Annotated in this window: 98 protein-coding genes, 4 tRNA genes and 3 pseudogenes (1 of these 105 running past the window's edge); 75 read left to right on the forward strand and 30 right to left on the reverse strand. The window is 71.3% G+C overall.

What is annotated here, in order from left to right; genetic code table 11:
* Nucleotides 1-163: 163 nt before the first annotated feature.
* From AB0F13_RS19790 to AB0F13_RS19860, 15 genes are all read left to right on the forward strand, one after another.
* The gene (locus AB0F13_RS19790) at nt 164-973 is read left to right on the forward strand and encodes a DNA-formamidopyrimidine glycosylase family protein (RefSeq protein ID WP_362083594.1); all 810 of its coding nucleotides are present in this window, start codon (nt 164-166) and stop codon (nt 971-973) included.
* Nucleotides 974-1449: 476 nt separating this feature from the next.
* Nucleotides 1450-2589, forward strand: a complete 1140-nt coding sequence (locus AB0F13_RS19795; protein WP_362083597.1) for a PP2C family protein-serine/threonine phosphatase — start codon at nt 1450-1452, stop codon at nt 2587-2589.
* A 167-nt stretch (nt 2590-2756) separates the two neighbouring features.
* Entirely contained in the window at nt 2757-3089 is a 333-nt protein-coding gene (locus AB0F13_RS19800; RefSeq protein WP_362083600.1) for a hypothetical protein, read from the forward strand.
* A gap of 20 nt (nt 3090-3109) precedes the next feature.
* Nucleotides 3110-3424 carry a pore-forming ESAT-6 family protein gene (locus AB0F13_RS19805; RefSeq protein WP_362083603.1) on the forward strand — a complete coding sequence of 105 codons (315 nt, stop codon included), beginning with the start codon at nt 3110-3112 and terminating at the stop codon, nt 3422-3424.
* A gap of 47 nt (nt 3425-3471) precedes the next feature.
* On the forward strand, nt 3472-3855 hold the full coding sequence (locus tag AB0F13_RS19810) for a DUF6507 family protein (protein WP_362083606.1): 384 nt from the start codon (nt 3472-3474) through the stop codon (nt 3853-3855).
* On the forward strand, nt 3852-6407 hold the full coding sequence (locus tag AB0F13_RS19815) for a hypothetical protein (protein ID WP_362083609.1): 2556 nt from the start codon (nt 3852-3854) through the stop codon (nt 6405-6407). Before AB0F13_RS19810 ends, AB0F13_RS19815 begins: the two co-directional genes overlap by 4 nt.
* Nucleotides 6408-6444: 37 nt before the next feature.
* Complete coding sequence (locus AB0F13_RS19820; protein ID WP_362083612.1) at nt 6445-7215, forward strand: hypothetical protein; 771 nt, start codon at nt 6445-6447, stop codon at nt 7213-7215.
* 102 nt (nt 7216-7317) lie between these two features.
* Nucleotides 7318-7965: a pentapeptide repeat-containing protein gene (locus AB0F13_RS19825; protein WP_362083615.1), complete on the forward strand. Its 648-nt coding sequence runs from the start codon at nt 7318-7320 to the stop codon at nt 7963-7965.
* A gap of 12 nt (nt 7966-7977) precedes the next feature.
* Nucleotides 7978-8484 carry a hypothetical protein gene (locus AB0F13_RS19830; protein WP_362083618.1) on the forward strand — a complete coding sequence of 169 codons (507 nt, stop codon included), beginning with the start codon at nt 7978-7980 and terminating at the stop codon, nt 8482-8484.
* Between the two features lie 68 nt (nt 8485-8552).
* Nucleotides 8553-9113, forward strand: a complete 561-nt coding sequence (locus tag AB0F13_RS19835) for a hypothetical protein (RefSeq protein ID WP_362083621.1) — start codon at nt 8553-8555, stop codon at nt 9111-9113.
* Nucleotides 9114-9155: 42 nt separating this feature from the next.
* The gene (locus tag AB0F13_RS19840; protein WP_362083982.1) at nt 9156-9506 is read left to right on the forward strand and encodes a hypothetical protein; all 351 of its coding nucleotides are present in this window, start codon (nt 9156-9158) and stop codon (nt 9504-9506) included.
* 46 nt (nt 9507-9552) lie between these two features.
* Complete coding sequence (locus AB0F13_RS19845; protein WP_362083624.1) at nt 9553-10962, forward strand: EsaB/YukD family protein; 1410 nt, start codon at nt 9553-9555, stop codon at nt 10960-10962.
* Nucleotides 10963-10980: 18 nt separating this feature from the next.
* Nucleotides 10981-12132 carry a MinD/ParA family protein gene (locus AB0F13_RS19850; protein ID WP_362083627.1) on the forward strand — a complete coding sequence of 384 codons (1152 nt, stop codon included), beginning with the start codon at nt 10981-10983 and terminating at the stop codon, nt 12130-12132.
* Nucleotides 12129-16133 carry a type VII secretion protein EccCa gene (gene eccCa / locus AB0F13_RS19855; protein WP_362083630.1) on the forward strand — a complete coding sequence of 1335 codons (4005 nt, stop codon included), beginning with the start codon at nt 12129-12131 and terminating at the stop codon, nt 16131-16133. The genes AB0F13_RS19850 and eccCa overlap by 4 nt, the downstream gene beginning before the upstream one ends.
* 16 nt (nt 16134-16149) lie before the next feature.
* Nucleotides 16150-17577, forward strand: a complete 1428-nt coding sequence (locus tag AB0F13_RS19860) for a DUF6177 family protein (protein ID WP_362083633.1) — start codon at nt 16150-16152, stop codon at nt 17575-17577.
* A gap of 23 nt (nt 17578-17600) precedes the next feature.
* On the opposite strand, the gene AB0F13_RS19865 is transcribed toward AB0F13_RS19860, so the two are convergent.
* On the reverse strand, nt 17601-18695 hold the full coding sequence (locus AB0F13_RS19865) for an acyltransferase family protein (protein ID WP_362083636.1): 1095 nt from the start codon (nt 18693-18695) through the stop codon (nt 17601-17603).
* Between the two features lie 253 nt (nt 18696-18948).
* On the opposite strand from AB0F13_RS19865, the gene AB0F13_RS19870 reads away from it, so the two are divergent.
* Nucleotides 18949-19143 (forward strand): hypothetical protein, encoded by a 195-nt coding sequence (locus AB0F13_RS19870; RefSeq protein ID WP_362083639.1) that lies wholly within the window; start codon nt 18949-18951, stop codon nt 19141-19143.
* 93 nt (nt 19144-19236) lie between these two features.
* Here AB0F13_RS19870 and AB0F13_RS19875 read toward each other — a convergent pair.
* Nucleotides 19237-19310: transfer RNA gene (locus tag AB0F13_RS19875), tRNA-Gly, on the reverse strand.
* 253 nt (nt 19311-19563) lie between these two features.
* Here AB0F13_RS19875 and AB0F13_RS19880 point away from each other — a divergent pair.
* The 5 genes from AB0F13_RS19880 to clpX all read left to right on the forward strand — a co-directional run bounded on the left by AB0F13_RS19880 (nt 19564) and on the right by clpX (nt 24378).
* Nucleotides 19564-19640, forward strand: a tRNA-Pro gene (locus tag AB0F13_RS19880).
* Nucleotides 19641-19785: 145 nt separating this feature from the next.
* Nucleotides 19786-21195, forward strand: a complete 1410-nt coding sequence (gene tig, locus AB0F13_RS19885) for a trigger factor (RefSeq protein WP_362083642.1) — start codon at nt 19786-19788, stop codon at nt 21193-21195.
* A 353-nt stretch (nt 21196-21548) separates the two neighbouring features.
* Nucleotides 21549-22154 (forward strand): ATP-dependent Clp protease proteolytic subunit, encoded by a 606-nt coding sequence (locus AB0F13_RS19890; RefSeq protein WP_362083985.1) that lies wholly within the window; start codon nt 21549-21551, stop codon nt 22152-22154.
* Between the two features lie 52 nt (nt 22155-22206).
* Complete coding sequence (locus AB0F13_RS19895; RefSeq protein ID WP_362083645.1) at nt 22207-22875, forward strand: ATP-dependent Clp protease proteolytic subunit; 669 nt, start codon at nt 22207-22209, stop codon at nt 22873-22875.
* A gap of 219 nt (nt 22876-23094) precedes the next feature.
* Nucleotides 23095-24378 (forward strand): ATP-dependent Clp protease ATP-binding subunit ClpX, encoded by a 1284-nt coding sequence (gene clpX / locus AB0F13_RS19900; RefSeq protein WP_362083648.1) that lies wholly within the window; start codon nt 23095-23097, stop codon nt 24376-24378.
* Between the two features lie 79 nt (nt 24379-24457).
* Here clpX and AB0F13_RS19905 read toward each other — a convergent pair whose 3' ends face one another.
* The 3 genes from AB0F13_RS19905 to AB0F13_RS19915 all read right to left on the reverse strand — a co-directional run bounded on the left by AB0F13_RS19905 (nt 24458) and on the right by AB0F13_RS19915 (nt 27315).
* Entirely contained in the window at nt 24458-25348 is an 891-nt protein-coding gene (locus tag AB0F13_RS19905; protein ID WP_362083651.1) for a hypothetical protein, read from the reverse strand.
* Between the two features lie 95 nt (nt 25349-25443).
* Nucleotides 25444-26346, reverse strand: a complete 903-nt coding sequence (locus AB0F13_RS19910) for a hypothetical protein (protein ID WP_362083654.1) — start codon at nt 26344-26346, stop codon at nt 25444-25446.
* Between the two features lie 84 nt (nt 26347-26430).
* Nucleotides 26431-27315, reverse strand: a complete 885-nt coding sequence (locus AB0F13_RS19915) for a hypothetical protein (protein WP_362083656.1) — start codon at nt 27313-27315, stop codon at nt 26431-26433.
* Between the two features lie 734 nt (nt 27316-28049).
* On the opposite strand from AB0F13_RS19915, the pseudogene AB0F13_RS19920 reads away from it, so the two are divergent.
* Nucleotides 28050-28367: pseudogene (locus AB0F13_RS19920) on the forward strand (hypothetical protein); the annotation flags it as partial.
* Nucleotides 28368-28460: 93 nt separating this feature from the next.
* On the opposite strand, the gene AB0F13_RS19925 reads toward AB0F13_RS19920, so the two are convergent.
* Together AB0F13_RS19925 and AB0F13_RS19930 are read right to left on the reverse strand one after the other, a co-directional pair.
* The gene (locus tag AB0F13_RS19925; protein ID WP_362083659.1) at nt 28461-29432 is read right to left on the reverse strand and encodes a hypothetical protein; all 972 of its coding nucleotides are present in this window, start codon (nt 29430-29432) and stop codon (nt 28461-28463) included.
* Nucleotides 29433-29637: 205 nt separating this feature from the next.
* Nucleotides 29638-30546, reverse strand: coding sequence for a hypothetical protein (locus AB0F13_RS19930; RefSeq protein ID WP_362083662.1), 909 nt, complete (start codon nt 30544-30546; stop codon nt 29638-29640).
* A 123-nt stretch (nt 30547-30669) separates the two neighbouring features.
* Here AB0F13_RS19930 and AB0F13_RS19935 point away from each other — a divergent pair, with 123 nt between their 5' ends.
* The gene (locus tag AB0F13_RS19935) at nt 30670-33318 is read left to right on the forward strand and encodes a valine--tRNA ligase (RefSeq protein WP_362083665.1); all 2649 of its coding nucleotides are present in this window, start codon (nt 30670-30672) and stop codon (nt 33316-33318) included.
* Here AB0F13_RS19935 and AB0F13_RS19940 read toward each other — a convergent pair.
* The 5 genes from AB0F13_RS19940 to AB0F13_RS19960 form a co-directional block, all read right to left on the reverse strand.
* Nucleotides 33269-34489 (reverse strand): hypothetical protein, encoded by a 1221-nt coding sequence (locus AB0F13_RS19940; protein ID WP_362083988.1) that lies wholly within the window; start codon nt 34487-34489, stop codon nt 33269-33271. The two genes, AB0F13_RS19935 and AB0F13_RS19940, sit on opposite strands and share 50 nt — an antisense overlap.
* A 135-nt stretch (nt 34490-34624) precedes the next feature.
* Entirely contained in the window at nt 34625-35992 is a 1368-nt protein-coding gene (locus tag AB0F13_RS19945; RefSeq protein ID WP_362083668.1) for a glycosyltransferase, read from the reverse strand.
* Nucleotides 35993-36189: 197 nt separating this feature from the next.
* A complete protein-coding gene (wecB, locus tag AB0F13_RS19950) occupies nt 36190-37317 on the reverse strand; it encodes a UDP-N-acetylglucosamine 2-epimerase (non-hydrolyzing) (RefSeq protein ID WP_362083991.1) in 1128 nt (375 codons plus the stop codon).
* 131 nt (nt 37318-37448) lie between these two features.
* On the reverse strand, nt 37449-38165 hold the full coding sequence (locus AB0F13_RS19955) for a response regulator transcription factor (protein ID WP_362083671.1): 717 nt from the start codon (nt 38163-38165) through the stop codon (nt 37449-37451).
* The gene (locus tag AB0F13_RS19960) at nt 38162-39304 is read right to left on the reverse strand and encodes a HAMP domain-containing sensor histidine kinase (RefSeq protein WP_362083674.1); all 1143 of its coding nucleotides are present in this window, start codon (nt 39302-39304) and stop codon (nt 38162-38164) included. Before AB0F13_RS19960 ends, AB0F13_RS19955 begins: the two co-directional genes overlap by 4 nt.
* Nucleotides 39305-39455: 151 nt before the next feature.
* On the opposite strand from AB0F13_RS19960, the gene AB0F13_RS19965 reads away from it, so the two are divergent.
* The 15 genes from AB0F13_RS19965 (at nt 39456) to obgE (ending at nt 59938) form a co-directional block, all read left to right on the forward strand.
* Nucleotides 39456-41000, forward strand: coding sequence for a folylpolyglutamate synthase/dihydrofolate synthase family protein (locus AB0F13_RS19965; RefSeq protein WP_362083677.1), 1545 nt, complete (start codon nt 39456-39458; stop codon nt 40998-41000).
* Between the two features lies 1 nt (nt 41001).
* On the forward strand, nt 41002-41349 hold the full coding sequence (locus tag AB0F13_RS19970) for a DUF4233 domain-containing protein (protein ID WP_362083679.1): 348 nt from the start codon (nt 41002-41004) through the stop codon (nt 41347-41349).
* 189 nt (nt 41350-41538) lie between these two features.
* A complete protein-coding gene (gene ndk / locus AB0F13_RS19975) occupies nt 41539-41952 on the forward strand; it encodes a nucleoside-diphosphate kinase (protein WP_362083682.1) in 414 nt (137 codons plus the stop codon).
* A 285-nt stretch (nt 41953-42237) separates the two neighbouring features.
* Nucleotides 42238-43257 (forward strand): rod shape-determining protein, encoded by a 1020-nt coding sequence (locus AB0F13_RS19980; RefSeq protein WP_004950903.1) that lies wholly within the window; start codon nt 42238-42240, stop codon nt 43255-43257.
* Nucleotides 43258-43403: 146 nt separating this feature from the next.
* Nucleotides 43404-44336 carry a rod shape-determining protein MreC gene (mreC, locus tag AB0F13_RS19985; RefSeq protein WP_362083685.1) on the forward strand — a complete coding sequence of 311 codons (933 nt, stop codon included), beginning with the start codon at nt 43404-43406 and terminating at the stop codon, nt 44334-44336.
* Nucleotides 44337-44338: 2 nt separating this feature from the next.
* Nucleotides 44339-45043, forward strand: coding sequence for a rod shape-determining protein MreD (gene mreD, locus AB0F13_RS19990; RefSeq protein WP_362083688.1), 705 nt, complete (start codon nt 44339-44341; stop codon nt 45041-45043).
* The gene (gene mrdA, locus AB0F13_RS19995) at nt 45040-47241 is read left to right on the forward strand and encodes a penicillin-binding protein 2 (protein WP_362083690.1); all 2202 of its coding nucleotides are present in this window, start codon (nt 45040-45042) and stop codon (nt 47239-47241) included. The genes mreD and mrdA overlap by 4 nt, the downstream gene beginning before the upstream one ends.
* Nucleotides 47238-48437, forward strand: coding sequence for a rod shape-determining protein RodA (gene rodA / locus AB0F13_RS20000; RefSeq protein WP_362083693.1), 1200 nt, complete (start codon nt 47238-47240; stop codon nt 48435-48437). The genes mrdA and rodA overlap by 4 nt, the downstream gene beginning before the upstream one ends.
* A gap of 52 nt (nt 48438-48489) precedes the next feature.
* Nucleotides 48490-50037 (forward strand): CYTH and CHAD domain-containing protein, encoded by a 1548-nt coding sequence (locus AB0F13_RS20005; protein ID WP_362083696.1) that lies wholly within the window; start codon nt 48490-48492, stop codon nt 50035-50037.
* A 71-nt stretch (nt 50038-50108) separates the two neighbouring features.
* The gene (locus AB0F13_RS20010; protein WP_362083699.1) at nt 50109-52043 is read left to right on the forward strand and encodes a TIGR03960 family B12-binding radical SAM protein; all 1935 of its coding nucleotides are present in this window, start codon (nt 50109-50111) and stop codon (nt 52041-52043) included.
* Between the two features lie 140 nt (nt 52044-52183).
* On the forward strand, nt 52184-52963 hold the full coding sequence (locus tag AB0F13_RS20015) for a TIGR03936 family radical SAM-associated protein (RefSeq protein ID WP_362083702.1): 780 nt from the start codon (nt 52184-52186) through the stop codon (nt 52961-52963).
* Nucleotides 52964-53582: 619 nt separating this feature from the next.
* Nucleotides 53583-57476, forward strand: a complete 3894-nt coding sequence (locus tag AB0F13_RS20020) for an Rne/Rng family ribonuclease (protein ID WP_362083994.1) — start codon at nt 53583-53585, stop codon at nt 57474-57476.
* 265 nt (nt 57477-57741) lie between these two features.
* The gene (gene rplU, locus AB0F13_RS20025) at nt 57742-58062 is read left to right on the forward strand and encodes a 50S ribosomal protein L21 (protein WP_362083705.1); all 321 of its coding nucleotides are present in this window, start codon (nt 57742-57744) and stop codon (nt 58060-58062) included.
* A 14-nt stretch (nt 58063-58076) separates the two neighbouring features.
* On the forward strand, nt 58077-58331 hold the full coding sequence (rpmA, locus tag AB0F13_RS20030; RefSeq protein WP_362083708.1) for a 50S ribosomal protein L27: 255 nt from the start codon (nt 58077-58079) through the stop codon (nt 58329-58331).
* A gap of 167 nt (nt 58332-58498) precedes the next feature.
* On the forward strand, nt 58499-59938 hold the full coding sequence (gene obgE, locus AB0F13_RS20035; RefSeq protein ID WP_362083711.1) for a GTPase ObgE: 1440 nt from the start codon (nt 58499-58501) through the stop codon (nt 59936-59938).
* Nucleotides 59939-60016: 78 nt separating this feature from the next.
* Here obgE and AB0F13_RS20040 read toward each other — a convergent pair whose 3' ends face one another.
* Nucleotides 60017-62134, reverse strand: coding sequence for a hypothetical protein (locus tag AB0F13_RS20040; protein WP_362083714.1), 2118 nt, complete (start codon nt 62132-62134; stop codon nt 60017-60019).
* A 287-nt stretch (nt 62135-62421) separates the two neighbouring features.
* On the opposite strand from AB0F13_RS20040, the gene proB reads away from it, so the two are divergent.
* The 5 genes from proB to AB0F13_RS20065 all read left to right on the forward strand — a co-directional run bounded on the left by proB (nt 62422) and on the right by AB0F13_RS20065 (nt 67555).
* Complete coding sequence (gene proB / locus AB0F13_RS20045) at nt 62422-63555, forward strand: glutamate 5-kinase (protein WP_362083717.1); 1134 nt, start codon at nt 62422-62424, stop codon at nt 63553-63555.
* A 191-nt stretch (nt 63556-63746) separates the two neighbouring features.
* Nucleotides 63747-64190, forward strand: coding sequence for a hypothetical protein (locus AB0F13_RS20050; protein WP_362083720.1), 444 nt, complete (start codon nt 63747-63749; stop codon nt 64188-64190).
* A 133-nt stretch (nt 64191-64323) separates the two neighbouring features.
* A complete protein-coding gene (locus AB0F13_RS20055; protein ID WP_362083723.1) occupies nt 64324-65637 on the forward strand; it encodes a glutamate-5-semialdehyde dehydrogenase in 1314 nt (437 codons plus the stop codon).
* Nucleotides 65638-65692: 55 nt separating this feature from the next.
* Nucleotides 65693-66316, forward strand: a complete 624-nt coding sequence (locus tag AB0F13_RS20060) for a hypothetical protein (RefSeq protein ID WP_362083726.1) — start codon at nt 65693-65695, stop codon at nt 66314-66316.
* Between the two features lie 162 nt (nt 66317-66478).
* Nucleotides 66479-67555, forward strand: a complete 1077-nt coding sequence (locus AB0F13_RS20065; protein WP_362083729.1) for a hypothetical protein — start codon at nt 66479-66481, stop codon at nt 67553-67555.
* 173 nt (nt 67556-67728) lie between these two features.
* On the opposite strand, the gene AB0F13_RS20070 is transcribed toward AB0F13_RS20065, so the two are convergent.
* Nucleotides 67729-68805 carry a M48 family metallopeptidase gene (locus AB0F13_RS20070; RefSeq protein ID WP_362083732.1) on the reverse strand — a complete coding sequence of 359 codons (1077 nt, stop codon included), beginning with the start codon at nt 68803-68805 and terminating at the stop codon, nt 67729-67731.
* Nucleotides 68806-68901: 96 nt separating this feature from the next.
* Between AB0F13_RS20070 and AB0F13_RS20075 the strand changes: the two genes are divergently transcribed.
* The 9 genes from AB0F13_RS20075 to AB0F13_RS20115 all read left to right on the forward strand — a co-directional run bounded on the left by AB0F13_RS20075 (nt 68902) and on the right by AB0F13_RS20115 (nt 73707).
* Nucleotides 68902-69072, forward strand: coding sequence for a hypothetical protein (locus AB0F13_RS20075; RefSeq protein ID WP_362083735.1), 171 nt, complete (start codon nt 68902-68904; stop codon nt 69070-69072).
* Nucleotides 69073-69195: 123 nt separating this feature from the next.
* The gene (locus AB0F13_RS20080) at nt 69196-69360 is read left to right on the forward strand and encodes a hypothetical protein (protein ID WP_362083738.1); all 165 of its coding nucleotides are present in this window, start codon (nt 69196-69198) and stop codon (nt 69358-69360) included.
* 55 nt (nt 69361-69415) lie between these two features.
* Nucleotides 69416-70027, forward strand: a complete 612-nt coding sequence (gene nadD, locus AB0F13_RS20085) for a nicotinate-nucleotide adenylyltransferase (protein WP_362083741.1) — start codon at nt 69416-69418, stop codon at nt 70025-70027.
* A gap of 49 nt (nt 70028-70076) precedes the next feature.
* Complete coding sequence (locus AB0F13_RS20090) at nt 70077-71708, forward strand: LCP family protein (protein ID WP_362083744.1); 1632 nt, start codon at nt 70077-70079, stop codon at nt 71706-71708.
* Nucleotides 71709-71827: 119 nt separating this feature from the next.
* Nucleotides 71828-72268: a ribosome silencing factor gene (gene rsfS, locus AB0F13_RS20095; protein ID WP_362083747.1), complete on the forward strand. Its 441-nt coding sequence runs from the start codon at nt 71828-71830 to the stop codon at nt 72266-72268.
* Complete coding sequence (locus AB0F13_RS20100) at nt 72265-72918, forward strand: histidine phosphatase family protein (RefSeq protein ID WP_362083997.1); 654 nt, start codon at nt 72265-72267, stop codon at nt 72916-72918. The genes rsfS and AB0F13_RS20100 overlap by 4 nt, the downstream gene beginning before the upstream one ends.
* A 115-nt stretch (nt 72919-73033) precedes the next feature.
* Nucleotides 73034-73106, forward strand: a tRNA-Ala gene (locus AB0F13_RS20105).
* A 126-nt stretch (nt 73107-73232) separates the two neighbouring features.
* A complete protein-coding gene (locus tag AB0F13_RS20110; RefSeq protein ID WP_362083750.1) occupies nt 73233-73466 on the forward strand; it encodes a hypothetical protein in 234 nt (77 codons plus the stop codon).
* A gap of 168 nt (nt 73467-73634) precedes the next feature.
* Nucleotides 73635-73707, forward strand: a tRNA-Ala gene (locus tag AB0F13_RS20115).
* A gap of 95 nt (nt 73708-73802) precedes the next feature.
* On the opposite strand, the gene AB0F13_RS20120 is transcribed toward AB0F13_RS20115, so the two are convergent.
* Complete coding sequence (locus AB0F13_RS20120) at nt 73803-75314, reverse strand: NADH-ubiquinone oxidoreductase-F iron-sulfur binding region domain-containing protein (RefSeq protein WP_362083753.1); 1512 nt, start codon at nt 75312-75314, stop codon at nt 73803-73805.
* On the reverse strand, nt 75311-76009 hold the full coding sequence (locus AB0F13_RS20125; protein ID WP_362083756.1) for a hypothetical protein: 699 nt from the start codon (nt 76007-76009) through the stop codon (nt 75311-75313). The genes AB0F13_RS20120 and AB0F13_RS20125 overlap by 4 nt, the downstream gene beginning before the upstream one ends.
* A gap of 321 nt (nt 76010-76330) precedes the next feature.
* Here AB0F13_RS20125 and leuS point away from each other — a divergent pair, with 321 nt between their 5' ends.
* From leuS to AB0F13_RS20155, 6 genes are all read left to right on the forward strand, one after another.
* Nucleotides 76331-79180 (forward strand): leucine--tRNA ligase, encoded by a 2850-nt coding sequence (leuS, locus tag AB0F13_RS20130; protein ID WP_362083758.1) that lies wholly within the window; start codon nt 76331-76333, stop codon nt 79178-79180.
* Nucleotides 79181-79342: 162 nt separating this feature from the next.
* A complete protein-coding gene (locus tag AB0F13_RS20135; protein ID WP_362083761.1) occupies nt 79343-80098 on the forward strand; it encodes a hypothetical protein in 756 nt (251 codons plus the stop codon).
* 69 nt (nt 80099-80167) lie between these two features.
* Entirely contained in the window at nt 80168-81013 is an 846-nt protein-coding gene (locus tag AB0F13_RS20140; RefSeq protein WP_362083764.1) for a DegV family protein, read from the forward strand.
* 109 nt (nt 81014-81122) lie between these two features.
* Nucleotides 81123-81944, forward strand: a complete 822-nt coding sequence (locus AB0F13_RS20145) for a ComEA family DNA-binding protein (protein WP_362083767.1) — start codon at nt 81123-81125, stop codon at nt 81942-81944.
* Entirely contained in the window at nt 81941-84721 is a 2781-nt protein-coding gene (locus AB0F13_RS20150) for a ComEC/Rec2 family competence protein (protein WP_362083770.1), read from the forward strand. The genes AB0F13_RS20145 and AB0F13_RS20150 overlap by 4 nt, the downstream gene beginning before the upstream one ends.
* Nucleotides 84610-85272: an arylamine N-acetyltransferase gene (locus AB0F13_RS20155; protein ID WP_362084000.1), complete on the forward strand. Its 663-nt coding sequence runs from the start codon at nt 84610-84612 to the stop codon at nt 85270-85272. The genes AB0F13_RS20150 and AB0F13_RS20155 overlap by 112 nt, the downstream gene beginning before the upstream one ends.
* Before the next feature lies 1 nt (nt 85273).
* Here the strand turns inward: AB0F13_RS20155 and AB0F13_RS20160 are convergent, their stop codons facing one another.
* The gene (locus AB0F13_RS20160; protein WP_362084003.1) at nt 85274-85501 is read right to left on the reverse strand and encodes a hypothetical protein; all 228 of its coding nucleotides are present in this window, start codon (nt 85499-85501) and stop codon (nt 85274-85276) included.
* Between the two features lie 120 nt (nt 85502-85621).
* Between AB0F13_RS20160 and holA the strand changes: the two genes are divergently transcribed.
* Nucleotides 85622-86608 carry a DNA polymerase III subunit delta gene (holA, locus tag AB0F13_RS20165; RefSeq protein ID WP_362083773.1) on the forward strand — a complete coding sequence of 329 codons (987 nt, stop codon included), beginning with the start codon at nt 85622-85624 and terminating at the stop codon, nt 86606-86608.
* Nucleotides 86609-86907: 299 nt separating this feature from the next.
* Here the strand turns inward: holA and rpsT are convergent, their stop codons facing one another.
* Nucleotides 86908-87174 carry a 30S ribosomal protein S20 gene (gene rpsT, locus AB0F13_RS20170; RefSeq protein WP_362083776.1) on the reverse strand — a complete coding sequence of 89 codons (267 nt, stop codon included), beginning with the start codon at nt 87172-87174 and terminating at the stop codon, nt 86908-86910.
* Between the two features lie 207 nt (nt 87175-87381).
* Here rpsT and lepA point away from each other — a divergent pair, with 207 nt between their 5' ends.
* The 4 genes from lepA to hemW all read left to right on the forward strand — a co-directional run bounded on the left by lepA (nt 87382) and on the right by hemW (nt 94728).
* On the forward strand, nt 87382-89262 hold the full coding sequence (gene lepA, locus AB0F13_RS20175; protein ID WP_362083779.1) for a translation elongation factor 4: 1881 nt from the start codon (nt 87382-87384) through the stop codon (nt 89260-89262).
* Nucleotides 89263-89471: 209 nt separating this feature from the next.
* Complete coding sequence (locus AB0F13_RS20180) at nt 89472-91361, forward strand: long-chain fatty acid--CoA ligase (protein WP_362083782.1); 1890 nt, start codon at nt 89472-89474, stop codon at nt 91359-91361.
* A 277-nt stretch (nt 91362-91638) separates the two neighbouring features.
* Nucleotides 91639-93468, forward strand: a complete 1830-nt coding sequence (locus AB0F13_RS20185) for an ATP-binding SpoIIE family protein phosphatase (RefSeq protein WP_362084006.1) — start codon at nt 91639-91641, stop codon at nt 93466-93468.
* Nucleotides 93469-93495: 27 nt separating this feature from the next.
* A complete protein-coding gene (gene hemW / locus AB0F13_RS20190; protein WP_362083785.1) occupies nt 93496-94728 on the forward strand; it encodes a radical SAM family heme chaperone HemW in 1233 nt (410 codons plus the stop codon).
* Between the two features lie 132 nt (nt 94729-94860).
* Here hemW and AB0F13_RS20195 read toward each other — a convergent pair whose 3' ends face one another.
* Together AB0F13_RS20195 and AB0F13_RS20200 are read right to left on the reverse strand one after the other, a co-directional pair.
* Entirely contained in the window at nt 94861-95697 is an 837-nt protein-coding gene (locus AB0F13_RS20195; RefSeq protein WP_362083788.1) for a DUF3097 domain-containing protein, read from the reverse strand.
* A gap of 28 nt (nt 95698-95725) precedes the next feature.
* The gene (locus tag AB0F13_RS20200; RefSeq protein ID WP_362083791.1) at nt 95726-96460 is read right to left on the reverse strand and encodes an MBL fold metallo-hydrolase; all 735 of its coding nucleotides are present in this window, start codon (nt 96458-96460) and stop codon (nt 95726-95728) included.
* A gap of 202 nt (nt 96461-96662) precedes the next feature.
* Here AB0F13_RS20200 and hrcA point away from each other — a divergent pair, with 202 nt between their 5' ends.
* From hrcA to AB0F13_RS20220, 4 genes are all read left to right on the forward strand, one after another.
* Nucleotides 96663-97679: a heat-inducible transcriptional repressor HrcA gene (gene hrcA / locus AB0F13_RS20205; protein WP_362083794.1), complete on the forward strand. Its 1017-nt coding sequence runs from the start codon at nt 96663-96665 to the stop codon at nt 97677-97679.
* A complete protein-coding gene (gene dnaJ / locus AB0F13_RS20210; protein ID WP_362083797.1) occupies nt 97680-98819 on the forward strand; it encodes a molecular chaperone DnaJ in 1140 nt (379 codons plus the stop codon).
* 100 nt (nt 98820-98919) lie between these two features.
* On the forward strand, nt 98920-99978 hold the full coding sequence (locus AB0F13_RS20215; protein ID WP_362083800.1) for a nitronate monooxygenase: 1059 nt from the start codon (nt 98920-98922) through the stop codon (nt 99976-99978).
* Nucleotides 99979-100042: 64 nt separating this feature from the next.
* Nucleotides 100043-100792, forward strand: coding sequence for a 16S rRNA (uracil(1498)-N(3))-methyltransferase (locus AB0F13_RS20220; RefSeq protein WP_362083803.1), 750 nt, complete (start codon nt 100043-100045; stop codon nt 100790-100792).
* Between the two features lie 101 nt (nt 100793-100893).
* Here AB0F13_RS20220 and AB0F13_RS20225 read toward each other — a convergent pair.
* A pseudogene (locus AB0F13_RS20225) lies at nt 100894-101133 on the reverse strand (hypothetical protein); the annotation flags it as partial.
* Between the two features lie 32 nt (nt 101134-101165).
* On the opposite strand from AB0F13_RS20225, the gene AB0F13_RS20230 reads away from it, so the two are divergent.
* The 4 genes and pseudogenes from AB0F13_RS20230 to AB0F13_RS20245 all read left to right on the forward strand — a co-directional run bounded on the left by AB0F13_RS20230 (nt 101166) and on the right by AB0F13_RS20245 (nt 102833).
* Nucleotides 101166-101651, forward strand: a complete 486-nt coding sequence (locus tag AB0F13_RS20230; protein WP_362083806.1) for a hypothetical protein — start codon at nt 101166-101168, stop codon at nt 101649-101651.
* 45 nt (nt 101652-101696) lie between these two features.
* Nucleotides 101697-102173, forward strand: a complete 477-nt coding sequence (locus tag AB0F13_RS20235) for a GNAT family N-acetyltransferase (protein WP_362083809.1) — start codon at nt 101697-101699, stop codon at nt 102171-102173.
* Between the two features lie 54 nt (nt 102174-102227).
* Nucleotides 102228-102529 (forward strand): annotated as a pseudogene (locus tag AB0F13_RS20240) (transposase); the annotation flags it as partial.
* 52 nt (nt 102530-102581) lie between these two features.
* Nucleotides 102582-102833 carry a hypothetical protein gene (locus AB0F13_RS20245; RefSeq protein ID WP_362084012.1) on the forward strand — a complete coding sequence of 84 codons (252 nt, stop codon included), beginning with the start codon at nt 102582-102584 and terminating at the stop codon, nt 102831-102833.
* 291 nt (nt 102834-103124) lie between these two features.
* Here the strand turns inward: AB0F13_RS20245 and AB0F13_RS20250 are convergent, their stop codons facing one another.
* The 5 genes from AB0F13_RS20250 to AB0F13_RS20270 form a co-directional block, all read right to left on the reverse strand.
* Complete coding sequence (locus tag AB0F13_RS20250) at nt 103125-103712, reverse strand: hypothetical protein (protein WP_362083812.1); 588 nt, start codon at nt 103710-103712, stop codon at nt 103125-103127.
* 825 nt (nt 103713-104537) lie between these two features.
* Nucleotides 104538-105341: a hypothetical protein gene (locus tag AB0F13_RS20255; RefSeq protein ID WP_362083815.1), complete on the reverse strand. Its 804-nt coding sequence runs from the start codon at nt 105339-105341 to the stop codon at nt 104538-104540.
* Nucleotides 105342-105509: 168 nt separating this feature from the next.
* Entirely contained in the window at nt 105510-105716 is a 207-nt protein-coding gene (locus tag AB0F13_RS20260) for a DUF397 domain-containing protein (RefSeq protein WP_362083818.1), read from the reverse strand.
* A gap of 179 nt (nt 105717-105895) precedes the next feature.
* Nucleotides 105896-106087 carry a DUF397 domain-containing protein gene (locus AB0F13_RS20265; RefSeq protein WP_362083821.1) on the reverse strand — a complete coding sequence of 64 codons (192 nt, stop codon included), beginning with the start codon at nt 106085-106087 and terminating at the stop codon, nt 105896-105898.
* Nucleotides 106087-106962, reverse strand: a complete 876-nt coding sequence (locus tag AB0F13_RS20270; RefSeq protein ID WP_362083824.1) for a helix-turn-helix transcriptional regulator — start codon at nt 106960-106962, stop codon at nt 106087-106089. Before AB0F13_RS20270 ends, AB0F13_RS20265 begins: the two co-directional genes overlap by 1 nt.
* Before the next feature lie 157 nt (nt 106963-107119).
* Here AB0F13_RS20270 and AB0F13_RS20275 point away from each other — a divergent pair, with 157 nt between their 5' ends.
* From AB0F13_RS20275 to AB0F13_RS20290, 4 genes are read left to right on the forward strand one after another with little or no spacing between them, the layout of a single operon-like run.
* Nucleotides 107120-107476 (forward strand): hypothetical protein, encoded by a 357-nt coding sequence (locus AB0F13_RS20275; RefSeq protein ID WP_362083827.1) that lies wholly within the window; start codon nt 107120-107122, stop codon nt 107474-107476.
* Nucleotides 107473-107844, forward strand: coding sequence for a DUF6255 family natural product biosynthesis protein (locus AB0F13_RS20280; RefSeq protein WP_362083830.1), 372 nt, complete (start codon nt 107473-107475; stop codon nt 107842-107844). The genes AB0F13_RS20275 and AB0F13_RS20280 overlap by 4 nt, the downstream gene beginning before the upstream one ends.
* Nucleotides 107756-108142 (forward strand): deoxyxylulose-5-phosphate synthase, encoded by a 387-nt coding sequence (locus tag AB0F13_RS20285; protein ID WP_362083833.1) that lies wholly within the window; start codon nt 107756-107758, stop codon nt 108140-108142. Before AB0F13_RS20280 ends, AB0F13_RS20285 begins: the two co-directional genes overlap by 89 nt.
* Nucleotides 108143-108199: 57 nt before the next feature.
* Nucleotides 108200-108799 (forward strand): hypothetical protein, encoded by a 600-nt coding sequence (locus AB0F13_RS20290; protein ID WP_362083836.1) that lies wholly within the window; start codon nt 108200-108202, stop codon nt 108797-108799.
* 75 nt (nt 108800-108874) lie between these two features.
* Here the strand turns inward: AB0F13_RS20290 and AB0F13_RS20295 are convergent, their stop codons facing one another.
* The 4 genes from AB0F13_RS20295 to AB0F13_RS20310 form a co-directional block, all read right to left on the reverse strand.
* The gene (locus AB0F13_RS20295) at nt 108875-109603 is read right to left on the reverse strand and encodes an amino acid racemase (RefSeq protein WP_362083839.1); all 729 of its coding nucleotides are present in this window, start codon (nt 109601-109603) and stop codon (nt 108875-108877) included.
* Nucleotides 109604-109769: 166 nt separating this feature from the next.
* Nucleotides 109770-112208: a galactose oxidase early set domain-containing protein gene (locus tag AB0F13_RS20300; RefSeq protein WP_362083842.1), complete on the reverse strand. Its 2439-nt coding sequence runs from the start codon at nt 112206-112208 to the stop codon at nt 109770-109772.
* Nucleotides 112209-112506: 298 nt separating this feature from the next.
* Nucleotides 112507-114135 carry a phospholipid carrier-dependent glycosyltransferase gene (locus AB0F13_RS20305; RefSeq protein ID WP_362083845.1) on the reverse strand — a complete coding sequence of 543 codons (1629 nt, stop codon included), beginning with the start codon at nt 114133-114135 and terminating at the stop codon, nt 112507-112509.
* Nucleotides 114132-115343, reverse strand: the 3' portion of a protein-coding gene (locus tag AB0F13_RS20310) for a glycosyltransferase (protein ID WP_362083848.1). It continues 45 nt past the right edge of the window; 1212 of the gene's 1257 nt are visible here — the last part of the coding sequence; its start codon lies off the right edge, out of view; the stop codon is at nt 114132-114134. Before AB0F13_RS20310 ends, AB0F13_RS20305 begins: the two co-directional genes overlap by 4 nt.

Consider the following 115343-nt stretch of genomic DNA (forward strand, 5'->3'; position numbering starts at 1 on the left):
CGCCCGCCCTCTGTGTGGGCGGGGGCCGGTGGGGCCCATAAAATCCCAGCCCGTCCGGCGCCCCGGACCGGGGTCCGGGGCGGAGCCCCCGGTTTCGGGAAGGGGCGGGTCAGGGGAGAAGGCACCTCACCCGCAGACGGAAGCGACACCGCAGGAGAGCGCTGTGCCCGAGGGGCATACGATCCACCGCCTGGCGGCGGACCACCGCGACCGCTTCGCCGACCGCCCGGTCCGGGCGACCAGCCCTCAGGGCAAGTTCGCGGACAGCGCGGCGCTGATCGACGGCAAGGTCCTCGAAACCGCCGAAGCGCACGGCAAGCACCTCTTCCTCGGCTTCGAGGGCGCGCAGTGGGTCCACATCCACCTCGGCCTCTTCGGCAAGTACACCTGGGGCGCCGGCCAGGCCCCGCCGGCCACCGCCACCGTGCGCCTGCGCCTGGCGGCCCCGGACGCGTACGCGGACCTGCGCGGCCCCACCACCTGCGCACTGATCACCGACGCCGAGAAGCAGGCGATACACGACCGCCTCGGCCCGGACCCGCTGCGTGCAGGCGACGACCGCGGCAAGGCGTGGCAGCGGATCTCCCGCAGCCGGACGACCGTCGCGGCCCTGCTCATGGACCAGAAGATCGTCGCCGGCGTCGGCAACGTCTACCGCGCCGAGGTCCTCTTCCGGCACGGGATCGACCCGTACCGCCCGGGCCGCGATCTGACCCGTTCCGAGTGGGACGCGATCTGGTCGGACCTGGTCGTCCTCATGCACGAGGGCGTACGCAACAACCGCATCGACACCGTACGTCCCGAGCACACCCCCGAGGCCATGGGCCGTCCGCCCCGCGTCGACGACCACGGCGGTGAGGTGTACGTCTACCGCCGTACCGGACAGCCCTGCCACATCTGCGGCGGAATGATCCGCACCGCCGGGCTGGCCGCCCGCAACCTCTTCTGGTGCGCGGACTGCCAGACGGCGTAGGCCCCAAGCGCTGCGGTCACGGGTGGTGACCGGCGTGCGTGGACCACGCCGCACACGGCGCGCGCGGCCCCGGGCTCCGGCAAGCGCGGCTGCACGCCATCTGTTGCGTATGAGCTTTCTGTGGCGGGCGATGCGGAAAAGGGTATGCGAGTCGTATCGATGCCCTCGTCAATTCCGTTCAGCCGCAGGCGATTCGAACGTCCGGAACGGTTGAGCTTCCGTCATATGGCACGCTCATCAAGGGTACGGCCACTCGGCCGAGGCGTCCGAGCTCGCAGTATCAGCGATGGGCGTCCGCTGGGGGCAGTACGCGAAACTCCGTCGTCATCACCCGTGCCCGGCACCGCATACCCGTGCAGGCGAACGAATTTCGCATAGGGTTGCTCTCCGGGTGGCCGCCCGGCGCCCGGGTGGCGGCAGTGTCGGCGCGGCGCGAATCGACGCACCGCCGAATGGGTGGATAAGGTCCCGATGCAATGACTGGCGGTGCGGAGACCCCGACGGCCCGGATGCGCAAAGCACTGCACCGGGCCCGCACGAGCCTGCGCAAGGCCGGGGTCGACTACTTCCGGGGGGACGGCTCCGACTGGGTCGCCCTCACCGCGCTGCTGCTGTCCGTACCCGCCCTCGCGTGGGGCACCGTCGTCCAGCCGGAGTGGTGCGCGCCCGCCGCGCTCGTCCTGCCCATCGTCGCGGGCGGGTTGCTGCTGCGCCCCGCCAGCCTCCTGGGGCTGTACGCCGCCGCGGCCGCCGCCCTCATCCTGGAGTCGGCGGTCCTGGACGACCCCTCCCACCACGGCACCGACCGGGTCAGCCCCGGCACCATCCTCGTCGTCGCGGCCGTCGGCTTCCTCGGTCTGCTCATCGCACAGTTCCGCAGCCGCGTCGGGGTGCCCTGGCGACGCGGCGGAACGATGCTCTTCGACCTGCGCGAGCGCATCCGGGTGCAGAGCAAACTGCCCCGGCTGCCGGGCGGCTGGCATCGCGAGATGGCCCTGCGCCCGGCCGGCGGACAGTCCTTCTCCGGCGACTTCGTCGTCGCCGCCCGCACCAACGGCGGCAGCACCCTGGAGGTCGTTCTCACCGACGTCTCCGGCAAGGGCATGGACGCCGCCTCCCGCGCCCTTCTCCTCTCCGGCGCCTTCGGCGGCCTCCTCGGATCCCTGCCGCCCCACGACTTCCTGCCCGCCGCCAACGGCTACCTCCTGCGCCAGGACTGGGACGAGGGCTTCGCGACCTCCGTCCACCTCGTCCTCGACCTCGACACCGGCGACTACGAACTGCTGTCGGCCGGACACCTGCCGGGGCTGCAGCTGAGCGCCGGCACGGGCAGGTGGGAGGAGAAGGCGGCCGACGGGCCGCTCCTGGGCGTCTACGACGGCGCCCGGTTCCACCCGGTCAAGGGCACCCTGCGTCCCGGCGACGTCCTCATGCTCTTCACCGACGGCCTGGTGGAGACGAACGAACGTGAGCTGACGGAAGGCATGGACCGGTTGACGGGCGAGGCCGACCGCTACGTCACCTGCGGCTTCCACGGCGCGGCCTGGCACCTGATCGAGGCCGTCGCCAAGGACGTCAACGACGACCGGGCGCTGCTGCTGATCTGCCGCGACTAGCGGCGGGCGTTGTCAGTGGGCCCTGGCACAGTGTCACTCCTGTGGGACGACTGGCACTGTCGTGTAACAGAGTGCCCGTCAGCCCCGGAAGTACTTTGTGATCACACTGATGATGTTGATAGACATGTTCGAGCCAAGTGCGCATGAGACATGACGGGGGTGAGCTCGTGAAGTTCGATATGGGACAGACGACGCTGTCCGGGTTGACTTCGAAGACTCGTGGTTCCAGCGACGATCTGGGTGGTCTGATCCGGCAGCTGATCGATGCCGCGCGGCCGTTGGAGGGCAAGTTCAACGGTGCGGGCAAGTCGGCCTTCGACCAGTTCAAGGGGCACTCGGACGAGGTGACGGCGGCGCTGAACAGCTCGCTGCGCTCGATCCTGGGTGGCCAGTCGGGGATGGACTCGTCGTTCGGTCAGGGTGACCAGGAGTCGGCGGACAACGCACGCCAGCAGATGTCGGCGGCGAACTTCGACGCGGCACGTTTCTCGGGCCGCTAGGAATACGGGGGTAGTTGGACATGGCTGGTACGGGTGCGGACCGTCGCAGTTTCGACACGGGTGCCTCGAGCGAGGTGCAGGGGTCGCTGCAGGGGATCATTGCGCGACTGGAGACGGTGCTGGGCGAGCGGGAAGCGGCGGTGAAGGCGGCCATGGCCGAATTCCAGGCCGACGGCGTCTCGGACGAGTACCACGGCAAGGAGCAGCGCTGGAACAAGGCGGCCACCGAGGTCCGCCAGATCATCCACCTGCTGCGCTCCACGATGGAGAAGAACGACGGCACGGCGCATTCCACGCTCGCCAAGGCGAAGGCCGCCGTCGACGCCATCGGCTGACGCCGGGGCGCCTGGGAAGAAACGTTTCGTAGGACGGGGGAGACGTCGTGTCCACATGGGACATCAAGCCGGATGGCGTTCGTGGGGTTCTGAATCACACCGGTGAGGTCGCCGGCAAGTTCGAGGAGGAGTTCAAGGCCTACGGCAAGGGCCTTGGCGACTCCGCGATATCGGCGGGCACGATGGTCCTGGGCGGGACCAAGATCCCCGAGGGCGGTGCGTTCGGTCCCGTGGCCCAGGCGCTGCAGGAGTTCTCGCAGCACACGGAGAACGACATCAAGTTCCTCCCCGTCCGGACGGGCAAGTCCATCACCGGGGCGCGCCTGGCCACCGAGGCGTACGTCACGGGCGACCTGGAGATGGCGAAGAACAAGCAGGAGGAGGCCGCGAAGGCTCCGACTCCGGAAGAGATGAAGGGCCCCAAGAAGTGATCGAGCTGGGGAAGATACCGACCTTCACGGGCAATCTGGAGCATCTGGAGACCCACGCGGCCTCGCTCAAGACGACTGCCTCCAACATCCGCACCACCGGCAAGGACGTCCACAACGCCTTCCAGGCCCTGGACGCGGTCTACGACGCTCCTGAAGAGAGGGAGCTGCTCGACTCGACGATCCCGGTCCGGGACAAGGCGGACGAGTTCGCGAAGAAGCTGGAGTCCGTCGGCGGCACGCTGGCGAGTTTCGCGTCGACCGCCCGACCGCTGGTGCAGAAGATGAAGCAGCTGCGGGCGGACGCCGAGAAGTTCGTCGCCGACAACAAGCACGACGACGACTGGCAGAAAGACCAGAAGAAGGTCGACGAGAACGCCCGTCTTGTCCGTGAGGTCGGCACGACGTGGGTCGCCTTCCAGGGCGTCGAACGCGACGCGGCCAACAAGATCACCGGTCTGATATCCGGCGGTACGCACTTCGTCGTCGATGACGGCTCGCACAAGGCCGGCATGTACGGCTTCAAGGAGAGCGACGTCAAGGATGCGAAGGAGACGCCGTGGGGCACGGTCGACAAGCGTGAGTACACCGGTTGGCGAGCCGCGTGGGAGTGGACGAAGGACAACGTCGGCGGTGCGCTGAAGGGCTTCTTCGTCGACGGCGTCTGGGGCACCCTCAAGGGCCTCGGCAGCATGGTCAACGTCTTCGACTGGGACAACTTCAAGAAGACCTGGTCGAGCATCGGCATGGTCTTCGGCGGCGTCAGCGCGTACATCATGACGCCGTTCGAGTGGGGCCTGTCGAAAATATTCGGCCCGGTCGACGACAACGACAGCGAGCGCCAGAAGGCGGCTCTGCGCAACTTCGGCAAGTCGCTGGTCGCCTGGGACGAGTGGGGCAAGGACCCCGCGCGGGCCGTCGGAACGGTGCTGTTCAACGGCCTCACCCTCGGCTCCGGCTCCCTGCTCAAGCTCGGCAAGGCCGGCCAGGCCGGAAAGCTGGGCGCGGGCGCGGAGGCCCTGACCGCGCTGGGCAAGGCGGGCGCGCTCGTCGACCCGATGAGCTACCTCGGCAAGGCGGCGGGCGTCACCAAGCTCAAGGTCGGCGACTTCATGGAGGGCCTGAAGGCCAGCCGGGCGGGCGTGGACGACATGGCCAAGAACATCCCCACGGGGACGTCACCCCACCCGGCCGAGGTGCCCGCGACCCCCGGCCATTCGGGGGAGCCGGCCTCGACTCCGTCCCACTCGGGCGCGGGTTCTTCGACGCCTGCCCACTCGGGCGACGGGGCCGCGCACTCCGCCGGCTCCGGCGAGAAGACGCCCCCCGGCCGTGAGTACGTCGACCACGCCGGCAACAAGCGCGTCATCGGCGATGACGGGTACATCAGGGACGAGCACGGCAACGTCGTTCCCGACACCGAACCCGTCAGGGAGCCGCACAAGGACGACCTGCCCGACGTCAAGGAGGGGGAGACCGCGCCGGCCAAGGAGCACGAGACCGCTCCGGTCAAGGAAGAGGCGAAGGTCCTCGAAGGCGCGGGCGGCCCCAGCCACGTGGAGAACGCGGCGGGCCACCCGAGCGACGGGGCCCACCCGACGGGCGGAGGCAGTGGCACGCACAACACGCCGTCCACGGGCGGCCACGCGGCGGACCACCCGACCGGTGGCGGTTCGGGCAGCGGCGCGGGTACGCACACGCCGTCGGGCAGTGGCGGGGGTTCGCACACGCCGTCCGGTGGTGGCGGTCACGGCACCGGCGGTCATGGCGACACCCCGGGTACGGGTGCCGGCGCCAGCGATCACGGCGGCTCGGACGGTCACGGTGGCTCCGGCGGCCACGGAGAGACTCCTGGCACGGGCGCCGGCGGTCATGCCGGCGAGGGTCACGGTGCGGGTTCGGGCCACGGTGGTGATTCCGGCTCGGGCGCGGGCTCCGGCGATGACGGCGGCGCGGGTTCTGGATCGGGTGACCACACGCCGCCCGGCACGTACAAGCCCGGCCCCGACGGAGAGGTTCCGAACCTCAAGCGCCATGACGACGACTTCTCGAACACGCACAACAGCAAGGGTCAGCGCAAGAGCTACATCAATGCCGACGGTGACCTCGTACCCGCCAACCCGAACGGCGACGCGACGATCCCCGACCACATCGTGGGGCGTGACCCGCACAAGTCCGACAGCCCGTACACCTCGCTGAGCAAGGACGGTGCGAACGCCAAGGACTACGGCGGTATGAAGATCCAGATTGATTTGCCCAGACTGGTGGACGACATAGCCAAGGGTAAGCTCAAGAATGTTGAGGTCTACTCGCCGAAGGAGGTCGAGGCGGCGATCCAGAAGAGCGCCGACGAGATCGCCGGTCGGCCCGTGGACATCGACGTCCCGCCGGATACCCCGAAGCCCGAGATCGCTGAAATGGCCAAGAAATTCGGCCTGAGCAAGACCAAGACGAAGCGTATCGCGCAGCGCATGGCGGACATGATGCACACACGCCGAGACTCAGAGTGGCTCATCAAGGGCGTCGTGCCGCGTGACTACATCAGCGGACCGTGACGGCGGCCGACGGGCTGAATGCGAAAGGATGCCACTCATGACCCGCTTCAGTGAATTGCTCGGCACGGATTTCGATGGCGAGCCGACAACGGATATCGACGATGTGATCTTCGGGGCTTTCGACAATCCCGGACACCGGGACCGCGTGCCCGGACTCGTCGAGCTGATAAACGACCCCGCCGAACCGGAGATCGAGCGATTCCTGGCCTGCGTGGCGCTGACGACCTGGGGCGAAGCGGCTGGGTACGAGGCAGTGCTTCGGGCTGCCGCAGACCCCAAGAACACGCCTTGGTACGACTTCTCGATCGACCGCAAGTTCTCGGTTGACAGCACGTTCGCGCAGCTCGCGGACGCCGCGGCCGACGGGGACCTGGCGCAGGAGAAGGGAACGGAGGGGCTGCGCATGGAGGTGGCCCGCGCTCTGGTGCGGCTCGCCGACAGCGAGTACTTCGAGGACAAGCTGGGCGAGTTGTTCGACAACGCCACACTGCGGGCGCTGCTGGACGACATCAAGGACGTCACCGGCCGGGGCGTGCGGTCCCTGGAGGCGGGCGAAAAACGCCTGTTCGACCTGCCCACGCAGCTGGTCGACCTGGCGAGTGGAGTGTCCACTGTCGACGGACCCCTGGCAGTGGAGCTGGCCATGAGCGTGCTCAACATCAGTTCCTCTCCGCGCACGCTCAACCATGCCGTCCCCATCGTCCACCGAGCCAAGGGGCCGGAGGCCCGGGAATTCGGTGAGTACCTGATGACAGTCGGCGACGAGGACGTACGGCAGCGAGTGAGTGAATTGCTGAACAAAGCCTGAGCGCGCCGTCTTCATCACGCTGACCCGTCCCGCACGAGCTGGAGCCGGGCCGATGGCCTTGTTCCAGCTCACGAGGCGGAGAGTGGAGAGAGCTGCGCGATCATGTCATCCGGTACCCGCAACAACTGGAAGCCGACGGCACTCCCGGCCGATGCTGAAGCAACACGTCAGTTGCAGGAATGGCTTGGCGATGAGGGCTACAGCCTCTTCGGTATCGAGCACGACTTCCGGGGCGCCGACCTCTCGGACGGCGACTTCTCGGGCTCGTGGTTCATCGAAGCGGTCCTGGCGGGCGTGCGACTTGTGGGAGCGTCTTTCTACCGCGCCGACCTTCGGTCGGCGGATCTCACCGGTGCGGATCTGACCGGTGCCGACTTCGTCAGGGCAAATCTTGACGAGGCCGTGCTCCGGTCGGCGCGGCTCGACGGTGCCGACATGGTCAAGGCGTCGCTGTACGGGGTCGACGCGTCGGGAGCGAGCTTCAGAGGAACGAGAATCATGGGGGCCTCGCTCTTCGGCGTCGATATGAGGGGAGCTGACCTGACCGATGCGGTCCTGTTCGAGAACACCTTCAAGGTCACAGTCGACGACTCCACGGTGGTGCGCGGCCTGGCAGGCACCGTTTTCGGTCCGATCACCGTCTTCAGTGGCGAATCGTCCCGAGAACTGGCCGGCGCAGAACTCGAGGCATGGATCGCTGAGCGAGGCGGACAGGTGCAGGTGATTCCTCCGTACCGCACACCGCAGTAGGGCCATCGCCCGATGTGCCTGGCAGAGCGATGCAGGAGATCCGCACAGTGTTCCGCACTCGGTACTACACCCAGGGACGAGTTCGGCGCGGCCCACTTCCACGGCACGGGATTCGAGATCCGGGCGGGCCACCCTGCGGCCGGACGGTGCTCGGCCGCGGTCGTCGCCGATCTGGCGGACGCCGTCGGTGAGCTGTACTCCTCCGAAGCCGAGGACGCCGTCCTGGTGTGGAACCGGGTGCCGGTTCGGCTGACGTACCGCTATGACCTCGCAGTGATGCTCGACGATCTGGTGCCGCTGCTGGAAGAGGTCCTGCGCCCGGAATTCTCCGGAACGGAGGTCTTCTGGGGGTCGGAGGGGCCGGACGCCGCCACGCCGAACACGGCTGTCAGATCGGGGCGACCGGGCGGCAACCACGCGGGTGTCATCGCGCTCCGGGCGGAGGGACCCGCGGGGCGGCGATTCGCCGGGCACCTGCGAAATCTCGGCGACGCTTTGCGTTCCCCCGGCAAAAGTTGATAGGCATGCAGCCGGCGTGTGTCATGGCCGCGCCGTTCCAGACGCAGTGAGTGATTCGGGGGATATTCGTGGCGACTCCGCCGCAACAGCAGCCTTTTCCGGCACAACAGCCGGCACAACAGCCGGCACAACAGCCGTTCCAGCAGCAGCCCGGTTTTCCGCCCCAGCAGGGCCAGGCCCCCCAGCAGGGCTGGGGTCAGCAGGGTCAGCCCCAGCAGGGATTCCAGCCGTACCCGACGCAGGCGTACTGCCGCCTCTGCGGCGGATTCCCCGCCGTCGAGGCGACCGTGCGTGGGCATCAGGGCATTCTGATCATGATGCGGTTCCTGTCCCTCAAGGGGCCGTTCTGCCGTAATTGCGGCACCGCTGTATGGCGTGACATGACCGGAAAGACGTTGCTGCAGGGCTGGTGGAGTCCGCTGTCGCTGGTCCTCTTGACCCCGTTCACCCTCCTTTGGAACGTAGTCATCAGGGCCCAGCTCAACAAACTCCCGCCTCCCGTTCCCGGCCAGCCGGGTCCGCAGCTGGATCCCGGTCTGCCGCTGCGCCGGCGCCCGGCGATCTGGGGTTTGCTGATCCCGGTGTCCTGGCTGCTGTTCATGGCCTTCCAGATCGCGCGGGGCTCGTAGCGGGTTCGTAGGAGCCGGCCAGGCCCGGCTGATCGGGGAATGATGGCGAAGGATTACGACAGTCAGCTGCTGGAGTCGGTGTCCGTACGGCGCCGGCGGATGCGGGACGCCCTGCTCTACGGTGCCCAGCGGGCCCGCCGCACGGCGGACGAAAAGCTGGGGAAGATATTCGCGGGTATCGCCGTGGCGGCGGTGTTGTGTGCCGGCTGTGTGGGTTGGTCGTTCATCCAGCACACACTGGCCAAGCAGAAAGAGCAGCAGAAGCAGCAACAGCAGCGCTATGCGCCGCAGGTGACGCCGTCACCGTCGTTGTCGCCTTCGCCGTCCCCCGCGCACACGAAATCGGCGAAAAATCCGAAAGGAACGCACAAAGTGACGGAGCCGGCCCAGTGATAGGTTCTGCCGCGTGGTGAATGTGGGGGCAAAACAGCGTACGGAATTGAGCAGGATCACTCTCGTCGGCGAGCGCCGGCGGGTGGATCTTGTGCTGCCCGCGGACGAGCCCATCGGGCGGCTTCTGCCCGACGTCCTGCGGCTGTTGGACGACAAGGTCGGCGAACGTCCGGCCGCCCGGCATCTGATCACAGCTGAGGGAACGGTTCTGCCGCAGGACGGGACCCTCGCCGAGGCCGGCGTGCCCGACGGCGCCGTGCTCCGGCTCGTCCGAGTCCACGACGCGCCCTCCGCGCCCGTCGTGCACGACGTCACCGACGAGCTCGCCGAGGACCTGGACGTCCGCGCCTGGCGCTGGCGCCCCGAGGCCCGGCGGTGGACCGCGAGCCTGGCGACGATCGCGCTCGCCGTGACCGCGGGCGTGCTCGCGCGCGTCAGCCTCGGCCCGGCCGCCGTGGCGGCGGGCCTCGCGGGAACGGCCGCCCTCGTCGCGGTCGTCGGTGCGGTCGCCGCCCGGGTCGGCACCCGGGCCGGGCAGGACACCCGGGCCGGGCAGGACAGCCGGGCTGGGCAGGACAGCCGGGCCGGCCGAGCGGAAAGCCGGCGCGGCCAGGCCGGCCGTGACCTCGGCACCACTCTCATGCTGGCCGGCGGCGCCCTCGGCACGCTCGCCGCGTGGACCGCGGCCGACGCCCACGCCTGGTCCGGGCCCGCCCGGCTCGCCGCGGTGGCCGGCGCGCTCACCGTGACGCTCGCGCTCCTCGGGCTGTTCTCGCAGCTCGGCAAGGGCGGGCTGATCGGCGCCGGAGCCGTCGTCGCCACCACGGGGGCGTGGGAGGCCGTCGCAGCACTCCAGCACGACCCGGCGCGCGTCGGATCCGTCATGGCCGTCGTCTCCGTCGTCGTCCTCGGCCTGCTGCCCCGCCTCGCACTGATGGCGGCCGGCCTCACCGGGCTCGACGACCGCCGCTCCGGCGGCACCTCCGTCAGCCGGCACGAGGTCGAGACCGCGCTGGCCGCGACCCACCGGGGCCTGGTCCTGGCCACCGTCGCCGTCGCCGCGTCCGCCGCGGCCGGCGGGCTGCTGGCCGTCACCGCGCCCTCGTGGTGGACGGTCCTGCTCGCGTCCGTGCTGGCCGTCGTGCTGCTCTCCCGCTCGCGCGCCTTTCCCCTCATCGCCGAGGTCGTGGCGCTGCTGGCCGCCGCCCTGGTGCTGCTCGTCCGCCTCGCGGTGCTGTGGATCGACCACATCCCCGGCACTCCGTACGGGCCGCTGGCAGCGCTGTGCGCGGTGGCGGTCGTGCCGCTCGCCGTGCTCGCAGTCCGGCTGCCGGAACACGTCGGCGTGCGGCTGCGCCGCGCCGTGGACCTCGTCGAGACCATCGGCGTGATCGCGCTGTTTCCGCTCGCGGTCGGGGTGTTCGGCGTCTACGTACGCCTGCTCCACCAGTTCTGAGCTCCAGGAGAGACCCGCATGTCCCAGGACGACTGGCAGGGCGACGTACTGCGCAACCTGCGCAATCTCACGAACGAGCCCGCCGGGCCCGCCGGCCCTGACGCGCCCGGTGAGCCCGGCGAGCCCGGCGAGCAGGCCGGCCGGCCCCCGGCCCCGTCGGCGGCCGCCCCCGCCGACGCGCCTCCGCAGGCCGTCCCCGACCCCCGCACGGCGCCCGCACCCGCGCCCAGGCCCCTGCCCACGCCCGTCACCATGGAGCTCCCGCTCCCCGAGGAGCTGATCAAGGGCAAGCCGCTCAGCGGCGACTCCGCCGCCAAGCGGACCTCCCGCTCGCTGCGCCGGCTCGTCGGTTCCTCGGCCACCCGCGAGGTGGAGGAGGCGACCCGCGTCGCGCAGGCGCTGCAGCAGCCGCTCACGACGGGCCGTCAGATCGTCGTCACCAGCATCCGCGGCGGCGCGGGCAAGACCACCGTCACCGCGCTGCTGGGCCGCACCTACGCGCACTACCGCCAGGACCCCGTGCTGATGCTGGAGGCCGACCCCGCGCTGGGCACGCTCCCGGCCCGGCTCGGCGTCACCAAGGTGCGCTGGACCACCAGCGACCTCTCCCAGATCATCGACCCGTCGATGCAGCTCACCGACGTCGTCGGCTATCTCGTCCAGCTGCCCGACCGCGGCTGGCTGCTGCCCGGCAGCCAGGGCCGGGTCGGCAACCGGCTGGAGATCCCGGAGTACCGCTCCGTGATGGTCGCCCTGCGCCGCTACTTCGGCATCACCGTCGTCGACTGCGACACCCTGCCGAGCGAGCTGTCCCGCACGGCCCTGTCGGCGGCCCAGGCGCGGGTGCTGGTCACTCCCGCCACCGCCGAGGGCATCACCAGCACCCGGGCGGTGCTGGACTGGATGGCGTCACTGTCGCGACCGAAGATGCTGGAGGGAACCGTGGTGGTCGTCGCCGCGTCGTCCCCCCATATGACGCTCGACGTGACCGCCGCGAGAGAGCACCTCCAGCTCGACGGCGTGAAGGTGCTGATGCTCCCCTACGACCGGCACCTCGCCACCGGCGGCCCGATCCGTACCGACCTGCTCGGCCAGGTCACCCGCGAGGCCGTCACCGAGCTCGCCGCCGACGTCCTCACCCGAGCCATGAGCAGGCGAAGCACCCGATGAGCACCCGCATAGTCCACCGCCCCGCGCGCACCACCCGGCCACTGCCGACCCCCGTGGCGCGCACGATCGAGCCGCCGCCCAACCTGCCCGAGGGCAAGACGGGCGGCGCCCTGCACACCCTCATGCCCATCGCCGGCGTGATGAGTTCCGTTGTGATGATGACGGTCGTGCGCAACAGCCAGTTCGCCGGCCTCGGCGCGATCGTGCTCGTCATCACCGTCATCGGCTCGGTCGGCATGCTGCTGTCGCAGCGCGGCAAGGCCCAGCGCACCCGCCGCCAGCAGCGCGAGCGCTACCTGGAGTACCTGGAGGAGCTCCGCGAGGAGCTGGGCGCCGAGGAGCGCGAGCGCCGCGAGACGGCCCGGCTCCTCGACCCGCCGCCCGAGGCGCTCTACGACCTCGTGCGCGACCCCGCCCGGCTGTGGGAGCGGCGCCGCCTCGACAGCGACTTCCTGCGCGTGCGCGTGGGCACCGGACGGATGCCCGTACGGCCCCTGGAGGTCGGCCAGCAGGGCGGCAGCGTCCTCACCCCGCCCGACCGGTTCATGCTCAACGAGGCCGGCGCACTGAAGAATCGGTTTTCCACCGCCGCCGACCTGCCCCTGACCGTCCCCCTCGACCGCGTCGGCAACGTCAGCGTCGTCGGCGACCGCGAGGGCGTCCTGCGCGTCGCACGCGCCCTCCTCAGCCAGGCCGCCGTCACCCACGCCCCCGACGACGTCGCCTTCGCCCTCGCCTGCCCCGGCGACCGCATGAACGACTGGGCCTGGGTCAAGTGGCTGCCCCACACCCTCGACCCCGAGGAGCACGACGGCCCCGTCGCGGCCCGCCGCATCGCCCCCGCGCCGGGCGGGCTCGCCCGGCTGATGAGCCGGGACCTGCGCGCCCGCGCCTCCTACGCCGCCGAGGTGCGCCGCGGCCTGTCCGGCAAGGACGCCCTGGAGATGGCCGGCCGCCTGCTGGTCGTCAGCGACGAGTACGGCGAGGACGCGCACGAACTGCCCCGCCCCGACGACGCCGTGACCCTGCAGGACATGGGCGTCACCGTGCTGCACCTGGTCGCCGAGCGCGTGCAGGAGCCCGGCCAGGTCTCCGTGCGCATCACCGTCGACGACGACCAGGTCGTCATCGAGGACCTGCGCTCCGCCGAGCCGGTCCTTTCCCACGGCACCGCCGACCGGGCCACCGCCCCCGGCGCCGAGGGCCTCGCCCGGCTGCTGGCCCCCCTGCGGCTGTCCGCCGAATCCCTCGTCGACGCCCCGCTCTCCGGTCCCGTCGACTTCGCCGAGATGCTCGGCGTCGACGACCCGGCCGCCCTGGACGTCAAGCACATGTGGCGGCCCCGCGGCGAACGCGCCTTCCTGCGCGTCCCCATCGGCGTCAGCGACAGCCGCGAACCCGTCCTGCTCGACCTCAAGGAGTCCTCCGAACTCGGCATGGGCCCGCACGGCCTGTGCGTCGGCGCCACCGGCTCCGGCAAGAGCGAACTCCTGCGCACCCTCGTCCTCGCGCTGGTGGCGAGTCACCCGCCGGAGGACCTCGCCATGGTCCTCGTCGACTACAAGGGCGGCGCCACCTTCGCGCCCTTCGCCGGCCTGCCGCACGTCGCCGGCGTCATCACCAACCTCGAGAACCAGGCCGGCCTCGTCGAGCGCGTCCACTCCTCCCTCGCCGGCGAGGTCCAGCGCCGCCAGCAGGTCCTCAAGGACGCCGGCAACATCGCCGACATCGGCCACTACGCCGCCCTGCGCGAGACCCGCCCCGACCTCGACCCGCTGCCGCACCTCTTCGTCGTCATCGACGAGTTCGGCGAGCTGCTCACCGCCAAGCCCGACTTCATCGACCTGTTCCTGTCCATCGGCCGCATCGGCCGCTCCATCGGCGTGCACCTGCTGCTCTCCAGCCAGCGCATCGAGGGCGGCAAGCTCAAGGGCCTGGACACCTACCTCTCCTACCGGCTGGGCCTGCGCACCTTCTCCGCCGACGAGTCCCGCACGGTCCTCGACACCACCGACGCCTTCCACCTGCCGCCCATCCCGGGCTTCGGCTACCTCAAGGTGGACACCAGCGCCTACGAGCGGTTCAAGGCGAGCTTCGTCTCCGGCCCCTACCGCGGCCCCGTCGCCCGCGACACCGAGGACAGCGGGCCGCTCGTCCACCCCTACCCCGAGTTCAACACCCTCTCCGAGCCCGAGCAGGGCCCCGGCGACGGCGAGCCGGCCATGCGCCACCGCAACCCCGGCCCCACCACCATGTCCGTCGTCGTCGACCAGCTCCGCGCCGCCGCCGCGCCCACCCGCGCCATCTGGCTGCCGCCGCTGCCCCGCGCCATCGCCCTGGACGTCTCGGCCGGACCCGTCCAGGCCGACGCGCGCGGCATGCAACTGGCCGTGCGGCCGGGAGCGATGAAGGTGCCGCTCGGCCTGCTCGACGACCCGGCCAAGCAGTGGCAGGGCCAGTGGGTCCTCGACCTCACCGTCGCCGGCGGCCACGCCGCCGTCATCGGCGGCCCCCAGTCCGGCAAGACCACCCTGCTGCGCACCCTCGCCCTGTCGCTGGCGATGACGCACACCCCGCGCGAGGTCGGCATCTACGGCCTGGACCTGATCGGCGGCGGCCTCGCGGCCCTGTCCGGACTCCCGCACGTCGGCGGCATCGCCGGCCGCGCCGACCGCGAGCGCGCCGTCCGCACGGTCGAGGAGGTGCGCGGCATGCTCGCCGCCCGCGAGGAGCTCTTCCGCGAACACGGCATCGACTCCGTCGAGCGGCTGCGCGAGCTGCGCGCCGAGGGCCGGCTGCCGGAGCTCTCCTCGACCGAGATCGTGCTCGTCATCGACGGATTCGGTGCCCTGCGCGACGACTTCGAGGCGATCGAGGACGCGGTCACCGACCTGCTCAAGCGCGGCGGCGGCTACGGCATCCACGTCGTGGCGGGCATGCTGCGCTGGAACGACGTCCGCATCGCCACCCAGTCGATGTTCGGCACCCGCGTCGAGCTGCGCCTGAACGACCCCGGCGACTCCAGCATCGACCGCAAGCTCGCCGAGACCCTGGGCCCGGACGAGAAGGGCCGCGTCCTGACCGACGGCAAGCTCTTCGCCCAGACCGCGCTGCCGCGCATCGACTCGCTCGCCTCCGCCGCGGAGCTGGGCCCGGCCGTCGAACAGGCGGCCATGGTGATCCGCTCGTCCTGGTCGGGCGACGGCGCCCAGCAGGTCCGGGTGCTACCCGCCCGCATTCCGGCCGCCTCCCTGGCCTCGCCGACCGCCGAGCCCAACCGGGTGCCCATCGGGCTGGACCAGACGGCGCTTGCGCCCGTCCTGCTCGACCTGTTCAAGCGCGACCAGCACCTGATGATCCTGGGCGACAGCGAGTGCGGGAAGACCAACCTGCTGCGGCTGGTCACCCAGGGGCTGATGGAGCGCTACTCGGACGAGGAGATCGTCTTCGCGGTCTTCGACCCGCGACGGGGCCTGCGCAAGCTGGTGCCCGAGGAGTACCGCGGCGGCTACGCGCACAACTCCAAGCTCTGCGGCGCCCTGGCCACCGGCATCGCCACCGAGCTCGAGAAGCGCATGCCCGACGACCTCGCCTCCCAGGACGCGCTCGCGTCCGGCACCTGGTACTCCGGCCCGCGCATCGTCATCCTCATCGACGACTACGACATCCTCACCACCGCCGGCCAGCAGCCGCTCGCTCCCTTCCTCCCGTACATCCCCTCCGCCCAGGACATCGGCCTGCACTTCGTGGTCACCCGCCGTGTGGCGGGCGCCTCGCGAGCGCTGTACGAGCCGTTCCTGATGACGCTCCGCGAGAGCGGCACCACCGCGGTCGTCATGACCGGCGACCGCCAGGAGGGCCAGCTCTTCCCGGGCGTCTACGCGGCCACCCAGCCGCCGGGCCGCGGCACGCTCGTCCGCCGGGGCGAGGCGACACGGCTGATCCAGACGGCGCTGGCCGCCGCGGACGGCGACACCGAGACGACAGCCGAACACGCATGACCAGGGGGAACACCGCATGACCAAGGACGTGATCGCGCTCACCGAGCGCATGCCGGACGCGCTGAGCGTCCTGGCGGGCCTGCTCGCGGGCGGCCCCGATTTGAGGGTGGAGACGACCGGCGAGGGGGCCGTCGTCCAGCTGTGCGACACCGAGGGCCGGCCGCTCGTCTCGATCGAGGCGCCGCTGCTGCTCCAGGTGCCGGGCGAGGCCGCCCGGTTGCTGGGGCCCGGCCCCGAGCCGTCCGGCGACGGCCCGGCGTGGTGGATCGAGGCCCGCGCCACCACAGGCGTCCCCCAGGCCGAGCAGCTCGCGGGCGCCTTCGCGGCCCGCCTGACGATGCTCCTGGGCGGCCGGGTCTGGCCGCCGGACGCCCCCGGCACCGTCGGCGCCGCCCGGCCGCTGGACTTCTCCGGTGTGACGGCCGTACCGCTCCCCGCCGCCGCCCAGCCGGCCGTCGACATGCTCACCGACGAGGCGGCCGTCGTCCTCCAGGACCGCCCGGTCGTCCCCATGACCAGCTGGCTCTCCGAAGCGCTGCGGGCCACCGTGGAGAGCGACCGCTCCCTGCAGATCGTCACCCCGCCGCACTGCCGCCTCTCCCTGCCCACCCGCCTGCTGCTGCAGTCCACCCCCTCGCGCTGGGTGGTGCAGGACGAGCAGTGCGGCTACTACGACGGGCTGACCGGCGCGGTGCTGCGCTGGCAGGAGGGCGCCTTCGTCCCGGACCGGGACGAGAGCGGGGAGACGCCGGTGGCGGAGACCTTCGAGGAGGTCCGGCCCACCGACGACCGCCAGCTCGTCGTCTCCTTCCGCACCCTCCACCAGCCCGAGGCGGACCTCGTCCTCGGCGGCGCCCTGGAGACCGCCTGGCAGGCGCTGACCGGCGGCCCGCCGGCCGGCTGGGGCACGGCCGAACCGGCCGGCCTGACCTGGTCCCGGCGGCAGCTGACCGACCTGGCGTACGGGCGCGCCCCCCGGCCCACCTGGACGGTGGTCGTCGGCACCCCGGACCGGCCCGCCATCGCCACCCTGCGCGTGATCCGCACCTCGGACGGCGTGGAGGAGGACGTCACCCTCACCGTGGGCTACGGCCCCGGGGAGAAGCCGCCCCTGGAGGCCCTGCCGGAGCTGGCCGGCGCGCTGGTGACCCGGCACGGGCTGAAGACCATGGTGTGCCAGCTGCGCGAGGCGCGCCGGGACCTGAACGCCCCGCCCCACTTCGAGCGCCCCCCGGTGCCGTACGCCTTCGTCCTGGGCGTCGCGGAGGTCCAGGAGGCGGGCCGTGACGTCGCGAGCCGCACACCGCTGGCGGAGCGCCCGCTGCAGCTGGGTCCGAGCGCCCGCCCGGGCTACTACTACTCCCTGGGCGACGGCGAGTCGGTGGAGGGCTGGACGGCCCTCGGCCGGCTCGTACGGCACCTGCGCGGCACCGAGGTGAGCTGACCGCAGGCGCGCGGGGCCCGGCGTCAGAGCGCGCCGGGCCCGCTCCCCTTACGGAACGCCCAGTCCATGCGCGGCTCCACGACGAAGCGGAACACCCGCCGCACCGGCCGCGTGCACAGCACGGTCATCATCGCGATCGCCAGCACCGTCACCACGACCTCGCCCACCGGCCTGCGGATCCACTCGGCGGCGTCGTACCACTCCCACCACCGCGACAGCTTGATCAGGAAGCCGTGCAGCAGGAACCCGTACAGGGTCCCGCCGCCCAGCGCCGTGAACCACACCGTCCGGCCCGGCACCCACGCGAAGAAGCACGCGATCAGCACCGCCGCGCAGGCGAACAGGGCGAAGGTCATCACGGGCGCGGCCCAGGCGGGCTCGTGGAGTTTCTGGACGCTGTCGTTGTGGAAGACCCACTCGTCCCCGTTCTCCACCCGCGGAGCCAGCCAGTAGACCGCCGCGACCGTCGCCGCGAAGACCGGCACGGCAGCGATCCGTACCCAGCGCCGCCGCACCAGGTCGAAGTGGGAGCGCTTCATGTGCAGCCCGGCCACGAAGTACGGCAGGAACTGCAGGACGCGCTGGAGATCGAAGTCGCTGCCGATGTCGGGCGAGAGCGCGGCCAGGACGGCGATCGCGAAGGCGACCGGCACCGGCCACCGCACGGTCCTCCAGATCGGTGTGGTCAGCCGCCAGACGAACAGCGCGGCCAGGAACCAGTTCAGATACCAGGGGTTGGTCAGCGACACCGGCTCCGCGGGCGCGTCCTCCGCCCAGTGCTGGAAGTACGTGAAGGCGACCTCGAAGATCACATACGGCACGGCGACGCCCGTGACGAGCCGCTTGACCTTGGCGGGACTCATGTCGAAGCCCCGTGAGAAATAGCCGGATATGAGGATGAAGGCCGGCATGTGGAAGGCGTACACCGTGAGGTAGAGCGCCGTCGCCGCGCGGCTGGTGTAGGTGAGCGGCTGCCAGGCGTGACCGAGGGCCACCAGGACGATCGCCAGGTACTTCGCGTTGTCGAAGAACGGGTCGCGCCCCGCCGGGGCGGGAGGCGCGGCGAGCGCCGGCCGGGGGACGGGGACCACCGTGGCAGGGGTGGCGGTGGGAGACATTCGAGGCACCCTAGCCGCGCGCGGAACGGCGTGAAACCCCTCTTGCGGAGATCGCCTGCGGTCCTACTACTGCTCCGTCCGGATGGATTCCGTCCGGACCCCATCCGTAAGAACCCCTGGTAATCCCCCGATGAATCGTCACGGCACCCCCCTGGAGCCCGAGTTGGTGGCACGATGGTTGCCGGTGGGGGGCGTGCGGACGGCATGGCTCCCGGGGCCGGCCAGCTGTTTCCGAGCGAAGGTGTGATCAGTCGTGGTCGTTTCTCTGTCCGTGGTGCTGCTCCTGGCCATCGTTCTGGTGGTGATGATCCGTAGCAACAACATCAAGACGGGCCCCGCGATCGTCGCCATCCTCTTCGGCTTCTTCCTGGCCTCCTCGGGCATGGCGCCGTCGATCACGAGGTTCCTGAACTCGATCGCCGAGACCATAAGCAATATCAAGCTCTGAGCCCCTGAGCCCCTGAGCCCCTGAGCCCCTGGGCTCCGGGCAGCCACCCCATGAAACGCAGAACGCCTCCGGCGAGAGCCGGAGGCGTTGCGGTGGAGCGGGCGACGGGAATCGAACCCGCGTAGCCAGTTTGGAAGACTGGGGCTCTACCATTGAGCTACGCCCGCGTGCGCCGTCGAACGCCCGGGGGCGGCGCGGTACGTTGTGCATCGTAGCGGGTCATGGCGGTACGCCGCACATCACCCCGCGCCCCGGAAGCGGCACCGCCGCGCCGGACCCGGCGGTTCCGCTGGATTCCGCCCCGATCCCACCCGGTCCCACCCGATTCCGCCCCCGGCCCTGCATCACCCCACCGGGGAACTCCACCTCGAATAAGGCAGCCTGCACCCTCGCGGCCATGTACCCTACGTCTCGCACCGACGGGGTGTGGCGCAGCTTGGTAGCGCGTCCGCTTTGGGAGCGGAAGGTCGTCGGTTCGAATCCGGCCACCCCGACCAGCAAGATCACATTGTGGGGCCCATCCTGCTTGCGGTTACTATGCAAGCTGCGCGTCTGTGTGTCTTCCTGCCGGGCGCGGTCCGCTGAGCATCAGCACCCGCTGAGCAGCAGAAACCCAGAAGTCAGCCCCAAGGAGACCGAACCGTGAAGAGCGCCGTGGAGACCCTGAACCCGACTCGGGTTCGGCTCACTGTCGAGGTGCCCTTCGAGGAGCTCAAGGCCAGCCTCGACGCGGCGTACAAGAAGATCAACCAGCAGGTCACGGTGAAGGGCTTCCGTCAGGGCAAGATCCCTGCCCGTGTGATCGACCAGCGGTTCGGCCGCGGTGCGGTGCTTGAGGAGGCCGTCAACGACGCGCTGCCGAAGTTCTACACCGAGGCCGTCAACGAGGCCGATCTGAACCCGCTGGGCCAGCCCGAGGTCGACATCACCGAGCTGAAGGACGGCGAGCTGCTGGCCTTCACCGCAGAGGTGGACATCCGCCCGGCCCTGGAGATCCCGGACTACTCCGGCATCGAGGTCACCGTTGACGCGGTCGAGGTCAGCGACGAGGACGTCGAGAAGTCCGTCGAGCAGCTGCGTGAGCGCTTCGCCACCACCTCCCCGGTCGAGCGCGCCGCCGCCGAGGGCGACACCGTCACCGTCGACCTGGAGGCCAAGGTCGACGGCGAGGTCCTGGAGGACGGCGTCGCGTCCGACGTCGACTACACCATCGGTTCCGGCCAGCTGCTGGACGGCATCGACGACGCCGTGACCGGCCTGGAGGCCGGTGGCACCGTCACCTTCACCTCGCAGCTCAAGGGCGGCAGCGCCGAGGGCAAGGACGCCGAGATCAAGGTCGACGTCAAGGCCGTCAAGGCCCGTGAACTGCCCGAGCTGGACGACGACTTCGCTCAGATGGCGAGCGAGTTCGACACCCTCGAGGAGCTCAAGGCGGACAGCCGCAAGCGCCTCGAGCGGATGAAGAAGTTCGACCAGGCCACCCAGGCCCAGGAGAAGGTCCTCGAGGAGCTGCTGCAGCTCGTCGAGGTCCCGATGCCCGAGAAGCTGCTCGAGGACGAGGTCAACACTCGTAAGCACAACCTCGAGAACCACCAGCTCGCCCAGATCGGCATGACCCTGGACAAGTACCTGGAGATGCAGGGCAAGTCCGCCGAGGAGTTCGACGCCGAGCTCAAGGAGCAGGCCGAGAAGGGCATCAAGACCCAGTTCGTCCTGGACGAGATCGTCAACAAGGAGAAGGTCTCCGTCGGCCAGGAGGAGCTCACCGAGCACCTCATGCGCCGTGCGCAGTCCTCCGGCATGAGCCCCGACAAGTTCGCCGAGGCCATCGTCGAGCAGGGCCAGGTCCCGATGCTCGTCGGCGAGGTCGCCCGCGGCAAGGCGCTCGCGACCGTCGTCGAGACCGCCGTGGTCAAGGACTCCAACGGCGAGGTCGTCGACCTCGAGGACGAGGACGAGGCTGCGGAGGCCGCCGAGACCGCCGCCGAGACGGTCGAGGCCGCCGAGACCGCCGAGACCGCCGAGGCCGCCGAGGAGAAGAACGAGGCCTGAGCCTCGCCTCTCCTTCGCATCCCCCGCGTACGGACCTCTTGACGGCCCCGTACGGAGCTTTCCAGGACGGGCCCGGACGTGAGTGCCCCCGCCACCCGGCGGGGCCTCACGGCCGGGCCCGTCCTGCTTCACGCGGACGCCGCGTGCAGTGGCCGAACCTGCGCTCAGAGCGAACAGTTACTGATGCGGGATGGCGCCTGCCGACCAGCGCGTTAGGGTCCGTAGATACGAGGGCAGGGGAGACATGGCAGCGCGCCGGACCGTACCGGCCACGCCACCCCCCGGTCCTCAGAGAAGACGCGGAGACGGCCCGTTGCCGTCAGAGACGAGCAGGTGGATACGTGACGAATCTGATGCCTTCCGCCGCCGGTGAGATCGCCATCGGTGGTGGCCTCGGCGACCAGGTCTACAACCGGCTGCTCGGGGAGCGGATCATCTTCCTGGGTCAGCAGGTCGACGACGACATCGCCAACAAGATCACCGCGCAGATGCTCCTCCTGGCCGCGGACCCGACCAAGGACATCTACCTCTACATCAACAGCCCCGGTGGCTCCGTGACGGCCGGCATGGCCGTCTACGACACCATGCAGTACATCCCGAACGACGTGGTCACCATCGGTATGGGCCTGGCCGCCTCGATGGGCCAGTTCCTGCTGACCGGCGGCACCGCGGGCAAGCGCTTCGCGCTGCCGAACACCGACATCCTCATGCACCAGGGCTCCGCGGGCCTCGGCGGCACCGCCTCGGACATCAAGATCCAGGCCGAGCAGCTGCTCCGCACCAAGGAGCGCATGGCGAAGATCACCGCCGAGCACACGGGCCAGAGCGTGGAGACGATCATCCGCGACGGCGACCGTGACCGTTGGTTCACCGCGGAAGAGGCCATGGGCTACGGGATCATCGACGAGATCATCACGCACGCCTCCGGCGTTCCGGGCGGCGGCGGCACCGGGGCCTGAGTCCCGGACGTACCGCCGACAGCCGCATTCCAGCCCACCGACCGCCATCAGGATGGTGAACACCCGCATGAACATCTCGTCGCCCAGCGGCCTCTACACCGGCCCCCAGGCCGAAGCCCGTTACGTGGTCCCGCGCTTCGTCGAGCGCACCTCGCAGGGCGTGCGCGAGTACGACCCGTACGCGAAGCTCTTCGAAGAGCGCGTGATCTTCCTCGGCGTCCAGATCGACGACGCCTCGGCCAACGACGTCATGGCGCAGCTGCTGTGCCTGGAGTCGATGGACCCGGACCGCGACATCTCGATCTACATCAACAGCCCCGGTGGCTCGTTCACGGCCCTCACGGCCATCTACGACACGATGCAGTTCGTGAAGCCGGACATCCAGACGGTCTGCATGGGCCAGGCCGCCTCCGCCGCCGCGATCCTGCTCGCCGCCGGTACCCCCGGCAAGCGCATGGCCCTGCCCAACGCCCGCGTGCTGATCCACCAGCCCTCCAGCCAGACGGGCCGCGAGCAGCTCTCCGACCTGGAGATCGCCGCCAGGGAGATCATGCGGATGCGTACGCAGCTGGAGGAGATGCTGGCCAAGCACTCCACCCAGCCGATCGAGAAGATCCGCGACGACATCGAGCGCGACAAGATCCTCACGGCGGAGGACGCGCTCGCGTACGGTCTGGTCGACCAGATCGTCTCGACGCGCAAGTCGTCCGTGTCGGTCTGACCGGTCTCACCCACCGGTCGGCCGGCTCAGTCCGGCAGACCGCCCCGGCCGGCCCGTCCGGCCGCTCCGGTCCCGGCCACCGTGCCACCGCCGACGGGTCCTCCCTTGGCCGAGTAGGGCCAAGGGGGGCCCGCGCGGGGGGCCCGGCAAGGTACCGTCGATAGGCAAGCACCCGGGTTCGCAGAGCAAGGCGGATCCCAGGCGAAGGGGAAGCACCTCGTGGCACGCATCGGTGACGGCGGCGATCTGCTCAAGTGCTCGTTCTGCGGCAAGAGCCAGAAGCAGGTGAAGAAGCTCATCGCGGGTCCTGGTGTGTACATCTGCGACGAGTGCATCGACCTCTGCAACGAGATCATCGAGGAAGAGCTCGCGGAGACCTCCGAGGTGCGCTGGGAGGAGCTCCCCAAGCCCCGTGAGATCTACGAGTTCCTCGAGGGCTATGTGGTGGGCCAGGAGGCGGCCAAGAAGGCCCTCTCCGTCGCCGTCTACAACCACTACAAGCGGGTGCAGGCCGGCGAGAGCGGCGGCAGCCGCGACGACGGCATCGAGCTGGCCAAGTCCAACATCCTGCTGCTCGGCCCCACGGGCTCCGGCAAGACGCTGCTCGCCCAGACCCTGGCCCGCATGCTGAACGTCCCGTTCGCCATCGCCGACGCCACCGCCCTGACGGAGGCCGGCTACGTCGGCGAGGACGTCGAGAACATCCTGCTGAAGCTGATCCAGGCCGCGGACTACGACGTCAAGAAGGCCGAGACCGGCATCATCTACATCGATGAGATCGACAAGGTCGCCCGAAAGAGCGAAAATCCGTCGATCACACGAGACGTGTCGGGCGAGGGCGTCCAGCAGGCCCTCCTCAAGATCCTCGAAGGCACCACGGCCTCCGTCCCGCCCCAGGGCGGCCGCAAGCACCCGCATCAGGAATTCATCCAGATCGACACGACGAACGTCCTGTTCATCGTGGGCGGCGCCTTCTCCGGCCTCGAGAAGATCATCGAGTCCCGGGCCGGCGCGAAGGGCATCGGATTCGGCGCCACGATCCGCTCCAAGCGCGAGATCGAGGCCAGCGACCAGTTCCAGGAGGTCATGCCGGAGGACCTGGTGAAGTTCGGGATGATCCCGGAGTTCATCGGCCGCCTTCCCGTGATCACCAGCGTCCACAACCTGGACCGCGAGGCGCTCCTTCAGATCCTCGTCGAGCCGCGTAACGCCCTGGTGAAGCAGTACCAGCGGCTGTTCGAACTCGACGGTGTCGAGCTGGACTTCGACCGCCCGGCCCTCGAAGCCATCGCCGACCAGGCCATCCTGCGCGGCACCGGCGCGCGCGGCCTGCGCGCCATCATGGAAGAGGTCCTGATGTCGGTGATGTACGAGGTGCCGTCCCGCAAGGACGTCGCCCGCGTCGTCATCACCGCGGACGTCGTCCAGTCGAACGTCAACCCCACGCTGGTGCCGCGCACGCGGGGCAACGAGCCGGGGGAGCGGCACGAGAAGAGCGCGTAGCGCTCGCGGACTTGTGAACGGAGGGGGCGCCCCGGCCGGTGAGGCCGGGAGCCCCCCTCGAGCTGTGCGGCCGGTGGGCTCAGCTGCCGCTGGTGAAGATCTCTTCGGCCGTGGAGACGGTGAACGCGCGGTCCACCCAGTACCCGAGGGTGTCGAAGTATGTGCAGCTCATGACGCGCTCACGGATCTCGGGCGACACGTCAATTCCCCGGTTCTCCAGAACGCGCAGCACCATCTCCGCACGTTCCCCCAGTCGTCCCGCGGCCTCGCCCTCCATCCACGTCTGCTCGATGAGGGTGCCACGGCCGGGGAAGTAGGTACGCGGCATGAGGTTCCTCCAGATGTCTCGCGCCGGGGTGTTCCCCAGGCCGATCTCCAACAGTTCCGAGTAGTACGCGATGGTCTCCGGTTCGGCCTTTTCCAAGGCACGTGCCAGTGCCTCCAGTATGGCCGGGGCTTCTTCGTCGGTGCTATGCGTCATGGCGGAGAACGTGGCCAGCGCCAGATGCCGGGAGGCCCGGTCCGGGTCGGTGATCACTGGAACGTTCCCGGGCCCCAGAACCAGCGGGTGCACGGACAGTGCGGTCCAGCCCTCGGGGCCGAGCCGGAAGGGCCCGGCAGCCCAATCGGCGGTCGCCTCGTCCTGACAGACCACGAGCAGCAGCGCCGGGCATGTGTACTTCGCCATCAGGTATGACAGGTAGTAAGCCCAGCTGACCGCCTTGGCCGGATCGCGACGCCCCTGTGCTTCGACGGCGAGGATAAAGCCGCCGCTGCCGTCAGGCGGTTCGACGCGCAGCACGCTGTCCACGCGCCGCTCCAGCGGCCTGATCTCGGTGACATCCGCCGACAGCACTTCGACGGCCGCCTTTTCCGGTAACGGCACGCCCAGGATGCGGAATACAGGCGCCAGCAGCTCCGGACGGTCCTGGAAGATCCGGTGCGCCGCTTCGTGGTGTGAAGTGACCATGGTCCGACGTTAGGGCTGCAGACGGAGGCGCATGCGGCCATCCGGGAGCGATCACCCGTTCGGGTAAGTCGCTTCCTCGGACGGATGTCCGGCGCTCACTTCGGAACCTCGACGCGGGTCTCGGTACGGACCTTCACGGTCAGGTCGGCGGCCACGTTCAGGGGGACGTCCTTGGCGGCCAGGGCCGCCGACGCGTCGGTGAGGATGGTGACGCCGACGGTGCTGCGGTCGGCCCAGAAGCAGATCGGCATCGTGATGCCGTTCTTGAACTTGGCGTTCACGTACTTCGCGTTCTGGCACTTCATCACTGCGCCGTCCAGGCCCGCCGGGCTCATCTTCTGCGGGGTGCCTATGAGTTCGACGGTCCCGCCGCCCTCGGCGCGCTGCTTCCTCCTGCTGGCCGCGAAGAAGCCGTCCACCACCCGCTCGGGGTTCCTGACCTTGCCCCAGGCGCCGCTGAACTGCAGGTACTGGCCGGTCTCGCCCTCGCCCGACTCGTAGTCGGCGCCGATGGTCCCGTCATCGGCGAGACCGAGCCTGCGCAGCTCGGCCATGTCGCCGGAGTCGAAGCCGTCGCCCGGGTCCTTGGTGTCCTTCTTGAACTCGCCCGCCACGGTGTCGGGGGTCGTCAGCTTGTACCGCTTGCCGTCGTCCGGCACCGAACTACTGCCGCCGCCCCGGCTCGCGAGCAGCAGGAAGCCACCGCCCGCGATGGCGCCCACCAGCACGAGGACACCGATTCCGATCGCGACGCCCTTGCCGGCGCCCCCGCCCTGCGGCGGCACCGGCGGCGGGTACATGCCGGGCCCGCCCGGCTGCTGCCCCCACCCGTACGGCTGGGGCTGCTGCGGCGGCACGCCGTACGGACCGGCCTGCTGCGGGTACCCGTAGCCGGGCTGCCCCTGCGGCCGGCCGTAAGCCTGCGGAGCGCCCCAGGGGTTCGGCTGCTGTGGCGGCATCGGCTGTGGGGCGTAAGGGCCCGGCTGGTGGTGGCTCATCGGGGGTCCCCCTGAGGGCTTCGGCTGATCGGGTGAGGGCAACCCGCGAATCCTGCCATGGCCCTTGGGCGGTGCTGCTACCGGCTACTTCGCCTTGCGGACCTCGTTGCGGACCTTGGCGGTGGCCTCGGAGAGGTCCTTGGCGGACATGACCTCGCCGGTGGCTGCGGACGAGCTCCCCGAGCCCTTCGTGACCCGGTGCTCGACGATGCCCATCGCGCTGGCGTCGCCCCAGATACAGGTGCTCACGTCAGTCACCGTCGAACTGCTGCTGAGCGAGCTCTTGACCCGCTGCGTCTTGCACTTGAGGGACACACCGTCGAAGCCGGCCGGTCGGTACGCCGCGGTCTCCGACACCGTCTCGATGCGGTCCTTGTACTTCGCCTGGCTCTGCTCCATGTCGGCGAACAACGCGTCCACGGTCTTCGCCGGGTCGGCGAGGTCGCCGTAGACCCCCGTCACCTTCAGCCGCTGCTTCTCGCTGTTCTCGTAGGAACCCTTTTTGCCCGTCCCGTTGGCAATGCCGAACTCCTTGGCCTTCTTGTCGTTGCTGAGGTCTTCGGAGTCCTTGCCCGACGAGAGGCTGCTCTTGGTGTACTTCCCGTCCAGCAGCGTCTGCGGCATCTCGATCGTGTAGGGCGTCATCTTGGCGGGTATCCCGCCGCCGCCGGTCTCCCCGCCGCCACCGTTGCCGCTATCGCTGCCACCGGTGAAGAAGAGGACCCCGCCCACGATGGCGCCCACCACCACGAGCGCTCCGATCGTGATTCCGATGGCCTTGCCCTTGCCGCCGCCCTGGGGCGGCATCGGCGGCGGGTACTGGCCGTAGGGGCCCGGGGCCTGGGGCTGTCCCCAGCCGCCGGTGGCCGGCTGCTGGGGGTAGCCCTGGTCGTAGCCCTGGCCGTACGGGTTCGGTTGCTGGGGCGGTATCGGCGGCGGGGCGTACGGGGCCGGCTGGTGGTGGCTCATCAGGGTCCCCCTGAGGGCTTTGGACGACGGGCTGACCAGTACAGGTCAACCCGCGAATCCTGCCACGCGCCCTCGGGGCCGGTCGTACCGGCTACCTTATCCTTGCGGCCTAGCTGCGGAATTTGGCGGTAGCCTCGGGCGCACCGGCCAGCTACCGATGGCTGCCCCAGCGAATCGTTGAGGGTGGCCTGCCGGGTAAAAGCAGTGCCCATCTTGGACAAGTGCCGGGGGCCCTTAGTGCTTCAAACGGCCTAGATACACGCCATTTATCAGTAGTAACAAGCCGACTCGGCATCGTGTTGCTTGACGCCTATGCTGAACAGGCCTGCGTAGCAAAGCGCGGGGTTCGAGTCCCACGGGACTCCCCCGGCGGCAGCACTGCAAGCCAGCTTTGCCTTGGGGCCGACCGAGTAGCCCAATGCCTTGAGTACCGATTCACAGTGGGCGGGCGTGGCCTCTGCTGAGCTGGTCGCAACGACCTGAAGTGAGGCGGCAGCCATGATGACGCCGGTCGCTGCCGCAACTCGACGGGGAATCCTGCGCAACATCTGCTCCTTGGTTTGTCTGACTCCGACCTCGGCCTGATGGCCGGATGCCTGAGTGCATGCTTGATCAAATCCCTAGGAGATTACCGGCCTCTGCTTAACGTTCAGTAGTCGCGATCAAGCCAAAGGAGGGTGGTCAACCATGAGGCAGCGCTGATCTCCGCACGGGAACCAGGGGTAGCTGCCGATCGAGCGCTGGGGTTTGGCTCGCGGATGACACGCTGGTCGACGGCTGCCGGGCTGGAACGATGTCCGGGTGCGGCAGCATGTGCGCGAAGTACTGCTGGTCGAGCTGAACGCGGTGGCGAAGCTGGACTCGGCGCTCCACCCGTCCGGGGCTCGTTGGGCACTCGTGTCGCAAACGACTCTCTCTTCACTGACCGCGGTTACGGGCACGAGGCCTGCAGCGACCAGGTCCGGGTCGGCGGCATTACGTCCGTGATCGCCCGACGCGGTACCCGCCGGGGCGCCTACGGGTGGGTGGTGGAAAGAGCCTTCACTTGGCTGGGGGATTCGCCGCTTGCACGGCGACGTGGTTGAGTGGCCGCCGCAACGCCAAGGGCAATTGCGGCGGCTAGGAGAGAAGGGGCCTATGGCAGGTCACTTCTCCTTGCGGACCTCGTTGCGGATCTTCGCGGTCGCCTCGGAGAACTCCTGGGCCGACATCACCTTGCCGCTGGCAGCGGAGGCGCCTCCGTAGGGGGAATTGGTCTTCGAGACGATGTGCCGGGTCATCCCGACCGCGCTCGAGTCACCCCAGATGCAGACGCTCACCTCGGCTTCGCTCGACATGGTGCCCACGGCATAAGTGGACTTCTTGGTCTCGCACTTCATCACCGCGCCGTCGAAGCCGATTGGGGAGAACTCGGTCCAGGCCGTGACCGTCTGGATCTGCGCGCCCTTCGTGTTGGCCTGGCTCTTCTTCTCGTTCTCCTCCATCTTCGCGATCATGGCGTCGACCGTCTTCTTCGGGTCTGCGAGCTCGCCGTACGCACCCACGACCGAGAGCATCTGCTTCTCAGGGTTCGTGTAGGCGGCCTTGACGCCCGTGCCGTTGGAGACGCCCATCTCCTTGGCGCTCTTGTCGTTGGTGATGTCCTCGGACTTGTCGGTCGTGCTGCTGTTGCCGCCCGGGGCGCCGGTGCCCTTGGTGAACTTTCCGCCCAGCACCGACTCCGGCATCACCATCGTGTACGGCTTCACCTCGCCGTCACTCCCGCCGCCCATGAAGAAGACGGCACCGCCGACGATCGCGCCGACCACCACGAGCGCGCCGATCGTGATGCCGATGGCCTTGCCCTTGCCGCCGCCCTGGGGCGGCACTGGCGGCGGGTACTGGCCCGGCATGCCCGGCTGCTGGCCCCAGCCGCCCGGGGCCTGGGCCTGGGGCTGGCCCCAGCCGCCCGGCGCCGGCTGCTGCGGGGCGCCGTACGGCGGCGGCGGGGGCTGCTGGCCGTAGGCGGGGGCGGCCGGGGGCTGCTGGGGGTAGCCGTAGCCGGGCTGGCCGTAGGGGGTGGGGCCCTGCGGCGGCTGGGGAGGCTGGCCGTAGGGGCCCGGCTGGTTGAAGCTCATCGGTGTCTGGGTCTCTTTCGCTGCGGGAACTCTCGCGTCGGTTCTGCGCCATCCTTCCCGACGGCTTACCGGAGCTTTACCGCGGGGCCGCAACGGTTTTGGAACAGTTGACGTCGGCCCTCACTTGTTGATCTTGATAGTGCTCGGCATTGCGGAGTTTGGCGCGGACTTCGGCCATTTCGGTGATTTCTGATATTCGCCGACGCTATTGCTGGACCTCGACGCGTACGTCCTGCCGCAACTTCGCCGCCCGGTCGGCGGCCTCTTCGAGAGTGAGGTCCTCGCCGCGCACGATGAGGTTCGTGTCCAGGGCGAACACCGTGCCGACGGTGCTCTTGTCCGCCCAGATGCACAGCGGCATCCGCAGGGCCCTGGCGCCCGGCGTGCCGGGGTTGGTCCACTTGCTCATCTGGCACTTCATCACCGCGTCACCGAGTCCCTCGGGGGACATCCGCTGCGGGCTGCCCTCGAACTCGGTCTTCGAGTCGGGGTCGGTGTCCTTCGCGGCGCCGGCTGCCGCGTCCTTGAACAGGCCGTCCACCACCAGCTCGGGGTTGCGCACGTCGTCGCCCCAGGCGCCGGAGAATCTGAGCTGCTTCTGGGCGCGCTTGTCCTCGCCGGATCTGTAGGCGCCCGAGGTGCTCTGCGGGTTGGTGACGCCCAGGAGCCTGAGCACGTTCAGGCCCTTGGTGTCGAAGCCGCCGCCGGTATCCGCGGCGTCCTTCCTGTACTCGCCCGCGACCGTGTCGGGCGTGATGATCTTGTAGCGCTTCGTGGCCGGTGCCGCGGAGGCGGAAGTGCCGGGGGAAGGGCTCGCCGTGGCCATGCCGCCGGCCTTGTCGCTCCTGCTCTCCCTTTTGCCGCCTCCTGCGAGGAGCGCGACGCCGCCCACGATCGCGCCCACGACGACCAGCGCCGCGACCGCCAGCACGACCGCCTTGCCCTTGCCGCCACCCTGCGGGGGCGCCGGCGGCGGGTACGGGGGCGGCATGCCCGGGCCCCAGCCGCCCGCCTGGGGCTGCGGCTGTTGCGGGTAGCCGGGGGCGGGCGGCTGGGTGTAAGGGTTCGGCTGCTGCGGCGGCACCCCGTACGGGCCCGGCTGCTGCTGGCTCATCATTGCCTCTGCGTCTCGTGGAAGATCGTTCCGCGTCATCCTTCCGGATGAACCGCACGGCCCCGGCCCCAGGGGCGGAAACGGGTTCGTGAGCTGTCACCCCCGCCCCGTAGAATCCGGTTCGTGACCGAGAACACTCAGCGCCCCGACAGCGGGCCGAACGACAGCACCCCTGAACTGCCGACCCAGTACGCGCCGGCCGAGGTAGAGGGGCCGCTGTACGAGCGCTGGGTGGAGCGGGGCTACTTCGAGGCCGACGCGAAGAGCGACAAAGAGCCGTACACGATCGTCATCCCGCCGCCGAACGTCACCGGCTCCCTCCACCTGGGCCACGCCTTCGAGCACACGCTGATCGACGCCCTCACCCGGCGGAAGCGGATGCAGGGCTTCGAGGTCCTGTGGCAGCCCGGCATGGACCACGCCGGCATCGCCACACAGAACGTCGTCGAGCGCGAGCTGGCCAAGGAGGGCAAGTCCCGCCACGACCTCGGCCGCGAGGCGTTCGTGGAGCGGGTGTGGCAGTGGAAGGCCGAGTCCGGTGGCCAGATCTCCGGCCAGATGCGCCGTCTGGGTGACGGCGTGGCCTGGAGCCGCGAGCGGTTCACCATGGACGAGGGCCTGTCCGAGGCCGTCCAGACGATCTTCAAGAAGCTCTACGACGACGAGCTGATCTACCGCGCCGAGCGCATCATCAACTGGTGCCCGCGCTGTCTGACCGCCATCTCCGACATCGAGGTGGAGTACCAGAACGACGAGGGCGAGCTCGTCTCGATCCGCTACGGATCCGGGGACTCGGAGATCGTCGTCGCCACCACGCGCGCCGAGACGATGCTCGGCGACACCGCCGTGGCCGTCCACCCCGACGATGAGCGGTACAAACACCTGGTCGGCACCGAGATCGAGCTGCCGCTCACCGGCCGCCGCATCCCGGTCGTCGCCGACGAGCACGTCGACCCGGAGTTCGGTACGGGTGCCGTCAAGGTCACCCCGGCCCACGACCCGAACGACTTCGAGATCGGCCAGCGGCACGGCCTGCCGTCGCTGACGGTCCTCGACGAGCGCGCGATCATCACCGCGCACGGTCCCTTCCAGGGGCTGGACCGCATGGAGGCGCGCAGCGCCATCGTCGGCGCCCTGCGCGCCGAGGGCCGCATCGTCGCCGAGAAGCGCCCCTACGAGCACTCCGTCGGGCACTGCTCGCGCTGCAAGACGACCATCGAGCCGCGCCTGTCCATGCAGTGGTGGGTCAAGGTCGGCCCGCTGGCCGAGGCCGCGAGCAAGGCGGTGCGCGACGGCGACGTCGCCATCCACCCCAAGGAGATGGAGTCCCGCTACTTCGGCTGGGTCGACAACCTCCACGACTGGTGCATCTCGCGCCAGCTGTGGTGGGGCCACCGCATCCCAGTCTGGTACGGGCCGGGCGGCGAGATGGTCTGCGTCGGACCGGACGACGAGGCGCCCACGGGCGAGGGCTGGCACCAGGAGACCGACGTCCTGGACACCTGGTTCTCCTCCGGCCTGTGGCCCTTCTCCACGCTCGGCTGGCCCGAGCGGACCGCGAGCGTCGAGAAGTTCTACCCCAACTCCGTCCTCGTCACCGGCTACGACATCCTCTTCTTCTGGGTCGTCCGGATGATGATGTTCGGCATGTACGCGATGGACGGCACCCCGCCGTTCCACACCATCGCCCTGCACGGCATGGTCCGCGACCAGTTCGGCAAGAAGATGTCGAAGTCCTTCGGCAACGCGGTCAACCCGCTGGACTGGATGGACAAGTACGGTTCCGACGCCGTCCGCTTCACCCTGGCCCGCGGCGCCAACCCCGGCGTCGACGTGCCGATCGGTGAGGACTGGGTCCAGGGCTCGCGGAACTTCGCCAACAAGATCTGGAACGCGACGCGCTTCGCGCTCATGAACGGGGCGACGGTCGAGGGCGAACTGCCCCCCGCCGAGCAGCTGTCCGCCACCGACCGGTGGATCCTCTCCCGGCTCAACTCGGTCGTCGCCGAGGTGGACGCGCACTACGACGACTACCAGTTCGCGAAGCTCTCCGACACGCTGTTCCACTTCGCGTGGGACGAGGTCTTCGACTGGTACGTCGAGCTGTCCAAGGCCACCTTCCAGAAGGGCGGGCCCGGGGCCGAGGCCTCGCGCCGCGTCCTGGGCGAGGTCCTGGACGTCACGCTGCGCCTGCTGCACCCGGTCGTCCCGTTCGTCACCGAGACGCTGTGGACCGCGCTCACCGGGCGCGAGTCCGTGGTCATCGCCGACTGGCCGGCCGACAGTGGCTTCCGCGACGCGGCGGCCGAGCAGGAGATCGCTACGGTTCAGCAGGTCGTCACCGAGGTCCGCCGCTTCCGCTCCGACCAGGGCCTGCAGCCGGGCCAGAAGGTCCCGGCCCGGCTCGACCTGACCGGCACGGCGCTGGCGGCCCACGAGGACGCGATGCGTCTGCTGCTGCGCCTCCAGCCGGCCGGCGAGGGCTTCGCCGCCACCGCCTCGCTCCCGGTCGCGGGCGCGAAGGTGGCGCTCGACCTGTCCGGCACGATCGACGTCGAGGCCGAGCGCAAGCGTCTGGCCAAGGCGCTGGCCGCGGCCGAGAAGGACAAGGCGCAGTCCACGGCCAAGCTGGGCAACGAGGCGTTCCTCGCGAAGGCCGCCGAGGCGGCCGTCGACAAGATCCGCAAGCGGCTGGAGACGGCCGAGGCCGACATCGAGCGGATCACCGCTCAGCTGGCCGCCCTGCCTGGGGAGAACGCGTCCAGGGCTTAGTCCTGCCCGGGTCCCACATGGGACCCCACGGCCCCTCCACAGGCCCCTCTTCCACCCGGTCGAGGGGCCTGTGCTGATTGCGGTCCCGCCGGTCGCGTACGGGCGCGAAGAGGACGTAGGCCGTCGAGACGGCCACGAAGCCGAGCCGGATCAGGCCCTTGACCGACTCGTCGGGCACGGCGAACACACTCCCGTAGAGAACGATCAGCGCGATCCAGCTCCACCACGGCACCAGCCGCCGCTGTCCGCACACGTCCCACAGCAGGGTGCCCAGCAGCACGGAGGCCGTGTAGTACGTGTAGACGCTGGGGTCGAGGACGATGCGGGCGTTCGCGCCCAGCAGCACGACCGCCGCCCACCGGCCGCGCCAGACGGCGAGCGCGCCGAGGGCGAGGCCGAGGGCGGCCTGCGCGGGCCGGGCCCAGTTCGGGGTCTCGGGGTCGGTGGCACCCAGCCAGCGCAGCGCGGAGGCGGGGTTGTTGGGGATGGTGAACTTGGCTGCCGCGAAGGACTGCGGGTCGACGACGAAGAACGGCAGCCAGGCGACGGCCACCAGGCCCACGCACCACAGGCCCGCGCGCAGCCATCTCTCCTTCGGCAGGGCGAGCAGCAGCGGCAGGAACGCCAGCGCGGTGGGCTTGGAGTCCAGCGCCAGGGCCATGCAGATGCCGGTCGCGGCCGCGTTGCAGCGCGTCAGGTAGTACACCGCCATGGCGGTGAAGAAGAGCGCGAGGACGTCGTCCAGGTGCGCGAAGCGGACCGAGACCTCGATCCACATGGGGATGAAGGCGAGGCCCGCGATGAGGACGCGCCGGCGCAGCCGCTGGTGGTTCGTACCCGTGCCCAGGAAGTGCCGGGCGGCGCTGCGGCCGGCGAGGACCATGATCACCAGGCCCAGGGCCGACATGAACGCCTCGGCCAGCACCTGCCCGACCTCGGCAGGGAAGGGGTTGAACAACCCCGCCACGAGGAAGCTGATGGGCCCCATCTGCAGCTCGGGGTGGCGGGCGTAGAGGTTGAGCCCGCCGTCGCCCGAGGACCCGTAGATCAGCTCGCCGCCGGCGCGCAGGTAGTGCCAGGAGAAGCCGCCGCTGGGCTCGACGATCACGAACCAGAGCGCCGCCCACGCGGTGAGCAGCAGCAAGTGCGTCCGATTGCCGATTTGCGGTATTCGCACAACGCTCCCGTTCCGCCATCCGGAACCGTTCCGGGCATGGACTTCACCGGCGGTCAGATGACGGAAGCGCACGGGAAGTTGCCCCGTCGGCCACATCTGTGACCGACCTCATGGGGCCCATGAGGTCGCTCAGGCCTCGATGGCCACCGGTCCGGACTCCACGGGCTCGGCGTTGCGCCGGGTCTTCGCCCAACCGTTGCGGCCCCGCAGCATCCGTACGAACCCCCGCGCGGAGGCCGGGAACAGGTGGTACGCGTACAGCCACAGGGCCAGCCCCCAGAGCAGGGCGGTCAGCGGGGACCGGCCGGGCGCGCGGACCCGGCGGTATACCGGGCCCCACAGCACGAACGGCAGCACGGACACCACGGCCAACGCCAGCACCAGCGGCCACAGGGCCAGCACGCCGCCGAACGCCTCGCCCATGCCGTTCTCGGCCGCGCTCACACCGAGGAGGACGAACATGACCGCGCACAGCGCCAGCGTGACCAGGTGGGCCACCGGCTGCAGGAAGGTGTAGAGCGTCTCGAGAACGCCCTTGCCGCCGTAGTGGCGGGAGGAGACGATGCGCGGCGCGTAGCGCACGCACTGCAGGTTGCCCTGGGCCCAGCGGGTGCGCTGGGTCAGGAACCGGCGGCCGTGCGGCAGGCCTTCCTGGGAGACCCAGGTGTCGGCGATGTGGGTTATGCGGTCCCCGCTGAGGATCATGTGCAGGCCCAGCTCGTAGTCCTCCAGCAGCGCGCCGCGCTGCCAGGGGCGGCGCTCGGCGGCGGCGATGCGGTCCAGCGAGGCGAGCCGGGTGAACTGGCCGTTGCCGCCCAGGCCCACGGAGCCGGTGCGGCCGCGCAGCAGCTGCATGCCCGCGTTGGAGACGGAGAACTCCATGTCCTGCATGCGCACCAGCAGCCGCGCGAAGGTATTGCGGATCCGGCCGCGGTCCTCGCCGAGCGGGTGGGGGTCCTCGGTGTTGCGCATCCGGACGCTGACCTGCACGCCGCCGGTCCCGGGGTCGCCGAGGCCCTGCGGCCCGCCGACGCGGGCGAGGGCGTGCGGGTCGAGCCGGCCGTCGGCGTCGATGACGCACACGATGACGCGCTCGCGGTCGGCGTCCTTCGACAGGAACTCGTTCAGCTCGTCGTAGGCGGCGTTCAGCGCGGCGCCCTTGCCCTGGCGGGCGTAGGGGCGGAGCCGGCGTACGAGGTGGACGCGCCGGTCCTCGTCGGCGAGTCCGGCCACGATGGCGCCGGTGCGGTCGTCACTGTCGTCGTCTATGACCCACACGTGGGCGGCAGGGTGGTCGGCGCGCAGCTGCGTCACCGTCGTGCCGACGACGGCCTCCTCGTCCCGGCAGGGGACGAAGAAGTGCCAGTCGAACGCGCCGGGGTGGCCGTTCGCGGCCTCGGGGCGGCGCAGGTACGCGTGGCGGGCGCCGGCCCAGTAGAGGAGGAAGCAGAGCAGGAGGAAGAAGGGGAAGGCGAGGAGGAAGGGGCTGGAGAACATGCGGGGGGAAGCTCCGGGGGTGTGTCGGATGGAGAGGAGCCCCGGTCCCGCCCTTTCGCCGTTTCTTGTCCTCAATCGCCGGACGGGCTGGATTTTGCTGCCGGTCCGGGCAACAGATCAGCCCGTCCGGCGCATGAGGACCGGGGTCCGGGGCGGAGCCCCGGTTCGGGAAGGGGCGGGGTGGGGGAAGAAAGTCCTTACGCTGCGGCCGCCAGCTGTTGCGGTGCGGCGATCGCCACCAGCAGCGCCACGATCCGCTTGGACGCCAGGCCGTCCCCGAAGGGGCTCGGCAGCGCGGCCAGCCGGGCCAGGCCCGTCGGGCCTTCCGCTAGGCGCCGCCGCGCGGCCCGCCCGATTCCTGCCCCCGGCGACACCAGCTCCGCGAAGTCCCCCATCGCCTCCGGCCGCTCCGTGGAGCGCCGCACCACCACCAGCGGGCGTCCCAGCACCGTGCACTCCTCCTGGATGCCGCCCGAGTCGGAGACCAGCAGTGCCGCGTGCCGGGCCAGCGCCAGGAACTCGGAGTAGCCCAGGGGCGCGGTCACTGTCAGCGGGGCCAGCAGGTCCGTGAGTCCGGCGGCCTCGACGCGGGATCGCGTGCGCGGGTGCAGCGGCAGTACGACCGGGCGGTCGGGGCCGGCCAGGGCGCCGAGCTCGGCGAGGACCGCCCTCAGGGCGTCCGCCGAGTCGGTGTTCTCCGGCCGGTGCACCGTCGCCAGGATGTAGCCGTCGGCGGCCAGCCCGTGCCGGGCCAGGAGCGCCGCGCGCTCCACCGCGCCCGGCAGCTGGTTGCGCACGGCCTCGACGACGGTGTTGCCGGTGACGGCGATGCGGGCGTCGTCGATGCCCTCGGCGAGGAGGTTGGCGCGGTTGTCGCCGGTGGCGGCGCAGAGCACGTCGGCGATGCGGTCGATGAGGACGCGGTTGTGCTCCTCGGGCATGGCGCGGTCGTGGCTGCGCAGCCCGGCCTCGACGTGCAGCAGGGGGATGCTGCGGGCGTTGGCGGCCAGCGCGCCCGCGAGGGCGGCGTTGGTGTCGCCCTGGACGACGACGGCCAGCGGCGGTGCGGCGGTGAACAGCGTGTCGAGCTGGGCGAGCGCGGCGGAGATCTGCACCGCGCGGGACTGTCCGCCCACGCCGGTCAGGAACGTCGGCCCGGGCAGCCCCAGCTCGGTCAGGAAGCGGCCTGACAGCTCCTCGTCGTAGTGCTGGCCGGTGTGCACCAGGTGGGCGGCGGGGCCCAGGAGGCGCACGAGGTCGGTCAGCTTGACCAGCTCGGGGCGGGTACCGAGAACGATGGCGACACTGCGCGGGGGCAGGGACAGCACGTGGGGGACTCCTGGAGCCGGCGGCGGGGACAGCTCACGAGCCTGTGGTGCGCCGGTTGCGTGCCGGGCGGGCCTTCGGTTGCCGGACGGTTGCGAAGCCAGGACGGGGGACCTTGGTCCCGGGCCGGTCAGGGACCTTCGGCCCCGTTGCCGCCGCCGTTCTCCACCCGGTAGCGGTAGCCCAGGCCGCGTACGGCCTCCAGGGGGTCGGCGGCCTCGTCCCCGGCCGCCTGGCGCAGCTTGCGCCGCAGCCGCAGCACCGCGAACTTCACCCGTTCCCGGCCGGTGCCCTCCGGGTCGTCCCACACCCGGTCGAGCAGCTGGTCGGTGGTGATGACCCGGCCCCGGTTGCGGACGAGCACCTGCAGCAGCCGGTACTCGATGTCGCTCAGCCGCGCCTCGTGGCCCTGCCACACCGCCGAGCGCCGTTCGGGGACCAGTCGCAGTCCGTCCCCGCCGTAGGAGTCGCCCGCCCAGCGCGTGGGCGCGCTGCGGCGCAGCAGCGCCTCGACGCGGGCCAGCAGCTCGTCGTTGCCGAAGGGCTTGGGAAGGTAGTCGTCGGCACCGGCGCGCAGGCCGCGTACCCGGTCGGTCTCGGCGTCGCGGGCGGTGAGCAGCAGGACGGGCAGGTCGCTCATGTCCCGGGTGCGTTCGAGCACCTCCCAGCCGTCGAGGCCGGGCAGGCCGATGTCCAGGAGCATCAGGGCGGGCCGCTCGGCGAACAGCAGGCGCAGGGCGTCGCGGCCGTTGCCGGCGTGCACGGCCTCGTAGCCCGCGCGGGTGAGCAGGACGCGCAGGGCGAGCGTGAGGTCGGGGTCGTCCTCGACGAGGAGGATGCGGGTCACGGCCGCGACCTCGCTTCCGGTGGGGCCGGCGGCCCTGCGATGGGCAGGCGGACGCGGAAGACGGCGCCCTCGCCCTCCCGGCCCCCGGCCGAGATGGTGCCGCCGTGCTGCTCGATCACGGTGCGGCCGATGGCCAGGCCCAGGCCGGTGCCGGGGTAGTCGCCGGAGCGGGCGTTGGGCGCCCGGACGAAGCCGGTGAAGATCTCGTGGCGGTGGGTGTCGGGGATGCCGATGCCGGTGTCGGCGACCTCGATGTCCCAGTGGATGCCGCGGGGCGCGGCGGTGAGGGTGATCCGTCCGCCCGGCGGGGTGAATTTGGCGGCGTTCTCCAGCAGGTTGCCGAGCGCGTGCTGGAGGAGGTGGCGGTCCCCGCGCAGGGCGGGGCCGGGGGCGCAGTCGAGGACGGCGAACAGTTCCGCCCGCTCGATCGCGCCCATCTGGTCCATGAGCGCGTCCTCCAGCATCCGCGGTACGTCCACGGGGGCGAACTCCGGCTCGGGCCCGGCGGCCCGCATCCGGGTGGTGAGCAGCAGGTCGGAGATCACACGCTGCATCCGCTCGGCGTTGCGCCGGATGGCGTAGAGGAAGGAGGACTGCTCGGCGGTGAGGGTGCCGAAGGCGGGGTCGGCGAGCAGTTCGCCGAAGCTGCTGATCGAGGTGAGGGGGGTGCGCAGTTCGTGGGAGGCGGCGGCGGTGAACGCGTTGCGCTGCCGGGCGAGCTCGGTGAGCGTGTGGTTGTCGCGCTCCAGGTCGTGCTCGCGCCGCCTGGCGTCGCTGATGTCGGCGAACACCCACAGGGAGCCCAGGTATGCGCCGTCGTGGCGCAGCGGTTCGACCTGGCGGCGGACGACCCGGCCGTCGGTGAGCGGGATCTCGGCCACCCGGTGGACGTGGTGGCCGGAGAGGATCTCGCCGGGGGTGCCGGGGCCGGTGTGGCCGGGGGCGAAGAAGGCCCGGACGAGCGGGGCGACCGGCTGCATGGGGGCGCCGGGGGAGAGGTCGACCCGCCCCTCCAGATCGAACATGCGGACGAACTTCCGGTTGGCGGCCAGCACCTCGTCGGCCGGGCCCTGCAGGAGCGCAGCGGCCGGCAGCGCCTCCAGGACCGCCTGGAGCCGGTCCCGGTCCTCGGACCCCATGGCTCTCCTCCGTGCGCACCCGCCGAAACTCACTCAAGGGATCTTCCGGAAAAACCGTATGCCAAAGCGGATGCGCGCGCTCCTGCTGCCGTGCACCGGCTCCGACGGGTCCCCGGCCCTCCCGTCGCCCCCGGTCCGTAGACTGGGCGGCGTGAGCGAGCGCCCCCTGAACGACGAAAACGGCGAAACGGCATCCGGCGAAAGCGGCGAACCCGGCGAGAACGACCGGTTCACCGAGATCGCCGAAGCCGAGACCCCAACCCCCGACCTGGCCGTGATCGAGGCCGGCAGCCGCACCCTGCGGGCCCAGTCCGGCCCCCCGCAGGGCGACGGCGTCCCGGCCCGGCCGGCGGACCCCGAGGTGGACCGGGCGCTGCGCGAGGTGGAGACCGAGCTGGCGGGCCGCTGGGGCGAGACCAAGCTGGACCCGTCGCTGGTGCGCGTGGAAGCCCTGATGGACATCCTCGGCCAGCCTCAGCGTGCCTACCCCTCGATCCACATCACCGGCACCAACGGCAAGACCAGCACCGCCCGCATGATCGAGGCCCTCCTGGGCGCCTTCGACCTGCGCACCGGCCGCTACACCAGCCCGCACGTGCAGTCCGTCACCGAGCGGATCAGCCTCGACGGCGCCCCGATCGCCGCCGAGCGCTTCATCGACACCTACCGCGACATCGAGCCGTACGTCCGGATGGTCGACGAGCGCGAGGAGTACCGCCTCTCCTTCTTCGAGGTCCTCACCGGCATGGCCTTCGCGGCCTTCGCGGACGCCCCCGTCGACGTGGCCGTCGTCGAGGTCGGCATGGGCGGCACGTGGGACGCGACGAACGTGGTCGACGGCACGGTCGCCGTGGTCACCCCCATCGCGCTCGACCACACCGACCGGCTCGGCAACACCCCCGGCGACATTGCCACGGAGAAGGCCGGGATCATCAAGCCCGACGCCACCGTCGTGCTGGCGCAGCAGCCGGTGGACGCGGCGCAGGTCCTGCTCAAGCACTCCGTCGAGGTGGACGCCACCGTCGCCCGCGAGGGCATGGAGTTCGGCGTCACCGCCCGCGAGGTCGCGGTCGGCGGCCAGCTGCTGACGCTGCGCGGCCTGGGCGGGGAGTACGCGGAGGTCTTCCTTCCGCTGTACGGGGCCCACCAGGCGCACAACGCCGCCGTCGCCCTGGCCGCGGTCGAGGCGTTCTTCGGCATCGGCTCGCAGCACGCCCGCACCCTCGACCTCGACACCGTCCGCCGCGCCTTCGCCTCGGTCACCTCGCCCGGGCGGCTGGAGGTCGTGCGCCGCAGCCCCACCGTGGTGCTGGACGCCGCCCACAACCCGGCCGGCGCGCGGGCCACGGCCGAGGGCATCACCGAGGCCTTCGGCTTCAGCCGCCTCGTCGGCGTCGTCGGCACCAGCGCCGACAAGGACGTACGAGGCCTGCTGGAAGCCTTCGAACCGATCTTCGCCGAGGTCGTCGTCACCCGGAACTCCACCCCCCGGGCCATGGACGTGGACGAGCTCGCGGCCCTGGCCGTCGAGGTCTTCGGTTCCGAGCGCGTGCAGGTCGAGCCGCGCCTGGACGACGCCATCGAAGCCGCGATCACCCTCGCGGAGGAGGAGAGCGAGTACGCCGGCGCCGGCGTACTGGTGACCGGTTCCGTGATCACGGTCGGCGAGGCCCGGCTGCTGCTGGGAAGGGGCTGACATGCGGACGCTGTGCGCGAGCACTCTGATCGGTGAATTCTTCGTCATCGGCTTCGCGGGCCTGGTGGCCATGCAGACCTCCGACGTGTCCACCGGCACCGTCTGGGCCGTCAGCGGCACCGCCATGGCGCTGAGCGTGCTGCTGTGCGGGATGCTCGCCCGGCCCGGCGGCGTCCAGCTGGGCTGGCTGCTGCAGATCGGCCTGATCGCCGCCGGCCTGGTCGTGCCGATGATGTTCATCCTCGGAGTCGTCTTCGCCGGTCTGTGGTGGGCCTCGGTCCACTTCGGCCGCAAGGTCGACGAGGCCAGGGCCCGCTTCGCGGCCGCGGCCGCCGCCGACGCCTCGTAGGGCCCGGTTGCCGGTGCCCGGTGGCTGTACCGGCCCGGCACCCGGCCATGGCTCCGCGCGGGCGGCGGCGAGCCGCCTGACGCGGTCGCGCGTCACCCGGCCGGCGATCCCGGACCGGGTGACGCTCCTTCGCCGTACCCCTGTACCCTCTGGCCCACCACACCCGATTGCCTGCAAGGAGCCCGCAGTATGAGCCAGCGCACCCTCGTCCTCCTCAAGCCCGACGCCGTCCGCCGGGGCTTGGTGGGCGAGATCATCGGCCGCATCGAGCGCAAGGCCGGCTGGACGATCGCTGCGCTGGAGCTGCGCACCCTGGACCGTGCCACCCTCGAGCAGCACTACGCCGAGCACGTCGGCCGTGACTTCTACGAGCCGCTGATGGGCTTCATGTCCTCCGGCCCGATCGTGGCCCTGGTCGTCGAGGGCGAGCGCATCATCGAGGGCGTACGGGCGCTGGCCGGTCCGACCGACCCCATTTCGGCCGCTCCCGGCTCCATCCGGGGCGATTTCGGGACCATCACGCGGGAGAACCTCATCCACGCCTCGGACTCCGAGGAGTCCGCACAGCGGGAAATCAAGATTTTCTTTCCCGGCCTCGCCTGATACTGCATCAGGCGAACGCCCATTCTGATCAGGGGCGACCGATTTCTTTTCGGTCGCCCTCAGGCATATGCCGCGCCGAACCGGGGAACCTCTCACTCCGACACGACGTCACCATTACTGGGGCCGGGTCGTGTTCCGCCGACAATGGCGGAGGAACCCTCGCGCCGCGTTCGAGTGGGCGAGACTACGATGAAGCCTCCGCGCCCGCAGCGCACCACACCTGCCGATCTCAAGTAAGCAATCGCTCAAACTGGGAAGGCCAGACGTATCCTCATGGGGAACAACATGTCGTTCATCGGCCGTGACATGGCTGTCGACCTCGGGACCGCCAACACGCTGGTTTACGTCAGAGGCCGCGGCATCGTCCTCAACGAGCCGTCAGTCGTCGCGATCAATACCAACACCGGTGGGATCCTCGCGGTCGGTGCCGAGGCCAAGAAGATGATCGGCCGGACCCCGGGCAACATCGTCGCGGTGCGCCCGCTCAAGGACGGCGTCATCGCCGACTTCGAGATCACGGAGCGGATGCTCCGTTACTTCATCCTCAAAATCCACAAGCGGCGCTGGATGGCCCGCCCGCGCGTCGTGGTCTGCGTGCCCTCCGGCATCACCGGAGTCGAGCGCCGCGCCGTCATCGAGGCCTCCACCCAGGCCGGCGCCCGCCAGGTGCACATCATCGAAGAGCCCATGGCGGCCGCCATCGGCTCGGGGCTGCCCGTCCACGAGGCCACCGGCAACATGGTCGTGGACATCGGCGGCGGCACCACCGAGGTCGCCGTCATCTCCCTGGGCGGCATCGTCACCGCGCAGTCCATCCGGGTCGCCGGCGACGAGCTCGACAACGCGATCATCCAGCACATCAAGAAGGAGTACAGCCTCCTCCTCGGTGAGCGCACCGCCGAACAGATCAAGATCACCATTGGTTCGGCCTACGACCTGGAACAGGACGAGCACACCGAGATCCGCGGCCGCGACCTCGTCAGCGGCCTGCCCAAGACCGTGGTCATCTCCGCCGCCGAGGTCCGCAAGGCGATCGAGGAGCCCGTCAACTCCATCGTCGACGCCGTCAAGACCACCCTCGACAAGTGCCCGCCCGAGCTGTCCGGCGACGTCATGGACCGCGGCATCGTCCTCACCGGCGGCGGCGCCCTGCTGCGCGGGCTCGACGAACGCCTGCGCCGCGAGACCGGCATGCCCATCCACATCGCCGAGGACCCGCTGGACTCCGTCGCCCTCGGCTCCGGCAAGTGCGTCGAGGAGTTCGAGGCGCTCCAGCAGGTCCTGGACGCCCAGCCCCGCAGGTGACGGACGGCGCCACGTCCCCGGGCGGCGCCGCCCGCTTCCCGGCGTGCCGACGGCGCCGGAACAAACTGATATACAGGCAGAATGCTCCCCGATGACCGTCCGGACCCGCGGCCCGGCGGTCCGACGAGAAGGGCCCGCCGCCGCACGTGAGGGACACACGAGAGAGCCGGCTGCTGCTGGTGCTGCTGATCGCGATCGCGTTCGCGCTGATCACGGTCGACATCCGCGGCGGTGAGCAGTCCCCCCTCGACGGTGTGCGGCACGCCGCCGCCTCGGCCTTCGGCCCGGTGGAAGAGGGCGTGGCCGCCGCCGTCGACCCGGTCGGCGACGCCGTCGCCGCCGTCCGCGACTCGGGCGACCGCAGCAACCGCATCACCGAGCTGGAGCGCGAGAACACCGCCCTCAAGCAGCGGCTCGGCAGCGACGACCGCAACCGCGGCCGGCTCCGCGAGCTCGACGAGATGCTCAAGACCGCCGGCCGCGGCCAGTACGGCATCAAGGGCGCCCAGGTCATCGCCATAGGAGCCGCACAGGGCTTCTCCTGGACCATCACCGTCGACATCGGCAGCGACGACGGCGTCCGGCGCGACATGACCGTGCTCAACGGCGACGGCCTCGTCGGCCGCGTCACCACCGTCGGCCCCTCGACCGCCACCGTCCTGCTCGCCAGCGACCCCAAGTTCACCGTCGGCACCCGCATGGAGAAGACCGGCGAGCTCGGCTTCGCCAACGGCCAGGGCGACCGCTCCCTGCGCGTCGAACTCCTCAACGGCAAGGCCGTCGTCCACGAGGGCGACCGCCTCGTCACCTTCGGCTCCAGCAGGGACAAGCCCTTCGTCCCCGGCGTCCCCGTCGGCGAGGTCACCCGCGTCGAGCCCGCCGCCGGCGGCCTGACCCGCACCCTCCAGGTGCGGCCCTTCGTCGGCTTCAGCAAGCTCGACCTCGTCGGCGTCGTCGTCCAGCCGCCCCGCGAGGAACCCCGCGACACCGTCCTGCCGCCCAAGCCCGAAGCACCCAAGCCGACCCCCACCGTGACCGTCACCGTCACCCCCTCCCCGAGCGCCAAGCCCCAGGACTGACGATGCGCCTGAACCGGATCCTGCTCTCGACCGCGCTGGTGGTGGTGGCCCTCGTCGTCCAGGTGAGCGTCTTCGCCCGCCTCCACCTGCCCGGCGCCGTGCCCGACCTGCTGCTCCTCGTCGTCGTCGGCCTCGCCCTCGTCTACGGACACACCGCGGGCGCCCTCATCGGCTTCGGCGCGGGCCTCCTCGCCGACCTCGCGCCCCCCGCCGACCACGCCACCGGGCGCTACGCCCTGGTGCTGTGCCTGATCGGCTACCTCGTCGGCCTCGCCAGACCCGACAGCGGCCAGCTCCGCTCGGTCACCATGCCCATGGTCGCCGTCGTCGGCGCGGCGATCGCCTCCACGCTGCTCTACGCGGGCGTCGGCTCCCTCGTCGGCGACACCGCCGCCCGCCACGTCGGCCTGAGCGGCCTGGTCGTCACCGCCGCGGTCTACGACCTGCTGCTCGCGCCCTTCACCGTGCCGCTGATCATGGCCGCGGCCCGGCGCACGGCCGGCGACCCGCTCACCGGCGACGGCACGGCCGCCGCCGGCACCGGCGAGGCCGCCTACCGGCGGACGACGGCAGGCAGCTTCCGCCTCGGCCGCATGAGCCGCAAGGGCCGGCTGGGCAGGCGTTCGAGCCGCATCGGCAGCCAGCGGAACAGCCTGCTCGCCAAGCCGGCGCGGAGGCAGAAGCTCAAGGGGGTCAAGCGGCTTTGACCGGTCGTCCCGAGACCGGGCGGACCTCGCGCATCACGATCCGCCTCGTCGTCATCCAGATCCTCGTGTTCTCGCTGCTGTTCACCCTCGGCGGCCGCCTGTGGTACCTGCAGATCCGCAACGGCGACCAGTACACGGCCGAAGCCGCCGACAACCACGTCCAGCGGGTCGTCGCCCCTGCCACCCGTGGCTCGATCCTCGACGCCCGCGGTGTGCCGCTCGCCGACAACGAGACGCGGCTCGTCGTCTCCGCCAACCGCACCGACCTGATGAAGATGAAGGACAGGGGCAGGGCCGTCCTGACCCGCCTCGCCGGTGTCCTGAACCTCAAGCCCGAGGACGTCTCCGCCAAGGTGCGGCTGTGCGACGCCAAGACCCCCAAGCCCTGCTGGGCCGGCTCGCCCTACCAGCCCATCCCCATCACCGACGAGGCCACCACCCAGCAGGCCCTGCAGATCCGTGAGCGCCAGGAGGACTTCCCCGGCATCACCGCCGAGCCCACCGCCGTACGCCGCTACGCCGGCCCCGGCGGCTCCAACTCGGCGCAGGTCCTCGGCTACCTCTCGCCCGTCACCGACGCGGAGATCACCAAGGCCAAGGACGCCCGCGCCCCGCTCCTGCGCTCCGACCAGGTCGGCCGCTCCGGGCTCGAGCGGCAGTACGACGCCGAGCTGCGCGGCAAGGCCGGCGTGACCCGCTACGAGGTCGACAACCTCGGCCGCGTCATCGGCAAGGCCAAGAGCGACAAGGCCGAGCCCGGCGCCAACGTCGTCACGAGCATCGACGCCCGCGTGCAGGCCATAGCGGAACGAGAACTGGACCAGGCGATGAAGGACGCCCGCAAGGAGACGGACCGCAACACCGGCGTCCCCTACAAGGCCGACGCCGGGGCCGTCGTGGTGATGGAATCCAAGACCGGCCGGGTCGTCGCCATGGCCTCCAACCCGACCTACGACCCCAACGCCTGGGTCGGCGGCATCTCCGCCGAGGACTACAGGGAACTCACCGGCAAGGACTCGAACTACCCGCTCCTCAACCGCGCCATCCAGGGCCAGGCCGCCCCCGGCTCCATCTTCAAGGTCATCTCCACCACGGCCGCCGTCAACGCCGGGTACGGCTTCGACGACGGCTACAACTGCTCCAGCTCGTACAGCATCGGCGGCCAGGTCTTCAAGAACTTCGAGTCCCAGAGCCACGGCTCCATCAGCCTCGGCCGGGCGCTGGAGGTCTCCTGCGACACCGTCTTCTACGACCTGGCCTACCGCCAGTGGCAGAAGGACGGCGGCAACAAGCCCAAGAACCCCGCGGACTGGTTCTACAAGACCGCCCACCAGTTCGGCCTCGCCAAGGAGACCGGCATCGACCTCCCCAACGAGGTCCGCGGCCGCATCCCCGACCGCGAGTGGAAGAAGAAGTACTGGGAGGCCAACAAGGACACCTGGTGCAATCAGGGCGACAAGGACGACAGCTACGCGGGGAAGATCGCCAAGGAGAACTGCGAGTCCGGCATGCGCATGCGCGCCGGTGACTCCGTCAACTACTCCATCGGCCAGGGCGACACCCTCGTCACCCCCATCCAGATGGCCACCATCTACGCCGCCATCAGCAACGGCGGCACCCTCTACAACCCCACCGTCGGCAAGGCCGTCGTCAGCAACGACGGCAAGCGCGTGCGGGAGATCAAGCCCACCTCCCACGGCAGGCTGCCCTTCGACGGCGCGACCCGCGACCAGATCGACGCCGCCCTCGCCGGCGTCGCCACCCGCGGCACCGCCGCCTGGCGGTTCCAGGGCTGGCCGCAGAAGCAGATCCCGATGCACGCCAAGACCGGCACCGCCGAGGTCTACGGCAAGCAGACCACCTCGTGGTTCGCCACCTACACCGCCGACTACACCGTCATCATGACGATCTCTCAGGGCGGCACCGGCTCCGGCGCCTCCGGCCCCGCCGTCCGCAAGATCTACGACGCGCTCTACGGCGCCGACGAGAAGGGCAGGATCGACCAGAAGAGGGCGCTGCTGCCGCACCCCGAGGCCGGACTGCCGAAGATCGAGAAGGACGGCACCATCGAGGCCCAGCCCATCAGCTCGCCGACGCCCTCCCCCTCGGCGTCCGCATCGGAGTCGGGCGCACCGCCCGACGCGGCATCCGACCCGCCCTCACCCTCCCCGTCCCGGAAGGAGGACGAGGACCGGTGAGCACCGCAGGCGGCTACCGCGTCCGCCGATTCACCCCCGAGCGCGGCACCTGGTCCCGGCTCACCGCCCGCGACTCCGTGCTGCGCCGCCTGGACTGGGTCATGCTGCTCGCGGCCCTGGCCCTGTCCGGCATCGGCACCCTGCTCGTCTACTCCGCCACCCGCAACCGCACCGAGCTCAACCAGGGCGACCCGTACTACTTCCTGCTGCGCAACCTCCTCAACACCGGCATCGGGCTCGCCCTCGCCCTCGGCGCGGTCTGGCTCGGCCACCGGGCGCTGCGCGGCGCCGTGCCCATCCTGTACGGCATCTCCGTGCTCTTCACCCTCGCCGTCCTCACCCCGCTCGGCGCGACCATCAACGGCGCCCGCTCGTGGATCCAGCTCGGCGGCGGCTTCTCCATCCAGCCCTCCGAGTTCACGAAGATCACCATCACGCTGGGGATGGCGATGCTGCTGGCCGGCAAGGTCGACGCCGGCGACCGGCGCCAGCCCGACCACCGCACCGTCATGGAGGCCCTCGCGCTCGCCGCGCTGCCGATCGTGGTCATCCTGCTGATGCCGGACCTCGGCTCCGTCATGGTGCTCGTCGTGATCGTGCTCGCCGTGCTCCTGTCCTCCGGCGCGTCCAACCGCTGGATCGCCGGCCTGCTCGGAACGGGCATCCTGGGCTGCGTCCTGGTCTGGCAGCTGGGCGTCCTCGACGAGTACCAGATCAACCGCTTCGCCGCCTTCGCCAACCCCGCCCTCGACCCGGCCGGCGTCGGTTACAACACCAACCAGGCCCGCATCGCCATCGGCTCCGGCGGCCTCACCGGCTCCGGCCTCTTCAAGGGCTCCCAGACCACCGGCCAGTTCGTGCCCGAGCAGCAGACCGACTTCATCTTCACCGTCGCCGGGGAGGAGCTCGGCTTCGTCGGCGCCGGAGCGATCATCTTCCTGCTGGGTGTCGTGCTGTGGCGGGCCTGCCGGATCGCCCGCGAGACCACCGAGCTGTACGGGACGATCGTGGCCGCCGGGATCATCGCCTGGTTCGCCTTCCAGAGCTTCGAGAACATCGGCATGACGCTGGGCATCATGCCCGTCACCGGCCTGCCGCTGCCGTTCGTCTCCTACGGGGGCTCGTCGATGTTCGCCGCCTGGATAGCGGTCGGGCTGCTCCAGTCGATCAAGGCCCAGCGGCCGATGTCCGCCTAGCCGCCGCCGGCGGGTCTGCCGTCGCGCCCGTTCACGGACTAGATTCGGCGGCATGGCGGACACCGTGCGAGAGATCGAGCGGAAGTACGAAGCCGGAGACGGCGCCGGACGCACAGCCGCGGCCCTGCTCCCCGACCTGACCGGGGCCGCGCCCGTGGCCGCCGTCACCGACCGGGGGACGGCCGAACTCGACGCCGTCTACTACGACACCGCCGACCGCCGCCTGGCCGCGGCCGGCATCACCCTGCGCCGCCGCACCGGCGGCACCGACGCCGGCTGGCACCTGAAACTGCCCGTCGCCCCCGGGGTACGGGACGAGATCCGCGCCCCCCTCGGGGCCGGCGTGCCCCGCGCGCTGGCGGCGCTCGTCCGCTCGCGCTCGCGCGACGCCCCGCTGGCACCGCTGGTACGGATCGCCTCGCGCCGGGAGATCCACCACCTCCTCGACGACGCGGGCACCCTGCTCGCCGAGGCCTGCGCGGACACGGTGACCGCCACGTCCCTCACCGGCGGCGGGGGCACGGCCGGCTGGACGGAGGTCGAGATCGAGCTCGCCGACGGCGCCGACCCCGCACTGTTCGACGCCCTCGAACCCCATCTGCGCAAGGCGGGCCTGCGCCCCTCGAAGGCACCGGGCAAGCTGGCACGGGCCCTTGCCGAGACGGGCACCCCGCAGCCCCCGCGCCCGCCCGCACGGCCCCTGCCCCGCACGGCCACCGCGGGCGAGCACATCCTCGCCTTCCTGCGCGAACAGGTCGAAGCGGTCGCCGCCCTCGACCCCGCCGCCCGCCGCGGCACCGAGGACGGTGTCCATCGCATGCGCGTCGCCATCCGACGCCTGCGCAGCGCCTTCCGCACCTACGGAAAGGTCCTCGACCGCCGCGTCACCGACCCGCTCGGCGAGGAACTGAAGTGGCTCGCCGGCGAACTCGGCGCCGACCGCGACCGCGAGGTCGTCGCCGAACGGCTGCACGCCCACCTCGACGAGCTGCCCCGCACACTCGTCCGCGGGCCCGTGCGCGCCCGGCTGCGCATCCGGGACAGCCGCAGCCGCATCGAGTCCCGTCGCCGTCTGATCACCGTCCTCGACGGTGAGCGCTACCTCTCCCTCCTCGACAGCCTCGACGCCCTCCTCGCCGACCCGCCGCTGCGCACCGCCGCGTCCCGCGCCGCGGGCCCGGTGCTCGCCAAGGCCGTCCTGCGGGACTACGCCCGCCTGGCCGCCCGCGTCGAACACGCCCTGGCCACCGCGGCTCCGGGCCCCGGGCGCGACGTCGCCCTGCACGACGCCCGCAAGGCCGCCAAGCGCACCCGGTACGCGGCGGAGGCGGCGGTGCCGGGCCTGGGCAAGGCCGCGAAGCGGTTCGCCCAGCAGATGAAGACCGTCCAGAGCCTGCTGGGCGACCACCAGGACAGCATCATGGTGCGGGGCGCCCTGCGCACGATCGCCGCCCAGGCGGACGGGGCGGGGGAGTCCACGTTCACCTTCGGGCTGCTGTACGGGCGCGAGGAGCAGCGGGCGGACGGGGCCGAACGCGAGCTGCCGGGCGTGTGGCAGAAGGTCTCCGACCAGCGGTGGCGGGAGGGGCTGGCCATCTGAGACGTCGGGACGACCCTCCGGGCACGTTACTCTTGAGGGTCACCCTGCCCGCTCACGAGAGACATTCCCTGATGCCTGTCGAGTCGGTCGAGTCGGTCTTTCCGCGTCTCGAAGCCCTCCTCCCGCATGTACAGAAGCCCATCCAGTACGTCGGTGGCGAGCTGAACTCCACGGTCAAGCCGTGGGAGTCCTGCGACGTCCGCTGGGCGCTCATGTACCCGGACGCCTACGAGGTCGGGCTGCCCAACCAGGGCGTCATGATCCTTTACGAGGTCCTCAACGAGCGCGAGGGCGTCCTCGCCGAGCGCACGTACAGCGTGTGGCCGGACCTCGAAGAGCTGATGCGCGAGCACAAGGTGCCGCAGTTCACCGTGGACGGCCACCGGCCCGTCGGTGCCTTCGACGTCTTCGGCCTGAGCTTCTCCACGGAGCTCGGCTACACCAACATGCTCACGGCCCTGGACCTCGCAGGCATCCCGCTGGAGTCCAAGGACCGCACCATCGACGACCCGGTCGTCCTCGCGGGCGGCCACGCGGCGTTCAACCCCGAGCCCATCGCGGACTTCATCGACTGCGCGGTCATCGGCGACGGCGAGCAGGCCGTCCTGGAGATCACCGAGATCGTCCGGGCCTGGAAGGCCGAGGGCCGCCCCGGCGGCCGCGACGAGCTGCTGCTGCGCCTGGCGAAGACCGGCGGCGTGTACGTCCCGCGCTTCTACGACGTGGAGTACCTGGCCGACGGCCGTATCGCCCGTGTCGTGCCCAACCGGTCGGGCGTGCCGTGGCGCGTGTCCAAGCACACCGTCATGGACCTCGACGAATGGCCGTACCCCAAGCAGCCGCTCGTCCCCCTCGCCGAGACCGTTCATGAGCGGATGTCGGTGGAGATCTTCCGCGGCTGCACCCGCGGCTGCCGTTTCTGCCAGGCCGGCATGATCACGCGCCCCGTGCGGGAGCGAAGCATCACCGGCATCGGCGAGATGGTGGAGAAGGGCCTCAAGGCCACCGGCTTCGAGGAAGTCGGCCTGCTGTCGCTGTCCTCCGCCGACCACACCGAGATCGGTGACATCGCCAAGGGCCTGGCCGACCGGTACGAAGAGGACAAGATCGGTCTCTCCCTGCCCTCGACCCGCGTGGACGCGTTCAACGTCGACCTCGCCAACGAGCTGACCCGCAACGGCCGCCGCTCCGGTCTGACGTTCGCCCCCGAGGGCGGTTCCGAGCGCATGCGCAAGGTCATCAACAAGATGGTCTCGGAAGAGGACCTCATCCGTACGGTCTCCACCGCGTACGGCAACGGCTGGCGTCAGGTGAAGCTCTACTTCATGTGCGGTCTGCCGACCGAGACCGACGAGGACGTCCTCCAGATCGGTGACATGGCGGTCAACGTCATCGCCGAGGGCCGCAAGGTCTCCGGGCAGAACGACATCCGCTGCACCGTCTCCATCGGTGGCTTCGTGCCCAAGCCGCACACCCCGTTCCAGTGGGCCCCGCAGCTCTCCGCCGAGGAGACCGACGCCCGCCTGGAGAAGCTGCGCGACAAGATCCGCGGCGACAAGAAGTACGGCCGTTCGATCGGCTTCCGCTACCACGACGGCAAGCCCGGCATCATCGAGGGCCTGCTCTCGCGCGGCGACCGCCGCGTGGGTGCCGTCATCCGTGCGGTCTACGAGGACGGCGGCCGCTTCGACGGCTGGCGTGAGCACTTCAGCTACGACCGCTGGATGAAGGGCGCCGAGCGGGCGCTGCCGGAGCAGGGCGTGGACGTCGCCTGGTACACGACGCGCGAGCGTACGTACGAGGAGGTCCTGCCCTGGGACCACCTGGACTCGGGCCTGGACAAGGACTGGCTCTGGGAGGACTGGCAGGACGCCCTCGACGAGACCGAGGTCGAGGACTGCCGCTGGACCCCGTGCTTCGACTGCGGCGTCTGCCCGCAGATGGACACCTCGATTCAGATCGGCCCGACGGGCAAGAAGCTGCTTCCCCTGTCGGTCGTGAAGTAGTAAGCGCATTCGAGCGAGGGCCCTGCCGGATTGGTAGGGCCCTCGTTGCACGTACTCTAGGTAGCAGAATGACCGCACTCACGAGGGACTGAACGACACTGGGTAAGCGACAGCCCGAAGGTCCGCCGCCCGCACCCGCGGTGCAGCGTATTCGCCTGCGCTACACCAAGCGCGGCCGCCTCCGGTTCACCAGCCACCGCGATTTCCAGCGCGCCTTCGAGCGGGCGCTGCGCCGGGCCGAGGTGCCCATGGCGTACTCGGCGGGCTTCACCCCGCACCCCAAGGTCTCGTACGCCAATGCCGCACCCACCGGCACGGGCAGTGAGGCCGAGTTCCTGGAGATCCAGCTCGCCGAGAGGCGCGACCCGGCGGTACTGCGGGCGCTGCTCGACGAGTCGTTGCCGGACGGGCTCGACATCACGGACGCGGTGGAGGCGCACACCTCCTCGTTCGCCGACCGGCTGCAGGCTTCCGTGTGGGAGCTGCGGCTGGAGGGCGTCGAGCCCACGGACGCCGTGAAGGCCGTCGAGGCCTTCATGGCGGCGGAGACGGTCGAGGTCCAGCGCCGGACGAAAAACGGGTTGCGGAGCTTCGACGCGCGAGGGGCCGTGGCCCGACTCGAGGCGCTCGGGGCTCCGGCCGATAGGCCCGGCGACGGTGCCTGTGCGATACTGCGGCTGGTTGTTCGGCACGTGACACCTGCCGTGCGACCCGACGACGTCCTGTCCGGTCTCCGCGCTACGGCCGACCTGGCGCCGCCGGTCCCCGCTGCGGTGACCAGGCTGGCGCAGGGGCTGCTCGATGAGGAGTCCGGCACGGTGACCGATCCGCTCGCGCCCGACCGCGACGCCGCCCCGGCCGCCCCATCAACGGCCGCCGGGCCGAGTGCCGCGCAGCAGGTGCCGGAAGGTTCCGCGTAAGGACGGCCGTCGTAGCGCCGCCGGTCCACCAGGGAGCCACCCGGTGCGGCAGGCGCACTGACCAGGAGACTTTCGCCGGTGCCGATGAGCTTCGGACCCGGCGAGCGAGACGACAGCTCCCGTGCGGCGACCGCGCCCCGGACGGCGGTACCGCGTTCATCACGCGGACCGGCGGGCCGGATCACGACGCGGCGCCCGGGAGCGTGACGGGAGAACCGCCCGCATGCTCGAACCCATTGAGCCCACCGAGGCCGGGGCAGCGCAGAACGCGCCCGGCAACAACACAGACGCTTCCCCGAGCGACACGCTGCCCCCGCGGCGCCGTCGCCGGGCGGCGTCCCGGCCGGCGGGTCCGCCGTCCGGTGAGACGGCCGTGACGGCCGCGGCGGAGCCGTCGCCGGAGGACGCCGCCGAGGCGGCTCCGGAGACCCCGGCCCGCCCGCGCCGCCGGGCCACCCGCAAGACCGCTGCCGCGAGCGCGCCGCAGGCCGCCGCCGAGGCCGCCGGGCCCGCTGCCGTCGAGGCCGACGAGGCCGAGGCCGAGCAGCCCGCCCGTACCCGTCGCCGAGCCACCCGCAAGGTGACCGCCCCGACGGAGGCGCCCGAGGCCGCCGAGGTCATGGCCGAGGCCGCTGCCGAGGAGCCCGGGGCAGCCGCTCCGGAGACCCCGGCCCGTCCGCGCCGCCGTGCGACCCGCAAGGCGACCGCCCCCGCGGGTCCGCCGCAGGCCGCCGGGGCCGAAGAGGCCCCCGAGCCCGCCACCGAGGCACCGGCCGGACCGGCTGCCGAGGAGATGCCGGCCGCGGCGGCCGCCCGCCCGCGTCGTCGTGCGACGCGTCGCGCTTCCGCACCGGCCGGTGCGCCGCAGGCCACCGAGCCCGTCGAGGCCGCCGTCGTGGCCGAGGAGGCCCTTGAGGCCCCCCAGGCCATCGACCTGGTGCCCGCCGCTTCCGGTGAGCCGGTCGGCGAGGAGACGCCGGCTGTGACGCCCGCTCGTACGCGTCGTCGTGCGACCCGTCGTGCCTCGGCTCCCGCCGGTGCGCCGCAGGCCGCCGAGCCCGTGGAGACCCCCGCCGTGGCCGGGGCCGCCGAGGACGAGGCCCTTGAGGCCCCCGCCGCCGCGCCCGCCCGTCCGCGCCGCCGTGCCACCCGCAAGGCGACCGCTCCCGCGGGTGCGCCGCAGGTGACCGAGGACGTGACGGAGGCCGCCGAGCCCGAGACCGTTACCGAGCCCGAGGCAGCCGCCGAGGAGGCCCCCGCGGCCGCCCCGGCCCGTACCCGTCGCCGCGCCACGCGCCGCGCGTCGGCCCCGGCCGGTGCGCCGCAGGCCGCCGCGGAGGCCGTCGAGGCCCCCGCCGCCGAGCCGGTCGCCGAGCCCGCTCCGGTGGAGGAGCCCGTCGCGGAGGAGGCCCCGGCCCGTACGCGTCGTCGTGCGACCCGTCGCGCGTCGGCTCCGGCCGGTGCGCCGGAGGCCGCCGAGGCCGAGGAGACGCCGGCTGTCGCCGAGGCCGCCGAGCCGGCTGCCGAGCCCGTGCGCGGCCGTCGCACGCGCCGCCGTGCCGCCGCTGAGCCCGTGGCCGAAGCCGTGGAGCAGGCCCCCGAGGCCGAGCAGGCGCCGGCCGAGGCCACCCGTGGCCGCCGCCGGGCCGTGCGCGCCGGCAGCGCAGCCGAGGCCGAGCAGGCGCCCGCCGAGGGCACCCGCACGCGCCGTCGTGCGGTGCGGCCGCCGACCGCCGTCTTCCAGGCGCCGGTGTTCACCGAGCCGATGTTCCAGACGCCGGAGACCGCTGCCGCCGCCGCTGCCGCCGCCGTCGAGGAGACGCCGGAGGAGGAGCCCGCCGCCGTCGATGAGGCGCAGCCCGTCACCGGTGGCCGCCGCCGTCGCCGCCGCCGTGGCGAGGCCGCCGAGGTGGCCGAGGCCGTCGAGCCCGCCGTCGTGACGGCGGAAGAGGAAGCGGAAGAGGAAGAGGAGGAGCCGGAGGCCGCCGAGGAAGCGGAGGCCGCCGCGCTGGAGGACGAGGAGCAGGGCGAGCGTCCCTCGCGCCGTCGTCGCCGGGGCGGCCGTCGTCGCCGCCGTGGCGAGGCCGGCGAGGCTGCCGAGGACGAGGCGCAGGCCGAGGAGGCCGCCGCCGAGGCCGAGGCCGCCGAGGAAGAGGCCGAGGAGGACGAGGAGGCCGGCTTCACCTCCGCCGGCAGCCGTCGCCGTCGGCGCCGCCGCCGTCGCAGCGGTGAGGCGCTGGAGACCGAGCCGAGCGCCGACGAGCCGGAGCGCACGGTCGTCAAGGTCCGCGAGCCGCGTGAGCGCGCCGCGCGCACCGAGGGCGGCACGGGCTTCGACGAGGTCCAGTCCATCAAGGGCTCGACCCGCATGGAGGCGAAGAAGCAGCGCCGCCGCGAGGGCCGCGAGCAGGGCCGCCGCCGGGTGCCGATCATCACGGAGGCCGAGTTCCTGGCCCGCCGTGAGGCCGTCGAGCGGGTGATGGTCGTCCGCCAGAACGGCGACCGCACCCAGATCGGCGTGCTGGAGGACGACGTCCTCGTCGAGCACTTCGTCAACAAGGAGCAGGCCACCAGCTACGTCGGCAACGTCTATCTGGGCAAGGTCCAGAACGTGCTGCCGTCGATGGAGGCCGCCTTCGTCGACATCGGCAAGGGCCGCAACGCCGTGCTGTACGCCGGTGAGGTCAACTTCGAGTCGCTCGGCATGGGCCACGGCCCGCGCCGCATCGAGACCGCGCTGAAGTCCGGCCAGTCCGTGCTCGTCCAGGTCACCAAGGACCCCATCGGCCACAAGGGTGCCCGCCTGACCAGCCAGGTCTCCCTGCCCGGCCGCTACCTGGTCTACGTGCCCGAGGGCTCGATGACCGGCATCAGCCGCAAGCTGCCCGACACCGAGCGCGCGCGTCTGAAGCAGATCCTCAAGAAGATCGTTCCCGAGGACGCGGGCGTGATCGTCCGTACCGCCGCGGAGGGCGCGAGCGAGGACGAGCTGCGCCGTGACGTGGAGCGCCTGCAGGCGCAGTGGGAGGAGATCCAGAAGAAGTCGAAGCAGATCTCGACGAGCTCGCCGAGCCTGCTGTACGGCGAGCCGGACATGACCGTCCGCGTCGTGCGCGACATCTTCAACGAGGACTTCTCGAAGGTCATCGTCAGCGGTGACGCCGCCTGGGAGACCATCCACGGCTACGTCTCGCACGTCGCCCCCGACCTGGCCGACCGGCTGCAGCGGTGGACGTCGGACGTCGACGTCTTCGCCACGTACCGGATCGACGAGCAGCTGATGAAGGCGCTGGACCGCAAGGTCTGGCTGCCCAGCGGCGGTTCACTCGTCATCGACCGGACCGAGGCGATGATCGTCGTCGACGTCAACACCGGCAAGTTCACCGGCCAGGGCGGCAACCTGGAGGAGACGGTCACCAGGAACAACCTGGAGGCGGCCGAGGAGATCGTGCGCCAGCTGCGGCTGCGCGACCTCGGCGGCATCATCGTGATCGACTTCATCGACATGGTGCTGGAGTCCAACCGGGACCTGGTGCTGCGGCGCCTGCTGGAGTGCCTGGGCCGGGACCGTACGAAGCACCAGGTCGCCGAGGTGACCTCGCTGGGCCTGGTCCAGATGACCCGCAAGCGGGTCGGCCAGGGTCTGCTGGAGTCCTTCTCCGAGTCGTGCGTGCACTGCAACGGCCGCGGCGTGATCGTCCACATGGACCAGCCGACGACCGTCGGTGGCGGCGGTGGCGGCGGCAAGCGCGGCAAGAAGAAGGGCAAGGCGGCCGCCGAGGCCCCCGAGCCCGTCTTCGAGCCCGCCGTCGAGGCCGCTCCCGAGGTGCCCGAGCTGGAGCCCGTCGCGGTGACCGAGGCGGACCTTCAGCCGGCGGTCGAATCCGAGGACGACTGGTACGGCAGCGCCGCCGAGGCCGAAGCCGCGGCCTCCCGCCGCGGTGGCCGTACGCGCCGCCGGGCGACCCGCAAGGCGTCCGCCCCGGCGGGTGCCCCGAAGGCGGCGGAGCCGGAGATCGTCGTGGAGCCGGAGATCGTCGTGGAGACGGCACCGGCGGAGCCGGCGCCCGAGCCCGAGCCGGCGCCCGCGCCGGTCGTCGAGCCCGAGGCGGCGGAGGCGGCAGCCCCCGTACGTCCGCGGCGCCGGGCGACCCGCAGGGCGTCCGCGCCGGCGGGTTCCCCCTCGTCGGCCGAGGAGGCGGCCGTGGTGGTCGTCAGCTCGCCCGCCGCGGCGGCGGAGCCGGAGCCGGCGCCTGCCGAGGAGCCCCTGGTGGTGGCCGAGGCCGACGTCGAGGTGATGGCCGAGGAGGCCGCCCCGGCCAAGAAGACGGCCCGTAAGGCGGCCGCCAAGAAGGCTCCGGCCAAGAAGGCGGCCACGGCCAAGAAGGCGGCGGCGAAGAAGACCACCACCGCCAAGAAGGCGACGGCCAAGAAGGCGGCCACCAAGACCGCCAAGAAGGCCCCCGCCAAGAAGACGGCGAAGAAGGCCGCGACGCCCTCCACGGAGGACTGACGGCCGGGGCAGTGCCCCGCATCCGGGTCCCCGGACGCCGGACGGGCTGGTTCTCCAGCCCGTCCGGCGAGGCCCGGTTTGACCCCCTGGTCAGGGCCCCGTAACCTTGACCGTCGGCGTCTGTTTGGCGCCGCGCCACTGAGCAAATCCCTCCCGGCCCGCGTGGCGGGGAGAGGCCGCTCGTCCTCCTGGACTGTCATGGGCCCCGGGCCCGTGCGAGCGGCTGGCATCAGAGGTCCCGTTTACTAGCGAGAGTGAGATCCGCGTGTACGCAGTCGTGCGTAGCGGTGGTCGCCAGCACAAGGTTCTTGTGGGCGACATCGTCGAGGTTGACAAGATTTCCGACGGCAAGGTGGGCGACGCGGTCGAGCTCTCCACGCTGCTCGTGGTCGACGGCGAGTCCGTCACCAGCGACCCGTGGGTCCTGGCGGGCATCAAGGTCCAGGCCGAGATCGTGGATCACCACAAGGGTGCCAAGATCGACATCCTGAAGTACAAGAACAAGACCGGTTACCGCAAGCGCATTGGTCACCGCCAGCAGTACACCGCGCTGAAGATCACCGGCATCCCCACGGCTGCGAAGTAAGGGACTGAGAACACATGGCACACAAGAAGGGCGCATCGTCCACCCGGAACGGTCGCGACTCCAATGCCCAGCGGCTCGGCGTGAAGCGCTTCGGCGGTCAGCTCGTCAACGCCGGTGAGATCCTGGTCCGCCAGCGTGGCACCCACTTCCACCCGGGCAACGGTGTCGGTCGCGGTGGCGACGACACCCTGTTCGCGCTGCAGGCCGGTGCGGTGCAGTTCGGCACCCACCGTGGCCGCAAGGTCGTCAACATCGTTCCGGCCGTCTGATCCAACGCGATCTGACGCCGTAGAACGGCCGTGACTTCCGGGGGCGACCCCCGGACCCACGGCCGGAACGACACGAGGGCGGACCTCCCTTCCCTGCCGGGAAGCGGGTCCGCCCTTGCTGCGTTACAACAGAGACATCCCCTGCACGTATCTGGAGGCACACCGCTATGACCACCTTCGTGGACCGCGTCGAGCTGCACGTCGCCGCGGGTAACGGAGGCCACGGCTGCGCCTCCGTCCACCGTGAGAAGTTCAAGCCGCTCGGCGGCCCCGACGGCGGCAACGGCGGTCGTGGCGGTGACGTGTCCCTGGTCGTCGACCAGTCCGTCACCACGCTCCTGGAGTACCACCACAGCCCGCACCGCAAGGCCACCAACGGCAAGCCCGGCGAGGGCGGCAACCGCTCCGGCAAGGACGGTTCGGACCTGATCCTGCCGGTGCCGGACGGCACGGTCGTCCTCGACAAGCACGGCAACGTCATCGCGGACCTCGTCGGCGAGGGCACCACGTACGTCGCGGCCCAGGGCGGCCGTGGCGGCCTCGGCAACGCCGCGCTGGCCTCGGCCCGCCGCAAGGCCCCCGGCTTCGCGCTGCTGGGCGAGCCGGGCCGGGCGCAGGACATCGTGCTGGAGCTGAAGACCGTCGCCGACGTGGCGCTGGTCGGCTATCCGAGCGCGGGCAAGTCCTCGCTCATCTCGGTGCTCTCGGCCGCCAAGCCGAAGATCGCGGACTACCCGTTCACCACGCTCGTCCCGAACCTGGGCGTCGTCACCGCCGGTGCGACCGTCTACACCATCGCGGACGTCCCCGGCCTGATCCCCGGCGCCAGCCAGGGCAAGGGCCTGGGCCTGGAGTTCCTGCGCCACGTCGAGCGCTGCTCGGTGCTGGTGCACGTGCTCGACACGGCGACCCTGGAGTCCGAGCGCGACCCGCTGACCGACCTCGACGTCATCGAGGCCGAGCTGGCGGAGTACGGCGGCCTGGAGAACCGGCCGCGCATCGTCGTCCTCAACAAGGTCGACATCCCCGACGGTCAGGACCTCGCCGACATCATCCGTCCCGAGCTGGAGTCCCGCGGCTACCAGATCTTCGAGGTCTCGGCCGTCTCCCGGCACGGCCTGAAGGAGCTGTCCTACGCCCTGGCCGGCATCGTCGCCGAGGCGCGCGCCGCCAAGCCGAAGGAGGAGGCGACCCGCATCGTCATCCGCCCGAAGGCCGTCGACGACGCGGGCTTCACGGTCACCCTGGAGGAGGACGGCCTCTACCGCGTGCGCGGCGAGAAGCCGGAGCGCTGGGTGCGCCAGACCGACTTCAACAACGACGAGGCCGTCGGCTACCTCGCCGACCGCCTCAACCGCCTCGGTGTCGAGGACGCGCTGATGAAGGCCGGCGCCCGCAGCGGCGACGGCGTGGCGATCGGCGCCGAGGACGACGCGGTCGTCTTCGACTGGGAGCCGTCGATGGCCGCCGGTGCGGAGATGCTGGGCCGCCGTGGTGAGGACCACCGCCTGGAGGCCCCGCGTCCGGCGGCGCAGCGCCGCCGCGACCGCGACGCCGAGCGTGACGAGGCGGACGAGGAGTACCAGGGCTTCAACCCGTTCTCGTAGCCGCCACGCGGCTCCGCACGCACGAAGGCCCCGGGAGGCGACCTCCCGGGGCCTTTCGGCGTGCGCGTGTGCGCCGCGTCAGTTGACGGAGCCCACGGGCTCCTCCGCGACGTGCTGTGCGGCCTCGGCGGCCTCCGCGGCCTCCGCGGCCTCGGTGTCTTCGGCGGTCGCCACGCCTGCACGGGGGGCGGGGATCTCCGACTCCGACGTCCGGGCCTCCATGCGCGCCCGCCGCTCGTCCGCCTTCGCGGCGAGCGCCAGCGCCGCCCGGTTGAAGCGGACCAGCGAGGGCGGGTCGGAGGGGCCCAGGAGGCGGTCCTTGAGCTCGGCGCGGGCCGCGGCGAGGGTGTCCAGGCCCGGGTCGCGGACGGCGGCCAGGAGCCCGGCGACGCCCTCCGCCTCGGGGGTGAGGATCGTCGCGGCGCTCACCGTGGGGAAGTTCGCCCGGAACTCCTCCTCGCTCATGCCGCTGGTGTTGGCGACGGCGTACGGCTTCTCGCTGATCAGGTAGTCCGACACGACGCTGGAGACGTCGCTGACCAGCAGGTGCGACTGGTTGAAGCAGCCGTACAGGGCGGGCCGGGCGGTCGCGATGACCTGGTGCTCCCACTCCGGCAGCGAGGCCCAGTACGCGCTCTCCCAGTCGGTCATGGCGGCCTCCACGGTCGCGGCACGGCCCTTCTGAGGGGTGGACTGCAGCAGCATGCGCTCGATCTCGTCGGCGCTGTCGCGGAAGGCGCTGGTGGTCAGCCGGTCCAGCTCGGCCGTGCGGCGCGCCAGCTCGGCCGCCGCCTCCGGGCCGGGGCGGGGCCCGGACCGGCCGGCGTTGGCCTCCTGGATCATCGCCTGGATGCGCCGGTCGGCCTGGCCGGCGCGCGGGTCGACGGAGCCGGTCATGGGGTGCGGCTTGTACAGGAGCCGGACGCCGGGGTCGGCGAGGAGGGCACGGACGATGTTCTCGCCGGCGAGCATCACCGAGGTGTTGCCGGGGTTGCCGTCCCAGCCCTCCCACGTGGGGGCGTACAGCACGGTCACGTACGTGCCGGCCGGGGGGCCGTCGCAGGGCTTGATGGGGGCGAGCTGCGGGCGGCCGACCTCGACGACGTCCTTGTCGTCGACGCCGATGTCGGCGAGCTGGTAGCGCTCGCGGGCGGCCGGGCCGGCGACCCAGACCTCGTCGTACGCCTTGGAGTACGGGTTGCAGCTGGAGAGCTTGTCGCTCTCGCCGTGGTTGGTGAAGGCGTGCTTGATGGACGGCATGCGCAGGACCTGGGAGGTCTTACCGGAGTTCGCCGGGTGCAGCATCATCTTCAACGAGGACTTCTCCAGGGCCATCAGATGGACGACCTTGGGGACGCAGATGACGGGCACGTCCGTGGCGTCGATCTTCTGCACCATGAAGCGTTCGCGCAGCACGATGACCGGCTTGCCGTCCAGCGCGGCGAGCGTGGAGAGCCACATGTTGGCCTGGTAGGCCGAGCTCGTGCCGCCGGAGAAGTACATGCCGACGGTGGGCTTGTAGGCGGCCAGCCACCGGTCCAGCCACTCCAGGGCCTGCTGCTCGTTGGCGATGCGCTTGGCGGGCCGCAGCCAGCCGGCCAGGTACACGGTGCCGGCGAGGGCGAGGGCGAGGGAGACGCCCACACCGGCCTCCGCCCACAGCGTCTCCTCCGTGGCCGCCGTGATCAGCAGGCCGGCCGTGGCGGGTGTGGTGAAGCGCAGCAGCCGCCGGCCGTGCTGGCGGGCCAGCAGGCGCGGTGGCGCGGCGGTCAGGTGCAGCCCCGAGGCGTCGATGTTCCGGGTGAGGAACGGCAGGGTGCGGCTGCGGCGGACCAGGATCGCGGTGACCTGGCAGGTCAGGTGGGCGCTGTAGAACAGGGCCAGACCGACGACGACCGGTGCGTAGCCGCGCAGGGATCCGTCGCCGTGCAGCCGCAGCAGCCCGATCAGGACGAGCATGTCGCGCAGCAGCTGGCGCACCATGACGTCGAAGCGGATCTTTCCGAGCACGGCGACCAGACCGGGGTCGCGGTGCTGCAGATAGAGATCGAGCGCGAGGCCTGTCGCCGAGGCGGTGATCAGCAGCGGCACATGGGGCAGCAGCGCGCCGACGATCTGGAGTGTGAAGAACACCAGCATCGAGAGCAGCACCGCGAGCTGCACTGCTCGGCGGGAGGCTGTTCCGGCAGAAGGCACTGGAGGGGCTCCTGGCAGGAGGGCTTGGGGCAGGGGGGAACCGTCGGAAGACACTGTGGAGGACAACGGCCGACCACCGACCGTATGACGGCGGCCGGGCCAGGAGCAATCTTCCCCTACGCCAAACGCCGTGAAAACGCTATAAAGCATGACCGAATGCCCGCAATCGCCAGACGGTAGATTTACGGAGCTGAACAGGCACGGCCACAGGCACAGCATCGGTGAAATACAGGGGTGTACGTACATTGACAGGGGCAGGGGCGCCGCACACGGCTCGGCAAGAGGTCATGGCAGCCCGCAGGATCGTGGTCAAGGTGGGATCCTCCTCACTCACCACCGCGGGCGGGGGACTGGACGCCGACCGGGTTGACGCCCTCGTCGACGCGCTGGCGAAGAGCCTCGGGGACAGAGGCGAGGGCCCGGGCGGGAACGGCGCCGCGGACAAGGAGATCGTGCTGGTCTCCTCCGGCGCCATCGCCGCCGGCCTCGCGCCGCTGGGCCTCGACCGGCGTCCGCGCGACCTGGCCCGCCAGCAGGCCGCCGCCAGCGTCGGCCAGGGGCTGCTCGTCGCCCGCTACACCGCCTCCTTCGCGCGCTACGGCCGCCGCGTGGGCCAGGTGCTGCTGACCACCGACGACACCAGCCGCCGCGCCCACTACCGCAACGCCCGCCGGACGCTGGACCAGCTGCTGGCGATGGGCGCCGTCCCGGTCGTCAACGAGAACGACACCGTGGCCACGGACGAGATCCGCTTCGGCGACAACGACCGGCTGGCCGCGCTCGTGGCCCATCTCGTACGGGCCGACCTGCTGGTGCTGCTGTCGGACGTCGACGGCCTCTACGACGGTGACCCCAGCACCCCGGGCACCTCGCGGATCGCCGAGGTCTCCGGGCCCGCGGACCTGGCGGGGATCTCCATCGGCAGCGCGGGCAAGGCCGGCGTGGGCACCGGCGGCATGGTCACCAAGGTGGAGGCCGCGCGGATCGCGGCGGCGGCCGGCATCCCGGTCGTCCTGACCTCCGCCAGCCAGGCCGCCGACGCCCTGCGCGGCCGGGCCACCGGCACGTACTTCCACCGCACCGGCCGCCGCTCCGCCGACCGGCTGCTGTGGCTCGCGCACGCCTCCACCCCGCGCGGCGCCCTGACGCTGGACGACGGGGCGGTGCGGGCCGTGGTCGAGGGGACCGGGTCGCTGCTGCCGGCGGGCATCGCGGCGGTCGAGGGCGAGTTCAGCGCGGGCGATCCGGTGGAGCTGCGCGACCCGGCGGGCCGGGCCGTCGCCCGCGGGCTCGTCACCTACGACGCCGCGGAGATCCCGCAGCTGCTGGGCCGCTCCACCCGTGACCTGGCCCGTGACCTGGGGCCCGGCTATGAGCGCGAGGTCGTGCACCGCGACGACCTGGTCGTGCTGCATCGCTGACGGGCGTTATCCGCAGACGAGAAAGGCCCGGTAAGGGCAGCCTTTCCATGGGGGCCTTTCCGTAAAACCGCCACGCGGCCGCCCGCCGACTGGTCAACTTTGATGCAGGGAGCCGTGAAGGACGCACGGCCCCACGCACCACACGGGCTCCGCCGCACGTGCGCGGAGCGGCGAACAACAGGAGGCCGCCGGTGACACGAGGGCGCCCAGGGGCGATGCCCCGAGGGACGGCTGGGCGGAGACTGACCAGTGTCGGGTCAGGTGACACGGGGGAGCGGGCAGAGGCTGACGACGTGGCGCGGCTGTGGCACATCACCCTCAGCGTCTCGGGCGCGGAGGCGCCGCTGGGAGAGGTCCGGCGGGCGCTGGAGCAGCTCGCCCACGACCACCCGTTCCTGCTGACCAGCCGCTATGCCAACGACCACGCCGAGATCCGCTACTGGGAGGAGGCGCGCGATCTGCACGACGCGGCGGCCGTGGCGCTGCGGCTGTGGGGCGAGCACCGCTCGACGGCCCAGCTCCCCCCGTGGGAGATCGTCGGCCTGGAGGTCATCGACCGCGAGACCTACCACCAGCGCATCGCCGAGGGCTGCGGCCCCCTGCCGGCCACCCCGGTCGGGGTGCACCCCTTCTAGCCCGGGTCCCGGCCCGGGTTCCCCAGGATTCCGGACCCGGCCGGTCCAAGCACGTCCTCCTGCCCTCCGGTCCCGCGTCCCGCAGTGTGGAATACCGGTCGGCCGGGGCCTGCCCCAGGGTTAGGCTGCGGCCATGAGCAGCGTCTTCCCCTCCCCCCTCGCCGACCCCATGCCGCAGTCCCCGGTGCTGCGCGCCGCCTACCGTGCCCGCGCCGCGGCCGCCGAGCTCGCGCCGCTGCCACGGTCGGTGAAGGACGAGGCGCTGCTGGCCATCGCCGACGCGCTGGAGGTCCGTACCCGCGAGATCGTCGAGGCCAACGCCGAGGACGTCGCGAAGGCCCGGGCCGCCGGAACGAGCGAGAGCGTCGTCGACCGGCTGACCCTCACGCCCGAGCGCGTGCGGGCCATCGCCAAGGACGTGCGCGACGTGGCGGCCCTGCCCGACCCCGTGGGCGAGGTCGTGCGCGGCTCCACGCTGCCCAACGGCATCGACCTGCGCCAGGTGCGGGTGCCGCTCGGCGTCGTCGGGATCATCTACGAGGCCCGGCCCAACGTCACCGTGGACGCCGCCGCCCTCTGCCTGAAGTCGGGCAACGCCGTCCTGCTGCGCGGTTCGTCCTCGGCGTACGCCTCCAACACCGCCCTGGTGCGCGTCGTGCGCGACGCGGTGGGCGGGGCCGGGCTGCCCGCGGACGCCGTGCAGCTGGTGCCGGGCGAGAGCCGGGAGTCCGTCCGCGAGCTGATGCGCGCCCGCGGCATGGTCGATGTGCTGATCCCGCGCGGCGGCGCCTCGCTGATCCGTACGGTCGTCCAGGAGTCCACCGTCCCGGTCATCGAGACGGGCACCGGCAACTGCCACGTGTACGTCGACGCCGAGGCCGACCTCGACATGGCCGTGGAGATCCTCATCAACTCCAAGGCCAGCCGTCCCAGCGTCTGCAACGCCGCCGAGACCCTGCTGGTCCACCAGGACATCGCCGAGCGCTTCCTGCCGCTCGCCCTGGCCGCCCTGGCGGAGGCCGGGGTGACGGTGCACGGCGACGAGCGGGTGCTGGAGCTCGCGGAACAGCAGAAGGACTGTCCGGCCACGGTCGTGCCCGCCACGGCCGAGGACTGGGAGACCGAGTACCTCTCCTACGACATCGCCGCCGCCGTCGTGGAGGACCTGGACGCGGCCGTGCGCCACATCCGGCTGTGGACCTCCGGGCACACCGAGGCGATCGTCACCACCTCGCAGGCCGCCGCCCGCCGCTTCACCCAGCTGGTGGACTCCACGACGGTCGCGGTCAACGCCTCCACCCGGTTCACCGACGGCGGCGAGTTCGGTTTCGGCGCCGAGATCGGGATCTCCACGCAGAAGCTGCACGCGCGGGGGCCGATGGGGCTGCCGGAGCTGACCTCGACCAAATACATCGTCACCGGCGACGGTCACGTCCGCGGACGGTAGGCCTAATTCCCGTACCGACCGCGCGGATTGACCGGTTCGGGTCTACGCTGGACGGGTGCCGGACGACGTGGGGGGCAGGCCGTTCCCGGACGGCGAGGAGCCCGACAGCCACCGCCACGGAGACGCGGACGACGCGTTCGCCTCCGTGGTCTTCGACGAGGAGTTCGTGCGGTCCGCCGCGATCCACGAACCCTCAGCGGTCGAGCGGATGCTCGCCGCCGACCGGGCCCGCGCAGAGGCCGATGCCGCGCGGACCTGGTCCGGCGGCGGCCCCGCCGACGACGACCCGTACGACGCCGTGCCCGGCGACGGCTACGGCCCCGCCGGGCGCCACGCCGACCGGCTGGGGCAGCTGCACGGCCTCAGCCGCGACCTCGACCCGGACGACGCCTACGGCCCCTACGGCCGGTACGGCACGGCCCGCGGGCCCTACCGCGGCCACGCCCGCTGGCACCGCCCGGTCGCCTGGGTGCTCGCGGTGATCATGGGCATAGGGGTGATCGCCCTCGCCTTCACCGCCGTCTACCGCGGCGCCTCCTCGGGCAACCGGCAGAGCCCCGCCCCGACGCCCGCGACCACGGGCGTCGACGCCCCGGTGCGGAACCGGCAGGGCCCGCTGCCGTCGGTCTCGGCCGACTCCGAGCCCCCTGTGGCCTCGGCCGTGCCGCCCGGCTCCTGATGGTCACCCTCCGTCACCGACGGTGGCCCCTCCGCCTTCCGGTGACGGACCGCTGTCGCCTTGGCCAGGGTTGTCACGGCGCATCCGGCAGCTTTGATTCTCGTCGGAAGTTGTCGCGTACCAGCGCGTTTACCAGCGGCTCCGCAGACCTACTCTTGAGGTATGGACGGGCCTGGAGACCCACCCGAGGGCACGCCCGAGGGTGCCCCGGGAGGCGGCGACGAAGAGTACCGATCCGTCGTGTTCGACGAATCGTTCGTCCGTGCTGCCCGGCTGCAGGAGTTCTCCGCCCGGGAGCGGATGGACGACCACGCACCGGCCGTACGCACCCGGCACGCCTGGGCACGCGTCAGCGCCTCGCGCCAGGTGCTGCTGCTGGTGATGCTCATCGCCCTCGCCTTCGGCACGGCCGTCTACATGGGCCTGCGCCACCCCTACAAGGAGCCCAGGCCGCCCGCCGCCGAGGCGCTGCGGACCGCGCTGGTGCCGCTCGCGCCGCGCGACCCGGTGCCCGGGGCGGCCTCGGTGAAGGACCTCTTCGACAACAGCCCGGCCGCCCAGTTCCGGGACGGCGACGAGGGCGTCACCCTTCCGGCCGCACGGCGGACCCAGAATTTCTCCGAGAACCTGGTGATGACCGCCCTGGCCACGGCCAAGGAGTACACGGTCAAGTCGGCCCTCGACCCGGCGGTCCTCACCGGCGGCAGCCAGCGGACCGTCCGCCTGCTGCTCGCCCCCACCCAACTCGCCCAGTTCGACCGCAGCTTGTCCCACCCTGCCGCCGACGGCCGGTACGCCGCCACCGGCTGGCTGATCCGCTTCGACCCCGCCCGGGTCGCCCTCGCCGACCGGATCGTGCGGACCCAGGGCACCTTCTCGATCACGGAGGTCTCCCCGGCGGCCCTGGAGGTCTCCTCCGACCACACCTTCGTCTACGCCGTCCGCCCGGCGACCGGGCCCCAGGACGCGTCGCTGTTCACCGTGCGGCGCACGATGCGCTTCCGCTTCGACCGCGACGACCTGCAGGAGCACCATGTGCAGGTGCTGCAGAGCTCCCTGCTGGCCGGCCCGGAGTCCTGCTCCGCGGACGACGCCGCCTACCTGCGGCCGCTGCTGGCCGGCCAGCGGGCGGACACCGCCCCCCCGGCCGCCACGGACCCGTACGCCACCGACCGGATCACCCCCGCCGTCTGCGGCGCCCTACCCCCGTCCGCCCAGCCGACCCCGCCACGGCACTGAAGCCCGGCCACGAAACCAGCCCGTGGGGCAACATCCAGCCGTCCGGGCAACATCCAGCCCGCCCGGGCCCGATCAGCCCGCCCGGCACCATCCAGCCCGTCCGGCGATTGAGGACAAGAAACGGTGAAAGGGCGGGCCAGGGGCAAGAACCCCCCCCGAACGCGAGGGCGAGCTCAGGGCCTGGGCGGTTCCTCAGGCGCCTCCGGCGCCTTCGGCGCAGGACGCCCCCCGAACGTATCCCGCAACCGGCCCCCCAGATCCGACGCCCCACCCGCCAGATCCCGCACAAGCCCCATCAGCGGGTCCTTACTCGCCCGCACGGAATCCGCGTAGTGATTCGCGGACTCCCGGAACGAGTCGGAGACCGACGCGTCCTTGTCGTCCGCCCGCCGCGGATAGTGACCGTCCAAGATCCGCTGGTGATCGCGGCTCTCGGCCCACTTCTTCAGCTCCGCCGCCCGCACGGTCGTGAACGGGTGGCTGCGCGGCAGCATGTTCATGATCTTCAGTACGGAGTCGCGCAGGTCACCACCCTTCTCGTACTCCTCTGCCTGGGCGAGGAACGCGTCGACGTTCATCTCGTGCAGGTGATTGCCGCCCGCGATCTTCATCAGACCCCGCATGGACGCCTGCAGATCCTGGCCCACCAGCAGCCCCGCCCGGTCCGCCGACAGCTCGGACTTGCGGAACCACTCGCGCAGGGCCGTCACGACCGCCATCACCGCGATGTTGCCCAGCGGGATCCAGGCGACCTTGAGCGCCATGTTGGTCAGGAACAGCAGGATCGTGCGGTAGACGGCGTGCCCCGACAGGGCGTGGCCCACCTCGTGGCCCACGACCGCCCGCATCTCCTCCTCGTCCAGCAGCTCCACCAGGCCGGTGGTCACCACGATGATCGGCTCGTCCAGGCCGATGCACATGGCGCCGGGCTGCGGGTCCTGCGTGACGTACATCGCCGGGACCTTCGGCATGTCCAGGATGTAGCAGGCGTCCAGCAGCATCGCGTGCAGGTGCGGGAACTGCTGCTCGCCCACCCGCACCGAGTCCGACAGGAACAGCAGCCGCAGGCTGCGCTCCGGCAGCAGCCCGCTCAGCGCCTTGAAGACCGTGTCGAAGCCGCTCAGCTTGCGCAGCGCCACCAGGGCGGAACGATCCGCCGGATGCTCGTACGCACGCGAGGAGATGTCGGGGAAACGCCTGCGGTCGCGACCCGGCGCCCGCTCCTGGCTTTCGGTGTGGATGTCGCTCATGTGGAAAGACCCCCTCAGTGGCCTTGTCGACGGCCCGTCCCCCGGCTTCCGGACCCCAGCCTAGGCCGTGCCACCGACATGGCTAACGTGGGAGCCATGCCCCTCATCAATGGTTTCACCACGCATCCCGGCCTTACCGAGGTCCTCGCCGTCTCCAAGGGCGATCAGGGTCCTGGCGTGGTGTTGCGCACGGTCCTGGTCGTCGGCGTGGTCGGCGTCGTCTTCCTGGCCTGGTTCCTGCTGCGCGGGTACGGCAAGAAGGACTGATCCGGCCGGCGGGCGGCAGGCGGGACGGCCGACGTGTGGAGTCGGCGTGAGCTTGCCGGCGGCCCCCGCATACGATGTGGCAGAAGTCTCCACCCGATCCCATCCCGGATAGGTCCTGCCGACGTGACACTCACCTCCGCCCACAGCGCTCTGGTCGCTCTCGCCTCCGAGGGCGAGCACCACGTGGACACCCACGAGAGCATCAGCCCCTTCATGACCGGCGGCGGCGCCCTGGTCATCCTGCTGCTCCTGCTCTGGATCACCACCCGCTTCAACCGCGACCGCTGATCGCGCCGGTCCCTGGAGGTCCGGCGTGCCGGCGCGCCCAGTAGGGTCTGCTCGCATGGGAGAGCAGACAGGGCCCGTGAAGCGGCGGCTCGGAGTGATGGGCGGGACGTTCGACCCGGTCCATCACGGACACCTGGTCGCCGCGAGCGAGGTGGCCTCGCAGTTCCACCTGGACGAGGTGGTCTTCGTGCCGACCGGGCAGCCGTGGCAGAAGAGTCACAAGCAGGTGTCCCCGGCCGAGGACCGTTATCTGATGACGGTGATCGCCACCGCCTCCAATCCGCAGTTCTCGGTCAGCCGCATCGACATCGACCGCGGCGGCCCGACCTACACCACGGACACCCTGCGCGATCTGCGCTCCCTCAACGAGAACGCCGACCTGTTCTTCATCACCGGTGCCGACGCGCTGGCGCAGATCCTCACCTGGCGGGACACCGACGAGCTCTTCTCGCTCGCCCACTTCATCGGCGTCACCAGGCCCGGCCACATACTGGCCAACCCGGGGCTGCCGGAGGACCGCGTCTCCTTCGTCGAGGTGCCCGCCCTCGCCATCTCCTCCTCCGACTGCCGCACCCGCGTCGCACAGGGAGAGCCCGTCTGGTACCTGGTGCCCGACGGTGTGGTGCGCTACATCGACAAGCGCAAGCTGTACCGTCACGACGGCTGAGACCGACCATGACGGCCGACTCCGGCTCGATGGGCATCGAGGGGCACTGGTGAACGACCGACAGGACCCGTACGCGCACGACCCGTACGTGCCTGAGCAGCAGGTGTACGGCTACGACGCCTACGGTCAGCCCGTGTACCGGCCGGATGCCCCGGAGCGCGTGTACGACCAGTACGGTCAGCCCCTGCAGCAACAGACATACGGCTATGACCCGTACGCCCAGCAGGCTCAGCAGCCGGGGCAGCAGACGTACGACCCGTACGCCTCGCACCCCCAGTACCAGGCGCAGCCCCAGCCGCAGCAGACCCAGCAGCAGGAGTGGATCCCCCGGCAGGCCGGCCCGCCTGTGCACGAGGAGCCGGTGGCCGCGCCCGGCCGCACCGGGCAGCAGGTCCCGGAGCCGCGGCCGGCCCCGGGCGGGGGCGACGGCACCGGGGCGCCGGAGTACCGCACCGAGCAGTTCTCCTTCATCGAGGAGCCGGACGCGGACTCCCAGGACGTCATCGACTGGCTGAAGTTCAGCGAGAGCCGCACCGAGCGCCGCGACGAGCGCAAGCGCAAGGGCCGCAACCGCTATGTCGCCCTCGCCGTGGTGCTCGTGCTGGCGATCGGCGGCGGCGTCGGCTGGTTCCTGCTCTCCGGCGGCGAGGAGAAGAAGAGCGAGGCGGCGGCGGGCGGCGCTCAGAAGCGGGACGTCATCGTCGTGCACCTGCGCCAGACCCGGGGCGGCGACAGCGCCACGGCCCTGCTGGTCGACAACGCGACCACCAAGAAGGCCACCACTGTGCTCCTGCCGAACGCGCTGGCCCTCGGTAAGGAGGGCGGCGGCGCCACGACGCTGGGCAAGGCCGTCCAGGAGGCGGGCACGGGCGGCACCCGGGACGCGCTGAACACCCTGCTCGGTGCCGACATCAAGGGCAGCTGGCGGCTGGACACCCCCTACCTGGAGAACCTGGTCGAGCTGGTCGGCGGCATCACCGTCGACACGGACACGGCCGTCCCCGGTCCCAAGTCCGGCGACCGCCCCCTGGTGAGCCCGGGCAGGGGCCAGAGCCTGAGCGGCCAGACGGCGGTCGCCTACGCCACCTACCGCGGGCCCGGGGAGGACCAGAGCAAGCCGCTGGCGCGGTTCGGACAGGTCCTGCAGGCCGTGCTGCGGAAGATGTCCAGCGACGCCAAGGCGGCCACCACGACCGTGGAGTCCCTCGCCCAGATCGCCGACCCCTCGCTCTCCGTCCAGCAGCTGGGCGCCTCCCTGGCCCACCTCGCCGAGAAGGCCAAGGAGGGCTCGTACGGCACCGCCGTTCTGCCCGTGCAGTCCGACGGCACCCTCGGCGAGCGGGCGGCCGACAGCGTGGTCAAGGACGTGCTCGGCGGCACGGTGAAGAACACCGACAGGAACGCACCGCCCCGGGTGAGCGTGAAGAACGCCACAGGCACTCCCGCCGCGACCGGCTCGGCGCAGGTCAAGCTGGTCAACGGCGGCTACACCTACGTCGACGGCGGCTCGGCGGGCACGGCGGCCGCGGCCTCCTCGGTGATCTACACCGACGAGGCCCGGGCGGCCGAGGCCAAGGAGGCCGCGAAGACCCTGGGGCTGCCGGAGCGGGCCGTGAAGAAGGGCGACGGCGTGGGCAACGCCGACATCACGGTGGTCCTGGGCAAGGACTACAGGAGCTGAGCGCGGCGGCGGGCGCCCGCTCCGCCCCGGGTACGGGGCGGGCGGAAAAGGCCAGGAGGGGTGTCGGCGGGTCGTGAGACCCTTGAGAGGTACTGACCCTCTTTACGAAAGCATGGCTTGTGACCGCCACTGACCGCTCCATCGAGCTCATCCAGGCCGCCGCCCAGGCCGCCGCCGACAAGCTCGCGCACGATGTCATCGCGTACGACGTCAGCGACGTACTGTCGATCACCGACGCCTTCCTGCTGGCCTCGGCCCCCAACGACCGCCAGGTCAAGTCGATCGTCGACGAGATCGAGGAGCGGCTGCTCAAGGAGCTCGGCGCCAAGCCGGTGCGCCGCGAGGGCGACCGTGACGCCCGCTGGGTGCTGCTCGACTACGTCGACATCGTCGTCCACGTCCAGCACAGCGAGGAGCGGGTCTTCTACGCTCTGGAGCGGCTGTGGAAGGACTGCCCCGAGATCGGGCTGCCCGCCGACGCCGTCGCCACCCGCGGCAAGGCCGACGAGCACGCCCGCGCGCAGGCGGCCCAGGGCGATCTGGACGGAGACCTGAGCTGAACGGCCGCCCGGGCGGCCGGGGCCGCCGGATCGTGCTGTGGCGGCACGGTCAGACCGCATGGAATGTGGAGCGCCGCTTCCAGGGCACCACGGACATCGAGCTGACCGGCACCGGCGTCGTGCAGGCACGCCGGGCCGCCCGGCTGCTGGCGGCGCTGCGGCCGGACGCGATCGTCGCCTCCGACCTCAAGCGCGCCGCGGCCACCGCCGCCGAGCTGGCGACCGTCACGGGCCTGGAGGTCTCCCACCACGCCGAGCTGCGCGAGACGTACGCGGGCACGTGGCAGGGCCTGACCCACGAGGAGATCGCCGGCCGCTACGGCGAGCAGTACGCGGCGTGGAAGCGCGGCGAGCCGGTGCGGCGCGGCGGCGGCGAGCTGGAGACCGAGGTCGCCGACCGGGCCGCGCCCGTCGTGCGGTCCCGGGCCGAGAAGCTGCCGGACGGCGGCACCCTCGTCGTGGTCAGCCACGGCGGCACGATCCGCACCACCATCGGCCGGCTGCTGGGCCTGGAGGCCCGCTCCTGGGAGGCCCTCGGCGGCCTCACCAACTGCTGCTGGTCCGTGCTGGGCGAGGGCGCGCGCGGCTGGCGCCTGCTGGAGCACAACGCCGGGACGCTGCCCGAGCCGGTCCTCGGCGACGACGACTGAGGTGGCCGCCGTGCGGCCCCCGCGGCCCGATTTCACATCCGGGCAGGTCACAGGCTAAAGTTCTTCTTGTTCGCGGGGAACGCGGAGGACAGCCTCCGGGGGAACCGAGAACAGCGGGGCTATAGCTCAGTTGGTAGAGCGCCTGCATGGCATGCAGGAGGTCAGGAGTTCAATTCTCCTTAGCTCCACAGTTCGGACGATCCCGTCTCCCATCCACAGGGAGGCGGGATTGTTGCTGTTCCGGCGAGGTCCCGTGGCAGAATCGGACCGCCGGGAGCGGACGGGGCCGAAGGGGAGGGGGTTGGAGCTGACCCATGGGTGCTCACAGCCGGAAGTGCGACTGGTGCAGCAGCGGGACACCGATCGTCCGCGACATGGAGCCGCTCAACTCCGAATACCAGTACTGGTGTGTGGAGTGTGCGCGGGCGCTGATCATAAAAGGCGACCCGATCGAGACCTACCGCGAGCTCGAGGGTGAGCCGATCTACGGACGGCTGCTCGACGAGCACTGCGCGCTGAAGCGGTTCTACTCCTTCGTGACGGCCTGAGGTGCGACCCGGCCCGGGGCTTCGCCGGGGCCGGACGTGAAAATCGGTCAAAGCGGGGCGTTCTGCGTCGGGGTGCGAACCGATTTGGCAGTCGGGGGGGAGGTCCGTGTAATGTAATCCGTGTCGCCAGGGAGACCGCAAGAGAAACCGGGCGGGAAAACAAAACAAGGGGCTATAGCTCAGTTGGTAGAGCGCCTGCATGGCATGCAGGAGGTCAGGAGTTCAATTCTCCTTAGCTCCACAGGAAATGAGAGGGTCGTCCGCGAGGACGGCCCTCTCGTCGTTCACCGGGTCGCTGTTTCCGGGTCGTTTTCGGATCACTGATTCCGGTCCGGGTCACTGATTCCGGTCAAGGCGCAGCGCCAGCGCGGGACAGCGGCGTACGGCCCGCTGTGCGCGCCCCCGAAGATGCCCGGGCACGCCCGCGTCGGCGAGCACGGGATAGCCGTCCGGGCCGATCCGCAGGAGCTCGGGCAGCAGGTCCGCGCACAGCCCGTGCCCCTCGCACAGCGTCCAGTCCACCCCGAGCCGCTCCGCCCGCCCGTCCCCCGGCTCCGCGCCGGACGCGGTGGGCAGCGGTAACATCCCGGCCGTGCGGCGCCCGCAGCCGCTGCCCAGGACGTGCGCGGCCAGATCGTCCGTGAACGCGGTCAGAGCGCTCAGCACGAAGCGTGCCGCCCCGTCCGGATGCCCGCACGCCCCCCGGCCGCGTACGGCCCCCGCGGCCTCCCGTACGGCTTCCAGGGCGCCGCGCCCGCCGCCGGCCACCACATCCGCCAGCGCGCCCGCCAGGGACGGCAGGCCCAGCCGGCAGGGACCGCACTGCCCGGCCGACTCGGCCGCCAGCCAGTGCGCCACCCGGACCGCCTCGCCCAGCGGGCAGGTGTCCTCGGGCAGCGGCAGCACCGCGCCCGCGCCCAGGCTCGCGCCGCACGCCGCGAGGGCGTCCCGCGAGAGGACCGCCCCGGCCGCCGTCTGCGCGTCCAGCCAGGCGCCGTGGTACCCGCCGACCAGCACCCCCTGCGGCGCCGGCCCGGCACCGCACTGCGTGAGGACGTACCGCAGCGCCACCCCGCCCGGCGCCTCCACCACGCGCGGGCCCGGGACCGCGCCGGAGACGGTGAGCAGGATGGTGCCGGGCTCGGCCGGAGTGCCGGTCGTGGCGTAGCGGGCAGCGCCCAGGCGGGCGGCGAGGGCCAGTTGGGCGAAGGTCTCGGTGTTGGAGAGCAGCGTCGGCAGTCCGCCCAGGCCCTGCTCGCAGGCGCGCGGGTGCCGGCCGGGCGGGAGCGCGGGGCCGCCGTCGGCGGCGCGCAACAGGGCGGACGACTCGCCGGAGACCATGCGCTCGGGCAGGCGTACGACCCGGGCGCGTACCGCTCGTCCGCGCCGGTCGGCCAGGCCGCGCTCGGCGAGCGCCTCCCGCACGGATGCCTCCGTGCCGGGCTGTGTCACCCCGACCACCAGCGTGCGGGCGCCGAGCGCCTCGGCGGCCAGCAGGGCGCCGTCCAGCACCAGGTGCGGGGCGCGTTCGATCAGCACGGCGTCCTTGCGGCACGCGGGCTCGCCCTCGCACCCGTTGATCACCACCGCCGCCCCCACCCCGCGCCGCCGTGCCGCGCGGCCCACCGCGGCCAGCTTCCGCGCGAAGGGGAAGCCCGCGCCGCCGCGCCCGCGCAGGGCGACCGCCTGCGCGAGGCGGGTCAGCTCGTCCTCGGCCAGGCGCGGAGCCGAGCCGTGGACGGCCAGGTGGGCCCGGCGGTCCAGCCGCCCGGCTTCCCGGAAACCGGCCGTCAGGCGGGGCAGCCCGAGCGTGAGGACGTCCGGCAGCCCGTGCGAGGTGCCGTTCATGCCCGCCGCCCGGGCACCAGTCCGGCCCGCCCCGCGCCGGAGGAACGGGGTTCCGGGCGGGGTTCCGGTGCCGGGGCGGGGCGGGTCAGGGGTTGCCCTCCGGCCCCTCCGGCCACGTGGGCGCCCCCCGCGCGCCGGCGCGGCGGTAACGGCAGCGGCCCCAGCCGCCTGCGCAGCCGCAGCCGCAGGATCAGCGCTGCCGCCACCGCCGCGAGGCAGAGCGCGTAGCAGGCGGTCACCCAACCCGCCGGAGTGCGCCCCGCCTTGAGCCCGTGCACGAGGGCGGCGCACCAGGCGGCGTACGCGCACCCGTGCAGCGCGCGCCAGCGGTGGGCGGCGCGTCCGCGCCCGGCGAAGGTGCTGCGCAGGACGCCGGTCGCCGCGGCGAGCACCATCAGGTACCCCGCCAGCGAACCCAGCCCGATCAGGGCGCGGTGCCCCCGGACGCCGGAGGCGAACGGCAGCAGGGCGGAGGCTGCCGGGGCGTGCGCCTCGGTGACCTTGACGGTCACGTGCACGAGGAGGAAGCCGAGGGCGCACACGGCGGTCGCCCGGTGCACGGCCTGGGCGAGCAGCCGGCCGCGTGGGCCGAGGACCAGCCGGTCGGTGGCGATGAGCCCCCAGACGACGGTCGAGGTGAGCGAGACCAGGGCGAGCACGCCCGCGGTCCGGTCCAGGAAGCGGGGGAGGTCCATGCCCCGCCACGCTAGGCAGCGGCCCGTGGGCGGGGCCGCGCTTCGCGCAACCCCGGTGGGCGGCGGCGTACCGCTGCTAACGTCTGCAGGGCCCTTGCCTCGGTGCGGTACCTTCGGCCGCTGCGGTAACCTGACCCCATGCGTGCCGTACGCCTCCTGCTTAGCGAGCCGCGCTGATCAGCACCGACCGGTGACTTCCGGTCGGCATCGGCGCGGCGTCCCCTCCTGTGCGAGGGGCTTTTTCATTTCCCGGGTCCTCCCGGGAGGACCGGAATTTCGCAGCCGCAGGCAGAGACGACGATCGATGGAGCTTTGAGGACGATGAGCGAGACCCCCACCGCCGCCGAAGTGGCCGCCCCGCACCGCTACACGGCCGCGCTGGCCGCTGACATCGAGGCACGCTGGCAGGACTTCTGGGACGCGGACGGCACGTACGCCGCGCCCAACCCCAGCGGAGAGCTGGCGGGCGACGCCGCCGTCGTCGCCCGGCCGAAGAAGTTCATCATGGACATGTTCCCGTACCCCTCGGGCGCGGGCCTGCACGTCGGCCACCCGCTCGGCTACATCGCCACCGACGTCTACGCGCGCTACCACCGCATGACGGGCCACAACGTCCTGCACACCCTCGGCTTCGACGCCTTCGGCCTGCCCGCCGAGCAGTACGCGGTGCAGACCGGCACCCACCCGCGGGTCTCCACCGAGGCCAACATGGACAACATGAAGGCGCAGCTGCGCCGGCTGGGCCTGGGCCACGACAAGCGCCGGTCGTTCGCGACGATCGACCCGGAGTACTACAAGTGGACGCAGTGGATCTTCCTGCAGATCTTCAACTCCTGGTACGACGAGGACGCGAAGAAGGCCCGGCCGATCGCTGAGCTGGTGGCGCAGTTCGAGAGCGGTCGGCGAGAGGTCGCGGGAACGCGCGCGTGGAGCGAGCTGAGCGCCGCCGAGCGCGCCGACGTCCTGGGCACCTACCGCCTGGCGTACGCCTCCGACGCGCCCGTGAACTGGTGCCCCGGCCTGGGCACCGTGCTGGCCAACGAGGAGGTCACCTCCGACGGCCGCTCCGAGCGCGGCAACTTCCCCGTCTTCAAGTCCAAGCTGCGCCAGTGGAACATGCGGATCACGGCCTACGCGGACCGCCTGATCGACGACCTGGACGCCCTGGACTGGCCCGAGGCCATCAAGCTGCAGCAGCGCAACTGGATCGGCCGCAGCGAGGGCGCCCGCGTCGACTTCCGGGTCGCGGACGGCGCCGAGGCGAAGATCACCGTCTTCACCACGCGCCCCGACACCCTGTTCGGCGCCACCTACATGGTGCTGGCCCCCGAGCACGACCTGATCGACGCCATCGTCCCCGCCGAGTGGCCCGAGGGCACCAAGGACGTGTGGACCGGCGGTGCGAGCACCCCGGCCGCCGCGGTCGACGCCTACCGCAAGCAGGCGCAGTCCAAGACCGACGTCGAGCGCCAGACCGAGGGCAAGGACAAGACCGGCGTCTTCACCGGCGCGTACGCCCTCAACCCGCTGACCGGCGAGAGCGTTCCCGTCTTCGTCGCCGACTACGTCCTGATGGGCTACGGCACCGGCGCGATCATGGCCGTCCCGGGCCAGGACGAGCGCGACTGGGAGTTCGCCACCGCCTTCGAGCTGCCCATCGTCCGCACCGTCCAGCCGCCCGAGGGCTGGGAGGGCGAGGCGTACGGCGGCCAGGGCCCGGCGATCAACTCCGCCAACGACGAGATCGACCTCAACGGCCTGCAGGTCGACGAGGCCAAGCGGACGGTCATCGCCCACCTGTCCGAGCGCGGCATCGGCGAAGGCACCGTCAACTTCCGCCTGCGCGACTGGCTGTTCAGCCGCCAGCGCTACTGGGGCGAGCCCTTCCCGATCGTCTACGACGAGGACGGCGTTGCCCACGCGCTGCCGGAGTCGATGCTCCCGCTGGAGCTGCCCGAGGTCGAGGACTACTCGCCGCGCACCTTCGAGCCGGACGACGCCGACACCTCGCCCGAGACCCCGCTGTCCCGCAACGAGGACTGGGTCGACGTGGAGCTCGACCTCGGCGACGGCGTCAAGCGCTACCGCCGCGAGACCAACACCATGCCCAACTGGGCCGGTTCCTGCTGGTACGAGCTGCGCTACCTGGACCCGCACAACAGTGAGCGCCTGGTCTCCGCCGACGCCGAGCAGTACTGGATGGGCCCGCGCGAGGGCCAGCCGCACGGCGGCGTCGACCTGTACGTCGGCGGCGCCGAGCACGCCGTGCTGCACCTGCTGTACGCCCGCTTCTGGTCCAAGGTCCTCTTCGACCTGGGCCACATCTCCTCGGCCGAGCCGTTCCACAAGCTCTACAACCAGGGCATGATCCAGGCCTACGTCTACCGTGACAGCCGGGGCATCGCCGTCCCGGCCGCCGAGGTGGAGGAGCGCGACGGCGCGTACTACTACCAGGGCGAGAAGGTCAGCCGGCTGCTCGGCAAGATGGGCAAGTCCCTGAAGAACGCCGTCACGCCGGACGAGATCTGCTCCGAGTACGGTGCCGACACGCTGCGCCTGTACGAGATGGCGATGGGCCCCCTGGACGTCTCCCGCCCCTGGGACACGCGCGCCGTCGTCGGCCAGTACCGGCTGCTGCAGCGCCTGTGGCGCAATGTGGTGGACGAGAACACCGGCGAGGTCACGGTCGTCGACGCCCAGCCCGACGAGGCGACGCTGCGTGCCCTGCACAAGGCCGTCGACGGCGTCTCCCAGGACATGGCGAACCTGCGCTTCAACACCGCCATCGCCAAGGTGACCGAGCTGAACAACTTCGTCACCAAGCTCCGCGAGGTCCCGCGGTCCGTCGCCGAGCAGCTGGTGCTGCTGGTCGCGCCGCTGGCCCCGCACATCACCGAGGAGCTGTGGCGCAAGCTCGGCCACACCGACTCGGTCGTGCACCGGGACTTCCCCGTCGCCGACCCGGCCTATCTGGTCGACGAGGCGGTGACCTGCGTCGTGCAGATCAAGGGCAAGGTCAAGGCCCGTCTGGAGGTCGCCCCGGCGATCTCCGAGGAGGAGCTGGAGAAGGTGGCCCTGGCCGACCCGGCGGTCGTCGCCGCGCTGGGCGGCGCCGGCATCCGCAAGGTGATCGTCCGGGCGCCGAAGCTGGTCAACATCGTCCCCGCGTAACGGGCCTTCGCCCCGGCACCACGGGGTAGGGGTTTGTCCCTACGGGCAGGTTGGGGGTTCCTCCGGAACCCTCGGCCTGCCCGTAGCGTTTACGGTGGAAGGGGCGGGGAGGGACCCTGCCGCCGAGGTGCCGGGGCCGCTGTGCCCCGTGGAGGAGCGCATATGGAAGCCGCCGCCGCGATCGTCGCCGTGATCTTCGCGCTCCTCGTCGCGTTCGCGGTGATCGCCGCGGTCAAGGCGGTACGGGCGGTCAAGCGCGGCGTGGACCGCACGGTCACCCAGGCGCGGCGCACAGTGGAGGACACCCGCCTCAAGGCCCGGCAGTACACCCAGCCGGGCGCCGGGGGCGAGGTCGCGCAGCTGCGGCTGTCGCTGCGCACGTCGATGCGCGCCACCCAGGAGGTCCTGAGGACCGGCCTGGCGGACGACCCGTCCCTCTCGGAGTCCCTGGCCCTCTTCGAGCGGCTCAGCGCGCACGGCCGCGAGATCGAGGAGGACCTCCGCAAGCTGGAGACCGAGCCGGACAGGGACCGGGTCGCCGCGCGCCTGCCGGAGCTGCGGGAGCGCACGGAGCGCGTCACGCACGCGGCGGACTCCCTGCGGTGGGCGGCACAGGACCGGGCCGGGCAGTTCGCGGAGGACGACCTGACGGCGCTGAGCGAACAGATCCGGATGGAGACGGGCGCGCTGCGGCACTGGGAGACGGAGCCGCCGGCCGGGACTTCGGGCGCGGCCGGGAGGTCCGGGACTCCAGGAGCTGAAGAGGCTTCAGGTGCCGCTGGTGCGGACGCGTCGGTGAAGGCCGGGTCCGCGGCCGCCGCCGAGGAGGCGGAGCGGCCCGCGATCAGCGGAGGCGACGGCCGTTGGCGGGCAGGGTACTCCTGGCAGAAGGCCAAGCGTCCGGAAAGCACGGCGTGAGAGCCGTGACGGACGGGTAGACGAGGCTCGTACTGCCGTCGGGGCGGCCCGGGAGGTAACCTCCCGTGCATGTCCCGCCATGTCGCGATCATCACCGATTCAACGGCCTACCTGCCGCGGCAGGAGATGGAGCGGCACCGGATCACCGCCGTACCGCTGACGGTCGTCCTGGGCGGCGAGGCGCTGGAGGAGGGCACCGGGATCTCGGCCCGGGCGCTGGCCCAGGCCCTGCAGAAGCGCAAGCCGGTGACCACCTCCCGCCCGGGCCCCGAGGTCTTCGCCGCCGCCTACCGCGCCGCCGCCGAGGCCGGTGCCGAGGGCATCGTCTCCCTGCACCTGTCCGCGGAGCTGTCCGGTACGTACGACGCCGCGGTGCTCGCGGCCCGTGAGGCGCCCGTGCCGGTCCGGGCCGTGGACACCGGCATGGTCGCCATGGCCCTGGGCTTCTGCGCGCTGGCCGCCGCGGAGACGGCGCGGGCCGGCGGCACCCTGGACGAGGTGGTGGCCGCCGCCGAGAAGCGCGCGCAGGGCACGGCCGCCTACTTCTACGTCGACACCCTCGACTACCTGCGGCGCGGCGGCCGCATCGGCGCCGCGCAGGCGCTGCTGGGCTCGGCGCTCGCCGTCAAGCCGCTGCTGCAGCTGGAGGACGGCCGCATCGAGCTGCGCGAGAAGGTCCGCACGGCGTCCAAGGCGATCGCCCGCCTTGAGGAGATCGCCGTCGAGCGGGCCGGCGCCGCACCCGTCGACGTCGCGGTCCACCACCTGGCCGCCCCCGACCGGGCCGCCCTGCTCGCGGAGCGACTGCGGGAACGGGTGCCGGGTCTGGTGGACCTGCACGTGAGCGAGGTCGGGGCGGTCATCGGGGCACACACGGGACCGGGGCTGCTGGGCGTCGTGATCTCCCCGAAGTAGGCGTGCTGCTCACCTGATGGGGTGACGGAGTTTTCCACAACGGGCGGGTTGTCCACGGAAATCCGGCCGCCTCGGCAGGGTACCGCGAACACGTCTACGGTCACATGCCATGACTATTCGATCACAGGCTGTGAACGCCGCCGGGGTTCCGGCTCTCGCCCAGGACTTCGCCTCGCTGCGGGGCAGGGTCCCGGTGTCCCCGGCGCCCAATGCCCCGCCCGTTGCGGGGCGTTGGTGGAGCGCCGTGCGCGAGCGGTTGCCGGTGTGGGTGCAACTGCGGTGCGGGATCGAGCCGAGGACGCTTGCCGCGCTCGCCGTGGTGCTGGTGGCGGCGGTCGCCTTCGCGGCGTACCACTTCTGGGCGGCGAGACCGCAGACGGTACGGCCACCGGTGCGCGAGGGGCCGGGGGCCGCGGCGGCGCCGGTGCCCGGGCCCGCGCCGGCCCCGAGTGCGGCTCCCACCGCCATGGCCGGGGCGAGCGCGCGAGGCGTGGTGGTGGACGTGTCGGGCAAGGTGCGGCGTCCCGGCCTGCAGCAGTTGCCGCCCGGTTCGCGCGTCGCCGACGCCCTGGAGGCGGCCGGCGGAGCCCGCCCGGGTGCCGACACGACGGGCCTCAACCGGGCGAGGCTGCTCACCGACGGAGAACAGATCGTGGTGGGCGCCACGGGGGCCGCGGTGCCGGGCCCGGGTCCGGCACCGGGTGGCAACGGGCCCGGCGGTGGCGTGAGCGCGCCGGGCGGACCGGTCAGCCTCAACTCGGCGACGCTGGAACAGCTCGACGCCCTGCCCGGCGTCGGCCCGGTCCTCGCCCAGCACATCGTCGACTACCGCACCAGGCACGGCGGCTTCCGCTCCGTCACCGACCTCCGCCACGTCAACGGCATCGGCGCGCGCCGCTTCACCGACCTCAAGCCCCTGGTCCAGCCATGAGGCAGGAGCAGCGGGGAGCCCTCGGCGCGGCGGACGCGCCGCCGCCCGGCGAGGCCGAGGGACGCCCGGAAGGCACGGCGGACCTGCGGCTGACCGTGCCCGCGCTCGCCGCGTGGGCCGCCGCGGCGATCGCCCTGACGGCGGACGGCAGGAGCGTGGCCCTGGCCTGCGCCGGAGCTGTGGCCCTGACCTATGTGCTGCTCGCCGCCGCGCGCAGGGCCCCGGGGCACGGCGGCGCAGGGCCCCGGGGGCACGGGGCCCGGGCCGGGGCGGCGGTCACGGTGGCTGCCGCGCTGCTCGGTGCCTGCGCCGGTGCGGCGGCCGGCGCGCTGGCGGGCGCCGAAACGCGCCGCGGGCCCCTGCCGGAGCTGGCGCGCCAGTACGGGCAGGCCGCCATCGAGGTGACGGTCACCGGCGACCCGCGGGCGGTGCGGCCGCACGTGCGCGGATCGGCCCGCACCGCGCCCGCTGTCGTGCTGGAGGCGGAGGCGACCCGCGTCATCACCGCGCAAGGGACGACCAGGGTCCGTACGCCGGTCCTGCTGATTGCCCGTCAGTCCTGGCTGGGGCTGCTGCCGTCCACCCGGCTGAGGGCCGAGGGCCGGCTCGCTCCGCCGTCGCGGGACGGGGACCGCATCGCGGCCGTCATGCGGGTCGACGGGCAGGCGCCGCCCCAGGTCGTCGGCGGGCCATCCGCGCTCCAGCGTGCGGCGGGCCGGCTGCGCGCGGGCCTGCGGGCCGCCACGGACGGGCTGGACCCGGACGCCCGGGCACTGCTGCCGGGGCTGGTCGTGGGGGACACCTCCCGCGTTCCCGCGGATCTCGACGAGGCCTTCACGGCCACGGATCTGACGCACCTTCTGGCCGTCTCGGGGGGCAACTTCACCGTCCTTCTCGTTCTCCTCATCGGGCCGCCCCACCTCGCCTCCCGCGCCGAGCGGCGGGGGCTCGCCGCACGGCTCGGCATCCCGCTGCGGCTGACCGCGGTGCTCGGTGGCGGCCTCGCACTGGGGTTCGTGGTCGTGTGCCGGCCCGAGCCGAGCGTGCTGCGGGCCGCCGTGTGCGGCCTCATCACCCTGCTGGCGCTCGGCACGGGCCGCCGCCGCAGCCTGCTGCCCGCGCTCGCGGCGGCCGTACTCCTGCTCGTGCTCTACGACCCGTGGCTCGCCCGGAGTTACGGTTTCCTGCTCTCCGTCCTGGCCACCGGCGCCCTCCTGACCCTCGCCCCGCGCTGGAGCGCGGCTCTGCGGCGGCGCGGCGTGCCTGCACGGGTAGCGGAGGCCCTCGCGGCGGCCGGGGCGGCGCAAGCGGTGTGCGCGCCGGTGATCGCCGTGCTGGCGGCCCGGGTCAGCCTGGTGGCGGTGCCGTGCAACCTCCTCGCCGAGCCCGCGGTCGCCCCCGCCACCGTCCTGGGCTTCGCCGCACTCGCCACCGCCCCCGTGGCACTGCCCCTCGCCAAGGCCTTCGCCTGGACGGCTGCATGGCCCGCGTCCTGGATTGCCTCCGTGGCCCGCACGGGCGCCGGCCTGCCGGGTGCGGAGTGCGACTGGCCGGGGGCCCTGGCCGGCGGGCTGCTCCTGGCCGTGATCACGACGGTCGCCGTGTTCGCCGCCCGGCCCGTACTCCGCCGCCCCTGGGCCTGCGCGGCCTGCGCCCTGCTCCTGCTGCTGGCCGTCGTCCGCCCGGTACCGCTGACGCGGGCCGTCACGGGCTGGCCGCCGCCCGGCTGGCGGCTGGTCGCGTGCGACGTCGGCCAGGGAGACGCGCTGGCGCTGGCCGCCGGACCGCGCACCGCCGTGGTCGTGGACGCCGGCCCCGAGCCGCGGGCGGTCGACCGCTGCCTGCAGGAGCTGGGCGTCGACAGGGTGCCGCTCCTGCTGCTGAGCCACTTCCACGCCGACCACGTGGACGGCCTTCCCGGTGTGCTGCGCGGCCGGGCGGTCGGGATGATCGAGACGACCGCCCTCGCCGAGCCGGCGGGGCAGGCCGCGTTCGTGCGCCGGGAGGCGGAGCGCGCCCGGGTGCCGGTCGTCGAGGCCGTCCCAGGGGAGCGGCGGCATCTGGGCGAGCTGTCCTGGGAGGTGCTGTGGCCGCCGCCCGCCGGGACGTCCGCAGTTGCCGAGGACGGGCCCAATGACGCCAGCGTGGCGCTCCTCGTCCGTACCGGAGGCCTCACCCTCATGCTGCTCGGCGACCTCGAACCACCCGCCCAGCAGGAACTGTGGGAAAGCCACCCCGGCCTGCGCGCGGTGGACGTCCTGAAGGTCGCCCACCACGGCTCCGCCCACCAGGACCCGCACCTGACGCGTGGCCTGCGCCCCCGCCTGGCCCTGATCTCCGCCGGAGCCGGCAACCCCTACGGCCACCCGGCCGCCCGCACGGTCGCCGCACTCCAGGCGCAGGGCGCGGCCGTGCTGCGCACCGACACCGACGGCCCGATCGCGGTGACCCGGACCATGACGGCCGTCACAGGGGGCCACAGACGTAGGTCCGTGGCCCGATGCCACAGCCGCCCCACCTGCGGCATAACTGATCCATGGACTCCACTGGCATCGACGCCTACCTCCGCCGCATCAGCGCCACCCGCCCGGCCGCCCCCGACACGGCCGCGCTCGGGGACCTGCACTTCCGCCATCTCGTCGCGGTGCCGTTCGAGAATCTGTCCATTCATCTCGGGGAAGACGTCGTGCTCGACGGCCGGGCTCTCGTGGACAAGGTCCTGCGGGGACGCGGCGGCTTCTGCTACGAGCTCAACGGCGCGTTCGCACAGCTGCTGACCGCGCTCGGCTACCGGGTGAGCCTGCTGGCGGGACGGGTGAAGGGCCCGGACGGCACGTTCGGGATCCCCTTCGACCACCTGGCGCTGGGCGTGCAGACGGCCGACGGGAGCGGGCCCTTCCTGGTGGACATCGGGTTCGGCCGCAACAGCCACTACCCGCTGCGGCTCACCGAGCGAGGCGACCAGCAGGACGGCGCCGGGGTGTTCCGGATCGCCGGGACGGAGGGAGGAGACCTGGACGTCATCAAGGACGGTGAGGTGCAGTACCGCCTGGAGCAGCGCCCCCGGGAGCTGGCCGACTTCGAGAGCGGCTCCTGGTGGCACCGGACCTCGCCGAAGTCACCGTTCACCCAGTCGCTGATCTGCTCCCGGCTGACCCCCGCCGGCGGCAGGGTCACCCTCAGCGGCCGGACGCTTGTGACCACCGGCCCCGACGGCCGCACGGAGCGGACGCTGGCCGGGGCCGAGGTGCTGACCGCCTACCGGGAGCACTTCGGCATGGCCCTGGACCGGGTCCCCGAGCTGCGCGAGGCGGCCCCGGCCGGCTGAGTCATCCCACCTCGAGCCAGCCGTCGTACTCCTCGGCGAGTACACGCAGCGCCGCGGTGTCCAGCCGGCCGTCCGGGTCCTCCAGGACCACGAGCCACTGGGCGTCCTCGGCGTCGTCCTCACCGGCGAGCGCCTCGCGGACGATCTGGGGCTCCTCGTTCAGCCCGAAGCGCTCACCGGCCTCGTCCGCGGCCTCCCCGGCGGCGTCGCGGTCGGGGAGCACCAGCAGGTGCCGTACGGGTTCGGGAGGACCGGAAAAGGAGAAAGCGCTGCTCACCCGCACATTGTGCGGCATGGGGTCCGGGCGGTGGCGAGGGGAGTGTCACTGGCGCATGGGATGCTGGACGCGATGGCCAGGAAGACTGCAACCGACGACCTGCTCGCCCCCGTCACGCTCGCCGTGGGCCAGGAGGATCTCCTCCTCGACCGCGCCGTGCAGGAGGTGGTGGCGGCCGCCCGCGCCGCCGACGCGGACACCGACGTGCGTGACCTCACGTCCGACGCGCTCCAGCCCGGCACGCTGGCCCAGCTGACCAGCCCGTCGCTGTTCGCCGAGCGCAAGGTCGTGATCGTCCGCAACGCCCAGGACCTGTCCGCGGACACGGTCAAGGACGTGAAGGGCTACCTCGCCTCGCCCGCCGAGGAGATCACGCTCGTTCTGCTGCACGCCGGCGGAGCCAAGGGCAAGGGGCTGCTGGACGCCGCCCGCAAGGCCGGGGCCCGCGAGGTGGCCTGCCCGAAGATGACCAAGCCGGCCGACCGCCTGGCGTTCGTGCGCTCGGAGTTCCGGGCGACCGGCCGCTCGGCGACGCCGGAGGCGTGCCAGGCCCTGGTGGACGCGATCGGCAGTGACCTGCGCGAGCTGGCGAGCGCCTGCGCCCAGCTCGTCGCCGACATCGAGGGCACCATCGACGAGTCCGTCGTCGCCCGTTACTACACGGGTCGTGCGGAGGCCTCCAGCTTCACCGTCGCCGACCGTGCGGTGGAGGGCCGGGCGGCGGAGGCCCTGGAGGCCCTGCGCTGGGCCATGGCCATCGGTGTCGCCCCCGTGCTCATCACCAGCGCCCTCGCCCAGGGCGTGCGCTCGATCGGCAAGCTGGCCTCCGCTCCCCGTGGCGCCCGCCCCGGCGACCTGGCCCGTGAGCTGGGCATGCCGCCGTGGAAGATCGACCGGGTGCGGCAGCAGATGCGCGGCTGGACCGCGGACGGGGTGGCCGTCGCGCTCACCGCCGTCGCGGAGGCGGACGCGGGGGTCAAGGGCGGCGGTGACGATCCGGAGTACGCGTTGGAGAAGGCCGTGGTCGCCGTGGCCCGGGCGGCCCGCAGCCGCTCCTGAGGGCGCCCCGGTCCCCCCGAAATGAGCCCGTCCGGCGATGGCGGACGGGGCTCCTGGGCGCAGTCCTGAAAACCGGGCGCAGTCCCGAAGACCGGGCACAGTCCCGAAAACCGAAGAGGCCCCGCACCCGCCCTGGGGAAGGGCAGGCGCGGGGCCTCCTGGATCGTTCAGCGAGCCCTGAGGCTCATGCCGCACCCGCGTGGCGAACGACCGAGTGCGGCGGGGTGCCGGTCCGGAGCGGTAGAGGGGCCGCTGGATCCGTGCCGGCGAAGGAACCGGAGCTCACGCCCCGGAAGACTTCAGCCCTTGAGGGCGGCAGCCTGCTGGGCCAGCGAAGACTTCTTGTTGGCGGCAGCGTTCTTGTGCAGGACACCCTTGCTGGCGGCCTTGTCGAGCTTCTTGCCGGCCAGGGCGACGGCGGCGGTTGCCTTCTCGACGTCGCCGGTGGCCAGGGCCTCGCGGGCCGCACGGACAGCGGTCTTGACCGAGGACTTGACGGCCTTGTTACGCAGGCGCGCCTTCTCGTTGGTCTTGTTCCGCTTCATCTGGGACTTGATGTTCGCCACGAAAGAGCCTTTTCAGGTTCGATTGAATTTCGATGAGTGCCGTTACGTGATAGAGGGCACGACAGGCACAGTGGGCCAGGTTACCAGTACGCCTTGCGGCCTCCCAAACCGGACCGGGGCCGCCGCGCATGGGACCATGGAGGAGTCGTATACCCGACTCCCGCCGAGACCAGCGTTCAAACGCCGAAGTCACCGAATGGATCCTGCGTGCCCGCGACCCCTACCAACGTGCCGGAGCCGAGCCGTACCGACCCGGCTCTGATCCGTAACTTCTGCATCATCGCGCACATCGACCATGGCAAGTCGACGCTCGCCGACCGGATGCTTCAGCTGACCGGTGTGGTCGACTCGCGGCAGATGCGTGCGCAGTACCTCGACCGCATGGACATCGAGCGAGAGCGCGGCATCACGATCAAGTCCCAGGCCGTGCGTCTGCCCTGGGCGCCCACCGACGCTGCGTCCGATGCGAAGACCGTGGGCAACACCCACATCCTCAACATGATCGACACGCCGGGCCACGTCGACTTCACCTACGAGGTCTCGCGCTCCCTCGCCGCGTGCGAGGGCTGCATCCTCCTGGTGGACGCCGCCCAGGGCATCGAGGCCCAGACCCTCGCCAACCTGTACCTGGCGATGGAGAACGACCTCACGATCATCCCGGTCCTCAACAAGATCGACCTGCCGGCCGCCCAGCCGGAGAAGTTCGCCGCCGAGCTGGCCAACCTCGTCGGCTGCGAGCCCGAGGACGTGCTGCGGGTCTCCGCCAAGAGCGGCGTCGGCGTCCCCGAGCTGCTGAACAAGGTCATCCGCGAGGTCCCGCCCCCGGTCGGCGTCAAGGACGCCCCCGCCCGCGCGATGATCTTCGACTCGGTCTACGACTCCTACCGTGGCGTGGTCACGTACGTCAGGGTCATCGACGGCGAGCTGAAGAAGCGCGAGCGCATCAAGATGATGTCGACCGGCGCCACCCACGAGCTGCTGGAGATCGGCGTCTCCTCGCCGGAGATGACGCCCTCCGACGGCCTGGGCGTCGGCGAGGTGGGCTACATCATCACCGGTGTGAAGGACGTCCGGCAGTCCAAGGTCGGTGACACGATCACCTCCCTGCACAACGGCGCCACCGTCGCCCTGGGCGGCTACAAGGACCCCAAGCCGATGGTGTTCTCCGGCCTGTACCCGCTGGACGGCTCGGACTACCCGGAGCTGCGCGAGGCCCTGGACAAGCTCCAGCTCAACGACGCCGCGCTCGTCTACGAGCCGGAGACCTCGGCCGCCCTCGGCTTCGGCTTCCGCGTCGGCTTCCTCGGCCTGCTCCACCTGGACGTGGTCCGCGAGCGGCTGGAGCGCGAGTTCGGCCTCGACCTCATCGCCACCGCGCCCAACGTGGTCTACAACGTGCGGATGGAGGACGACACCGAGTACACCGTCACCAACCCGAGCGAGTTCCCCGAGGGCAAGATCGCCGAGGTGCACGAGCCGGTGGTCAAGGCGACCGTCCTCGCGCCCAACGAGTTCGTCGGCGCCATCATGGAGCTGTGCCAGTCCCGCCGCGGCTCGCTGCTGGGCATGGACTACCTCTCCGAGGACCGTGTCGAGCTGCGCTACACCCTCCCGCTCGCGGAGATCGTCTTCGACTTCTTCGACCAGCTCAAGTCCAAGACCCGCGGCTACGCCTCGCTCGACTACGAGCCCACCGGCGAGCAGACCGCCGACCTGGTCAAGGTCGACATCCTGCTGCACGGCGACAAGGTCGACGCGTTCTCGGCGATCACGCACAAGGACAAGGCCTACGCCTACGGTGTCCGGCTGGTGGCCAAGCTGCGCGAGCTCATCCCGAGGCAGAACTTCGAGGTGCCGATCCAGGCCGCCATCGGCTCCCGGGTCATCGCCCGCGAGACGGTCCGCGCCATCCGCAAGGACGTCCTCGCCAAGTGCTACGGCGGCGACATCTCCCGTAAGCGGAAGCTGCTGGAGAAGCAGAAGGAAGGCAAGAAGCGGATGAAGATGGTCGGCAGCGTGGAGGTCCCGCAGGAGGCCTTCATCGCGGTGCTGTCCAGCGACGAAAGCGGGGAGAAGGGCAAGAAGTAGCCCTGATCCGTCCCCGGGTCCTCCCTGCGGAGCCCGTGCCGTACGGCCTGCGAGGTGCCCGTTCCCGTCAGGGGGCGGGCACTTTTGCGCAGCGTCTGCGCATAAGCCGCCAGGGGCTCTTACGCGATGGCCCCTTCGGCTCTAGTCTGATCACTGCTTGGAAGGTTACTCGCGAGTCACCAGCAACGTAGCGGGCCCCGGAGGATGCCGTGACCGAGACACAGAGTTTGATCGAGAACCGGCCGCCGTCCGTGGCGACGCTGTTCCTCGAACGGGTCGAGGCCACGCCCGACGCGGAGGCCTACCGCTATCCGGTGCCGCCCGCGTCCGGCTCCGGCCCCGACGACTGGGCCTCGCTCAGCTGGCGCCAGGCCGCCGACCGCGTCTTCGCGATCGCCGCCGGATTCATCGACCTCGGCGTCCTCCCCGAACAGCGGATCGCGCTCTCCAGCGCCACCCGGCTGGAGTGGATCCTGGCGGACCTCGGCATCATGTGCGCCGGCGCCGCCACCACCCCCGTCTACCCCAGCACCAACGCCGACGAGACCGCCTTCATGCTCTCCGACGCAGAGTGCCGGGTCCTCATCGCCGAGGACGCCGCCCAGCTCGCCAAGGCGCGCCTGCGCCGCGCGGAGCTGCCCGCCCTCGCCCACGTCGTCGTCATCGACGCCGCCGACGCCACCCCCGCGGAGGGCGACCCGGAGGGCTGGGTGCTCTCCCTCGCTGACCTGGAGAAGCGCGGCGCCGCCCACCTCGAACAGCACCCCGACGCCGTCCGCGACCGCGTCGCAGCCCTGCGCTGCGACCAGCTCGCCACACTCATCTACACCTCCGGCACCACCGGCCGCCCCAAGGGCGTACGGCTGCGGCACGACGCCTGGTCGTACATGGCGCGCGCCATCGAGGCGACCGGGCTCTCGCGCCCCGACGACGTGCAGTACCTGTGGCTGCCGCTGGCGCACGTCTTCGGCAAGGTGCTGACCGCCGGCCAGATCAGCGTCGGGCACATCACCGCCGTCGACGGGCGGGTCGACAAGATAATCGAGAACCTTCCGGTCGTCCGGCCCACCTACATGGCCTCCGTGCCGCGCATCTTCGAGAAGGTCTACAACGGCGTCGCGGCCAAGGCCCGCGAAGGCGGCGGTGCCAAGTACCGGATCTTCCGCTGGGCCTCCGAGGTCGCCCGCGAGTACGCCAAGGTCTCCCAGGACAACTTCCGCCGCACCGGCAGCAAGACCGTGCCCCTCGGGCTCGCCGCCAGGCACCGCGTCGCCGACGCCCTCGTCTACGCCAAGATCCGCGAGGCCTTCGGCGGCCGGCTGCGCGCCTGCATCTCCGGCGCCTCCGCCCTCGCCCCCGACATCGGCTACTTCTTCTCCGGCGCCGGCATCCACATCCTGGAGGGCTACGGCCTCACCGAGACCAGCGCCGCCAGCCTCGTCAACCCCGGCGAGGCCTACCGCACGGGCACGGTCGGCAAGCCGCTGCCGGGCACGGAGGTCCGCATCGCCGACGACGGGGAGATCCTGCTGCGCAGCCCCGGCATCATGGAGAGCTACCACGGGCAGCCGGAGAAGACCGCCGAGGTGCTCGAATCCGACGGCTGGTTCCACACCGGCGACATCGGCGAGCTCTCCCCGGACGGCTACCTGCGCATCACCGACCGGAAGAAGGACCTGATCAAGACGTCGGCCGGCAAGTACGTCGCGCCCGCCGAGGTCGAGGGCCGCTTCAAGGCCGTATGCCCGTTCGTCTCCAACATCCTTGTGCACGGCGCCGACCGGAACTTCTGCACCGCCCTCATCGCCCTGGACGAACCGTCCATCATGGGCTGGGCCAAGGAGCGGGGCATGGAGGGCATGTCGTACGCGGAGGTGGTCGCCGCCAAGGAGACCCAGGAGCTCATCGAGGACTACGTCCGCAGGCTCAACGACGGGCTGCAGCGCTGGCAGACGGTCAAGAAGTTCCGGCTGCTGCCGCGCGACCTAGACGTCGAGCACGGCGAGCTGACACCCAGCCTCAAGCTCAAGCGGCCGGTCGTCGAGCGGGAGTACAAGGCCCTGATCGAGGAGATGTACGAGGGGTCCCGCGAGCACTGACCGCTGCTGCCGGACCAGCTGCCGGAACCACGGCCGCAGCAGGCGCGGCGGCCGCGGCCCGTGCCTCGGCGGGCGCGTCCCTGCCCGCCGGACCGCTCGCCGGACCACTCGTAAGGCTCACTTCCCCCACTCCTCGCCCCTGAGCGCGGACAGTCTGTCACTCTGTCCGTGGTGAACTCCGCACTATGCCGTAAGCGGTCAGGAGCGTCACGTGAGGACATCACCAACGTCCGGGAAGGACGGGCCGGTCGGATGCGCACCGGCCCGTGGGTCCCATGTGACGACCGGCTCCGGTAGCGCCGAAGGGCCGCCCACAGCCCGCACCAGCCTGCCCGGCGACGCCCGCGCGCCCTCGGCCGCCCGCCGGTTCGTACGGACCGTGCTCGCCGGCTGGAACGCCCACGCGATGGTCACCGACGATGCGACGCTGCTGGTCAGCGAGCTGGTCACCAACGCCGTGGTGCACGCCGGAACGTCCGTGGACCTGGAGTGCCGGCTCGATCCGGCGCGCGGCGGCAGCCTCGTCGTGGAGGTCACCGACCACCACCCCGCCCGTGAGTTCCGGGCCCGCCCGCGCCCCGCCACCGGTGACCGCGAGGGGCCCGCGCACGGCGGACAGGGGCTGCGGCTCGTCGCCGAACTGGCCGAGACCTGGGGCACGGCCTACCGGCGCACCGACAAGACGGTCTGGTTCCACCTGCCGGCGAGCCCGCTGCCCGAGAGCGACGGCGCCCTCTCCGAACAGGCCCTCCTGCGCGACCTGCGCGTCGCCCAGATCCTCGCCCCCGGCACGCGCCCCGAGCCGTCCGCCCGCCGCGCCGGCGACCGCAGCCACCACCGCGCCCTGTCCTTCCTCGCCGAGGCCTCCGAGCTGCTCGCCGGCCAGTTCGACGAGGACATGGTCGCCTCCCTCGCCGCCCAGCTCGCCGTGCCGCGCCTCGCCGACTGGTGCGCGATCTGGCTCGACGCCGAGAGCGCCCCCGGCGCGGTCCGCCCCGTTCCGCGCCTGGCCCGCGTCTGGCACGCCCGCGAGAGCCGCATCGAACCCCTCCGGCTCGCCCTGCAGCGCACCCCGCCCGCTCTCCCCGCCGCCGGCCACGCCGTCCCCTGGCCGCAGAGCCCGTACGGGTGCTGCGGGCCGGACGGCACGCACGTAACGGACGCGCCGCGGGAGAAGGACGCCCCGGCCGGCGCGGACGGCTCCGCGCTGGCCTGCCGGCTCGTCGCCGGCGGCCGGGGCATCGGCACCCTGCTGCTGGGCCGCAGCGCCCCGGCCGCCATGGCCGGCGACGTCGTCTCCCTCGTCGAGGACTTCGCCCGCCGCGTCGCCCAGGCCCTCGCCTCCGCCCGCCAGTACACGCACCAGGCCACCATCAGCCGCATCCTCCAGCGCGGACTGCTGCCACGCGGCGTCGCACAGATCCCCGGCGTCGACAAGGCCGTCGTCTACGAACCCAGGGGCGACGCCTCGGCGGGCGGCGACTTCTACGACGTGTTCGGCGTCGGCGGCGGCCGCTGGTGCTTCGCCCTCGGCGACGTCTGCGGCAGCGGCCCGGAGGCCGCCGTGACGACCGGGTTCGTCCGCCCCTGGCTGCGGCTCCTGGCCAAGGAGGGTTACGGCGTCGCCGACGTCCTCGACCGGCTCAACCGGCTCGTGTGCGAGGAGGCCGCGGAAGCGGCCGAGAGCGGGGCGGCGCCGCGCTTCCTGTCGCTGCTCTACGGCGAGCTCGTGCCGCAAGGCGACGGCGTGCGCTGCACCCTCGCCAGCGCCGGGCACCCGCTGCCGCTGCTCCTGCGCCCCGACGGCTCGGTGTGGCCCGCGGCCGCGCCGCAGACCCTGCTCGGTGTCGTCGAGGACGTCGGCTACCGCAGCGAGACCTTCGACCTGAGGCCCGGGGAGATCTTGCTGTGCGTCACGGACGGTGTCACCGAGCGCAAGTCCGGCAATAAGCTCTTCGATGACGGCGACGGTCTGGCCGCCGCCCTCGCGGGCTGCGCGGGCCTCACGGCCGAAGGTGTCGCCGGGCGGATCCGCCGCGCCGTACACGGCTTCTCCCGCACCCCGCCGGACGACGATCTCGCGCTGCTGGTGCTCCGGGCCGAGTAGTGCCCGCCATGCCGGACAATGGAACACATGCCTTCCGTACTGCCCGATGGTGAGCCCATGCCCGAGGACGGGGCACTGCCCCGCCACGCCCTCGACGGCTCCGGGCAGCGGCCCCTCGGCTTCTACCTGCACGTCCCGTACTGCGCCACCCGCTGCGGCTACTGCGACTTCAACACCTACACCGCTGGCGAGCTGCGCGGCTCCGGCGGTGCGCTCGCCTCCCGCGACAATTACGCCGACACCGTCGCCGAGGAGATCCGCCTCGCCCGCAAGGTGCTGGGCGACGACCCGCGCCCGGTGGAGACCGTCTTCGTGGGCGGTGGCACGCCCACGCTCCTGCCCGCCGCCGACCTCGGCCGGATGCTCGCCGCGATCCGCGACGAATTCGGGCTCGCGGACGGCGCCGAGGTCACCACCGAGGCCAACCCCGAATCCGTGGACCCGCGCTACCTGGAGGAACTGCGCGCCGCCGGCTTCAACCGCGTCTCCTTCGGCATGCAGAGCGCGCGCCAGCACGTCCTGAAGATCCTCGACCGTACGCACACCCCCGGCCGTCCCGAAGCATGCGTGGCCGAGGCCCGTGCGGCGGGCTTCGACCACGTCAACCTGGACCTGATCTACGGCACGCCGGGCGAGAGCGACGACGACTGGAGGGCGTCCCTGGACGCGGTCGTCGGCGCCGGCCCGGACCACGTGTCCGCCTACGCCCTGATCGTCGAGGAGGGCACGCAGCTCGCGCGCCGCATCCGGCGCGGCGAGGTGCCGATGACGGACGACGACGTCCACGCCGACCGCTACCTGATCGCCGACGAGACGCTCTCGGCCGCCGGCTTCGCCTGGTACGAGGTCTCCAACTGGGCCACCACCGAGGCCGGCCGCTGCCGCCACAACGAGCTGTACTGGCGCGGCGCCGACTGGTGGGGCGCCGGCCCGGGTGCCCACTCGCACGTGGGCGGCGTCCGGTGGTGGAACGTCAAGCACCCCGGCGCCTACGCCCAGGCCCTGAGCGAGGGCCGCTCACCGGGGGCCGGCCGCGAGGTCCTCGCGGACGAGGACCGCCGGGTGGAGCGGATCCTGCTGGAGCTGCGGCTGGTGGAGGGATGCCCGCTGTCACTGCTGAAGCCGGCGGGCGCGGCGGCGGCCGCGCGGGCGCTGGCGGACGGCTTGCTGCAGCGGGGCCCCTACGAGGAGGGGCGGGCGGTCCTGACCCTGCGAGGGCGGCTCCTGGCCGACGCGGTGGTACGGGACCTGGTGGACTGACCGGGGGCTCCGCCCCCGGACCCCCGGTCCTCCGCGCAGCAATCCAGCCCGTCCCGGCGCAACAATCCAGCCCGTCCGGCGTTTGAGGACAGGAAACGGTGAAAGGGCGGGGCGGGGAGAAAACCCACCCGGTCACCCCACCGGCACCGTCACGAAGTCGATCAGCTCCTCCACTCGCCCCAGAAGCTGCGGCTCCAGGTCCTTGTAGCTCCGCACGCCCGACAGGATCCGCTGCCAAGCGGCCCCCGTGTTCTCCGGCCACCCCAGCGCCCGGCACACCCCCGTCTTCCAGTCCTGCCCCCGCGGCACCCGAGGCCAGGCAGGGATGCCGACGGAGGACGGCTTCACGGCCTCCCACACGTCCACATACGGGTGGCCCACGACAAGGGTGTGCGGATCCGTCACCCCGGCCGCGATGCGTGACTCCTTCGTCCCCGGGACGAGGTGGTCCACCAGCACTCCCAGCCGCGCGTCCGGACCGGGGGCGAAGGACGAGACGATGGCCGGCAGGTCGTCGATGCCCTCCAGGTACTCCACGACGACGCCCTCGATGCGCAGGTCGTCACCCCACACGCGCTCCACGAGCTCCGCGTCGTGGCGCCCCTCGACATAGATGCGCCCGGCGCGTGCCACGCGTGCCCGCGCGCCCGGTACGGCGATGGACCCGGAGGCTGTGCGTGCGGGGCCCTGCGGGGCGTGGGGGGTGGCTGACGGGCGTACGAGGGTGACGACGCGCCCCTCAAGGAGGAAGCCGCGGGGCTCCATGGGGAAGACGCGGTGCTTGCCGAAGCGGTCCTCAAGGGTGACCGTGGGGCCCTGGGCCGTCTTCTCGCAGCGGATCACGGCGCCGCAGAAGCCCGTCGTGACCTCCTCCACCACGAGATCCGCTGCGGCCGGCACCTCGGGCGCGGGCGTGCTCCGCTTCCACGGGGGCGTCAGGTCGGGACCGTACTGTCTGCTGCTGCGCATGCGGGCAATTGTGGATCACGAGGGCGGCTCACGACACGCCGAAGCGCCCCGCCAGCACGTCGCGTTGCCCGCGCACGAAGCCGGCATCCACCACGGCGCCGTGCCCCGGCACGTACACCGCGTCGTCGCCCCCCAGCGCGAGCAGCCGGTCCAGCGCCGCCGGCCAGGCGTGCGGCAGGGCGTCCGGTCCGGCCTGCGGTTCGCCGGACTCCTCGACCAGGTCGCCGCAGAAGACGACCTCGGTCCTGCCGTCCACCAGCACCGCGAGATCGTGCGCCGTGTGGCCCGGTCCGACGTTGGCGAGCAGCACCCGCCGCCCGTCGCCCAGGTCGACCGTCAGCTCGCCGGAGACCGGGTGGTGGGGCGGTACGAGCAGCTCCACGGCCTCGGCGGCGACGTCGGGGTCCACTCCGTGCCGCACCGCGTCCGCGCGCAGCTCGTCGCGCTCGCGCAGCAGCAGCTCGGCGGCGCCCACCGCCCCGTAGACCTGCACGCCGGCGAAGGCGGCAGTGCCCAGCACATGATCGAAATGGGGGTGGGTCAGTGCGATGTGCGTCACGGGCAGCCCGAAGAGTTCCTGCACCTCGCGCCGGATCTCCACCCCCTCGTGCAGGGAGGACCCCGTGTCGACGACGAGTACGCCCGTACCGCCCGCGATGGCGCCCACCGTCGCGTCCCAGCCCGGCAGCCTGCGGCGTACGACACCCGGCGCGAGCTGCTCCCAGTGCGCCCCCGCAGCGCGGGAATCCCCGTGAATCTCCATACCGTGACGCTAGCCGCAGAGCGGTACCGTTGCCTGCCCGGAGCCTCGCGCCGGGGACGGCCCTTGCCCTGGCCGTGGGGCCCGGCCGTACACTGGCTGGAGGGTTCTGGCACTCGTGACCTTTGAGTGCCAAGGGCGAAGGCCCTGCGGAACCCCGCAGGACCGTAGAGACGGCTGGATCACTGGACTGGAGGTGCGCGCGATGCTGAGCGAACGCAGGCTCGAGGTATTGCGCGCCATCGTTCAGGACTACGTGGGCACCGAGGAGCCCGTCGGCTCCAAGGCCCTCACCGAGCGGCACCGGCTGGGCGTCTCCCCGGCCACCGTGCGCAACGACATGGCCGCGCTGGAGGACGAGGGCTTCATCGCCCAGCCCCACACGAGCGCCGGCCGCATCCCGACCGACAAGGGTTACCGCCTCTTCGTCGACAAACTGGCGGGCGTCAAGCCCCTGTCGTCGCCGGAGCGGCGAGCCATCCAGAACTTCATGGACGGCGCCGTCGACCTGGACGATGTGGTGGCCCGCACGGTGCGGCTGCTGGCGCAGCTGACCCGTCAGGTCGCGGTGGTGCAGTACCCCTCACTGACCCGTTCGACCGTGCGCCACGTGGAGCTGCTCGCGCTGGCTCCGGCCCGCCTGATGCTCGTGCTGATCACGGACACCGGCCGGGTCGAGCAGCGCATGGTCGACTGCCCCGCGCCGTTCGGCGAGACCTCGCTGGCGGACCTGCGGGCGCGGCTGAACAGCCGGGTCGTGGGGCGGCGTTTCACGGATGTGCCGCAGTTGGTGCAGGACCTCCCCGACTCCTTCGAGCAGGACGACCGAGGAACCGTTTCCACGGTCCTCGCCACCCTGATGGAGACGCTGGTGGAGGAGACCGAGGAGCGGCTGATGATCGGCGGCACCGCCAATCTCACTCGTTTCGGTCATGACTTCCCGCTGACGATCCGGCCCGTGCTGGAGGCGTTGGAGGAGCAGGTCGTGCTGCTCAAGCTGCTCGGTGAGACCCAGGACTCGGGAGTGACCGTGCGCATCGGTCATGAGAACGCCCACGAGGGCCTGAGTTCCACATCGGTCGTCGCCGTCGGCTACGGTTCGGGCGACGAGGCCGTCGCCAAACTCGGCGTGGTCGGACCGACCCGCATGGACTACCCCGGAACGATGGGAGCGGTACGCGCAGTGGCACGTTACGTCGGACAGATCCTGGCGGAGTCGTAAGTGGCCACGGACTACTACGCGGTCCTCGGCGTACGGCGCGACGCCTCGCAGGACGAGATCAAGAAGGCCTTCCGCCGTCTCGCGCGCGAGCTGCACCCGGACGTCAATCCGGACCCGAAGACGCAGGAGCGGTTCAAGGAGATCAACGCCGCTTACGAGGTGCTCTCCGACCCCCAGAAGAAGCAGGTCTACGACCTCGGCGGCGACCCCCTGTCCTCCTCGGGCGGCGCGGGTGCGGGCGCCGGCGGCTTCGGCGCCGGCTTCGGCAACTTCTCCGACATCATGGACGCCTTCTTCGGCCAGGCCTCGCAGCGCGGTCCGCGCTCGCGCACGCGCCGCGGCCAGGACGCCATGATCCGGCTCGAAGTCTCCCTGAGCGAGGCGGCCTTCGGCACGACCAAGGAAATCCAGGTCGACACGGCCACCGTCTGCACGACGTGCAGCGGCGAGGGCGCGGCCCCCGGCACGTCCGCGCAGACCTGTGACATGTGCCGCGGCCGTGGCGAGGTCTCGCAGGTCACCCGGTCCTTCCTGGGTCAGGTCATGACCTCCCGCCCCTGCCCGCAGTGCCAGGGCTTCGGCACCGTGGTGCCGACCCCGTGCCCGGAGTGCGCCGGCGACGGCCGCGTACGGTCGCGGCGGACCCTGACCGTCAAGATCCCCGCCGGTGTCGACAACGGCACCCGCATCCAGCTCGCGGGCGAGGGCGAGGTCGGCCCCGGCGGCGGCCCCGCCGGCGACCTCTACGTGGAGATCCACGAGACCCCGCACCAGGTCTTCCAGCGCCGCGGCGACGACCTGCACTGCACGGTCACCATCCCGATGACGGCCGCAGCGCTCGGCACGAAGGTGCCGCTGGAGACGCTGGACGGCGTCGAGGAGATCGACATCCGGCCGGGCACGCAGTCCGGCCAGTCGGTCCCGCTGCACCAGCGCGGCGTCACCCACCTGCGCGGCGGCGGCCGTGGCGACCTCATCGTGCACGTCGAGGTGACCACGCCGGCCAAGCTGGACCCGCAGCAGGAGGAACTGCTGCGCCAGCTGGCGAAGCTGCGCGGCGAGGAGCGCCCGCTGGGTGAGTTCAAGCCGGGGCAGCAGGGGCTGTTCTCGCGGTTGAAGGACGCGTTCAACGGGCGGTAGGCGCCTGGCCGGCGGCCCGGAATTCCCCGGGCCGCCCGGCGTTCGGGCACGTGTGTCCCGGCGGACCGGTGGCCCGGTGCGCTTGTGACACGATGTGGTCATGGCTCCGTTCACCGGACTGTTCGAGCACCCGATCGTGCAGGCACCCATGGCGGGCGGCGGCTCCTGCCCGTCGCTGGCCGCGGCCGTCTCCGAGGCCGGAGGCCTGGGCTTCCTCGCCGCCGGGTACAAGACCCCGGCGGCCATGTACGAGGAGATCAAGCAGCTCCGTGCCCGTACGGCCCGGCCCTTCGGCGTGAACCTCTTCATGCCGCAGCCGCCCGCCGCCGACCCGGCCGCGGTCGAGGTCTACGCCGAGCAGCTCGCGGGCGAGGCCACCTGGTACCGGACCCCGCTGGGGGAGACGGACCAGCGGTGCGACGACGCGTACGACGCCAAGCTGGCCATCCTCCTCGACGATCCGGTGCCGGTCGTCTCCTTCACTTTCGGGTGCCCCGCCCGTACGGCGGTGGCCGCCCTGGCCAGGGCGGGGACGGTGACGGTCGTGACCGTGACGTCCGCCGCCGAGGCACAGGCCGCGGCGGAGGCGGGCGTGGACGCGGTCTGCGTGCAGGGCGTGGAGGCAGGCGGTCACCAGGGCACGTACCGCGACGATCCGCGCGCGGACGGCGCGGGCGTGGGCCTGCTGTCGCTGCTGGCCGAGGTCCGCGAGAGCGTACGGGTGCCGCTCGTCGCGGCGGGCGGGCTGATGCGCGGCGCCCAGATAGCCGCCGTCCTCGCCGCGGGCGCCTGCGCCGCACAGCTCGGTACGGCCTTCCTGCCCTGTCCGGAGTCCGGCGCGCACGCCCTGCACAAGCGGGCCCTGACCGACCCCCGCTACGTACGCACCGAACTGACCCGGGCTTTCACCGGGCGCCCGGCCAGGGGCCTGGTGAACCGTTTCATCAGAGAGCACGGCCCGTACGCCCCGGCCGCGTATCCCCAGATCCACCACCTGACCTCCGGCCTGCGCAAGGCGGCCGCCGCGGCGGGCGACCCGCAGGCCATGGCCCTGTGGGCCGGCCAGGGCCACCGCCTGGCGCGGGAACTGCCGGCGGCCGGGCTGGTGGCGCTGCTGGCCGCCGAACTGCACGCGGCACGCGGGTCCTTGAGCCACTGAAACACCGGGCTGGTCCGGTAGCCGCCGGGCCGCCGAGTCACTGAAGCGAGAGAGCGAGTACGTCATGACAGCGCCGGTCTTCCTGGTCGAGGAGGGCGCCCTCACGGGCGTCTTCCCCGGCACCGTCTTCCCCCTGGACGGACCCGAGGGCCGGCACGCCGTCTCGGTGCGCCGGCTGCGCGTGGGCGAGGAGATCGTCCTGGCGGACGGCGAGGGCACGGGAGTCCACGGCACCGTGACCGCCGTCGAGGGCAAGGACCACCTCGACGTCACGGTCACCTCCGTGCGCTCCGAGCCCGTCCCGCAGCCCCGCATCACGGTCGTGCAGGCCCTGCCGAAGGGCGACCGCGGCGAGCTCGCCGTCGAGACGATGACCGAGACCGGCGTGGACGCCGTCGTGCCCTGGGCGGCCTCCCGCTGCGTCACCCAGTGGAAGGGCGACCGCGGCCTGAAGTCCCTGGGCAAGTGGCGCGCGACCGCCCGCGAAGCGGGCAAGCAGTCCCGCCGCCTCCGCTTCCCGTCCGTGGCGGACCTCATGACGACCAGGCAGGTCGCGGACCTGCTGGCGGACGCCGCGTTCGCCGCGGTCCTGCACGAGGAGGGCAGCACGCCCCTGGCCACGGCCGCGCTGCCGCCCACGGGCGACATCGTCCTGGTGGTGGGCCCCGAGGGCGGCGTCTCGCCGGAGGAGCTCGCCGCCTTCGCGGAGGCGGGCGCCCACCCGTACCGCCTGGGCCCGAGCGTCCTGCGCACCTCCACGGCGGGCACGGCCGCAGCCGCCCTGCTGCTGGGACGCACGGGCCGCTGGGGCTGAACGCGTGGTCGAGCTGGGGCCGACGGACCTGGAGCCGTGGCGGTCTTCGCCGACGACCAGTTGCGGCGCAGACTGACCGGCTTGCGCCGGCGGTACCCGCAGAGTTGCCGGTCCGCGTGCTGCGCGATCAGCCATGCGCTCCGCGCGGCGGCCTCGCCGACCAGGCCGGCGGTCGGCCAGCCGTGTTCGTCCATGATCTGCTTGAGCCGGTCACCGTGGCAGGTGGTGAGGCGCCGCCATGTCAACCGGTCTTCAGGGTCCGCACTGTTGGCGCCCGACGACGTACGCTGGTCCGAAGATCGTCCGGAAGGGCGGTGACAGGGGCGGCTCTGTGCGGCGATACTGGATCTACGCCCAGGAGGACCGGACAGGTATGGACGCCGAAACCGTCGTAGCGATATGCGCTGTTGTGATCGCCGTCGCTTCCCTCGTCGTCTCGGTCTACGAGGCCCGCGCCATGCGGCAGCACAACCGCAACTCCGTCCGCCCGATACTCCAGTTGCACCGGGGCTTTCCCCCGGGCGGCAGAGCAGGGCTACGGCTCATCAACTCCGGGCTCGGACCGGCGGTCGTCGTCGGCACCACGCTCACCGTCGACGGTGAGGCGATCGGTTCATGGAACGAGCCCGATGTCGACAGCTTGCGCGAGCGCCTGGCCGTGCGCCCTTCGGCCGTGACCTTCAATGACCGAGAGGTCGTCGCCAACGGCTATGAGCAGTACCTGCTGAGTGTCACGGGCTACGACCCGCAGAGCCATGCCGAACTCGAAGACCTGATCAATCGGCGGCTCACCCTCGAAATCCGGTACGAGTCCCTGTACGGCGGAGAGGGCTACCGGGTCGTTCTTCTTCCCAGTTGAGATTTCAGTGGCGCCTGCGACATCCCGTTGCGCATACTGCGGCCCATGACTGCCGAGGAGAAGCCCGTCCTGCCCATGGCCGTCGGCGAAAGCGACGCCGGGCTCACCGACCGGCTGGAGCGCGAACTCGACGCCTTCAACGATGCGGCCACCGGTGGCGTCGAGCACGGCGAACTGTCGGTGAAGGTCACCGACGAGGACGGTCAGCTGATCGGCGGCCTGACGGCGTGGACCTGGGGCGGCCTGTGCGGCATCGAACTGCTGTGGGTCCGGGAATCCAGCCGCGGTGACGGCTGGGGTGCGCGTCTGCTGCGGGCCGCCGAGGCGGAGGCGGTGCGGCGCGGGTGCGACCGCGTGACGGTCTCCTCCTACACGTTCCAGGCGCCGGGATTCTACGAGCGCCAGGGGTACGCGGAGGTCGGCCGCGTACCGGGCATGCCGGGTGGGCACGCGGACGTCTACCTGTACAAGGTGTTGGCAGGAGACTCCGGCTCCACCCGTGACCTGCCGGACAGTCCTTAGTAGGGCTTCGTTAGGTTGGTTGCCGGGTGCTTGTCTGGCCAGCATGTTGGTGGGATGGATGCCGGAGAGGTCGCGCAATTCCGGGAGGAGTTGGCCGAGTTCGTTGATGAGATGTTCGTGTCGGTTCCCCGCAGGGACCAGCGCGGGTGGGGTGAGTGTTATCTGCGGGGCCTGATGCTCGAGGGCCGGCGCAAGTCCGTCCAGCCGATGGCCGGGCGGCTGCCGGACGCCAACATGCAGGCGCTGCAGCAGTTCATCAGCCAGTCCCCGTGGGACCACATCCCGGTGCTGGGGGCGATCGCAACGAAGATGACCGGGGTGATCAGCCGCAGGCATGGGTGCTTGACGACCGCAGTGTGGTCGCCAGGCTGAACGCCGCCGACGCGATCGGACTGGTCACGAGCCTGCGTGGACGCCTCCCCACATCCGCGCGAAAAAGGGGGCAAGGCCACCGGTCCCTCGCCGGTCGCCCGAGGGAAGACGGGCGGTAAGTCACCTGATCTGCGACGGAACGGCACCTCGTTCAAGGTCGCCATCCCCGCAGCTGACGTCAACGACGTCACGCAGATCCTGGCCCTGGTCGACGGCATCCTGCCCGTTGCCGGCAAGCCGATCGTCCCGAAATCGACCCGACACCCTGCTCGGCGACAAGGGCTATGAAAGCAACCCCAAACGCCGGGAACTGCGCAAGCACCACATTCTGCCTGTCATTTCCCGCAAGGGCGCCCCTAACATCGAGGGCCTGGGAAGGCTCCGCTACCTCGCCGAGTAGCCTTCAGTCTCCTCCACCAGTTCAAACGCCTCGCCGTCCGCTGGGAACGACGCCTCGACCACGACGTCCTCGTCTCCCGCGCTGCGGCCTCATCTGCTGGAGACGACTCAAGAACCACACATCATGACGCCTTACGAGCTGTTACTTCATGTGGTGAGCAGAGAAAATACGGCCGCCGGTCAGGCAGTGCGTAGGCGCCGCCGGGCGTAGGCGACCGTGACGATGGCGACCAGTGGCCCCCACAGGAGGAGCGGCACGTAGCAGGCATTCATGACCCAGGCGGCCACGCCCTGGGGACCATCGGAGCCGCCCGCGTCGGCGGGCAGGCCGCCCGAGAACATTGGCAACGTGATCGCCGTCGCTGCGAGTGCCCCCAGCACCGCCGGAACGACCGCAGCCCACACCGGGATGCGCCTGCCGCCCAGGAAGGGGATCCAGCGCGGCATCCTCTCGCCCCACGGCCTGACCAGGCCGATCGTCAAGAAAGCGAGCGCCTCGGTGACGAGGGTCAGCAGGGTGATGTACGAGGAGGTCTCCAGGCCGGGTTGCCAGTCCTCCGCCAGTTGCCCGCTCCAGCCGACGGGTATTCCCACGGCCATGGCCATCCGCCACAGCCCCGACGGCAACACCGCGAGCGGCACAGCACGCGCCGTCAAGTCCAACCAGCGTGGCACGGAAAGGGAAACGGCATGCCCGGCGGTGCCGGTGTTGGCGCCGGCGTTCGTATTGGCGTTCGCGTCGGCGGGCAGCATCTTCGCTGGGTCCATGACCATCTCCTGAGGGCGTGGGGCGATACCTCAAGACTCACAGGGCGCCCCACGGCTCACATCCCCCCGCAGAACCGTCGCAGTCATCCCTCCGGCTGAGCCGTCGTCCACCTCGGGGCGGACGGGGCAACCGGGACGGCATCGGTCATTGGATTAGGACGCTGGATGTCAACACGTCTCATAGCGATCGATTTCGTGGACTAGGATCTACGGCAACATCGCGTGCCGGTCACCGACTGGTTGAGGCATGGAGGTGTCGGGAGATGCTTTCCGGAGGCACTCCTTGTCAGTTGAGTTGAACCACAATGGGCCACCTCCTTGAACTCATCACCGTGCCGTACGGCGGCTGGCCCTCGTAAGCACATGTGCTGAGGGCCGCACCCAGACGCGGAGTGCGTCCCTCAGCCGCTGCTTGCGCCCGATGAGACTCCCGCGATCGCCTGCCCTGCCGCACTGCGGCGCCCCAGGTCTCACAGGAACGCGGCGCACTGCCGCCCCGGACGCTCCGGCGACGGGCGTCCGTAGCGGCCACCCGGTCCCGGCGGGCGGCGCGTTCGGGTCAGGGCCTGTGGTGACCTTGTATGAGCAGAGCGATCCTGGACCTGAGCCAGCGGAACAACTCCTGGCCCGGGGTCGTGGCGGCTGACTGGAGCACTTTGGTGATGTAGGCATCCGTGGATTCCTTGCCGTCCATCCAGCGATGCCCTGATGCGATGATCGCCGATACACGCTCAGGCATGAAGGCCCCCAACCTGTCTCTGTCGATGCGCATCGACTCTAGTGAGCCGTGAGCGGCCTCGCTCGGTTTGTAGCATCTTCACTGTTTTACCCGCTGCCCGGGCTGCCGTCACCTGATTGCGCACCATCCGGCCGCGACGGGGAAAGCGGAATATTCACCGCTGTTTGATCCCGCAGAGCGCTTGAGACACCGAACAAGGATGCGAAAACCCATACGTACGTTTCGGGTACCTTGGCCCTGGAGAGATCGCCGGGGTTCGGGGCGTCGACAATGAGGACGCCCTGGACCTCGTCCCCCGCCCATGCCCCGTGAGCGATGATGGATTTATAGCCGCTCCCCAGGGTGAACGTCAATTTCGCATCGGGTTTCAGGATATTCTTGGAATATACCGGACTCTTCTGCTCCATTGCGTGCTTGAGTTCGCGAAATTCTTTGGAGCCGTTCCGGATTTCGACGGGTGTGCCATTCGGCCCGCCCGAGCACACCTCCCGCTCGAGGCGCTCGTTCTCCCTGTCGTACGAGTAGAACGAGCATCGCGCACCGGCGCTCAGGCTCTCCGCCAGGATCGGGGCCAGGCGTTCCTGGATCTTCCCCGCCTTGGTGGCCGCCTCGGAGGGCTTGGTGATGCCTTCGCCGATGTAATCGATGATCGGCGCCAGGAGAGCCTCCCGACGGGCTCTTTCCTGGATGCGCGACTGCTGGTGCAGCCAGAACCCGCAGAGCGGCGGGACCGACGCCAGGGTGGCGGCCAGGATGATCAGGGCGACCTTCGCCGCACCGTGTGCGTCCTTGGCTGTCCAACCGGTGATCAAGCCCATGCCAGGGGGCAGGACGGTGAATATAAAGATGAGCACGTCCTGCTTTTTGGGGCTGCTCTTGAAGTCGGGCATCGCACCTTCTTCGGGGGTTTTCGATTATCCCTGGATAGCATTTGTGCCTCAGCGGCACACGCTATCCCGAACCCCTTCGATGTCCGACCGTCGCTGCACTCTCGTTGTGACGTGAAGGCCAGAGCTTGCAGCGATTTGGGGGCGCGTTTTTTGCTTCGCGCGCCCCGTTCAGGGGGCCAGCGCCCCTGCCCGGTCGAAGTGGCCGGTTTTGGTGCCGGATATGAGGGGGTGCAATCTCTGGCGGGTGATGACGAGCACGGTCTCGGGGGTGTCGCTTTCACGGAGGTGGATCTTTCCGCTCGGGGAAGCGGCGAGGTATAGGCAAGACGATGCTTCCTCGCTGTACGAGGACTTCTGCCAGTGCGACTGGGGCATATCACGGCCTTTCAGCGGATTTTGCAATGCGATGCATCAGATCGCGCGAGTAGCCTTCGCTGAGCGCGATGTTCTCCATGCGGTCCCGAATCAGGCGGTGTCTCTCCAGGCTGCTGCTGTGTCCACGAGTTGTCTGCCGTGAACGGCGTCAAGGTGAACGCTGTCGAGCTGGGCCGCCCTTACAGCTCACCTCTTCTGACCGCCTGCTCGAACCCGAGATAGTCGCTGGGACGGAACCGGAGTATGGGGCCCTCGGGCTCCTTCGAGTCGCGTATGGCCACGGCACCGGGGTCGGCTTGCACGGCGACTTCCACGCAGTTGTCGCCACCTGAGCTGTAGCTGCTCTTCTTGAAGTTGAGATCGGTCCTCATCAGTGCACCTCTTCGATCAGTCTGCTGATGAACCGGCGGGATCCGTCCACGTCCAAGGCTTGCGCCCGCAAGCTGCTGTAGGCGCGGGCATAACGTCCCACGTGGGCGTCCTCTTCGAGGTAGATGGAGGTCGTCAGTGGCTCCACCGCGACGATGGGCTCTCCTGCTTCGAACCGGAACATGGTGTAGGAGCCGTCGAGGCCAGTGTGCGCGCCGGCGTTGAACGAGAGAACCTGTAGCTCGACGTTCGGTTTCTCGGACGCCTCAAGTAGGTACGTGAGCTGCTGGCGGTGCACCCCCGGGCCGCCGATCTCGCGTCTCAGGCACGCCTCGTCGAGTACGCAGCACATCCACAGTGGGTCTCGTACGGGCTCTTCGTGCGGCGGGGGCGGAGCGAGGATTCGCTGACGTTTCATGCGGAGTTCGGTGAATGTCCGCACCTCGCGCGCAGTGCTCCACTTGCTGCTGCCCTCGATGACCGCGTGTGCGTAATCCACCGTCTGAAGCAACCCCGGAATGACCTGCGCGGCGTAGACATCGGCCCGAGTGGCGATCTCTTCCAGCTCGATGAAGTCGGCGAACGAGGCGCGGATCGCGTCCCCGTACTGTGCGAAGAGGTTTCGTTGCCGACTGGCGGCAGCAAATTTCGCGATCTTCCGGGTCTCCGCCATGTGCGCCGGGTCGTCGACCCCGTAGGCGGCGAAGAATTTGTCCAGGTCGGGCCGCTGCTTGCCGTGCTCGATCTTGCTCAACGTCGGTGCACCGGAAAGCCCGAGCAGCTTGGCGGCATCCGCGAGGCTGAGTCCTGCTCTCACCCGCATGGTCTTCACGATGGTCCCGAGACGTCGGCGCATCAACGTAGGCGTGTCGGACACGCGATCACCTCCTCTGCGCGTGACTCTACCGATCTCAACTGCCCAGGCATATGCCAAAGTTCACCCCCGCGGGGAAACTTTGATGAGAAAGGTTGCGACCCCATGTTGGGGAGGTTCATGGTTGGCGCAGGTTGAGGCTATGGGAAGGAGCCGAGCTATGACGTACAGGCCAGGCGCGTATGTGGTGGACACGCGCGAGAACCGGCTTGCGCAGGTGATTGGGAGCACTGGTGTGCGCGTGCAGGTTCAGCACCCCGGCGGGGGCCTGAAGTGGGAGGTCCCGGATACCGCATTGCGGTTGGCCACCCGCGAGGAGCGCGAGGCGGCGGGACTACGCAACAGTGCGACGCCCCTGTCACCCGTGGGCTGCCGCGAGTGCGCCACTCTCGAAGCCGCCCGGCGACAAGCCGTGGCCACCGGAGGCAAGGCCGAGTCCGAGAACGCCACGATCGCCGTGCGGAGTCACTTCCGGGACACGCATCTGCTGCCGCGGCGGCGGGGTGCGGCCCGGTGAGGGGCCGCGTTGCGAGCCGTTGCCCGCACCACGCGGGGTGGACGCACACGGGCGGCGGCGAGGCGCGCTGCGATACGTGCGGCACCCGGCGGTTCTCCGACTACGGGGCGCTGCGGCCGTCGGGGTTGCCGCACCCGCTGACACCGAGCGGTGCGGCGCGGCGTGCGGCGGACCGGGCGGCGGCCCGGCGGGTGGGGGAGGCCATGCGCGGGGGCACCCGGTGCGCGCGCGGGAGGAAATCGGTCGAGTCCCAGCCCCGCCTCCGCCTAGCCTGGCCGCATGGCCCACGCGAAGACCTCGTACGTCTGCCTGCCCTGCAGGGCCTCGTACAAGCAGCCCCACCCCGCACCTCACGACCGCGGCCGTGAGCGGATCTGCCCGCGCTGCGCCGAGCCGCTGATCCACGTCGGCTCCGCCTTCGCCGCCCCGCGCCGGCGCGACGTCGCCGCCTGGCGGACGCTGTCCGTGCTGCTGCACGCGGGCGTGCGGTTCCACAAGGACTGCTGCGGCGGTGGCCCCGGCTACCGGCCGCGCACGCTCAGGGAGGTACGGGAGCGGATGGCGTACGCCCGGGCCACGGGGGAGCCGTTCGACAAGGCGCTGGTGCGGCATGTGGTGCAGGAGCGGCCGGAACGCGTCTGTCCCCCCGCTGGCGCGCGCCCTTAATGTCAGGCACGCCGACGGGGGGTCCCTCGCCTTGGCCTGGTCTGATGGGGAGCGGACATGGGCTTTCTGAGAGCTTCCGAAGAATCACCTGGGCAGGACGGCCCCGGACCCTCGGGGCGGCGGGTCTTCCTGACCAGGGCGCTCGGCGCGACGGCGGGGATGGTCGTCGTCGCGGTGGGCTCCGACGCGCACGCCGCACCCGCCTCGGACCGGGACGCCGCACGAGTGGCCGGGCAGCGGAACTGGCGCTTCTGCACGAAGTGCTACGGCATGTTTTATTACGGCTACCCGCAGAACGGAGTCTGCCCGGCCGGGGGTTCCCACAGTCAAGCGGGCTACGACTTCGACATCCCGCACGACGTGGGCGAGTCCCCGAACGCCCAGGGGAACTGGCGCTTCTGCGACAAGTGCTACGGCATGTTCTTCTTCGGCTATCCGAGCGGCGGCTGGTGCCCGACCGGCGGTTCGCACAGCGCGGCCGGGTACAACTTCGTCCTGCCGCACGAAGTGGTCGAGACCCCGAACGCCCAGGCCTACTGGCGCTTCTGCACCAAGTGCTTCGGCCTGTTCTTCTGGGGCTACCCAGCTAAGGGTCGCTGCCCGGCGGGCAGCGAGCACAACGCGGCAGGGTTCAACTTCGTCATCCCGCATTGGTAGGGCCACGGCCCACCCCGGGAGGACCCGGCGAGGGACCCGGCGACGTGCGCCCGCCACCCCGGCCACAGCCCCGGCTCAGCCGCCGACCGGCCCCCCACGCCACGTCGGCGGCTCCGCGCGGCCTACGGCCACGTCGAACGCGGCGTGGGCCAGGAGGCGCGTCGAGTCGAGCGTGGGCAGAGGGGAGACCTCTGGGGTCACCAGGAGGGGGATCTCGGTGCAGACCAGGGCGACCGCATCGCAGCCGCGGCCGGCCAGTTCGCCGATGATGCGCACGTACTCCTGGCGCGAGCGCTCGGAGAGGATGCCGTTGAGCAGCTCCTCGAAGATCACCTCGTTGACGATGCGGCGGTCGTCCGCGCCCGGGACCTCCGCCGCGATGCCACGGCGGGCGAGCGCCTCGCGGTAGACCGGGCCGTCCATCAAGTACCTCGTACCCAGCACCCCGACGCGCCCGCGGCCGTCGCGGGCGGCCTGGTCCGCGACGACCTCGGCGATGTGCAGGCCCGGCAGGGCGAGGCCGGGGCCGGGACGTTCGAGGGCCATGTGGGCGGTGTTGTCCGGGCAGACGAAGAAGTCCGCGCCCGCGGCGGCGAGCCGGTCGGCGCTCTCGGACAGCGTGGCGCGGATCGTGTCGTGCTCACCCGCGTCCCATGCGGGCATGCTGCGCGCCAGCGCGATGAAGTCGAGGGTGACGTCGGGGTTTTCGTGGGGGCCGAGCTCGGCGAAGCCCTGCCGGCAGAAGGTGCGGAAGCACAGCGCGGCCCCTTCCGCGCTGTGCGCGAGAATGCCCAGGTGTTTCACGGCGGCTCCAGTGATCCAGAGGAGGCGGTCGGGAAGCGCATGATCTCAAACGTAGGGTTTCGAACGCACCCTCTCACCAGGGAGACTCGGCTCCCATGGCTCCCATGACCCCCATGGCTCCCGTGCCCCGGGCGGGCCCGGGGCACGGAACATCAGGCCTCAGCTCTCAGTCACACGTACGGCCGTTCCTGTCCGGGTCCAGCTTCAGCGGGTCGTCCCTGCCGTTGAGCTTCAGCACCCCGTAGTCGTGGGACTTCAGCCACTGGCAGCGCCCCGCCGTCGTCGCCGGGACCGACTGCGGGAAGACGGTGGGCACGCACACGTTCTCCGCGCCGTAGTGGCGGTCACAGCCCGCGATCTTCGGGGAGACCGGCTGGGACTTGCGGGCCGGCTCGGGCACGGCGGCCTTCGCGTCGTGCTGCATCCCGCCCGCGAAGTCGTGCACCATCGGGGTGGCGAGGGCCTCCGGACCGCCCAGGTGGACCCAGGAGGCCACGGACGGCACGCCGTCGGCGTCCACGGCGAAGAGCATGTACCAGCCCGGCGGCGCCAGGTTCGGGTTGCTCGTGACGTTGAGGTCGATCGTGGTGCCGTCGGCGCCGACCGTCATGGGCAGGTCGACGAAGCGCTGGTTGGGGTCGGAGGAGTGGGTGACCGCCGCGGGCCGGATGAGCTCGGCCTTGACCACCGGACGGTCCACGGTCACGCGCTGCGTGCTCGCGTACTGCCATTTGTCGCTCGCCACCGATGTGATCTGCGGCCGCGGACCCTTGTAGAGGTACGGGGGCGTGTAGATGGAGACGTGGTCGTCGAACGTGCCGTTGCCCGGGTTGTCGCCGACCGCCATCACCCGGCCGTCGGGCAGCAGGAAGGCCGACGAGTGGTACGTGCGCGGGATGGGGTCCGTGGCCAGGCCCGACTGGAAGGAGTTGGTCTGCGGGTTGAAGAAGCTCGCCTCGAACACCGGGTCCGCGCGGTCGTGGAGGCCGCCGCCGGTCTCCAGGACCTTGCCGTCGGGCATCAGCACCGCCGAGACGTACATCTTGCCCTGCGCGCCCGTCTGCGGCTTGGGCCCCTGGCCCTGGTCGACCGTGCCCTGCGGGAGCAGTGGCGCGGGCACGTAGCGGGGGCTTGGCTGCTTGAGGTCGATGAGGTCGGTGAGACGGCTCGCCTCGGGGTTGGAGTTGACGTTGCCGCCGCCCATGGTCAGCACCCGCTGGTCCTGCGCGGGCGGCAGCAGCACGCTCATGGACTGGTCGCGGTGGTCCTTGTCCTGCAGCCCCGGCACGTCGGTGATCTTGTTGGCGTCGTAGTCGTAGACCGAGGCCCCCGTGCCCGGCGTGCCGTTGCCGAAGACGTGGCTGCCGGAGTAGAAGAGCCGGCCGTCCTGCATGAGGATCATGGACGGGTACAGACCCCAGTACGACCAGGTCTGGTTGACCTCGTTGCGCGGCAGCCACTTCTGCTGCGCCTGGGAGAACTTCTCAGCGGTGACGCTTCCCGTCGAGTCCTCCTTGAGGCCGCCGAAGCTGATGACGTCGCCGTTGCCGAGGAGGGTGGCCGAGGGGTACCAGTGGCCCTCGTTCATGTCGTTGGTCTTCATGTACTTCTCCGACGCCGGGTCGAAGATGTAGCTGTCCTTGAAGCCCTCGTAGCCGTGGCTGCCGTCGGCCGCCGGATAGGCCTTGTTGCCGCTCATGATCAGGACGCGGCCGTCGGAGAGCTGCACATGGCCGGCGCAGAACATGTCGGCCGGGGTCGGGACCGTCTTCGTCGAGCCGGTCTTCGGGTCGTAGACCGCGGAGGTGAAGGTGCCGGCCTTGAACATGGCCGGGTCGTTGCCGGAGCCGGCCACCAGCAGCACCTTGCCGTTGCGCAGGACGACCGAGTGCATGCTGCGGACCGGGTTCTTGAACGGCATGACCGCCCAGGTGCCCTTGGTGCAGGCGTCCCCGGCGGTGCAGCCCGCGCCGGCCGCGGGCACGGTGGCGTCCTCCATGTCGTAGTCGTCGGTGACGACCGTGCCCGTGCCGTGGACGGACACGCCCCAGCTGATCTGGTCGGTGCCGGGCGGGACCACGGGCGTACGGACGGAGGTCTGCGCGTACTGCGCGCTGACCGGCAGCGTCTTGAGGTCGGTCCAGTACTGCCAGCCGCTCTTCACGTCATGGCGGAAGACGGTGATGGTGGCGTCCGGAGTGGTGCTCTTGTACCAGAGGGAGAGGTCGTACTGGTGGGCCGGCGTCACGTTCGGCGCGCACGAGGTGTCCTCGGCCATCAGGGCCTTGCGGTCGCCGTCGACGCGCCGCGTGACGGAGACGGACAGTGCCCTGCTGCCGCTGTGCGCCTGGTCGGTCGTGGTGACGGTGAAGTCGTTGTCGCCCCAGCCGGACTTCTCCCAGCAGGTGGGCAGGGAGTCGGAGGACCGTACGGACTCGAAGCCGGGGTTGACGACCAGGTTCGACCCGGCTTCCGCCGGGCCGGGCGTGGCCAGCAGCAGTCCGAAGGACGCGCCGGACGCCAGGAGCAGGGCCGCGGCCGCGCGAGTGCGCCTGCTGCGTCTGCCCAGGCGGGTGCGTTGCGCTGCGGTGACTCTCAAAGCCATGCCATCACTTGTCCCTTCCTTTGTCCCTTCCTTGACGGCGGTGCCGGCGGTGTCCGCCTCCTCCGCCGCGGCTCGTGCGCGGACGGCGGCGGAGGGGTGCGCGACAGGTACACCAGCACCTCCGTGGCGGCGTAGCGCAGGACGAACATGGCGAGCAGCGCGAGCGCGGTCGCGGGCAGGCCGCCGACGCCCGGGCCGCCGACGAACAGGGCCGTGCGGTGGCGCGCGCCGGGTTTCGCCGGGGGCGTGCCGGCCCCCGGCCGGGGTAATGCCTCCGTGACCGTGCTCCTGGCGCCGGTCACCGGCCGTCGTCCCTGATCCGGCGGATCTCGATGCGGTCCTCACCCGCCCCGAAGGAGGCCACGGCCTCGGAGTTCCCCAGCGCGGCCCGCACCAGCGGCAGCGTCGCCGCGTCCCGCCGGACGGTCGGCGAGGAGACCACGTAGTGCACGTCGCGCCACCCGCGCGGCATCGTCCTGGTGACCGCGGGGTCGAGGTCGGCCTTGTAGAACCAGATGGCCCCGGTGCCCGGCCGGTAGCCGGCGTGCACGAGGTCGAGCCAGATCGCGTCGTCGGCCAGGACGCGCGTACGGGCCGGGTCGGCGACGTTGCCCCTGTCGCCCAGCCAGGAGGCGGCCGAGCGGTAGGGGGCGTTGGCGTCGGCGGTCAGCGCCGGGCGGTTGCCGTCGTACCAGCGCGGTACGACCAGCACGGCGGCCGTCGCGGCCAGCACCCCGGCCGCCGCCCGGCGCACCGCCCGTCGGCGGGCACTCTGACCGGGGCGGGCGCGCAGCAGGGCGCCGACGACGGAGGCCGCCACCCCCGCCAGGGCCAGCGCCAGGAACGGCAGCACCTGGATGACGTACATCGCCGGCAGATAGCCCGACGGGCGCAGCGCCACCAGCGCGAGGATCACCGCGGCGGCGGCCGGCCCGGCCAGCGCCCGTCCCGTACGGGACCAGCGGGCGGCGGCGATCAGCAGCACCGCGGCGGCCAGCCCGCACAGCGGCAGGACGCGGTCGTAGTACAGCCAGGAGTCGAGCACGCCGTGCGAGCCGGAACCGGGGTCGAGCACGAAGCCGGAACCGGGGCGGCTCATCTGGTACTTGATGCCGTCGATCAGGGACACGTGGCCGGGGCCGGGCAGCAGCTCGTGGTTGAGCAGCGCGAACAGCGGATAGGCCAGCCCGGCCAGCACACAGGCGGTCACCGCGCCCGTCACGGCGAACTTCCGGGTGTCGCGGTGGCTGTGCCGCCACATGGTCAGCAGCAGCGCGGGCAGGATGACCAGCACGGTCTCCTTCGACAGCACGGCGACGGCCGCCGCCAGTCCGGCCGCGAAGTGGTGCCACAGGTGCCGCCGGGGGGAGGCGGCCAGGCAGAAGGCCAGCAGGATCCACATCACGGCGATGTTGTCGAGGAAGATCTCCCGCTGCAGGACCACCGACAGCGGCGAGAGCCCGAAGAGGGCCATGGCCAGCCCCGCCGCCCAGCGCTGCAGCCCCAGCCGCCGTCCCAGCACGTACACCAGCACCGCGCTGACGGCCGAGACCAGCAGCATCGCGCAGCGCATCGTGCCGACCGACATGGCGTCGGGGGACAGGGCCGCCGGTATCCAGGTGACGAGGGCCATCTGCACCCAGCCGAGCGGCGGGTGGTCGTACCAGTACGTGTAGTGCGCCAGCCCCTCGCCCTGCTGGACGGCCCACGCCTGGGCGAGGTACGTGCCCTCGTCGTCGCTGAGGGCCGGGAAGCCGCCGATGTTCCAGCCCTGCACGGCCAGTACGGCGGCCAGCAGCACCCCGCACACCAGCAGGTCCGGGCGGGAGCGGCGCAGGCGCAGCACGGGTCTGAGGCGGTCGGGGGAGGCGGCCGCGGGGCGCTGCGCGGCCGCCGGTGCCTGGACGGTGGGGAGTGTCGCGGTCACGAAGTGACGTCCTCTCGGGTGAGGTGCGCGCCGACGTGCCGAGTGAGCTCCCAGTCGCTGCGGCCCCGGTGCTCCCTCCAGACCGCGCGGACCGCGGCACCGGCGAGGAGCAGCTGGTAGAAGGGGCCGCCGAGGATGAGCTTGAGGTAGTGCACGAAGCGCACGCGCAGGCCGTACTGCATGCCGAAGTCGTGCAGTCCGACGATCTCGAACATGAATGTGACCAGCATGGTGAGGGCGGGCAGGAAGGTCACGACGGCGACGCCGGCGGGGACGTCGAGGAAGAGTGCTATGGCGATGTTCAGCGGGATGATCAGGCCGGTGAAGGCCTGGAAGAAGGGCGTCATCAACGTGTAGCGGGCGAGCATGCGCCGGCCGACGGTGGGCAGTTGACGCCAGTCCTTCTTGCGGTAGACCTGCAGGAAGCCCTGGTTCCAGCGGGTGCGCTGCTTGAGCAGGCTCATCAGGGTGCCGGGGGTCTCCTCGCGGGTGACCATCTCCGAGTCGTAGGCGACGACGACGCGCTTGCCCTTGCTGGAGAGCCGCACGCCCAGGTCGCAGTCCTCGGCCAGGCACTGCGGGTCCCAGCCGTCGGCCTCGCGCAGAACGTCGGTGCGGACGAAGACGGTGTTGCCGCCCAGGGGGATGAAACCTTTCTCCGCATGCAGGTGGAGGCGGCTGCGGAACCAGAAGAAGTACTCCAGGCAGTTGCGCAGGCTGTACCAGCTGGAGTGAAAGTTGATCAGCTGTACGCCGCCCTGCACCACGTCGGCGCCGGTCGCGCGGAAGGCGTGGTCGACGTGGGTGAGCAGCTCGGGGTGGACCTGGTCCTCGGCGTCGAAGACGCCGACCACCTCGCCCAGGCAGTGGGGAAGCGCGGTGTTGAGCGCCTTGGGCTTGTTCTTCCTCTCGTGGGTGTCCACGATCACCCGCACGCGGTTCGGGGCCGCGGCCGCCACCCGCTCGGCGACCTCCGCGGTCTCCGGGTCGTCGTGCCCGACGATGACGAGCACCTCGAAGCGGCCGTGCGTGGACTGCAGCAGCCGGGTGACCGTGTGCTCCAGGACGGCCTGTTCGTGCCGGGCGGGCACCAGCAGCGAGAAGGACAGGGCGCCCTCTCCGCCGGCCGGCTCGAAGCGGGTGGCCGCGAGCGTCTCGGGCGTGCGCCAGGCGTGCATCTGCCACCAGAGCGTGAAGCCCGCCATCCA

This window comes from Streptomyces sp. NPDC026206, from assembly GCF_040638465.1.
Taxonomy (GTDB): Bacteria; Actinomycetota; Actinomycetes; order Streptomycetales; family Streptomycetaceae; genus Streptomyces.

What these genes read in the sequence shown, in the direction of transcription:
- AB0F13_RS19795 (WP_362083597.1), top strand. Translation starts at nt 1,450, where the DNA reads ATGACTGGCGGTGCGGAGACCCCGACGGCCCGGATGCGCAAAGCACTG.
- AB0F13_RS19805 (WP_362083603.1), top strand. Translation starts at nt 3,110, where the DNA reads ATGGCTGGTACGGGTGCGGACCGTCGCAGTTTCGACACGGGTGCCTCG.
- AB0F13_RS19820 (WP_362083612.1), top strand. Translation starts at nt 6,445, where the DNA reads ATGACCCGCTTCAGTGAATTGCTCGGCACGGATTTCGATGGCGAGCCG.
- AB0F13_RS19825 (WP_362083615.1), top strand. Translation starts at nt 7,318, where the DNA reads ATGTCATCCGGTACCCGCAACAACTGGAAGCCGACGGCACTCCCGGCC.
- AB0F13_RS19830 (WP_362083618.1), top strand. Translation starts at nt 7,978, where the DNA reads ATGTGCCTGGCAGAGCGATGCAGGAGATCCGCACAGTGTTCCGCACTC.
- AB0F13_RS19840 (WP_362083982.1), top strand. Translation starts at nt 9,156, where the DNA reads ATGGCGAAGGATTACGACAGTCAGCTGCTGGAGTCGGTGTCCGTACGG.
- AB0F13_RS19850 (WP_362083627.1), top strand. Translation starts at nt 10,981, where the DNA reads ATGTCCCAGGACGACTGGCAGGGCGACGTACTGCGCAACCTGCGCAAT.
- eccCa (WP_362083630.1), top strand. Translation starts at nt 12,129, where the DNA reads ATGAGCACCCGCATAGTCCACCGCCCCGCGCGCACCACCCGGCCACTG.
- AB0F13_RS19860 (WP_362083633.1), top strand. Translation starts at nt 16,150, where the DNA reads ATGACCAAGGACGTGATCGCGCTCACCGAGCGCATGCCGGACGCGCTG.
- AB0F13_RS19865 (WP_362083636.1), bottom strand. Translation starts at nt 18,695, where the DNA reads ATGTCTCCCACCGCCACCCCTGCCACGGTGGTCCCCGTCCCCCGGCCG.
- AB0F13_RS19890 (WP_362083985.1), top strand. Translation starts at nt 21,549, where the DNA reads ATGCCTTCCGCCGCCGGTGAGATCGCCATCGGTGGTGGCCTCGGCGAC.
- AB0F13_RS19895 (WP_362083645.1), top strand. Translation starts at nt 22,207, where the DNA reads ATGGTGAACACCCGCATGAACATCTCGTCGCCCAGCGGCCTCTACACC.
- AB0F13_RS19905 (WP_362083651.1), bottom strand. Translation starts at nt 25,348, where the DNA reads ATGGTCACTTCACACCACGAAGCGGCGCACCGGATCTTCCAGGACCGT.
- AB0F13_RS19910 (WP_362083654.1), bottom strand. Translation starts at nt 26,346, where the DNA reads ATGAGCCACCACCAGCCGGGCCCTTACGCCCCACAGCCGATGCCGCCA.
- AB0F13_RS19915 (WP_362083656.1), bottom strand. Translation starts at nt 27,315, where the DNA reads ATGAGCCACCACCAGCCGGCCCCGTACGCCCCGCCGCCGATACCGCCC.
- AB0F13_RS19925 (WP_362083659.1), bottom strand. Translation starts at nt 29,432, where the DNA reads ATGAGCTTCAACCAGCCGGGCCCCTACGGCCAGCCTCCCCAGCCGCCG.
- AB0F13_RS19930 (WP_362083662.1), bottom strand. Translation starts at nt 30,546, where the DNA reads ATGAGCCAGCAGCAGCCGGGCCCGTACGGGGTGCCGCCGCAGCAGCCG.
- AB0F13_RS19945 (WP_362083668.1), bottom strand. Translation starts at nt 35,992, where the DNA reads ATGTTCTCCAGCCCCTTCCTCCTCGCCTTCCCCTTCTTCCTCCTGCTC.
- AB0F13_RS19960 (WP_362083674.1), bottom strand. Translation starts at nt 39,304, where the DNA reads ATGGGGTCCGAGGACCGGGACCGGCTCCAGGCGGTCCTGGAGGCGCTG.
- AB0F13_RS19970 (WP_362083679.1), top strand. Translation starts at nt 41,002, where the DNA reads ATGCGGACGCTGTGCGCGAGCACTCTGATCGGTGAATTCTTCGTCATC.
- ndk (WP_362083682.1), top strand. Translation starts at nt 41,539, where the DNA reads ATGAGCCAGCGCACCCTCGTCCTCCTCAAGCCCGACGCCGTCCGCCGG.
- AB0F13_RS19980 (WP_004950903.1), top strand. Translation starts at nt 42,238, where the DNA reads ATGTCGTTCATCGGCCGTGACATGGCTGTCGACCTCGGGACCGCCAAC.
- mreD (WP_362083688.1), top strand. Translation starts at nt 44,339, where the DNA reads ATGCGCCTGAACCGGATCCTGCTCTCGACCGCGCTGGTGGTGGTGGCC.
- AB0F13_RS20005 (WP_362083696.1), top strand. Translation starts at nt 48,490, where the DNA reads ATGGCGGACACCGTGCGAGAGATCGAGCGGAAGTACGAAGCCGGAGAC.
- AB0F13_RS20010 (WP_362083699.1), top strand. Translation starts at nt 50,109, where the DNA reads ATGCCTGTCGAGTCGGTCGAGTCGGTCTTTCCGCGTCTCGAAGCCCTC.
- AB0F13_RS20020 (WP_362083994.1), top strand. Translation starts at nt 53,583, where the DNA reads ATGGCCGAGGCCGCTGCCGAGGAGCCCGGGGCAGCCGCTCCGGAGACC.
- rpmA (WP_362083708.1), top strand. Translation starts at nt 58,077, where the DNA reads ATGGCACACAAGAAGGGCGCATCGTCCACCCGGAACGGTCGCGACTCC.
- obgE (WP_362083711.1), top strand. Translation starts at nt 58,499, where the DNA reads ATGACCACCTTCGTGGACCGCGTCGAGCTGCACGTCGCCGCGGGTAAC.
- proB (WP_362083717.1), top strand. Translation starts at nt 62,422, where the DNA reads ATGGCAGCCCGCAGGATCGTGGTCAAGGTGGGATCCTCCTCACTCACC.
- AB0F13_RS20055 (WP_362083723.1), top strand. Translation starts at nt 64,324, where the DNA reads ATGAGCAGCGTCTTCCCCTCCCCCCTCGCCGACCCCATGCCGCAGTCC.
- AB0F13_RS20065 (WP_362083729.1), top strand. Translation starts at nt 66,479, where the DNA reads ATGGACGGGCCTGGAGACCCACCCGAGGGCACGCCCGAGGGTGCCCCG.
- AB0F13_RS20070 (WP_362083732.1), bottom strand. Translation starts at nt 68,805, where the DNA reads ATGAGCGACATCCACACCGAAAGCCAGGAGCGGGCGCCGGGTCGCGAC.
- AB0F13_RS20075 (WP_362083735.1), top strand. Translation starts at nt 68,902, where the DNA reads ATGCCCCTCATCAATGGTTTCACCACGCATCCCGGCCTTACCGAGGTC.
- nadD (WP_362083741.1), top strand. Translation starts at nt 69,416, where the DNA reads ATGGGAGAGCAGACAGGGCCCGTGAAGCGGCGGCTCGGAGTGATGGGC.
- AB0F13_RS20110 (WP_362083750.1), top strand. Translation starts at nt 73,233, where the DNA reads ATGGGTGCTCACAGCCGGAAGTGCGACTGGTGCAGCAGCGGGACACCG.
- AB0F13_RS20120 (WP_362083753.1), bottom strand. Translation starts at nt 75,314, where the DNA reads ATGAACGGCACCTCGCACGGGCTGCCGGACGTCCTCACGCTCGGGCTG.
- AB0F13_RS20125 (WP_362083756.1), bottom strand. Translation starts at nt 76,009, where the DNA reads ATGGACCTCCCCCGCTTCCTGGACCGGACCGCGGGCGTGCTCGCCCTG.
- leuS (WP_362083758.1), top strand. Translation starts at nt 76,331, where the DNA reads ATGAGCGAGACCCCCACCGCCGCCGAAGTGGCCGCCCCGCACCGCTAC.
- AB0F13_RS20135 (WP_362083761.1), top strand. Translation starts at nt 79,343, where the DNA reads ATGGAAGCCGCCGCCGCGATCGTCGCCGTGATCTTCGCGCTCCTCGTC.
- AB0F13_RS20140 (WP_362083764.1), top strand. Translation starts at nt 80,168, where the DNA reads ATGTCCCGCCATGTCGCGATCATCACCGATTCAACGGCCTACCTGCCG.
- AB0F13_RS20145 (WP_362083767.1), top strand. Translation starts at nt 81,123, where the DNA reads ATGACTATTCGATCACAGGCTGTGAACGCCGCCGGGGTTCCGGCTCTC.
- AB0F13_RS20150 (WP_362083770.1), top strand. Translation starts at nt 81,941, where the DNA reads ATGAGGCAGGAGCAGCGGGGAGCCCTCGGCGCGGCGGACGCGCCGCCG.
- holA (WP_362083773.1), top strand. Translation starts at nt 85,622, where the DNA reads ATGGCCAGGAAGACTGCAACCGACGACCTGCTCGCCCCCGTCACGCTC.
- hemW (WP_362083785.1), top strand. Translation starts at nt 93,496, where the DNA reads ATGCCTTCCGTACTGCCCGATGGTGAGCCCATGCCCGAGGACGGGGCA.
- AB0F13_RS20195 (WP_362083788.1), bottom strand. Translation starts at nt 95,697, where the DNA reads ATGCGCAGCAGCAGACAGTACGGTCCCGACCTGACGCCCCCGTGGAAG.
- AB0F13_RS20200 (WP_362083791.1), bottom strand. Translation starts at nt 96,460, where the DNA reads ATGGAGATTCACGGGGATTCCCGCGCTGCGGGGGCGCACTGGGAGCAG.
- hrcA (WP_362083794.1), top strand. Translation starts at nt 96,663, where the DNA reads ATGCTGAGCGAACGCAGGCTCGAGGTATTGCGCGCCATCGTTCAGGAC.
- AB0F13_RS20215 (WP_362083800.1), top strand. Translation starts at nt 98,920, where the DNA reads ATGGCTCCGTTCACCGGACTGTTCGAGCACCCGATCGTGCAGGCACCC.
- AB0F13_RS20220 (WP_362083803.1), top strand. Translation starts at nt 100,043, where the DNA reads ATGACAGCGCCGGTCTTCCTGGTCGAGGAGGGCGCCCTCACGGGCGTC.
- AB0F13_RS20230 (WP_362083806.1), top strand. Translation starts at nt 101,166, where the DNA reads ATGGACGCCGAAACCGTCGTAGCGATATGCGCTGTTGTGATCGCCGTC.
- AB0F13_RS20235 (WP_362083809.1), top strand. Translation starts at nt 101,697, where the DNA reads ATGACTGCCGAGGAGAAGCCCGTCCTGCCCATGGCCGTCGGCGAAAGC.
- AB0F13_RS20250 (WP_362083812.1), bottom strand. Translation starts at nt 103,712, where the DNA reads ATGGACCCAGCGAAGATGCTGCCCGCCGACGCGAACGCCAATACGAAC.
- AB0F13_RS20255 (WP_362083815.1), bottom strand. Translation starts at nt 105,341, where the DNA reads ATGCCCGACTTCAAGAGCAGCCCCAAAAAGCAGGACGTGCTCATCTTT.
- AB0F13_RS20260 (WP_362083818.1), bottom strand. Translation starts at nt 105,716, where the DNA reads ATGCCCCAGTCGCACTGGCAGAAGTCCTCGTACAGCGAGGAAGCATCG.
- AB0F13_RS20265 (WP_362083821.1), bottom strand. Translation starts at nt 106,087, where the DNA reads ATGAGGACCGATCTCAACTTCAAGAAGAGCAGCTACAGCTCAGGTGGC.
- AB0F13_RS20275 (WP_362083827.1), top strand. Translation starts at nt 107,120, where the DNA reads ATGACGTACAGGCCAGGCGCGTATGTGGTGGACACGCGCGAGAACCGG.
- AB0F13_RS20285 (WP_362083833.1), top strand. Translation starts at nt 107,756, where the DNA reads ATGGCCCACGCGAAGACCTCGTACGTCTGCCTGCCCTGCAGGGCCTCG.
- AB0F13_RS20290 (WP_362083836.1), top strand. Translation starts at nt 108,200, where the DNA reads ATGGGCTTTCTGAGAGCTTCCGAAGAATCACCTGGGCAGGACGGCCCC.
- AB0F13_RS20300 (WP_362083842.1), bottom strand. Translation starts at nt 112,208, where the DNA reads ATGGCTTTGAGAGTCACCGCAGCGCAACGCACCCGCCTGGGCAGACGC.